Annotated in this window: 110 protein-coding genes, 1 tRNA gene and 1 riboswitch (1 of these 112 only partly in view); of the genes, 43 read left to right on the top strand and 68 right to left on the bottom strand. The window is 61.8% G+C overall.

Going from position 1 to position 112,776, the window contains the following annotated elements; all coding sequences use genetic code 11:
* The 4 genes from B3H64_RS08990 to mraZ form a co-directional block, all read right to left on the bottom strand.
* Positions 1–1,380 carry the 5' portion of a penicillin-binding transpeptidase domain-containing protein gene (locus B3H64_RS08990; RefSeq protein ID WP_050618866.1) on the bottom strand. Its footprint begins 1,083 nt before the window's first position, so the window shows 1,380 of its 2,463 coding nt (coding positions 1–1,380); its start codon is at positions 1,378–1,380; its stop codon lies off the left edge, out of view.
* A gap of 128 nt (positions 1,381–1,508) precedes the next feature.
* Positions 1,509–2,072, bottom strand: coding sequence for a hypothetical protein (locus tag B3H64_RS08985; protein WP_050618867.1), 564 nt, complete (start codon positions 2,070–2,072; stop codon positions 1,509–1,511).
* Between the two features lie 20 nt (positions 2,073–2,092).
* A complete protein-coding gene (rsmH, locus tag B3H64_RS08980) occupies positions 2,093–3,037 on the bottom strand; it encodes a 16S rRNA (cytosine(1402)-N(4))-methyltransferase RsmH (protein ID WP_050618868.1) in 945 nt (314 codons plus the stop codon).
* Between the two features lies 1 nt (position 3,038).
* Entirely contained in the window at positions 3,039–3,461 is a 423-nt protein-coding gene (mraZ, locus tag B3H64_RS08975; RefSeq protein WP_050618869.1) for a division/cell wall cluster transcriptional repressor MraZ, read from the bottom strand.
* A gap of 406 nt (positions 3,462–3,867) precedes the next feature.
* Here mraZ and malQ point away from each other — a divergent pair, with 406 nt between their 5' ends.
* Genes malQ through B3H64_RS08960 form a run of 3 tightly spaced genes read left to right on the top strand, consistent with a single transcriptional unit; the run spans position 3,868 to position 6,240 of the window.
* Positions 3,868–5,352: a 4-alpha-glucanotransferase gene (gene malQ, locus B3H64_RS08970; protein WP_278895099.1), complete on the top strand. Its 1,485-nt coding sequence runs from the start codon at positions 3,868–3,870 to the stop codon at positions 5,350–5,352.
* Between the two features lie 16 nt (positions 5,353–5,368).
* Positions 5,369–5,974 (top strand): sulfurtransferase-like selenium metabolism protein YedF, encoded by a 606-nt coding sequence (gene yedF, locus B3H64_RS08965; RefSeq protein ID WP_050618871.1) that lies wholly within the window; start codon positions 5,369–5,371, stop codon positions 5,972–5,974.
* Complete coding sequence (locus tag B3H64_RS08960) at positions 5,974–6,240, top strand: DUF3343 domain-containing protein (protein WP_050618872.1); 267 nt, start codon at positions 5,974–5,976, stop codon at positions 6,238–6,240. The genes yedF and B3H64_RS08960 overlap by 1 nt, the downstream gene beginning before the upstream one ends.
* Positions 6,241–6,291: 51 nt before the next feature.
* On the opposite strand, the gene B3H64_RS08955 is transcribed toward B3H64_RS08960, so the two are convergent.
* The 14 genes from B3H64_RS08955 to B3H64_RS08890 form a co-directional block, all read right to left on the bottom strand.
* On the bottom strand, positions 6,292–6,810 hold the full coding sequence (locus B3H64_RS08955; RefSeq protein WP_050618873.1) for a hypothetical protein: 519 nt from the start codon (positions 6,808–6,810) through the stop codon (positions 6,292–6,294).
* A complete protein-coding gene (coaD, locus tag B3H64_RS08950; RefSeq protein ID WP_050618874.1) occupies positions 6,811–7,305 on the bottom strand; it encodes a pantetheine-phosphate adenylyltransferase in 495 nt (164 codons plus the stop codon).
* Positions 7,306–7,347: 42 nt separating this feature from the next.
* Positions 7,348–7,938 carry a 16S rRNA (guanine(966)-N(2))-methyltransferase RsmD gene (gene rsmD, locus B3H64_RS08945; protein ID WP_256303998.1) on the bottom strand — a complete coding sequence of 197 codons (591 nt, stop codon included), beginning with the start codon at positions 7,936–7,938 and terminating at the stop codon, positions 7,348–7,350.
* Positions 7,919–9,187: a DUF4358 domain-containing protein gene (locus B3H64_RS08940; RefSeq protein ID WP_286734565.1), complete on the bottom strand. Its 1,269-nt coding sequence runs from the start codon at positions 9,185–9,187 to the stop codon at positions 7,919–7,921. The genes rsmD and B3H64_RS08940 overlap by 20 nt, the downstream gene beginning before the upstream one ends.
* 2 nt (positions 9,188–9,189) lie before the next feature.
* Complete coding sequence (gene uvrC, locus B3H64_RS08935; protein ID WP_286734562.1) at positions 9,190–11,022, bottom strand: excinuclease ABC subunit UvrC; 1,833 nt, start codon at positions 11,020–11,022, stop codon at positions 9,190–9,192.
* A gap of 230 nt (positions 11,023–11,252) precedes the next feature.
* On the bottom strand, positions 11,253–12,074 hold the full coding sequence (locus B3H64_RS08930) for a VanW family protein (RefSeq protein ID WP_238074139.1): 822 nt from the start codon (positions 12,072–12,074) through the stop codon (positions 11,253–11,255).
* Entirely contained in the window at positions 12,074–12,880 is an 807-nt protein-coding gene (locus tag B3H64_RS08925) for an EcsC family protein (protein ID WP_286734538.1), read from the bottom strand. The genes B3H64_RS08930 and B3H64_RS08925 overlap by 1 nt, the downstream gene beginning before the upstream one ends.
* 67 nt (positions 12,881–12,947) lie before the next feature.
* Positions 12,948–13,211: an HPr family phosphocarrier protein gene (locus B3H64_RS08920; protein ID WP_033116234.1), complete on the bottom strand. Its 264-nt coding sequence runs from the start codon at positions 13,209–13,211 to the stop codon at positions 12,948–12,950.
* 168 nt (positions 13,212–13,379) lie between these two features.
* Entirely contained in the window at positions 13,380–15,761 is a 2,382-nt protein-coding gene (locus B3H64_RS08915) for an endonuclease MutS2 (RefSeq protein ID WP_286734531.1), read from the bottom strand.
* 225 nt (positions 15,762–15,986) lie between these two features.
* Complete coding sequence (locus B3H64_RS08910) at positions 15,987–16,661, bottom strand: amino acid ABC transporter permease (protein WP_050618881.1); 675 nt, start codon at positions 16,659–16,661, stop codon at positions 15,987–15,989.
* A 12-nt stretch (positions 16,662–16,673) separates the two neighbouring features.
* The gene (locus tag B3H64_RS08905) at positions 16,674–17,420 is read right to left on the bottom strand and encodes an amino acid ABC transporter ATP-binding protein (RefSeq protein ID WP_094762490.1); all 747 of its coding nucleotides are present in this window, start codon (positions 17,418–17,420) and stop codon (positions 16,674–16,676) included.
* A gap of 17 nt (positions 17,421–17,437) precedes the next feature.
* Positions 17,438–18,100 carry an amino acid ABC transporter permease gene (locus B3H64_RS08900; protein ID WP_050618882.1) on the bottom strand — a complete coding sequence of 221 codons (663 nt, stop codon included), beginning with the start codon at positions 18,098–18,100 and terminating at the stop codon, positions 17,438–17,440.
* A gap of 194 nt (positions 18,101–18,294) precedes the next feature.
* Positions 18,295–19,158 (bottom strand): transporter substrate-binding domain-containing protein, encoded by an 864-nt coding sequence (locus B3H64_RS08895; RefSeq protein ID WP_286734526.1) that lies wholly within the window; start codon positions 19,156–19,158, stop codon positions 18,295–18,297.
* A 66-nt stretch (positions 19,159–19,224) separates the two neighbouring features.
* Positions 19,225–20,454, bottom strand: coding sequence for an ROK family transcriptional regulator (locus B3H64_RS08890; RefSeq protein WP_050618884.1), 1,230 nt, complete (start codon positions 20,452–20,454; stop codon positions 19,225–19,227).
* A gap of 319 nt (positions 20,455–20,773) precedes the next feature.
* Here B3H64_RS08890 and B3H64_RS08885 point away from each other — a divergent pair, with 319 nt between their 5' ends.
* From B3H64_RS08885 to xylB, 3 genes are all read left to right on the top strand, one after another.
* Positions 20,774–21,946, top strand: coding sequence for a M24 family metallopeptidase (locus tag B3H64_RS08885; protein WP_050618885.1), 1,173 nt, complete (start codon positions 20,774–20,776; stop codon positions 21,944–21,946).
* Positions 21,947–22,040: 94 nt separating this feature from the next.
* Positions 22,041–23,246 carry an MFS transporter gene (locus B3H64_RS08880; protein WP_154666687.1) on the top strand — a complete coding sequence of 402 codons (1,206 nt, stop codon included), beginning with the start codon at positions 22,041–22,043 and terminating at the stop codon, positions 23,244–23,246.
* A gap of 14 nt (positions 23,247–23,260) precedes the next feature.
* Positions 23,261–24,715, top strand: a complete 1,455-nt coding sequence (gene xylB, locus B3H64_RS08875) for a xylulokinase (protein WP_050618887.1) — start codon at positions 23,261–23,263, stop codon at positions 24,713–24,715.
* Here the strand turns inward: xylB and B3H64_RS08870 are convergent.
* From B3H64_RS08870 to B3H64_RS08805, 14 genes are all read right to left on the bottom strand, one after another.
* Entirely contained in the window at positions 24,712–25,083 is a 372-nt protein-coding gene (locus tag B3H64_RS08870; protein WP_094762491.1) for a 5'-nucleotidase C-terminal domain-containing protein, read from the bottom strand. The genes xylB and B3H64_RS08870 overlap by 4 nt on opposite strands.
* Before the next feature lie 146 nt (positions 25,084–25,229).
* Positions 25,230–25,586 (bottom strand): oligopeptide/dipeptide ABC transporter ATP-binding protein, encoded by a 357-nt coding sequence (locus tag B3H64_RS08865; protein WP_050618889.1) that lies wholly within the window; start codon positions 25,584–25,586, stop codon positions 25,230–25,232.
* 48 nt (positions 25,587–25,634) lie between these two features.
* Complete coding sequence (locus B3H64_RS08860; protein ID WP_094762492.1) at positions 25,635–25,883, bottom strand: ATP-binding cassette domain-containing protein; 249 nt, start codon at positions 25,881–25,883, stop codon at positions 25,635–25,637.
* Positions 25,884–25,916: 33 nt separating this feature from the next.
* On the bottom strand, positions 25,917–26,135 hold the full coding sequence (locus B3H64_RS08855) for a hypothetical protein (RefSeq protein ID WP_050618890.1): 219 nt from the start codon (positions 26,133–26,135) through the stop codon (positions 25,917–25,919).
* A gap of 16 nt (positions 26,136–26,151) precedes the next feature.
* Positions 26,152–27,018: a PhzF family phenazine biosynthesis protein gene (locus tag B3H64_RS08850; protein ID WP_286734523.1), complete on the bottom strand. Its 867-nt coding sequence runs from the start codon at positions 27,016–27,018 to the stop codon at positions 26,152–26,154.
* Between the two features lie 18 nt (positions 27,019–27,036).
* On the bottom strand, positions 27,037–27,774 hold the full coding sequence (gene recO, locus B3H64_RS08845) for a DNA repair protein RecO (protein ID WP_286734519.1): 738 nt from the start codon (positions 27,772–27,774) through the stop codon (positions 27,037–27,039).
* 227 nt (positions 27,775–28,001) lie between these two features.
* Positions 28,002–28,895 (bottom strand): GTPase Era, encoded by an 894-nt coding sequence (gene era / locus B3H64_RS08840; RefSeq protein WP_050618893.1) that lies wholly within the window; start codon positions 28,893–28,895, stop codon positions 28,002–28,004.
* 10 nt (positions 28,896–28,905) lie between these two features.
* The gene (ybeY, locus tag B3H64_RS08835) at positions 28,906–29,394 is read right to left on the bottom strand and encodes an rRNA maturation RNase YbeY (RefSeq protein WP_050618894.1); all 489 of its coding nucleotides are present in this window, start codon (positions 29,392–29,394) and stop codon (positions 28,906–28,908) included.
* Positions 29,395–29,399: 5 nt separating this feature from the next.
* A complete protein-coding gene (locus B3H64_RS08830) occupies positions 29,400–29,906 on the bottom strand; it encodes a hypothetical protein (RefSeq protein WP_050618895.1) in 507 nt (168 codons plus the stop codon).
* A gap of 12 nt (positions 29,907–29,918) precedes the next feature.
* Positions 29,919–30,893 carry a PhoH family protein gene (locus tag B3H64_RS08825; protein WP_050618896.1) on the bottom strand — a complete coding sequence of 325 codons (975 nt, stop codon included), beginning with the start codon at positions 30,891–30,893 and terminating at the stop codon, positions 29,919–29,921.
* Positions 30,894–30,938: 45 nt separating this feature from the next.
* Complete coding sequence (locus B3H64_RS08820; protein WP_286734515.1) at positions 30,939–32,174, bottom strand: sporulation protein YqfD; 1,236 nt, start codon at positions 32,172–32,174, stop codon at positions 30,939–30,941.
* A gap of 10 nt (positions 32,175–32,184) precedes the next feature.
* Positions 32,185–32,466 carry a YabP/YqfC family sporulation protein gene (locus tag B3H64_RS08815; protein WP_050618898.1) on the bottom strand — a complete coding sequence of 94 codons (282 nt, stop codon included), beginning with the start codon at positions 32,464–32,466 and terminating at the stop codon, positions 32,185–32,187.
* Positions 32,467–32,557: 91 nt separating this feature from the next.
* Entirely contained in the window at positions 32,558–33,121 is a 564-nt protein-coding gene (locus B3H64_RS08810) for a M48 family metallopeptidase (RefSeq protein WP_050618899.1), read from the bottom strand.
* Complete coding sequence (locus B3H64_RS08805; protein ID WP_238074473.1) at positions 33,115–34,122, bottom strand: DUF2804 domain-containing protein; 1,008 nt, start codon at positions 34,120–34,122, stop codon at positions 33,115–33,117. The genes B3H64_RS08810 and B3H64_RS08805 overlap by 7 nt, the downstream gene beginning before the upstream one ends.
* A 173-nt stretch (positions 34,123–34,295) precedes the next feature.
* Here B3H64_RS08805 and B3H64_RS08800 point away from each other — a divergent pair, with 173 nt between their 5' ends.
* Both B3H64_RS08800 and B3H64_RS08795 read left to right on the top strand, forming a co-directional pair.
* Positions 34,296–35,480, top strand: a complete 1,185-nt coding sequence (locus B3H64_RS08800; protein WP_256304376.1) for a nucleoside recognition domain-containing protein — start codon at positions 34,296–34,298, stop codon at positions 35,478–35,480.
* Between the two features lie 36 nt (positions 35,481–35,516).
* On the top strand, positions 35,517–35,726 hold the full coding sequence (locus tag B3H64_RS08795; protein ID WP_050618902.1) for a hypothetical protein: 210 nt from the start codon (positions 35,517–35,519) through the stop codon (positions 35,724–35,726).
* 63 nt (positions 35,727–35,789) lie between these two features.
* Here B3H64_RS08795 and B3H64_RS08790 read toward each other — a convergent pair whose 3' ends face one another.
* From B3H64_RS08790 to B3H64_RS08700, 19 genes are all read right to left on the bottom strand, one after another.
* Entirely contained in the window at positions 35,790–37,100 is a 1,311-nt protein-coding gene (locus B3H64_RS08790; protein WP_286734506.1) for a stalk domain-containing protein, read from the bottom strand.
* A 206-nt stretch (positions 37,101–37,306) separates the two neighbouring features.
* Positions 37,307–38,830, bottom strand: coding sequence for a 4Fe-4S dicluster domain-containing protein (locus B3H64_RS08785; protein WP_050618904.1), 1,524 nt, complete (start codon positions 38,828–38,830; stop codon positions 37,307–37,309).
* 193 nt (positions 38,831–39,023) lie between these two features.
* Positions 39,024–39,815 (bottom strand): cobalamin B12-binding domain-containing protein, encoded by a 792-nt coding sequence (locus B3H64_RS08780; RefSeq protein ID WP_050618905.1) that lies wholly within the window; start codon positions 39,813–39,815, stop codon positions 39,024–39,026.
* On the bottom strand, positions 39,812–41,374 hold the full coding sequence (locus B3H64_RS08775; RefSeq protein WP_050618906.1) for a lysine 5,6-aminomutase subunit alpha: 1,563 nt from the start codon (positions 41,372–41,374) through the stop codon (positions 39,812–39,814). The genes B3H64_RS08780 and B3H64_RS08775 overlap by 4 nt, the downstream gene beginning before the upstream one ends.
* A 68-nt stretch (positions 41,375–41,442) precedes the next feature.
* A complete protein-coding gene (gene ablA / locus B3H64_RS08770) occupies positions 41,443–42,693 on the bottom strand; it encodes a lysine 2,3-aminomutase (protein ID WP_050618907.1) in 1,251 nt (416 codons plus the stop codon).
* Between the two features lie 117 nt (positions 42,694–42,810).
* Positions 42,811–43,854: an L-erythro-3,5-diaminohexanoate dehydrogenase gene (locus B3H64_RS08765; RefSeq protein WP_050618908.1), complete on the bottom strand. Its 1,044-nt coding sequence runs from the start codon at positions 43,852–43,854 to the stop codon at positions 42,811–42,813.
* 200 nt (positions 43,855–44,054) lie between these two features.
* Entirely contained in the window at positions 44,055–44,873 is an 819-nt protein-coding gene (locus B3H64_RS08760; RefSeq protein ID WP_050618909.1) for a 3-keto-5-aminohexanoate cleavage protein, read from the bottom strand.
* Positions 44,874–44,911: 38 nt separating this feature from the next.
* A complete protein-coding gene (locus B3H64_RS08755; RefSeq protein ID WP_050619624.1) occupies positions 44,912–45,298 on the bottom strand; it encodes a hotdog domain-containing protein in 387 nt (128 codons plus the stop codon).
* Positions 45,299–45,448: 150 nt separating this feature from the next.
* A riboswitch (Lysine riboswitch) is annotated at positions 45,449–45,624 on the bottom strand.
* A 72-nt stretch (positions 45,625–45,696) separates the two neighbouring features.
* On the bottom strand, positions 45,697–47,130 hold the full coding sequence (locus B3H64_RS08750; RefSeq protein WP_286734500.1) for a MutS-related protein: 1,434 nt from the start codon (positions 47,128–47,130) through the stop codon (positions 45,697–45,699).
* Position 47,131: 1 nt separating this feature from the next.
* A complete protein-coding gene (locus tag B3H64_RS08745) occupies positions 47,132–48,130 on the bottom strand; it encodes a hypothetical protein (RefSeq protein WP_050619625.1) in 999 nt (332 codons plus the stop codon).
* A 123-nt stretch (positions 48,131–48,253) separates the two neighbouring features.
* Positions 48,254–48,970 (bottom strand): hypothetical protein, encoded by a 717-nt coding sequence (locus B3H64_RS08740; RefSeq protein ID WP_242853748.1) that lies wholly within the window; start codon positions 48,968–48,970, stop codon positions 48,254–48,256.
* A 109-nt stretch (positions 48,971–49,079) separates the two neighbouring features.
* Positions 49,080–50,621 (bottom strand): recombinase family protein, encoded by a 1,542-nt coding sequence (locus tag B3H64_RS08735; protein WP_286734622.1) that lies wholly within the window; start codon positions 50,619–50,621, stop codon positions 49,080–49,082.
* 404 nt (positions 50,622–51,025) lie between these two features.
* Positions 51,026–52,333, bottom strand: a complete 1,308-nt coding sequence (locus tag B3H64_RS08730) for a TRAP transporter large permease (protein WP_238074482.1) — start codon at positions 52,331–52,333, stop codon at positions 51,026–51,028.
* Positions 52,330–52,842 carry a TRAP transporter small permease gene (locus tag B3H64_RS08725; RefSeq protein ID WP_050618912.1) on the bottom strand — a complete coding sequence of 171 codons (513 nt, stop codon included), beginning with the start codon at positions 52,840–52,842 and terminating at the stop codon, positions 52,330–52,332. Before B3H64_RS08725 ends, B3H64_RS08730 begins: the two co-directional genes overlap by 4 nt.
* A 117-nt stretch (positions 52,843–52,959) precedes the next feature.
* A complete protein-coding gene (locus B3H64_RS08720) occupies positions 52,960–54,024 on the bottom strand; it encodes a TRAP transporter substrate-binding protein (protein ID WP_286734491.1) in 1,065 nt (354 codons plus the stop codon).
* Positions 54,025–54,099: 75 nt separating this feature from the next.
* Positions 54,100–54,945, bottom strand: coding sequence for a 3-keto-5-aminohexanoate cleavage protein (locus B3H64_RS08715; RefSeq protein WP_286734489.1), 846 nt, complete (start codon positions 54,943–54,945; stop codon positions 54,100–54,102).
* A 7-nt stretch (positions 54,946–54,952) separates the two neighbouring features.
* Complete coding sequence (locus B3H64_RS08710) at positions 54,953–55,987, bottom strand: L-erythro-3,5-diaminohexanoate dehydrogenase (RefSeq protein ID WP_286734486.1); 1,035 nt, start codon at positions 55,985–55,987, stop codon at positions 54,953–54,955.
* 314 nt (positions 55,988–56,301) lie between these two features.
* Positions 56,302–58,392 (bottom strand): sigma 54-interacting transcriptional regulator, encoded by a 2,091-nt coding sequence (locus tag B3H64_RS08705; protein WP_414653492.1) that lies wholly within the window; start codon positions 58,390–58,392, stop codon positions 56,302–56,304.
* A gap of 155 nt (positions 58,393–58,547) precedes the next feature.
* The gene (locus B3H64_RS08700; RefSeq protein ID WP_414653490.1) at positions 58,548–58,937 is read right to left on the bottom strand and encodes a hotdog domain-containing protein; all 390 of its coding nucleotides are present in this window, start codon (positions 58,935–58,937) and stop codon (positions 58,548–58,550) included.
* Positions 58,938–59,130: 193 nt separating this feature from the next.
* Between B3H64_RS08700 and B3H64_RS08695 the strand changes: the two genes are divergently transcribed.
* Together B3H64_RS08695 and B3H64_RS08690 are read left to right on the top strand one after the other, a co-directional pair.
* Positions 59,131–60,111: an MBL fold metallo-hydrolase gene (locus B3H64_RS08695; RefSeq protein WP_286734482.1), complete on the top strand. Its 981-nt coding sequence runs from the start codon at positions 59,131–59,133 to the stop codon at positions 60,109–60,111.
* 60 nt (positions 60,112–60,171) lie between these two features.
* Entirely contained in the window at positions 60,172–60,690 is a 519-nt protein-coding gene (locus B3H64_RS08690; RefSeq protein WP_286734481.1) for a GNAT family N-acetyltransferase, read from the top strand.
* 145 nt (positions 60,691–60,835) lie between these two features.
* Here the strand turns inward: B3H64_RS08690 and B3H64_RS08685 are convergent, their stop codons facing one another.
* The gene (locus B3H64_RS08685) at positions 60,836–61,162 is read right to left on the bottom strand and encodes a hypothetical protein (protein ID WP_050618917.1); all 327 of its coding nucleotides are present in this window, start codon (positions 61,160–61,162) and stop codon (positions 60,836–60,838) included.
* Positions 61,163–61,326: 164 nt separating this feature from the next.
* Positions 61,327–63,261: an EAL domain-containing protein gene (locus B3H64_RS08680; protein ID WP_286734477.1), complete on the bottom strand. Its 1,935-nt coding sequence runs from the start codon at positions 63,259–63,261 to the stop codon at positions 61,327–61,329.
* A 237-nt stretch (positions 63,262–63,498) separates the two neighbouring features.
* On the opposite strand from B3H64_RS08680, the gene B3H64_RS08675 reads away from it, so the two are divergent.
* From B3H64_RS08675 to B3H64_RS08665, 3 genes are all read left to right on the top strand, one after another.
* Positions 63,499–64,959 (top strand): MBOAT family O-acyltransferase, encoded by a 1,461-nt coding sequence (locus B3H64_RS08675; protein ID WP_050618919.1) that lies wholly within the window; start codon positions 63,499–63,501, stop codon positions 64,957–64,959.
* A gap of 11 nt (positions 64,960–64,970) precedes the next feature.
* Entirely contained in the window at positions 64,971–65,987 is a 1,017-nt protein-coding gene (locus tag B3H64_RS08670; protein ID WP_286734474.1) for a hypothetical protein, read from the top strand.
* Between the two features lie 106 nt (positions 65,988–66,093).
* Entirely contained in the window at positions 66,094–67,206 is a 1,113-nt protein-coding gene (locus B3H64_RS08665) for a M20/M25/M40 family metallo-hydrolase (protein ID WP_286734472.1), read from the top strand.
* Positions 67,207–67,267: 61 nt separating this feature from the next.
* Here B3H64_RS08665 and B3H64_RS08660 read toward each other — a convergent pair whose 3' ends face one another.
* Entirely contained in the window at positions 67,268–67,540 is a 273-nt protein-coding gene (locus tag B3H64_RS08660) for a DUF6514 family protein (protein WP_050618922.1), read from the bottom strand.
* A gap of 176 nt (positions 67,541–67,716) precedes the next feature.
* Here B3H64_RS08660 and B3H64_RS08655 point away from each other — a divergent pair, with 176 nt between their 5' ends.
* Positions 67,717–67,962, top strand: coding sequence for a hypothetical protein (locus B3H64_RS08655; protein WP_050618923.1), 246 nt, complete (start codon positions 67,717–67,719; stop codon positions 67,960–67,962).
* Between the two features lie 58 nt (positions 67,963–68,020).
* Here B3H64_RS08655 and B3H64_RS08650 read toward each other — a convergent pair whose 3' ends face one another.
* From B3H64_RS08650 to B3H64_RS08640, 3 genes are all read right to left on the bottom strand, one after another.
* On the bottom strand, positions 68,021–68,869 hold the full coding sequence (locus tag B3H64_RS08650; RefSeq protein WP_050618924.1) for a 3-hydroxybutyryl-CoA dehydrogenase: 849 nt from the start codon (positions 68,867–68,869) through the stop codon (positions 68,021–68,023).
* A 61-nt stretch (positions 68,870–68,930) separates the two neighbouring features.
* The gene (locus B3H64_RS08645) at positions 68,931–69,707 is read right to left on the bottom strand and encodes an enoyl-CoA hydratase-related protein (protein WP_050618925.1); all 777 of its coding nucleotides are present in this window, start codon (positions 69,705–69,707) and stop codon (positions 68,931–68,933) included.
* Between the two features lie 310 nt (positions 69,708–70,017).
* Complete coding sequence (locus tag B3H64_RS08640; RefSeq protein WP_286734466.1) at positions 70,018–70,728, bottom strand: DUF554 domain-containing protein; 711 nt, start codon at positions 70,726–70,728, stop codon at positions 70,018–70,020.
* Positions 70,729–70,881: 153 nt separating this feature from the next.
* Here B3H64_RS08640 and B3H64_RS08635 point away from each other — a divergent pair, with 153 nt between their 5' ends.
* Both B3H64_RS08635 and B3H64_RS08630 read left to right on the top strand, forming a co-directional pair.
* Positions 70,882–72,423: a putative polysaccharide biosynthesis protein gene (locus tag B3H64_RS08635; protein WP_242853751.1), complete on the top strand. Its 1,542-nt coding sequence runs from the start codon at positions 70,882–70,884 to the stop codon at positions 72,421–72,423.
* A gap of 70 nt (positions 72,424–72,493) precedes the next feature.
* The gene (locus B3H64_RS08630) at positions 72,494–73,246 is read left to right on the top strand and encodes an SDR family NAD(P)-dependent oxidoreductase (protein WP_050618928.1); all 753 of its coding nucleotides are present in this window, start codon (positions 72,494–72,496) and stop codon (positions 73,244–73,246) included.
* A 50-nt stretch (positions 73,247–73,296) separates the two neighbouring features.
* On the opposite strand, the gene B3H64_RS08625 is transcribed toward B3H64_RS08630, so the two are convergent.
* Complete coding sequence (locus B3H64_RS08625; protein ID WP_286734462.1) at positions 73,297–74,139, bottom strand: pyridoxamine kinase; 843 nt, start codon at positions 74,137–74,139, stop codon at positions 73,297–73,299.
* Positions 74,140–74,340: 201 nt separating this feature from the next.
* On the opposite strand from B3H64_RS08625, the gene B3H64_RS08620 reads away from it, so the two are divergent.
* Positions 74,341–74,425: transfer RNA gene (locus B3H64_RS08620), tRNA-Leu, on the top strand.
* A gap of 335 nt (positions 74,426–74,760) precedes the next feature.
* The gene (locus tag B3H64_RS08615) at positions 74,761–75,876 is read left to right on the top strand and encodes a hypothetical protein (RefSeq protein ID WP_286734460.1); all 1,116 of its coding nucleotides are present in this window, start codon (positions 74,761–74,763) and stop codon (positions 75,874–75,876) included.
* A gap of 692 nt (positions 75,877–76,568) precedes the next feature.
* Here the strand turns inward: B3H64_RS08615 and B3H64_RS08610 are convergent.
* Positions 76,569–76,736 carry a hypothetical protein gene (locus B3H64_RS08610; RefSeq protein ID WP_154666690.1) on the bottom strand — a complete coding sequence of 56 codons (168 nt, stop codon included), beginning with the start codon at positions 76,734–76,736 and terminating at the stop codon, positions 76,569–76,571.
* A gap of 198 nt (positions 76,737–76,934) precedes the next feature.
* Here B3H64_RS08610 and B3H64_RS08605 point away from each other — a divergent pair, with 198 nt between their 5' ends.
* The 6 genes from B3H64_RS08605 to B3H64_RS08580 all read left to right on the top strand — a co-directional run bounded on the left by B3H64_RS08605 (position 76,935) and on the right by B3H64_RS08580 (position 83,717).
* Entirely contained in the window at positions 76,935–77,609 is a 675-nt protein-coding gene (locus B3H64_RS08605) for a response regulator transcription factor (protein WP_050618931.1), read from the top strand.
* Positions 77,606–78,820: a sensor histidine kinase gene (locus B3H64_RS08600; protein ID WP_286734457.1), complete on the top strand. Its 1,215-nt coding sequence runs from the start codon at positions 77,606–77,608 to the stop codon at positions 78,818–78,820. The genes B3H64_RS08605 and B3H64_RS08600 overlap by 4 nt, the downstream gene beginning before the upstream one ends.
* 170 nt (positions 78,821–78,990) lie before the next feature.
* Entirely contained in the window at positions 78,991–79,986 is a 996-nt protein-coding gene (locus tag B3H64_RS08595; RefSeq protein ID WP_286734454.1) for an ABC transporter ATP-binding protein, read from the top strand.
* The gene (locus tag B3H64_RS08590) at positions 79,983–80,846 is read left to right on the top strand and encodes an ABC transporter permease (RefSeq protein WP_050618934.1); all 864 of its coding nucleotides are present in this window, start codon (positions 79,983–79,985) and stop codon (positions 80,844–80,846) included. Before B3H64_RS08595 ends, B3H64_RS08590 begins: the two co-directional genes overlap by 4 nt.
* On the top strand, positions 80,846–82,315 hold the full coding sequence (locus B3H64_RS08585) for a GldG family protein (RefSeq protein ID WP_286734452.1): 1,470 nt from the start codon (positions 80,846–80,848) through the stop codon (positions 82,313–82,315). The genes B3H64_RS08590 and B3H64_RS08585 overlap by 1 nt, the downstream gene beginning before the upstream one ends.
* Entirely contained in the window at positions 82,302–83,717 is a 1,416-nt protein-coding gene (locus B3H64_RS08580) for a DUF4340 domain-containing protein (protein WP_286734451.1), read from the top strand. Before B3H64_RS08585 ends, B3H64_RS08580 begins: the two co-directional genes overlap by 14 nt.
* A 579-nt stretch (positions 83,718–84,296) precedes the next feature.
* Here the strand turns inward: B3H64_RS08580 and B3H64_RS08575 are convergent.
* Positions 84,297–84,944, bottom strand: coding sequence for a Crp/Fnr family transcriptional regulator (locus B3H64_RS08575; protein WP_050618937.1), 648 nt, complete (start codon positions 84,942–84,944; stop codon positions 84,297–84,299).
* A gap of 142 nt (positions 84,945–85,086) precedes the next feature.
* On the opposite strand from B3H64_RS08575, the gene hcp reads away from it, so the two are divergent.
* From hcp to B3H64_RS08560, 3 genes are all read left to right on the top strand, one after another.
* The gene (gene hcp / locus B3H64_RS08570; RefSeq protein ID WP_286734448.1) at positions 85,087–86,658 is read left to right on the top strand and encodes a hydroxylamine reductase; all 1,572 of its coding nucleotides are present in this window, start codon (positions 85,087–85,089) and stop codon (positions 86,656–86,658) included.
* 236 nt (positions 86,659–86,894) lie between these two features.
* Entirely contained in the window at positions 86,895–88,805 is a 1,911-nt protein-coding gene (locus B3H64_RS08565; protein WP_094762497.1) for an acyl-CoA dehydrogenase family protein, read from the top strand.
* Between the two features lie 21 nt (positions 88,806–88,826).
* Positions 88,827–90,038, top strand: coding sequence for an FprA family A-type flavoprotein (locus B3H64_RS08560; RefSeq protein ID WP_050618939.1), 1,212 nt, complete (start codon positions 88,827–88,829; stop codon positions 90,036–90,038).
* Between the two features lie 77 nt (positions 90,039–90,115).
* On the opposite strand, the gene B3H64_RS08555 is transcribed toward B3H64_RS08560, so the two are convergent.
* From B3H64_RS08555 to B3H64_RS08540, 4 genes are all read right to left on the bottom strand, one after another.
* The gene (locus B3H64_RS08555) at positions 90,116–90,250 is read right to left on the bottom strand and encodes a hypothetical protein (RefSeq protein ID WP_256319010.1); all 135 of its coding nucleotides are present in this window, start codon (positions 90,248–90,250) and stop codon (positions 90,116–90,118) included.
* Between the two features lie 21 nt (positions 90,251–90,271).
* Positions 90,272–90,571 (bottom strand): hypothetical protein, encoded by a 300-nt coding sequence (locus B3H64_RS08550; RefSeq protein ID WP_050618940.1) that lies wholly within the window; start codon positions 90,569–90,571, stop codon positions 90,272–90,274.
* A 326-nt stretch (positions 90,572–90,897) separates the two neighbouring features.
* Positions 90,898–91,314 (bottom strand): MarR family winged helix-turn-helix transcriptional regulator, encoded by a 417-nt coding sequence (locus B3H64_RS08545; RefSeq protein ID WP_050618941.1) that lies wholly within the window; start codon positions 91,312–91,314, stop codon positions 90,898–90,900.
* Positions 91,315–91,629: 315 nt separating this feature from the next.
* Positions 91,630–92,592: a LysR family transcriptional regulator gene (locus B3H64_RS08540; protein WP_094762498.1), complete on the bottom strand. Its 963-nt coding sequence runs from the start codon at positions 92,590–92,592 to the stop codon at positions 91,630–91,632.
* Between the two features lie 370 nt (positions 92,593–92,962).
* On the opposite strand from B3H64_RS08540, the gene B3H64_RS08535 reads away from it, so the two are divergent.
* The 3 genes from B3H64_RS08535 to B3H64_RS08525 all read left to right on the top strand — a co-directional run bounded on the left by B3H64_RS08535 (position 92,963) and on the right by B3H64_RS08525 (position 96,501).
* Positions 92,963–94,513, top strand: a complete 1,551-nt coding sequence (locus B3H64_RS08535; RefSeq protein WP_050619630.1) for an acyl CoA:acetate/3-ketoacid CoA transferase — start codon at positions 92,963–92,965, stop codon at positions 94,511–94,513.
* Between the two features lie 77 nt (positions 94,514–94,590).
* Positions 94,591–95,934, top strand: coding sequence for a GntP family permease (locus B3H64_RS08530; protein ID WP_286734441.1), 1,344 nt, complete (start codon positions 94,591–94,593; stop codon positions 95,932–95,934).
* A 156-nt stretch (positions 95,935–96,090) separates the two neighbouring features.
* A complete protein-coding gene (locus B3H64_RS08525) occupies positions 96,091–96,501 on the top strand; it encodes a MaoC family dehydratase (RefSeq protein ID WP_050618943.1) in 411 nt (136 codons plus the stop codon).
* A gap of 160 nt (positions 96,502–96,661) precedes the next feature.
* On the opposite strand, the gene B3H64_RS08520 is transcribed toward B3H64_RS08525, so the two are convergent.
* The gene (locus B3H64_RS08520) at positions 96,662–97,411 is read right to left on the bottom strand and encodes a DeoR/GlpR family DNA-binding transcription regulator (RefSeq protein ID WP_195892350.1); all 750 of its coding nucleotides are present in this window, start codon (positions 97,409–97,411) and stop codon (positions 96,662–96,664) included.
* Between the two features lie 223 nt (positions 97,412–97,634).
* On the opposite strand from B3H64_RS08520, the gene B3H64_RS08515 reads away from it, so the two are divergent.
* The 7 genes from B3H64_RS08515 to B3H64_RS08485 all read left to right on the top strand — a co-directional run bounded on the left by B3H64_RS08515 (position 97,635) and on the right by B3H64_RS08485 (position 104,449).
* Complete coding sequence (locus tag B3H64_RS08515; RefSeq protein ID WP_286734436.1) at positions 97,635–98,480, top strand: transketolase; 846 nt, start codon at positions 97,635–97,637, stop codon at positions 98,478–98,480.
* 1 nt (position 98,481) lies between these two features.
* Positions 98,482–99,429: a transketolase family protein gene (locus tag B3H64_RS08510; RefSeq protein ID WP_286734434.1), complete on the top strand. Its 948-nt coding sequence runs from the start codon at positions 98,482–98,484 to the stop codon at positions 99,427–99,429.
* Between the two features lie 271 nt (positions 99,430–99,700).
* Complete coding sequence (locus tag B3H64_RS08505; RefSeq protein WP_286734431.1) at positions 99,701–100,228, top strand: hypothetical protein; 528 nt, start codon at positions 99,701–99,703, stop codon at positions 100,226–100,228.
* A gap of 31 nt (positions 100,229–100,259) precedes the next feature.
* Positions 100,260–101,249 (top strand): lipoate--protein ligase, encoded by a 990-nt coding sequence (locus tag B3H64_RS08500; protein ID WP_286734428.1) that lies wholly within the window; start codon positions 100,260–100,262, stop codon positions 101,247–101,249.
* A gap of 139 nt (positions 101,250–101,388) precedes the next feature.
* Positions 101,389–102,774 carry an MATE family efflux transporter gene (locus tag B3H64_RS08495; RefSeq protein WP_349676172.1) on the top strand — a complete coding sequence of 462 codons (1,386 nt, stop codon included), beginning with the start codon at positions 101,389–101,391 and terminating at the stop codon, positions 102,772–102,774.
* A 149-nt stretch (positions 102,775–102,923) separates the two neighbouring features.
* The gene (locus B3H64_RS08490; protein ID WP_349676171.1) at positions 102,924–103,505 is read left to right on the top strand and encodes an RNA polymerase sigma factor; all 582 of its coding nucleotides are present in this window, start codon (positions 102,924–102,926) and stop codon (positions 103,503–103,505) included.
* The gene (locus B3H64_RS08485; protein WP_286734425.1) at positions 103,502–104,449 is read left to right on the top strand and encodes a PepSY domain-containing protein; all 948 of its coding nucleotides are present in this window, start codon (positions 103,502–103,504) and stop codon (positions 104,447–104,449) included. Before B3H64_RS08490 ends, B3H64_RS08485 begins: the two co-directional genes overlap by 4 nt.
* Positions 104,450–104,489: 40 nt before the next feature.
* Here the strand turns inward: B3H64_RS08485 and B3H64_RS08480 are convergent, their stop codons facing one another.
* The 3 genes from B3H64_RS08480 to mtaB all read right to left on the bottom strand — a co-directional run bounded on the left by B3H64_RS08480 (position 104,490) and on the right by mtaB (position 108,038).
* Positions 104,490–105,245, bottom strand: coding sequence for an exodeoxyribonuclease III (locus B3H64_RS08480; protein WP_286734424.1), 756 nt, complete (start codon positions 105,243–105,245; stop codon positions 104,490–104,492).
* Positions 105,246–105,312: 67 nt separating this feature from the next.
* Positions 105,313–106,737 (bottom strand): S41 family peptidase, encoded by a 1,425-nt coding sequence (locus B3H64_RS08475; RefSeq protein ID WP_286734420.1) that lies wholly within the window; start codon positions 106,735–106,737, stop codon positions 105,313–105,315.
* Entirely contained in the window at positions 106,734–108,038 is a 1,305-nt protein-coding gene (mtaB, locus tag B3H64_RS08470) for a tRNA (N(6)-L-threonylcarbamoyladenosine(37)-C(2))-methylthiotransferase MtaB (protein WP_286734418.1), read from the bottom strand. The genes B3H64_RS08475 and mtaB overlap by 4 nt, the downstream gene beginning before the upstream one ends.
* Before the next feature lie 151 nt (positions 108,039–108,189).
* Here mtaB and B3H64_RS08465 point away from each other — a divergent pair, with 151 nt between their 5' ends.
* The 6 genes from B3H64_RS08465 (at position 108,190) to B3H64_RS08440 (ending at position 112,715) form a co-directional block, all read left to right on the top strand.
* The gene (locus B3H64_RS08465; protein ID WP_050618953.1) at positions 108,190–108,426 is read left to right on the top strand and encodes an HPr family phosphocarrier protein; all 237 of its coding nucleotides are present in this window, start codon (positions 108,190–108,192) and stop codon (positions 108,424–108,426) included.
* Between the two features lie 2 nt (positions 108,427–108,428).
* On the top strand, positions 108,429–109,007 hold the full coding sequence (gene yfbR / locus B3H64_RS08460; RefSeq protein WP_278894215.1) for a 5'-deoxynucleotidase: 579 nt from the start codon (positions 108,429–108,431) through the stop codon (positions 109,005–109,007).
* Between the two features lie 51 nt (positions 109,008–109,058).
* A complete protein-coding gene (locus B3H64_RS08455; protein ID WP_050618955.1) occupies positions 109,059–109,328 on the top strand; it encodes an ACT domain-containing protein in 270 nt (89 codons plus the stop codon).
* 12 nt (positions 109,329–109,340) lie between these two features.
* Positions 109,341–110,699 (top strand): PFL family protein, encoded by a 1,359-nt coding sequence (locus B3H64_RS08450; RefSeq protein ID WP_238075132.1) that lies wholly within the window; start codon positions 109,341–109,343, stop codon positions 110,697–110,699.
* 128 nt (positions 110,700–110,827) lie between these two features.
* Positions 110,828–112,153 carry a glucose-6-phosphate isomerase gene (locus B3H64_RS08445; RefSeq protein ID WP_286734411.1) on the top strand — a complete coding sequence of 442 codons (1,326 nt, stop codon included), beginning with the start codon at positions 110,828–110,830 and terminating at the stop codon, positions 112,151–112,153.
* A 148-nt stretch (positions 112,154–112,301) separates the two neighbouring features.
* On the top strand, positions 112,302–112,715 hold the full coding sequence (locus tag B3H64_RS08440) for a hypothetical protein (protein WP_050618958.1): 414 nt from the start codon (positions 112,302–112,304) through the stop codon (positions 112,713–112,715).
* Positions 112,716–112,776 lie beyond the last annotated feature (61 nt).

The following is a 112,776-nucleotide window of genomic DNA, read 5'->3' as shown; positions in this document are numbered from 1 at the left end:
CTCCCAGAACTTTTCCGCCCCCAGCCGCTGGCCGATCTCGATAAAAGCCGGGTTGCAGGAGTTCATCACTGCCTGGCGCAGGGTCTGATCTCCGTGGCCCTCCCGCTTGGAGCACCGGATGGGCCAGTTGGCCACCTGCTTCACGCCGGAGCAGTAGAAGTGGTCGGACTCGCTGACCACCCCCTCCTCCAGGGCAGCGGAGAGGACCAGGGTCTTGAAGGTGGAGCCGGGCTCATAGGTGTCGTTGAGGGCCTTGTTGCGCCACTGGGAATACTGCGCGTCCTGAAGGGCTTTGGCATAGGCCTCGTCGTTGGAGCTGGGGTCGTTCCTCACCGACTCCACGTAGCTGGACAGCACTGAGTCGGTGATCTCCCGTGGGCTGTTCAGATCGTAGTCGGGGCTGGAGGCCATCGCCAGCACCGCGCCGGTGTTGGGGTCCATGACGATGCAGAAGGCCCCCTCCTGCACATCGTATTTGGCAATGCCCTCGTCCATGACCCGCTGGGCGTAGCTCTGGATGGTGTTGTCGATGGTCAGGTGCAGGTCGCCGCCGGCGATGGCGTCGATGTAGTTTTCATAGCTGGAGAGCATCTCGGTGCCGGCGGCGTTTTTGGCGGTGACCACCCGGCCGGCCTTTCCGGCCAGATAGCTCTCGTACTGGGCCTCCACGCCGTAGGCGCCCTTGTTGTTGTCGTTGACGTTGACCCAGCCCACCACATGAGCGGCCAGATCGGAGGAGGGGTAGTAGCGCTTGGTGTCCGGCTCCACATACACGCCGGGGTAGAGCTGATAGTCGCTGATGAACTGCCGGACCTGGGTGGTGATGTCGTCCTCCACCCGCCACTTGACCACCTCATACTGGACCGCGGTGTTCTCCATGCGCTTGAGGATCTTTTCCTCCTCCACCCCCAGGATCTGGGACAGCCCCTGAGCGATGAATTCGGCGTAATTGCCGCTCTGGGCGGCAATTTCGGCGTCGGTGGGGACGCAGCCCTTTTTCTCCTTCTCCTCCTGGGTAAGTCCGGCGCCCTTTTCCAGCTTGGCCACCGCCCGCTCGGCCGCCGCCTTCTCTCCCTCCACGATGTCCTTGGGAGAGATGACGATGTTGTGAACGTCGGCGGAGACGGCCAGCCGGTTGCCTTTGGCGTCGTAAATGGTGCCCCGGGGCGCGGTCACCAGCAGGTCCCGGGTCTGCTGGTCGATAGCCTGCTCCTCCAGCTTGTCGTGCTGGCTGATTTGCACGTCCCACAACTTCCAGAACAGCGGGATAAAGACAACCACCCCGAAGATCACCATCAGGAAAATGGTGCGGCCCAGGATGGTCCGGTTGGCCCGGCGGTCACCGGACCGGGATTCTGTTTTGCGCGTTCTCTCTGCCATGCCGGTCTCCTTGTCAAATCGCCGTGCGGGCGCTTTCCGAAAGAGGAGGGCGTAAGAAAATACACCATTTTCTTACGCCCCGCTTTATCTCTCTCGCTATTAGGACTTGATGAACGATATGTGCCGACTCACTGGAAATATGCCTGGAATCCGCTCAAAATCTCCTTGGTCTTGTCCCAAAGACCGCTTTTTTCGGTCTCGCCCTCGGCCCGGTAGCGGACCACGGTGTCGGGCTCGGACATATCCAGCATCACGATCTGCCCGCTCTGGGGCTTGGTCATGGAGCCGTCCGCCGTTACCTGGGCCTCAATGGCCGACAAATCGAAGGCCAGATCGTACCGGGCCATCAGCTTGGACTCTTCGGTCTTCAGGCTGTCCAGCTCGCTGCGCAGGCTCACCACCTGGTCGGACACCACGGTGAGCCGGACATAGCTCATCAGCACCAGGGCGGCGAACACACCCACGGCCAGAAAGCCCACCACGGCGAAGATCGAAACCCTGCCCTGCTCCCGGACCTGTACCTTGGGGCGGGCGGCGGCGCGCTGCCGGGGGCGTACCTTTGGCTGCGGGCGGAGGACCTCCGCCCCTCCCCGCTCCGCGGGGCGGCGGGCAGGCTGGGCATAGGCCGGATCATAGGCCACGTTGCCATAGGACTGATATCGGGTTTTTCTTCCGGCCGCAGCTACCGCCATGGGTCGTCAGCTCCTCGCGTTCACAATTTCTCCGCCAAGCGCAGCTTGGCGCTGCGGGCTCTCGGGTTTTCGTTTAATTCCGCTTCCCCGGACAGGATGGGCTTGCGGTTCACCAGCCTCACCTGGGGCGTTTTGCCGCAGACGCACACGGGAAAGTCCGGCGGGCAGGTACAGCCCCTGGCGAAAGCTGCCAGTGCGTTTTTCACGATGCGGTCCTCCAGGGAGTGGAAGGAGATGACCGCCAGCCGTCCCCCTGGGGACAGCCGGGGCACCGCTGCCTGGAGCATCCGGTCCACCGCCGCCAGCTCGTCATTGACCGCGATCCGGATGGCCTGAAAGCTGCGCTTGGCCGGGTGCTGCTTCTCCCGCAGGGCCTGGGCGGGCATGGCGCCGCGGATGACCTCCACCAGCTCCAGCGTGGTGCCGATGGGCTTGTCCGCCCGCCGGCGGGCGATGGCCGCCGCAATCTGGGGGGCGTAGCGCTCCTCCCCGTACTGCCAGAGGATACGCTTGAGCTCCTCCTGGGGCCACTCGTTGACCACCATGGCGGCGGTCAGGGCCTCGGAGCGGTCCATGCGCATGTCCAGCGGGGCGTCGTGCATATAGGAAAAGCCCCGCTCCGGGTCGTCCAGTTGGGGGGAGGACACGCCCAGGTCGAAGAGCATCCCGTCAAAGGGCCCCAGTCCCCTGCCGTCCAGCAGCTCCGCCAGGTCCCCGAAGTTGCCGTGAATCAGCTCCACCTTGTCCAAGCAGCCGGCCAGCCGGTCCTGAGCGGCGTCCAGCGCCGCCTGGTCCCGGTCGATGCACACCAGACGTCCGGTGTCCAGCCGCCTTGCGATCTCCCGGGAATGGCCCGCCCGGCCCAGGGTCCCGTCCAGATAGAGACCGCCGGGGCGGATGCGCAGCCCCTCGATGCACTCGTCCAGCAGGACGGGGCGGTGAGAATAGGCCTGTCCTTGTTCCATATTACAGCTCCAAAGAGTCCATCAGCGCCGCCATCTTCTCGGGCGTCATCTCTTCCTCCTCGGCGTTCCAGCGCTCGGCGCTCCAGATTTCCGCCCGGTCGTGGACGCCGATGATGACCACGTCCTTGCCCAGATCGGCGTATTTGCGCAGCCGCTGGGGCAGAACGATGCGCCCCTGGCTGTCGGGCACACACTTGACGGCGTTGGCGAAGAGAGAGCGCATGGCCTTGGATTTGCTCACCGGCAGGGAAGCGAATTTCTCCGTAAACCGGTCCCAGCTCTCCTGGGGATAGACGGCCAGACAGGTGTCCACGCCCATGGCCAGATAGAAGGAGGCGCCCAGCTCCTCCCGGAGCTTGGCGGGGATGAACAGCCGGCCTTTGGCGTCGATGCTGTGCTCATAGGTGCCAGTGACGCTCCCCACGCCGGTTCACTCCCTCCACTTTACCCCATTTAGGCTCTGTTTTACTCCACTTCACTCCACCAGTATGTCCAGTATAAAGGGTTTGTCACAAAATTGCAAGAGTTTGTACCAGCTTTTTTCACCAAAAATACGGAATTTTTCGAGGAAAATCAGCCCTTTTCGGTACAAAAACAAATGTTCTATATTCTTTGGATTACAACCGGTTACACGGTGATTTTTTGCAGTTTTATACTAAAAACACACGTTATTGTATGACCAAATCTTTCCTTCCCCAGATATGGTGCCTGTGCAGGCCGTTTTTGCCGGCGGCTGGAATTATCCATTGTAAAGCCCCGGCAAATCCCGTATAATGGTCTCCGCAGGACTTTCCCCCGCACCAAACCGCATCTGATTGGAGGCGCATCCCATGACCGGACGTTCCAGCGGCATTCTTCTTCCTATCTTTTCTCTCCCCGGCGGCTGCGGCGTGGGCTCCCTGGGAGGGGGCGCCCGAACCTTTGTAGACTTTCTTGCCGCAGCGGGACAGCGCTGGTGGCAGATTCTCCCCCTGGTGCCGCCGGGCAGCGGCAACTCCCCCTATATGTCCCCCTCCGCCTTTGCAGGCAACCCCTGGTTTCTGGACCTGGAGGACCTGGCCCGGGACGGCCTGCTCACCCCGGACGAGCTCCGGGAGGCCCGATATCCTGATCTGGACCGGGTGGACTATCGGTGGCTGGCCGAAACCCGCCTCCCCCTGCTGCGCCGGGCTTGGAAGCGAGGAAGGACGGCCTGCCGGACGGAGCAGGACGCCTTTCTGCGGGCGCAGGCCGGCTGGCTGCCCGACCACGCTCTGTTCACCGCCCTGCACGCCCACCTGGGCGCTCTGCCTCTGGACCGGTGGCCAGAGCCTCTCCGCCGCCGGGACCCGGAGGCGTTGGAGCCGTACCGAGCCCGGCTGGCCGACGAGATCGACTTCCAGGTGTTTTTGCAGTATCAGTTCTTCCGCCAGTGGACCGCCCTGCGGGCCTACGCCAGGGCCAGAGGAGTCTCCATCCTGGGCGACCTGCCCATCTACGTCTCAGCCGACAGCGCGGAGGTGTGGGCCCAGCCCCGACTCTTCCAGCTCGACGAGGCGCTCCGCCCCAAGGCGGCGGCCGGCGTGCCCCCCGACGCCTTCTCCGACGTGGGCCAGCACTGGGGCAACCCCCTCTATGACTGGGCCGGACACAGGCAGGCGCTCTTTACCTGGTGGGTGCGCCGGATGGAACACGCCGCGCTGCTCTACGACGCGGTGCGCATCGACCACTTCCGGGGCTTCCACACCTACTGGTCCATCCCCATGGGGGCCTCCGCCGCCCTGGAGGGCCGCTGGGAGCCCGGTCCCGGCCAGGACCTGGTGGACCACCTGCGCCGGGAGGTCCCCGGCCTGGACCTGATCGCGGAGGACCTGGGGGATCTGGACGAAGCCGCCCGGGACTTTATCGCGGGCTCCGGCCTGCCTGGTATGAAGATCCTGATCTACGCCTTCGACCCCGTGGGCGAGAGCGCCTATCTGCCCCACAATTGCCCGACGGACGCGGTGGTCTACACCGGCACCCATGACACCCCCACCTTCGTCCAGTGGCTGTTTCAGGAGGCCAGCCCGGCGGAACGGGCTTTTGCCTCCGATTACCTGCGGCTCCGGGCCGACGAGGGCTTCGGCTGGGGGGCCGTCTGCGGCGCCTGGGCCGCCCCGTCCCGGCTGGCCATCGCCCCCCTGCAGGACGTGCTGGGCCTGGGGGCGGACGCACGGATCAACACCCCCGGCACCACCGGCCCCCACAACTGGTCCTGGCGGGTCCGTCAGGACGCCCTCAACTCCGACGTGTCCGGCCGGCTGAAACACATCACCCGTACCTACCGCAGAGGCTAAAAGGAGGAATCCGCTCATGTCCCAATGTATCGACGCCAAGGGCCAGCGCTGCCCTGTGCCCGTGGTCCTGGCCAAAAAGGCCATCGCCGCCGGGGAGACCAGCTTCACCATTGAGGTGGACGACCCCGCCGCCGTGGAAAATCTGTCCCGGCTGGCCGACCACCAGGGCTTCACCGTCGCCGTCCGCGGCCTTCCCGGCGGCGGCCATGCCCTGAATTTCACCCGCGCTTCGGGTGTGAGCGCGCCCACCGCCTGCCAGCGGGAGGCCGACGCACCCCTGCCCGGCCGGGGCTACGCCGTCTTTGTGGGCCGGGACATCATCGGCTCCGGCGACCGGGAGCTGGGCGCCAACCTGATGCGCATGTTTTTCTACACCCTGGCGGAGGGGGACGCGCTGCCCGAGAGCGTGCTTTTCATGAACGACGGGGTCAAGCTGCCCACCCTGGACGACCAGGTAGCCGCCCACGTCCAAACGCTCACCGACCGCGGGGTGGAGGTACTGGTCTGCGGCACCTGCCTCAGCTTCTACGGCCTGACCGACCGGCTCCAGGCGGGTACGGTGAGCAACATGTTCGACATCGTGTCCCGGATGCAGGCCGCCGCCAAGGTCATCACCCTGTGATGGAGCCGGACTACTGTCTGATCTCCTTCGCCTCCACCCATGCCGCTATCCGGGCCCGGCAGGCCCTGACCGGGGTCTGCCCGGCGGTGGTCATGCCGGTGCTGCGGGAGATCTCGCTGGGCTGCGGTATGGCCCTCCGCCTTCACCCGGCCCATCTTTCCGCCGCCCGGACCGCCCTGGCGGAGAGCGGACTCCCCCGGGAGACCTACGCCTTTTACCGGGTGACCGGCTCGGGCAAAACTCTGGGGGCCGAGCCACTGGAATAAGCGCAAAAAAGACGCGGGACCCCGCACGGGGTCCCGCGTGTGTATTTTCCGTTACTGCTCCGCCTCGGCGTCATAGACCGCGCGGCCCTGCGCCGCCGCAGCCCCGCCCGCCGCACCGGCGGCGGCCCGGAATCGGGCCCGGGAGCGCTTGATCTCCTCGTGGGCCTCGCTCACCGCCTCTTCCGTCCGGCGCAGAGCGTCCTCGCAGTACTCGTTGGCCGCCCGGCGCAGCTCCCGGCTGCGCTCCTCGGCCACCTTGACGATCCCGTTGGCCTTCTGCCTGGCCTGGGCCATCAGCTCATCCTCGTCCAGAAGCTGCTTGGCCCTGTCCTCTGCCTGCTTGCGGATCAGATCGGCCTCCCGCTTGGCGGAGGCGATATAGTCCGCCCGCGCCGCCAGCAGCTTCTTGGCCTCGCCAAACTCCATGGGGAACTGCGCCTTGATATCGTCCAGCAGGTCCAGGGCCCGGTCCCGCTCGATGATGCACTTCTCACTGCTCAGGGGTACGCTTTTGGCCTCGTCGATCATGGCAAAGAGCATATCCACCAGTTCTTCCACACCGGTCGCCATCTAATTTTCCCTCCTGCTGTCGTCCATTTTCTTTTTTACGTCCTCGATGATCTCCCGGGGCAGGAAATCGGACAGGTCCGCCCCATAACGCACCATCTCCTTCACCACCGTGGAGCTGAGATAGGTGTACTTCTCGTTGGAGGGCAGGAACATCGTGTCAATGTTGGGATTGAGCTTGCGGTTGACCACTGCCATCTGCACCTCAGCCTCGAAGTCGGAGAAGGCCCGCAGGCCCTTGACGATCACCCGGGCCCGGCGCTGCCGGGCATACTCCGCCAGCAACAGGGCGGAGGCATCCACCTCCACGTTGGGGAGCTGCTTCACCACCCGCCGGATGAGCTCCACCCGCTCTTCGGGCGAGAATAGCCCCTTTTTCTGGGAGTTCACCATGACGCAGACGATGAGCTTGTCGAAGCAGCGGGCCGCTCGTTTGATGATGTTCAAGTGGCCCAGAGTCAGAGGGTCAAAGCTGCCGGGATAAATGGCGATCTTCATGGACACACGCCCCCTATGGGTTTTGAACTGGTCCGGAGACCGTCACACCGTGCGCCGGCACGTGGTCAGCTTGATCTTGCCGTAGCGGTATTCCCGCCCCACCGCATAGGGGGCCGGCAGCTCCGGCAGGACCGTTTCCTGCGCACTTTCGCAGACTATTATACCATTTTCCGACACAATGTCAATCGCGGCAATGGTTTCCAGCGCCTTTTCCAGAAAACCGCTGGCGTAGGGAGGGTCCAGAAAGACCAGGTCAAACTTCTCCCGGCAGCCGGTGAGGAAGGCCAGATAGTCCCCCTGGACCACCCGGGCCCGGCCGGCAAAGCCGCAGTGGGCCAGGTTCTCCCGGATGAGGGCGGCGGCGTCCTTGCGCACGTCTACAAAGACGGCGGACTCCGCCCCCCGGGACAGCGCCTCGATGCCGAGCTGGCCCGTGCCGGCGAACAGGTCCAGCACCTTTCGCCCCTCGATGTCGAACTGGACGATGTTGAACATGGACTCCTTCACCTTGTCGGTGGTGGGCCGGGTGTCCATGCCGGACAGCTCCTTCAGCCGCCGGCCCCGGGCCTCTCCTGTGATGACGCGCATAGGTGCAGTCTCCTTTTCCTCAAATTTAGTCCGCCTTCCAGGCATACGCGGCCGCCGTGGCCTCCGGCACATTCCGATAGTCCCACTGGTGGTCGGTCTCCCGCAGATCGGCGCTGGTCACGTTGAAATAGCGGTGATGTCTGCCGTTCCTGGCCGCACCGGTGGGGTCGTCCCAGGTCACGTCCACGCAGTACCACTCCCCGTCCAGCTTCACCATGTTCCATGCATGGTCCTCCCGGGAGCCGAAGGCCGCTCCGACCACGGTGATACACTCCACCCCGGACAGGTCCATCAAAAGCTGGAAGGTGCTGGAGTAGCCCAGACAGTTGCCGTAGCCCCCCACCAGCATCCCCCAGGGGTCCCGGTAGCCGGTGCGGCCGCTGTGGTTGAGATTGTCATACACCGTGCGGTCATAGCTTCCCCACTCCACCAGCCAGTCATGTACCGCCAGTTCCATTTCATATGCGCTCATTCCCTCGGTGAGGACCTCGCCCAGCACCTCCCGGCACCGCTCCAGGATCTCCCGGTCCTTGTCGCTCAGGCCGCTGTCGTCTCCGCTCTCCCACGCCCTTTGAATGGCGCTGGTGTCATAGAGCTCCATCACGGAGGCATTGGGCTGGACGTAGGGTACGAAGCCGCTGACGTCCAGGTCCGGGTTGAGCACCCCGGCGGGGGTGGGCTCCGGGTCAGGCGACGGAGAGGGTGGGCTTGCCGGCTCCGGCAGGGTCCGCGTGGGTTCCGGCGGCTCCGACGGACTCGGGGCAGGGTCCGGCGTCTGTGTATGTACAGGGGCAAAGACCGGCTCCCCGGCCAGAGCGGCCTCAAAGGCGGACCGGGCCGCGTCCATGTCCTCGCAGACCAGCAGGGCGGCAAAGCGCCCGGCGGTCAGGACGGCGGCCTTGTCCAGCCGCTCGGCCTCCTCCGGGGCGTAGCCGAAAAAGTCCCCCTGGCGGCTCTGGCGGTAGACTTCCAGCCTCTCTCCCGCCGCCTGGGCGGCGTCTTCGTCGGGTAGCAGCACCACCGTGATCTCCCGGGCGTCCACGCCGGAGGCGGCATACACCGCCCCCTCTTCCCAGTCCTCCAGCCCGCAGAAGTCGGCCAGGTGGCCGGACAGGCCGTCCCCCTCCAGGGCCTCCAGTCCCTCCCGGTCGGGCTGGCTGTTCCAGACGGCCTGTGCCGCCTGCGCCGCAGTCACATCGGCGGCAGGCGTAATCTCCGCCCCGCCGCCCCCGCCGCAGGCGGCCAAAATCAGGCACAGCATCAGCATGGGGAGCAGCTTGCGCAATCGTTTCATGGTCATGGCTCCCCCTCCGGCCGGTTGAAAAAGTCATACACGGCTCTGGCCGTGTTCTTGGGCACCGCCTCCTCCAGCTCGGCCAGAGAGGCAGCCCTGACGTTCTTTACGCTCTTGAAGCGTTTGAGCAGCTCAGCCCGGCGCTTGTCGCCCACGCCGGGGATCTGGTCCAGCACCGAGCCCTGGACCCGGTTCTTCCGCTGGAGCCGGTTGAACTCGATGGCAAAGCGGTGGGTCTCCTCCTGGATACGGCCCACAAAGGAAAAAATGGCCTGATTGTGCTGGATGCCGATCTCCCGGCCCTCCGGCGTCACCAGGGCGCGGGTCCGGTGCCGGTCATCCTTCACCATGCCAAACACCGGGATGTCCAGTCCTTGGGCCTCCAGCACCCGGACGGCCACCCTGGCGTGGTTCTCTCCGCCGTCGATGAAGAGCACGTCGGGCAGATTCCCGAACTTTTCGTCCCCGTCCAGATACCGCCGGAATCTCCTCGTGAGCACCTGCTCCATGGAGGCGTAGTCGTCGGCGTGCTCCAGGTCCCGGAGCTTGAAATGGCGGTAGTCCCGCTTCAGGGGCCGGGCATGGACAAAGACGGTCATGGAGGCCACGATGTCGGCGTCGCCGGTGTTGGAGATGTCGTAGGCCTCGATGCGCTCAGGGCCCCGCTCCAGGGCCAGCATCCGTCCCAGGGCCTCCAGCAGCCTGGACTGCCGTTCCTCCCGACTGGTGGCTCGCTCCACCTCCTCCACGGCGTTCTTGTTGGCCAGGCGGATGAGGTCCATCTTGGCCCCACGCCGGGGGGTCATCAGGGCCACCCGCCGTCCGCAGGCCTCGGAGAGCATCCGGAGCACCGGCACCTCGTCCTCGATCTCGCAGGGCAGCAGGATCTGCCGGGGCAGGCTACCCCGCCCGCCGTAGTACTGCTTCACCAGGGCGGAGACGGTGTCCTCCCGCTCCTCCTCCATGGGCGTGTCGATGAGCTCCATGTCCTTGGCCGCCAGGTCGCCGTCCACATAGTGCAGGACCACAAAGCAGCTTTTGGCCTCCCCCCGGTGGAAGCCCACCACGTCGGTGTCGGCCAGGCTGCCGGCCACCACCTTCTGCCGCTTGCCCAGCAGCTCGATGGACCGGATGCGGTCCCGCAGCTCGGCGGCCCGCTCGAACCGCAGCTCGGCGGCTGCGCGCTCCATTTCGGCCTGGAGGTCGTTCACCACCTCGTCGTACCTGCCCTCCAGCAGCCGGACGGCCTGGTCCATGGCCTCGCCGTACCGGCTCTGGTCCATCTCCCTGCGGCAGTAGCCGTCGCACTGGCCCATACGGTAGTAGAGACAGGGCCGCTCCTTGCCGATGTCACGGGGGAACCGCTTCTGACACCGGGGCAGGCGGAGAGCGGCCTTCAGAGCGTCGATAATGTCCTGGCTGGCCCCCCGGCTGCCATAGGGCCCGAAGTACCGGGCCCCGTCCTCCGCCGGGCGGTTGACCAGGGAAAAGCGGGGGTAGGGCTCGTGCACCGACAGGCGGATATAGGGGTAGCCCTTGTCGTCCTTCAAAAGGATGTTGTACTTGGGCTGATGCCGCTTGATGAGGGAGCACTCCAAAATAAGGGCCTCGAACTCCGAGTCGGCGATGATGACGTCGAAGTGGTCGATCTGGCTCACCATGGCCCGGGTCTTTTCCGTGTGGGAGGCCAGATTGGCAAAATACTGCGACACCCGGTTTTTCAGAGCCTTGGCCTTGCCCACATAGATGACCTCGTTTTTGGCGTTCTGCATGATGTAGACGCCGGGCTTCAGCGGCAGGCCGTGGGCTTTTTCTTTCAGTTCGTCAAAGGTCAATGGGATTGCACCACCTTGGTCTCCGTTCGGTGTATCGCGGCCTGCCGCATGGGCGCAGCCAACCGCGCGTCGGCGCGTTCAAGCGTTTTGGGCCGCGCCCAAAACCTTGCCGCAGGGTGAATTCACTTCACCCGAGGATGTCAAATCCACGGGGCCCCGCAGGATGGCACATCCTGTGGGGATAGGCCGTGGGCTTTTCTTTCCGTTCGTCAAAGGTCAATGGGATTGCATCACCTTTCTTCCGGCAGCATGGGGGAATACATCATCAGAGCGTGGTTTTCACATACGAATTCATCCCCCAGCAGAACGCCCTTCAGGTCAAAAACCCGGCGGTACAGGGCGTTATGGCGGGTATAGCCGCCCCAGTATTCCCCCTGGAAATAGTGTTCCTTCTCGTACACCTCATAGCGGAGGGTCTGCGGAGCGCTGCACCGCCACTCTCCCTCCAGATGGGTGTCCGTCACCCGCAGCATCAGCCGCCATGTGTCGGGGGTATCGTTGCGGATGGTCAGATCCAGATAGTTGTAAAAGCAGGTGGCCCCGCTGCCGAAGGGCTGGGTCCGGTCCGCGTCGGGAAAGACGTCATACCCGTGCCGGTGCCGTTCGGTGACCGTAAGCGGCGTGTGGAGGGTCATCCAATAGAGGAGGTTGGAGCACTGGCACAGGCCCCCGCCCACGCCGGGGACCACCCGGCCGTTTCGCAGAAGCATCCCCTCCACATAACCCTTTCGCCGCGTGGGATTGCCGATGCTCCGCCAATAGGAGAGCGTCTCCCCGGGCAGCAGAGTCATTCCATCCAGCCGGGCGGCGGCCAGGCGCAGGTTTCGCACCTTGTTCTCCTGCATCCACAGGTCCACGTCCCGGAGCCTCCGTACCAGGGGCGTGGCGTGGGCCATCCACAGGTGGGGACAGTCGGGGGCGGTCCTCCGCCGGGCATAGGCCGTCCCGCCCACATGCCACCAGACCCATCGTCGGGCGCGGAAATACCGGACTCCCAGCCACATGCGCAGTCTTCCCCGAAGCACCGGCTCCGGCGTTATCTCCCTCTTCATCACAGCCCCCTCCGCTTTTTCTCCAAAAACCGCTTCTGGTATTTCAAATTGGCCACCTCGGTCACCCGGCGGCTGGCGGAAAAGTTGCAGGCGCCCCCCACCACGCCCACGACGGCAGTGCCCTGGATGAACTTCACCACCAGCATGGCGTCAGCCAGGGCCCTGGAGGTCTCCCCCATCTGGGCGTCCAGGTCAAAGGGCGGCCGCTCCCCGTGGTCGATGGCCCGCCCGAATCCGTCGGCCCGGTCGCTGTAGTCCTTCCGCTCCGCCCCCCTGGTCAGGGCGGCGCACAGCAGGAGCAGAATGTAGTAGCGCTCCTCCCGGGTGTCGTAGGGGAAACCATAGCGCAGGGCAGTCTGATACACCGCACGGAGAAGCAGGGTCATCAGGATGGGGATATCGGGCAGCCCCATCCCCAGCAGGCCCAGGGCGCAGCCCTCCAGGGTGGCCGCAGCGGTGGCCGCCGCTCCGCCCCGGCTGCCGCTCTTATGGAAGGCTCGGACGTGCTCGGCGCTGGGGTCCTCCTTGAGGAAGTATTCCCGGATATACCGCTCCCCCCGAAGCTTTTTCTCCGGTATGGTCTTTTTCAGCAGGCCGGTCCCCTGCTGGAACAGCACCTGAAAGGCGGTGTAGAAGGCGGTATCCAGAGTCCCCCGCAGTTTTTCCGGAATTCTTTCCTCGATTTTGGCCATCAGGCTTCCGCCGGGTGCGTTCCGCGGAGCGCGCACCCGAAACAGCCTGGCCTCCCGGCGCCGGATGGCGTCCAACTGGCGGTTATACTGGTTGACATAGGGATTGATCGGCATGGCTCACCCCTCCCGAGGTGAAAAAAAGCGCCGCTCAACGCGGCGCTTTTTCTTGAGTTCGAAGGTCTTACTCCGAGAAGTTGGACGAGATGAGTTCGATGAGCGCCTCCACGGCCTCCTTCTCGTCGGGTCCGTCGGCGATGAGGTTGATTGCGGTGCCCTTCACGATGCCAAGAGAGAGGACACCCAACAGGCTTTTCGCATTTACTCTGCGCTCATCCTTTTCCACCCAGATGGAGCTCTTAAATTCATTGGCCTTCTGAATGAAGAACGTGGCGGGTCTGGCGTGGAGACCTACCTGATTGTTCACGACCGCCTCTTTGATATACATTGTGTTCTCCCCCTCAAACAAAAACATTGTTTGCACCTCTATAGCATACCAAATTTGTGTCAAACCGTCAATGACATTTTGCACAAATTCCCGCAAGGCCCTTTGCACTTTTCACAAACAAAACCATCGATATGACGATATCCCCTGTTTTTGCCCTGTTTCCATAACCTATTTCAGCTCCACCACCGTCACGCCGTCCTCGCCTTCGCCATAGCGGCCGGGCCGGAAGGTCTTGACGTAGCGGCTGCGCCTGAGGTGCTCCCGCACCGCCTTACGCACTGCACCGGTGCCCTTGCCGTGGATGACGGTGACCTGGGTCAGCTTGCCCATGACGGCGCTGTCCAGGAACTGGTCCAGCACCCCGATGGCCTCGTCGGTCATCATGCCCCGCAGGTCCACCTCCGGCGAGGCCCCCAGGGAGCGCAGCTTGTGCTCCGCCCGCTGGACGAACCGCTGGGCCTCCTTCTGGGTCTTTTGGGCCTCGCCCTCCACCACTCGCACCTCCGACTGCCTGGCGGTGATCTTCAGAATGCCCGCCTGGAGCTGGAGCCCTCCGTCCCTGTTCACCGACAGCACGGTGGCCCGGGTGCCCATCTTTACCAGCTCCACCGTGTCCCCGGCCGCAGCGGGCCGGGTGGGGGGCGGCGGGGGCAGGTCCTCCCGTCCGCCGCCGATGGCGTCTTCCGCCTCGTTGAGGCGGCGGCGCAGGCCGGCCCGGCGGTCGTTCTGCTCCTGCCAGCTCGCCTCCTTCTCCTGGCGGCGGCGCATATCGTTGAGCTCGGCAAAAACCTGATCGGCGGTGTCCCGGGCCTCCTGGATGATGGCGCGTGCCTCGGCCTGGGCCTTCTCCACCGCCTTGGCCTTCTCCTTCTCCAGCCGCTCTCGGTACTCCCGGGCGGTCCTGGCGGAGTCCTCCATCTCCCGGCGCAGCTTCCGGGCCGCATCCTTTTCCCGCTCCATCTCCTGGCGCTGGCGGTCGAGCTGGGTCAGCACATCCTCAAAACGGACGTTCTCCGCGTCGATGCGCTCGGCGGCCTTGTCGATGATCGCCTGGGGCAACCCCAGACGGCGGGAGATGGCAAAGGCGTTGGACTTGCCCGGCACGCCGATGAGCAGCTTATAGGTGGGGGCCAGGGTCTCCACGTCGAACTCGCAGGAGGCGTTCTCCACCCCCCTGGTGGTCATGGCGTAGACCTTCAGCTCGGCATAGTGGGTGGTAGCGGCTACCAGCGCCCCCCGCTCCCGGGCGGACTCGATGATGGCGGCGGCCAGGGCCGCGCCCTCCACCGGGTCGGTGCCCGCTCCCAGCTCGTCGAAGAGGATCAGGGTCCCCGGCCCGCACTGGCCCAGGATGCCCACGATATTCACCATGTGGGAGGAGAAGGTGGACAGGTTCTGTGCGATGGACTGCTCGTCCCCGATATCGGCCAGCACATGGTCAAAGACCATTACCCGGCTGTCGTCGGCCACCGGGATGTGGAGACCGCACTGGGCCATCAGCGTCAGAAGGCCGATGGTCTTGAGGGTCACGGTCTTGCCGCCGGTGTTTGGGCCGGTGATGACCAGCGTGTCGAAGCCCTCCCCCAGCCGCAGGTCGTTGGCCACCGCCTTGGCCGGGTCCAGCAGGGGATGGCGTGCCTTTTTCAGCTCGATACCGTCCCGGCCCAGCCTGGGCTCGCTGGCATCCATCCGGGTGGACAGCTTGGCCCGGGCAAAGATCACGTCCAGCATCACCAGCAGATCGTAGTCCTGGATGATATCCTCTTTATGCCCGGCGCAGTCGGCGGAGAGCTCCCGCAGGATGCGCTCGATCTCCTTTTCCTCCCGGGCCTGGAGCTCCCGCAGCTCGTTGTTGGTCTTGACCACCCCCATCGGCTCGATGAAAAAGGTGCCGCCGGAGCCGGACACGTCGTGGACCAGGCCGGGAACGTCGTTTTTGTGCTCCGCCTTCACCGGCACCACATACCGGCCGGAGCGCATGGTGATGATGGACTCCTGGAGGTACTTGGCCTGCGAGGAGGAGATCAGCTTTTGCAGGATGTCCCGCACCTTGGAGGCCGAGGCCCGGATATGCCGCCGAATGTCGGCCAGCTCCGGGCTGGCGGCGTCGGCGATCTCGTCCTCCCCCAGAATGGAGCCGGAGATCTTGTCCTCCAGGAAGCGGTTGGCGGTCAGGGAGGCGAAAAGGTGGTCGATGCAGGTCTTCTGATTCCCCTCCCCGGTGGCGTAGTCCCGGGCGGACCGGGCGCAGCGCAGCAGGGCGGCGATGTCCAGCAGCTCCCGGGTGTTCAGCGCGCCCCCCATGTCGGCCCGCTGGAGGGCCGCGGCCACCGGCTTGACACCGGACAGTGACGGCGTGCCCCGCAGGACCAGCATACTCAGGGCCGCCGAGGTCTCGGCCAGTCGGCGCTGCACGTCGTCGGCGTCTGTGAGTGGCTGCAGGGCCCGGCAGCGCTCCTTGCCCTCCTCTGTCACCGCCTGGTCGGCCAGAAGGCCCAGCACGCGGGGCAGTTCCAGAGTCTGAATGGATTTTTCAAACAAATCGGTCATAGTTCCTGCTTTCCTTCCAAGCATCGTGGCAGTCGCCTGCAGGCTTCCACCCAATCGCATTGGATATACCTGATGGATCGTATTTATCATAGCCTGTTTTTGCATCCGATGCAATACTTCATGCATCGTTTTCTCTGCGCAGATTGCACCTTCTGCCTTGGCCCACAGCAAAAGAGCGCTCCCGGAACAGCTCGTAAGCTGTTCCGGGAGCGCCCAGGTGCGGCGTTATTTTTTGGCCTTTTCTATGGTCAGACCGGGAATCTTGATCTTCTTCTCCGCCACGGAGAAAATGATGGTCATCACGCCAATGATCACCAGGTAAAAAATCGCCACAGTGGAGTAGGACTCAATGGTGTTGTAGAACCGAGAAATCATGATCTTGGCCTGGGTCATCAGCTCGGGCACGGCAATCAGATAACACACTGACGTATTTTTAATCATGGAGATGGCCTCATTGGCCCAGGTGGGCAGGACGATACGGAAAACCTGCGGCATCAGGATCACGCGAATCGCCTTGAATTGGGACATCCCCAGGGCCCGTGCGGCCATCATCTGACCGGGGCCGATGGAGAGGATGGCTCCCCGGAAATATTCGATCTGATAGGCCGCCGAATTCAGCCCCATGGTCAGGCAGCCGGCCACCATGGGAGAGAGCACCAGGCCAAACTGGGGCAGACCGTAATAGACGATGAAGAGCTGCACCAATACGGGCGTGCCTCGCATCAGTTCCGAATAGGCCAGGCTGAAATTGCGCAGTATCTTACCGCCATAGACTCTGGCAAAGGCCAAGGGTATCCCCACCGCTAGGCCCAGGAGCAGGGAGATGGCCGACATCTCCAAGGTAATGAGGGCGCCCCGGCAGAATGCGGGAATGGCAATTTCCAGAAAGTTTACATTCATAATAACCCCTCCTCAGTCGAACTGGCTTTCAAACTTACCGAGGAATTGGCGGGCACGTTCGGTCTTGGGATGCTCGAAAAACTCGTCAGGCGTCCCCTCTTCCACGATCACGCCGCCCTCCAGAAAGACAATGCGGTTGGCCACACGGCGGGCAAAGTGCATCTCATGGGTCACGCAGACCATAGTCATGCCCTCCTGGGCCAGCTTCTGCATGACCTCCAGTACTTCGCCGATAAGCTCCGGGTCCAGGGCCGAGGTGGGCTCGTCGAAGAGCATGACCTCCGGGTCCATGGCCAGAGCACGGGCAATAGCCACCCGCTGCTTCTGGCCTCCGGAGAGCTGGCCGGGGTACAGATCCAGCTTGTCGCCTAAGCCTACCCGCTCCAGCTCAATCCGGGCCTTCTCCTGGGCCTCCGCCTTCTTCACGCCCAGCACCTTAGTCAGCCCCACCGCCACGTTGTCGATGGCCCGCAGGTGGGCGAACAGGTTAAACTCCTGAAACACCATACCCAGGTGCTCACGGGCGTGATTGATGTTGACCTTGGGGGCCGTCAGCTCCTGACCACTGACCCACACATGGCCTTCGGTCGGAACAGTAAGGAGGTTGATACAGCGCAGCAGCGTACTCTTGCCGGTGCCGCTGGGCCCCAGAAGGACGACTACCTCAGATTCGTTGACAGACAGATCAATCCCCTTCAGAACCTCACTTTGGCCATAGGACTTTTTAATGCCTTCCAGACGGATGATTTCTTTACCCATTTTACATGACCTCGCAGTTAAGAAATGTCGGGAATCGCCAGGCGTCTTTCCACTTTGCGCAGCGCAAAGTTGGTCAGGTAGGTGCAGGCGAAGTAGATGAGCGCAACGGCAATGTAGACCGCAAAGGGCTGTCGGCTCCGGGCAATTTCATACTGGGCCAGCCGCATAATCTCGACCACGCCGATGATATACACTAGGGACGACGCCTTGATCACGCCGGCGGCCTCATTGGCCCAGGAGGGCAGGGCCCGGCGCAGTGCCTGGGGCAGAATGATGTAAAAGACCGCCTTGAAATGGGACATTCCGATGGCGCGGGCGGCCATCATCTGGCCGTAATCCACCGACTCGATGGCGGAGCGGAAAATCTCCAGTTGATAAACGCAGCTTATGACCGCCAGAGAGAGCGTACCCGCCCAGTACGCAGAGATGTTGATTGAACCGGCGATGACGAAGTAGAGCAGCAGGAGCAGGATGGTCTGGGGGATGGCACGGAACACCGCACTGAAGATCGTCATAAGCACCTGGACGGCCCGCCCGCCGTATACCCGCAGGAAGGCCAGCAGCAAACCGCCCACTGCTCCAATCACGAGGGCCAGGGAGGAGACCGAGAGGGTCACCGAGATACCGCCTAAAAGATAGGGGATCAGATATGTAAATAATCTGTTGAATGTCAGTTCCATAAAGACCTCTTCCCATGGGTCCGGGTAAACACGAAACAAATCCCCGCACACATGCGCTGCGCGGTCAATTCAGCCGGGACATGCGCGCCTGTGCGCGCCGATTCGTTCCGTCTCTCCCTGGTTTTTGAGGGCCGCAGCGGGCGGAAATGCCCGCTGCGGCGATGGATTTTGGTTGGTTGCCGATATGGCGTTACTCAGTCCACTTCCCACTTCAGGGCCAGCTCGTCCAGGAAGCCCTCTTCACGCAGGTCGTCCAGGATACCGTCCAGCTCGCTGAGCAGCTCGGGCTGATTCTTGGGGACGGCGATGTTCTCGCCGGTGCCAAAGAAGGAGCACTCGTAGATAATCTTGACGTTATACATGCCCTCAAAGACCTTGGCCTGGTTCTTATCGCCGGCCACCAGGTCGATACGGCCGGCCTCCAGGTCCAGAATCATGTTTTCAGGGGCTTCATAGCGGGAAACCTGGGAATCCTTCATCTTTCCGGCGTCCACCAGACCGGTAATGTACTGGTCGGGCAGGGTGCCGCTCTGCACGCCCACGTTGTAGGCGGCGATGTCCTCCATATTGGCGATGGAGATATCGGAATCCTTTTGAGCAATGTATACGTTCATCTGCTGATGATACATCTGGGTGAAATCGACCTTCTCCTTGCGCTCTTCCTTCGCGCCCATGGAGGCGATGGCCACATTGACCTTACCGGTCTGGACAGCGGCCACCAAAGCGTCGAAGGCCATATCCTCGATCTGGACCTCGACCCCCATGCGGGAGGCAATTTCATTGATTAGGTCCATGTCATAGCCCACGTAGTTGCCGTCGGCATCAATGGACTCCCAGGGGGCGTTGGTGGCGCTGGTGCCGACCACCATCACGCCGGAGCTCTTGATCTGGTCCAGCAGGCTGGCGGTACCGGTCTCGGCGGGGGCGCTCTCCGCGGGCGCGCTGGCGCTGGGGCTGGGGCTCTGGGACGTGCTGTTGCTGCAGCCGCTCATCATGCCGAGCATACCCACGATGACGGAAGCGCAGAGGAGCAAGGACAGTGTCTTTTTGGCTTTCATGATGTTTCCTCCTGTTTTAATTGATTTTTCTCTTTTATAGCGAATAGCGACAGGGCTATTTACTATTCAAGTCCCGACGCAGAGCATATTGTTGTGGCCGTGCGGGTCGCCGATTGGACTAGTAAAAATCACATGGAAGGCAGCCTCCGCCGCGCCCACCAGGCTGGCCCGGCTACCCAAAACCGTGAGTTCCACCTTCAGTTGGCGATAGATCAGCTCAGGGAGACGCTGGCGCAAAATCTTCTTTATGGGCTCCAGCACGATATCCCCCATCTCGGAGAGCAGCCCGCCGATAACGACGACCTTTGGGTTATAGATATAGACCACGTTAAACAGCCCCAGAGCCAGCACGGCGGCCGCCTCCCGGGCCAGCCGGACGGCAAATGCGTCGCCCGAGTTGGCCGCGGCCACGATGTCCTCCACCGTCACCTTGTCGGCACAGTCCCCCGTCAGCTTGCGCAGCAGAAAATTGTCCTGCGCGCCCCAGCTCTCCTGGGCACGCCGGATCAGCATCTGGCCGCCGCAGGATTCCTCCAGATTCCGCAGGAAAGGGTTCCCCTCGCCGGTAAAATTAATGGTGTTTCCGATCTCACCCGCCATGCCCCAGCCGCCTCGGAACAGCTCCCGGTGGGAGATCACCCCGGCGCAGATGCCCCAGGAGGTAGTAACATAGACCAGATCGTCCACCGAATCGTCGTAAACCGTTTTCCACTCGCCCAGAGCTGCCAGCCTGGCATTGATATCCAGCCCCACCGGCACGGAGTAGCGGTCGGTCAGGAGCTGCCGCAGGGGAATATTCTCCCACCCGAAGGTGGTGGAGGACAAAATGGTACCGGTGTTGCTGTCGATCAGTCCCCGGACGCCGCAGTAGATCAGCATAAGGCGTTCCTTGGCGTGTAGAAAGGCAACGCAGTTGTCAATGGCCTCGTATAAACCATCCAAATAGGCGCGTCCATGGATGGGAGCCACGTACTGAAAGATCATCTCACCGCAGAAGTTGAATACCCCGGCATTGGCCTTGGTTTTGCTGAAATCCACGCCGATGACGTATCCCGCCAAGGGGTTGACCCGGATGGTGATGGGCTTCCGGCCGCCGCTGGAGTCGCCGTAACCCGTCTCCAAAACAAAGCCGTCTTCAATGAGCTGTTTGACGATCCGTGAGACCGCCGAAAGGCTCAGCCCAGTCATTCCGGCCAGTTCAGTCCGGGAAATGCTCTTCTGCTCATGGATAATCTTCAAAACATGGATGCGGTTCGCATCACTCAGCGTTCTGAGGTCGATTCCGCCCTTGGACATACGGCACCTCCTGCAAGCTTTCTTTCTTGTTATTAGAAAGCAAGTAAGTTATAATTATACTACCATCTCTCCACAGCGATGTAAAGTTACAATCGTTTAATAATTTAGCCAAATAAGACAAATATATTTTGTTTTAATCTACAAATTTATTTAGTTTTTAGAGTGTTTAGGAAAAATTGACTGAGACGCCCTTTACAAACTAACGGGTGTATGCTATATTAAAAGTCACTTTCAACCATCTTTCAATAAAGTTTTTTCTATAGCAGCAGTAGGTTTGCGGGGAAAGACGGGCTGAAATGAAAAATTGAGGTGTGCTTTTATGGTAAAAACGATCCCCGACAGCGATTATTTTGAGAGGATACATCGTCTTCAGGCCAAGATGGCCGAGCGGGACCTAGACGCGGTCCTCTGCTATGCCGATACCGGCGTGTATGAAAACGTCTTCTACCTGAGTAAATACTGGCCGCTGTTTGAGGTGGGCGGCGTTTTGGTGGGCCGTACCGGCACGCCACTGGTGCTGATCGGCGGCGAGGCCCCCGAGTTTGGCGGCCAGACTCCCTTTGGCATGGACGCCGTCCGCGGCTGCTCCGCCTTCGGCCACACCAGCGGGCCGGTGCGCGACTGGATCGGCGTGACATATCACAGCCTGAGTGAGCTGTTTGGCGAGGTCACCGGCGGCAAGGGTGTCAAACGTCTGGGCCTGGCTGATTACAACATCACCCCGCACCCCCTCTATGAGCAGATCTGTGCCGCCGTTCAGCCCAGCGGCGAGGTCATCGACTGCGGCGACCTGCTCATCGACCTGCGCATGAACAAGTCCGCCTATGAGCAGGAAATGGTGCGCGAAGCCTGTCTCCTCTCCCAGAAGGCCTTCAACGACGCTCTGGGCAAAATCCATCCCGACATGACCGAGTACGAGCTGGAAGGTGTGCTGGCCGCCGAGCTGTATAAGAACGGCGGTGAGGGGCCCTCTTTCCCTATCCTGTGCTACTCCGGCTACCGCAGCCGCAGCGGCATCGGCCGCAGCACCCACAACAAGCTGGGCCGCGACACCCTCATCAACATTGACATCGGCTGCCACTATGCAGGATACGCCTCTGCCTACGGCCGCCCCATCCTTTTCGGCAAGATGCCCGACTCCATGAAAAAGGAGATTGACTTCATGCTGGACCTCCATGAGCGGCTTATCTGCGAGTGGGTCAAACCCGGTATGACCTCCGAGGCCGTCTATCAAAAGTATTACGACTGGTTCGTGGACCACGGCTATGGACCTCCTCCGGCCAGTGCCTCCCATGGCATCGGCGTCTTCGAGGGGGAGCCCCCCACGTTCCGCTTCAACAACCCCACCGAGCTGAAGCCCGGCATGACCATTGCAGGCGACCACTTCTTCCGCTCCAAGGAGTACGGGTTTCGATTCGAGGACTGCTACCGGATCACCGAGACCGGCACCGAGCTGTTCACCCGGGACAACTGGCGCTGCATCGAGCTCTAATCCCAAACTATCATCCCTCTTTTCTGGGAATGGCCGCTGTGTACTTGCACGGCGGCCATTTTCCAAATCTCCCGCAAGGAGTTGAGACGGCCCCATGTCCACAATCACACCGTCCTATTCGCTTATGCAGGGAGCGGAATGGGCGATCGACGGCTGCCTGTACTGTTACAGCAGCGTATTCCTGCTCTCCTGTGGTCTAAACAACACCCTCATCGGAGTCCTACTGGGAATTGCTGCCGGGCTCAGCTTTTGGGGACAGATCTTTTTTGGTGAACTGTTGAACCGCAGGGGCCGCAGGGCACTCAGGGGTTTTTTATTGCTGGGCGCCGGGGTCCTGCTGGCGGACAATCTGATTCTGCTGGCGGGCATCCCCAGGGGAGGCGCCGTCCCCCTGTTTCTAATCAACTGCCTGCTGCTGCAGCTCTTCCCGGCCTTTCTCAACTCCGCGGCCATGTGCGAGATCCAGTTTGGCGTACCGGTCAACTTTGGCGTCGGACGGGGCACCGGCTCTCTGGGCTACGCCCTCTGCTCGGTAATCGTGGGGCGCCTACTGCTGCGGTTCGGCACCTCCGCCATGTTCTGCGTCGGAGCGGCGCTCTCCGCGGCGCTGCTGGTCGGTATCCTCTGGTTCTTTGCCTCGGCCGACGCCTACCGCGCCCAGCGGCCGGGCTTCCTTCCTCCCCCATTGCCTCCAGAGGGAAAGACGCCCGTCCGGCGGGGATTCGACGTCTCGTTTCTGCGGACCTACCGGCGCTATACCCTGCTGCTGGGCGGGTGTGTGCTTCTGATGATGGGACACACTTATATGTCCAACTTTATCTATCAGATTGTGGCCTTCAAAGGTGGAAATGAGGAGGCCACTGGCGTGGCCTCCGCCATCGCCGCCTGCGCGGAGGTGCCGGTGCTGTTTCTTTTCGGGCGGGTCATCGGAAAGCTGCGCTGCGACCAGTGGCTGAAGCTGTCCTGCGTCCTTCTGACTGCAAAAATGCTCCTGGCCTATTTTTCTGGAAATCTGTTTCTGCTTCAGTCCACCGAGCTGCTCCAGTTAGGATATGCCCTATTCGTCGTGAGCAGCGTGTACTACACCGGTGCCGTCATTCCGCACCGAGATGCTATCAGCGGCCAGGCCTATCTCAACGCGGCTTCCACCTTGGGCGTGCTGCTCTCCCTGCTGACCGGCGGCATACTGCTGGACTGCTTTGGCGTACCCGCCCTGCTGCTGACGGGAGCCGGAGCCCTGGCCGCCGGCACTGTCATCCTGTTCTGCTCTGCAGAGCCCGCGCCGCCGCAGACATGCTGAAAGGGGAACATACTATGCTGTATATCGGAATCGACTTAGGCACTTCTGCAGTCAAGCTGCTGCTGATGGAGCAGAGCGGACGCGTGCTGCGGACCGTACAGCGGAGGTACCCTCTCTCGTTTCCCCGGAACGGCTGGTCAGAGCAGTCGCCGGAGGACTGGTGGTCCCAGACCTGTGCAGGGACCCGAGCCCTTCTGGAAGGGTTCGACCCCGCCGCGGTGGACGGCATCAGCTTCGGCGGGCAGATGCACGGTCTGGTCCTCCTGGACTGGGAGGATCAGGTAATCCGGCCGGCCATTCTCTGGAATGATGGTCGGGCCGTCCAGGAGACCGCCTGGCTCAACCGGGAAATAGGGGAGGACCGGCTTTCCGCCCTGACCGGCAACATCGCCTTTGCCGGTTTTACCGCCCCCAAGCTCCTGTGGGTCCGCGCACACGAGCGGGAGCGTTTTTCCAGAATTGATAAGATCATGCTACCCAAAGACTTTTTGGCCTATCGCATGACGGGCGTGCACAGTACAGACTATTCCGACGCGGCCGGCACGCTCCTGCTGGATACCGCCCATAAGCAGTGGTCGGCCGAAATGTTGCGGATCTGCGGGATTCGTGCAGAGCAGCTTCCGGTGCTCCGGGAAAGCTGGCAGGTCACCGGCACCCTGCGGCCGGAGGCGGCCCGGGCACTGGGACTGCCGGAATCTGTGCGGGTGTGCGCCGGGGCGGGAGACAACGCCGCGGCCGCCGTTGGCACTGGCACCCTGACTGACGGGAGCTGCAATCTCTCCCTGGGCACATCGGGCACCCTTTTTATCACCTGCGATCAGTTCCGTCTGCCCCAAAATCACGCCCTGCACGCCTTTGCCCATGCCACCGGCGGCTATCACCTGATGGGCTGCATGCTCAGTGCCGCCGCCTGCAACCAGTGGTGGATGGAGAACATCCTGAAAAGCGGCGACTTCAGCGGCGAACAGGCGCACGTTTCCCAGCTAGGCAACAATCCCGTACTGTTTGCTCCTTACCTGATGGGGGAGCGCACCCCCCACAACGATACGGCGGTCCGGGGCGCCTTTGTGGGGCTCTCCCTGGACACCTCCCGGGGGCAGATGACCCAAGCGGTGCTGGAGGGCGTGGCCTTTGCGTTTCGGGACGCGCTGGAGATCGCCAGATCCGTGGGAGCGGAGGTCCGGCGGGCCACTGTCTGCGGCGGAGGCGCCAAGAGTCCGGTGTGGCGTCACATCCTGGCAAATGTACTGAACATTCCTATGGATTACATTCAGACCGAGGGTCCGGCCATGGGAGCGGCCATGCTGGCGGTCAAGGGCTGCGGCGCCTGCGGCAGTCTGGAGGAGCTGGCGGCCAGGACGCTTCAGGTCACGGACACAGCCTTTCCGGATGCTGAGATTGTACGTCGGTATGAGGCACGCTATCCAGTATTTCGGGCCCTCTACCCGACCCTGCGCACCCTGACTTAGAATCCTTTTTTCAAAATACACCTGCGGCGGCCCAGGACCTGAGAGATGTCATAGGTGAAGGAGAAGCCCGATGTCTGGGGGAAGGCGTCGGAGCCCCGCGCCGGATCGATGCGCTCCGCCGCGTCAATGGCAGTGCCGCTCACGGCCTGTTCCATCAAGTGATAGAGCTCTCCGGCCGTAATCGTGACGGATACCACCTGACCATCTACGGCAAAGACCTGGTAGACATCGGCCAGGGTGATGGTGCCGCCGGGCAGGCTGTTTCCCAGATGTCCCCCGCAGGCGATGGCCACGTCGGTCTGCCCCGCCTGTCGGAAGGCACCCGCTGTCAGAGCCCCCCAGGGCCGTCTCCGTGACCCTGGCCCCATAGGACTGGGCAATAGCCCGGGGCGTCATGGCTCCCTCGCTGACGGCGACCACGACCCCAGCGTCTGCACCCTCGTATACCACCGCCTCCGCCGGTGCAGCCAAAAGGCCGGTCAGCGCCAGCAGGACCGGCGGTCCGCCCGCCCACTTACGCCCCATAGATCTCATGGATAAAGTGGCAGGCCGTCAGATGGTCCGGGCCGCACTCCACCAGTGTCGGCTGTTCGCAGGCGCATCTCTCTTTCGCATAGGGGCAGCGGGCCAAAAAACGGCAGCCCGACTCCGGGTCCACCGGCGAGGTAACCTCCCCCTTCAGTAGAATGTGCCGCCGTTCCCGGTGGAGGCCGGGAACAGGGATGGCCGAGATGAGTCCCCGGGTATAGGGATGCATGGGACGACAAAAGAGCTCCTTGGCTGGAGCCTTTTCCACCATCTGCCCCTTACACATTACCAGGATATCATCGGAGATATGACGGACCACGGACAGATCGTGGGTGATGAACATATAGGCGAGCCCCTTGTCACGCTGCAATTCTTTCAGCAGATTCAGAACCTAGGCCTGGATGGATACGTCCAGGGCGGAGATCGGCTCGTCACATACCACGAAATCCGGGTCCAGCGCAAGTGCACGGGCGATGCCGATCCGTTGGCGGCGCCCGTCATCTAGTTCATGGGGGTAGGCGCAGGCCATGTGGGCCGAGATGCCCACAGTGTCCATCAATTCCTTGACCCGGCGCTCCTCCTCGTCGTGGGTCCGGCAAACTCTGAATATCCGCAGGAGTTCTGCAATCAGCTCCGCCATACATAGGCAGGGGTCCAGCGAGGAGAAGGGGTCCTAAAAGATCATCTGCATCTGGCGGCGCAGTTGCTTGCGTCGGCGCCCCCGGGCGCGGGTAATATCCTCCCCTTTGAAGCAGATCTGCCCTCCGCCGCAGGCGGTCAGCGTGAGCGCCGCCACCAAAATGAGCGCGGGCAAGTAAAATGTAAAGATTTTGTGCTTTTTTGCAAAAAGGCGGTGCGGATACGCAGGCGTATCCGCACCGCTCGACCACATGTTTCACTCTGCGTCGTCACAGCAGTTCACACCGCAGGGACAGCACCGCCTGCCCGCCCACCAGTACCTTGGGGCCCGACGGGGTCTCCAGCAGCCGGGTCCGGATCTCCGAGGGTTTCCCCATGGACTCTCCCTGGAAAAAGCGGCTCTCCGCTCCGGCCTCCACCAGCCCCAGGCGGTACAGATAGTAGGTCAGCGCCCCGTTGGAGGTGCCAGTGGCCGCCTCCTCCGGGATGGCGTAACGGGGGGCGAAGTTCCGGCACAGGGCCACCGCCCGGGTCCCCGGCGTCCGGCAGAACATGTGGACCCCCACCACGTCCAGCTCCTCCGACAGGCGCTTCACCTCGGCCTCATCCTGGATGGCCGCCGCCAAAGTCTCCCCGCTGTCCACCGGCAGCAGGACGTCGGCCAGCCCGGTGCTCACCACCTGCACCGGCAGAGCAACAGGACGACACTCCTCCGGCAGGCCATAGGCCCGGTACACCGCCGCCGCCTCCCGGTCGGTGAGGGCCCGCAGCACCCGGGGCGGGGCCATGTCCATCCACACGGCCTCCTCCTCCACCTGGATGGCCAGCGCCCCCGCCCGCGTCAGGGCGGTACAGCCCCCGACCGGCAGGCCGTCCGCCTCCCGCAGCACCGTGAAGGCGGCGATGGTGGCATGGCCGCACAGGTCCACCTCCCCCTCCGGCGTGAAGTAGCGCAGCCGGAACCGGTCCGGACCCAGCCGCTTTACGAACGCCGTCTCCGAGTGCCGGAGCTCGGCGGCCAGGGCCTGCATGAAACCCGGCTCCGGGAAGTCCTCCCCCGCCGGGAGCAGCGCCACCCCCGCCTGGTTCCCGGCAAACCGCCGCTTTGCAAAGGCATCCACTATAAAAAGCCGCATACTGCCTCCTTTTCCGGTCTACAGGGTCTTGTAGAAATCCAGGGTGCGAAATCCCCGGTCGAGCTGAGCCAGCAGAAAGCCCTCACAGGCCGCAGCCATCCGGGACAGGCTCTCCGGCGAGAGGGCAAAGGAAAACAGCCTTTTGGGGTCGCCGTACACCACATGGCGCATGGCGGCCAGGGCAGCGGTATCCAAAACCCGCGCGGGCCCGCCGCCGCTGCCACAGTGTCCGCAGCGCAGCACCCCTTCCGCCAGATCCAGAGCGGGCTGCTCCGGCTCGGGCAGGCCGCAGACGGCGCAGGCGTCCAGCAGCGGCTCGTAGCCTGCCAGGCACAGCAGCTTGAGCTCAAAGGCCGCCTTTACCAGCGGCAGGGGCTTCTTCAGCTTGTCCAGGGCATACATGGAGTTGAGGATGAGGGGCAAAAGCCCGGCGTCCGGCCTTCCCTCCTCGGCCACCAGCTCGGTGACCTCGGCAAAATAGGAGCACAGAGCCAGCTTCTCCACGTCCTGCCGGACGCCCCAGAAGAGCTCCAGCGCCTCCGCCTCGTTGAGGGTAAAATAATCCCGGTACTCGAACAGCGTCATGTCCGACCAGACCAAAAGCTGGGCTGAGGCCGCCAGCGGGCTGTTCTTCCGGCGGCACCCCCGGGCCTTTACCGTCCGCTTGCCGCCCTCCCGGGTGAGGACGGTCAGGATCTTGTCGGCCTCTTTATAGCTGGTCTCTCGCAGGACCAGGCCCTGTGTCGTAATGTGCATGGTTCCACCTGCCCGCTATGTACGGCCGCGGGGCCGGGCAGTCCGGCTCACGCCGAATGCTCCTCCCGCGCCGTCTGTTCCTCCGCCTCCCACAGGAAGCGGCAGAGGGTATATGCCTCCGGCAAGCCGGTCTTCAGAAACAGATCCCACATGGTCTCAGCATCCATGGCTCTGGCCCCCTTTGTTCTTAGGGTGCCTGTCCGCGGATGGATTATGAGCGGTAAAATTTAATCGTCCCGATAGCCCACATTGTGGATAAAATTCAAATTATCCCGCCAGTTTTCTTTGACCTTTACCCAGGTCTCCAGATAGACCCTGGCCCCCATAAAGGCCTCCATGTCCTGCCGGGCCAGGGAGGAGATCTTCTTCAGCATGGCGCCGTTTTTGCCGATGATAATGCCCTTGTGGCTGGTCTTTTCGCAGTAGATGGTGGCGTCCACGTCGATGATCTCGTTGTCCCGCTCGGAAAATCGGGTGATCTCCACGGCGGTGCCATGAGGGATCTCCTGATCCAGGCAGAGCAGCAGCTTCTCCCGCAAAATCTCCGCCATGACCTGGCGCTCGGGCTGGTCGGTAACCATGCCCTCGGGGAAGAGCTGCGGCCCCTCCGGCAAAAAACCGGCCAGCACGGTGAGCAGGTCCTCCACCCCCTCCCCGTTTTTGGCGGAGATAGGCACGATGGCCTGAAAATCATGGGCGGCCTGATAGGCCCGCATGACGGCCAGCAGGTCCTCCTTTTTCACGGTGTCAATCTTATTGATGACCAGCACGGCGGGGACCCCCAGCGCCCGGATGCGGCCGATGAGCTCCTCCTCCGGCCCGCCCACGTTGGCGATGGGCTCCACCAGAAGCATCACCGCGTCCACGTCGGCCACGCTCTGCTTCACCACTCCCACCATGTAGTCGCCCAGCTTGGTCCGGGCCTTGTGGAGGCCGGGGGTGTCGATGAACACGAACTGGCTGTCCCCCCGGTTGAGGACGGCGCAGATGCGGTTGCGGGTGGTCTGGGGCTTATTGGTGACGATGGCAATCTTCTCCCCCACCAGGGCGTTGGTCAGGGTGGACTTTCCCACGTTGGGCCGCCCCACGATGGTGATCATGCCGGATCTCTTGATGTTCATAATTTATCCTCTATTCTCTCGTAATGCCTAACTGGTTCAGGATGGCTTCCTCCCGCGCCCGCATCCGGGCTTTCTGCGGGCCGTCGTCCATGTGGTCGTAGCCCAGCAGGTGGAGCACCGAGTGGACGGCCAGATAAGCCAGCTCCCGTTTGGTGCCGTGGCCGTATTCCTCCCCCTGAGCTCTGGCCCGCTCCATGGAGACCACCATATCCCCCAGCGGGAGCAGCCCGGTCTCCGGGTCGATTTCGGCCCCCTCCGCCGGGGGCTGCCCCGGGGTGAACTCGAACATGGGGAAGCTCAGCACGTCGGTGGGGGCGTCCACCCCCCGCTGCTCCAGATTGATCTGGTGGATGCCCTCGTCGTCGGTAAGGAGCACATCCACCTCACAGGGCACCGCCACGCCCTCCGCCGCCAGGGCGGCGGAGATGGTCTCCCGCAGCAGTCCGGCCCAGAGCTCGTCCCGCTCCAGCTCAGACTCGATGAGAATCTCATGTTCCATATCTCTCACGTCCTTACCCTCTGATAGGCCCGCCCGGCCTGGTAAAACAGCACCGCATAGTACACCGCCCCGCCGAAATAGAGCAGCAGGGCCGCCTGGGCAAAGGAGTAGGCCACCATGCGGAACACGCAGACGCACACGCTGCCAATGGCCATAATGTTCCAGCCGGTCAGCAGGTTCCGGGCCTTCAGGTCCGCGCCGTGGCTCGCCTGGAGCTCCGACAGGCCCTGGACCAGCCAGCGGGTAGCCGCCAACTGCAGCATCAGGGTGACCACCATCAGCAGCAGACCGACGACGTCAAACGCCCCGGTGAAAAAGCTCCGCACCCATATCAGGGCCGAGGCCCCGGCCATAGCCAGGGTCAGGGGCCGCACCCGGGTAAAGGTGGGGCACTCCACCTCCCCCATGCCGGCCCAGAAGAGCAGATAGCCCACGAAGCCCGGCGTCACGCTGACGCTTCCGATGTTATAGTCGATGAACAGGAACAGCAGTCCCACAAACAGTTTGCGCATATCCGTCCCGCCTTATTTCTTTTTCGGCATCCTGCGCCGGTTCTCGTCGTCCTCATAGGCCTTGATGATCCGCTGCACGATGACGTGCCGGACTACATCGGCCTCATTCAGGCGGCAGATGGCGATGTCCTCCACTCCGTTGAGCACCCGCATGGCCTCCTTTAGGCCGGAGACCTTGTCGGCGGGCAGGTCGATCTGGGTCACGTCGCCGGTGATGACGATCTTGGAGCCGAAGCCCAGCCGGGTGAGGAACATCTTCATCTGCTCCCGGGAGGTGTTCTGGGCCTCATCCAGGATGATAAAGGAGTCGTCCAGGGTCCGGCCGCGCATGTAGGCCAGAGGGGCCACCTCGATGTTGCCCCGCTCCAGGTATTTGGCGTAGTTTTCGGTGCCCAGCATGTCGAACAGGGCGTCGTACAGCGGCCGCAGATAGGGGTCCACCTTGGACTGGAGGTCGCCGGGCAGAAAGCCCAGCCGCTCCCCCGCCTCCACCGCCGGGCGGGTGAGGATGATGCGGTTGACCTGCCCGCCGCGGAAGGCCGCCACCGCCGCCGCCACCGCCAGATAGGTCTTGCCGGTGCCCGCCGGGCCGATGCCCAGGGTGACGGTGTTTTTCCGGATGGCCTCTACGTACCGCTTCTGCCCGATGGTCTTGGCCTTGATGGGCTTGCCCTTGGCGGTGACGCACAGCGCGTCCCCCGCCAGCTCCCCGATCTTGTCGGCGTTGCCCGAGCGGACAAGCTGGAGGATATAGCGGACGTTCTGCTCGTTGATCTGCTCCCCCCGGGAGGAGTAGGTCAGCAGGCCGTTGATGGCCTGGACGGCGGCCAGCACGTCCTCCCCCTCGCCGGAGACCTTCAGCTCCCCGTCCCGGCTCACCACCGCCACGGAGAGCTCCCGCTCGATGATGCGGATGTTCTCGTCGAAGGAGCCGAACAGGTTGACGGCCTCCTCCATGCGCTCGATACTGATGGTCTGTTCTGTCAAAAAGCCTCGCTCCTTATTGAATGGCGGCCGTGCCGCCCCCTTGTCCTATGTGCCCGCGCCAGGCAGGATGTGCCCTACCTGGCCCTCGAATTCCACTACCCGGCCGATCTGCTCCCGACACTCCGCCAGCAGCGTGACGACCAGGATGCCGTTTTCCTCCCGGACGGTAAAGTCCGTGCGCAGGACCTCGCCGTCCTCGCCCACCAGCCCGTCCAGCCGCTCCAGGAGCCGCTCCTCCAGCAGGGTGCGGGCGGCCTCGGCGTCCAGAGCCACCGGCTCGGTGGCATAGCCCCGATAGCGCTCGACCCGGAGGACCAGGGGCATCACCCGGCCGCTGGGAAGGGTCAGACTATGGGATGAGGTTATTTTATCATACTTGTCCAGGGAAATGCCACTATTTCCATAAAAATTGAGCCGCCGGTCCAGAATGCCCAGCGAATAGCGGGTGACCTCCTCCCCAGTGTAGCGCTTCACCTGGGCCTCCAGGGGGATTCGTGCCTCCAGGGTCCGCCAGGTGCGGGCCCACACGTTGCCCATGGCGTGGGTGATGCGGGTGCCCAGATCGGTATCGGCGTACTGGGGCTCGGGGACGTCGATGACGCCGGAGATGAGGATCTCCCCGGCCAGCACCGTGTCCCCCTCCTGAAACAGGGGCTGACCCTCCAGCACCTCCATATGGGTGATGATGCCGGTGGCCGCCGACACCACGTGGGAGGGCACCGTGCGGTCCACGATGTCCGGCTTGGGCACCTTTTCCCGGACGATGACCTCCGCCCGGGTGCCGTGGAGATTGACCGCCATCCAGCTCAGCGCGGGAATGCGGAGGAGGGCCTCCTGGCTGACCACCTTTTCATCGATGGACGGGCCGTAGGCGCCCACCCGCACCCCCTGGCGGTTGAGCTCGGAGAGGATGACGGCGGTGGACACGGCGCGGTTGCCGGTGACCTCGATGGTCAGGATGAACCGGGACAGCACGCACACCGCCGCCACCGCCAGAGCCAGCCCGGCCAGGAAGGCGTACCGCCTGCGGAATTTGGCCAGGAAAAAGGGAACTCCAACCCGGCGGGCGGCCTTGGCCTCGCACATTACCTTCTCCGCCAGGGTCCGGGCCTTTTTGGCGTCCTTTCGGGCGAAGCACAGCCGCAGCGTGTGGTCGTCCAGCCACTCCAGGCCCCAGAAGGGCACCGCGTTTTGGGCGCACAGGTTGAGGAACCGCTCGGGGAAAGCCCCCGTCACGGTGTAGAGGACGCTGCCCCGGAAAAAGTTGATGATCTTCTGCATGGCCGCCCTCCTATGCCAAATCGACCCCGGTGATGTCCCCGGTGATCAGCAGCTCCACCGCGTTCATGGCCCGCAGCTCCAGATTGGTCCCCCGGACCTTGACGATGAGCTTGCCGCCGCTGATGTGAATCTCATCGCTGCCGTAGGCCAGGATGCCCCTGTGATTTTCCATGCGGAGCTGCCGGTCTCCCAGCAGCTCCACCCGGGGCAGGCCCGCCACCACGTCGCCGGGCAGGTCGAACACCTCCGCCGTCTTTTCCAAAATACTCTCTTTGCGCGGTTTTTTCTCCATAGCGAGTCCTCCTGTCTGGTGATGTGTATGCAAAAGGGCCGGTCTCCTTGCCTGTCCAGCGGCAAAAGAGACCGGCCCCTCTTCTTTTTTCCTAGGGCTTTTGCAGTGCGCAGCCCTTCAGCCGCGCCCGCTTTTCCTTCCAGTCCGGCATCAGCCGGTCCATCACGGCGTAAAACCCCGGGCCGTGGTTGGGGTGGAGGAAGTGGACCAGCTCATGGAGGGTCACATAGTCCATCAGCTCCTCCGGCAGGGCGGCCAGGGCGGTGTTGAGTACGATCTTTCCCCGGGTCCAATGACAGCTCCCCCACCGGCTGGTCATATACCGCGCCTGGAGGGCCGGGCGCGTCACCCCCAGAGGCTCCACCAGAGGCAGCACCCGGTCCAGAGCCCGGGTCAGGCTCTGCAAGGCCTCCTCCCGGTCCGGAGGCGGAATGGGCGCTCCCCTCTGGGCGAGCCGCTCCCGCCCCCGGCCGATCCAGGCCGCCCGGCTGCGCACGAAGGCGTCCGCCGCCGCATAGGGCACCCGGCGGTTTACCGACACCCGCACCGTCCCGTCGCCCTCCAGGCGCAGGTTCATATTCTTCACCGACTTCACCGTCAGAGTATAGGTGATGGGCCCCTGAGGCGTGTCCACCGTCCGCTGTGTCTCTACCACCGATTCTCCACCTTTTCCGCAAAGCCCATCAGGTCCCTCACCCGGAGGGGCGTACCGTCGTCCAGCACCACGGTGCCGTTGAACCGGCCGAAGATCTGGTGCTGCTCCGACCGGAGCGGCCCCGCGCCCGCACAGGCCGAGCGGTCCAGCACCGGGGTCATGGAGAGGGCGCACCGTTCTCCCGTAAAGGTCCAGGGGGCCATCCGGTCCCAGGGCAGGCGGAACGCCACGTCAGACAGCTTATGGACCCTTCCGTCATAAAAGACCGCGTTCTCCGTGGCTGCCGAGGTGTCTCCGAAGCCGCAGCCCAGGTTGAAGCCAAAGGGCACGCCGTCCAGCCGGCCCGAGGCCGAGGCCCAGTACCAGGTATTGTGCCAGGTCCACACCCCCCGGCCCCAGTCCAGGGTGCCGAAGGCGGTCTCCGGCTCGAAGCGCCGCACCTGTTCCCCCAGACGCACCGTCCCCTGGGCCCGCAGGCTGTTGATCTTCTGGTTGTAATGAAAGTGCCCCGGCTTGCCGAAGGGAGTGCAGATGACCATGGACTCCGGCGGCGCTTCGGTGAGGATCACATGGGCGTCCAGGGTCTGGTCCTCCCGGAACCGCTCCATGTGGGCGGTGAGAGTACGGTTCTGCCCGTCGTTGTGGAACAGCAGGGCATAGCCCCGGCCGGACACCGCCGCATTCCCCCTCTGGGAGGTCCCGGGCAGGCCGGTGGCGCCCATGGGCAGCAGCCGCACAGGGCTTCGGGTCACCTGCCAGCCCTCCTGAAAGTCCAGCAGGGAGATGGAAGCCACGCCCAGGTAGGAGCTGTCCGCGATGGTCAGAGCCAGGGCGAAGCCATCCCCCATGACCAGATAGTAGTCCCACTCCTTGCGCCGGGCGGGGCCGCCCTTCACCCGGGAGCGGTCGTAGACGGGCAGGGGCCGCCGAGCCCACCCCGGCTCGGTCAGGTTTCCCCTGTCATCCAGAAGAGGAATGGGTTTTGTGATCTCGTGCTGCACAGGCACTCGCCTCATTTCTGCGCATCTAAGAGGCCGCAGGCGCAGCGCGCCTGCGGCCTCTTGTTTTCGGGCCCGCATCCTAACGCTCTGCCGTGATTATACCACAAGCCCGCCACCGTGCATAGGACATCCCCGCCGGCGCATACCCTTTCCATTATGGAGGTGACGCGTGTATGTCCAAGCTGCTCTCCCGTCAGGGCGTGCGGGATTTCTGCCTGGGGCTGGCCCTGCTGCTGGCCACCCTGGCCCTCATGTTCTGGCCCAAGGACTCCATGGCGGCGGCCCGGGACGGGCTGACCCTGTGCTACAACGTCATCATCCCCTCCCTGTTTCCCTTCTTCGTCCTCTCTGCCCTGGTGGTGGACCTGGGGCTGGCCGGGCATCTGGGCCGGGCGCTGGAGGGGATCATGCGCCCGCTGTTCAACGTGCCGGGGGCCTGCGCCCCCGCCCTGGCCCTGGGCTTTGTGGGGGGATACCCGGTGGGGGCCCGAACCGCTTTACAGCTCTACCAGAAGGGCATGTGCACCAAGACCGAGGCCGAGCGGCTGCTCGCCTTCTGCAACAATTCCGGCCCCGCCTTTATTCTGGGCGTGGTGGGGGCTGGGGTCTTTGCCAGCAGCAAGGTGGGCGTGCTGCTCTACCTGGCCCATGCCGCGGCCTCGGTGTGCGTGGGACTGGTATTTCGCTTTTACAAGGCGGGCAAACGCCGGGGCGAGCCCCGCCGGGTCGGGCCCCGCTTTGAGGCCGCACGCTTCACCGCCGCCTTCACCGGGGCCATCCGGGACTCCTTCCTCTCCACCCTGAATATCTGCGCCTTCGTCGTGTTCTTCACCGTGGTCATCAGGCTGTTTTTTCTCTCCGGCGTACTGCCGGGGCTGGCCGGGCGCCTGGGGCGGCTGCTGGGACCGCTGGGATTTTCCCAGGCCTGGGCGGAGCGGCTGCTCACCGGATTTTTCGAAATCTCCTCCGGCGTCTGGACCCTGTCCGGAGAGGGGGCCATGGCGGGACGCATGTCCATGGCCGCCTTCATGCTGGGATGGGCGGGGCTGTCCGTCCACTGCCAGGTCCTGTCCTTCCTGGGCGGCAGCGGCCTGTCGGCGCGGACCTATATCCTGGGAAAAATGCTCCACGGCGGCCTGTCCGCCCTGTTTGTGGGGCTGCTCGCCCGCCTGTTTCCCCTGGAAGCCCCCGTGTCCTCCTACCTGGCCGACCAGGTGGAGAGCCTCTCCGCCTTGGACTTCTCCACCGCCCTTACCATCTCCACCGTATGCGCCTGGGTGCTGTGGCTGCTGTTCTTCACCGCCGCCCTGGCCGCGGTGCGAAAAACCAGTAGAAAAAGGCGGAAAGCTGTGCTATGATGGTAGACAGCAAAGGAAAGGCTGGAGGCGCGGCACATGTTGTTCGAAAAAAAGATGGACCCCAGATGCTCCTACTGTTCCCGGAGCGCCAGACTGGATGACGAAACCGTCATGTGCATCAAAAAGGGGGTAGTGCCCGCCGGGTACCACTGCCGCGGCTTCCAATACGACCCGCTCAAGCGGGTGCCGCCCCGTCCGGCGGCCCCGGACTTTTCCCGGCTCAAGGACGAGGACTTCTCCTTATAGGCATAAGAAACGGGAGGCGCGTCAAAATTGACGCGCCTCCCGTTTTACTGTTTCAACTCCGACTCAGTCATCCCAATCGTCGTCATCGTCCCAGTCGTCATCGTCCCAGTCGTCATCGTCCCAGTCGTCATCATACCAGTCGTCCAGATCATCCACCCGGTCGTCCACCTTGTCGAGCTGCTTGTTCAGGTCCCGGTACTCGCTGCCGGTCAGCTTGCCGGCCTTATAGTCCCGTTCAATGGCATCCTCCAGGGCGTCGATCTCGTCGTCCAGAGCGTCTAGCTTCCGCTCGATGGCCCTCCATGCCTGCTTGTTGTTGTGCTCTCCCTTGGCGGGCTTGTAGTTCTCCACGTCCTTCTGGCGCTGGTCCGCCTTGGCGTCCAGGGCCTCGATCTGCTTCACATAGCTGTCGTAGGCGCCGGAGCCCTCCGGCTTGGAGGCGTCGTCATCCTTACCGTCGTAGTCCACGGTCTTGTCGGCCAGGTCGTCCCAGGCGTCCTTCATCCGGACGTCCAGCGCGTTGATACGGTCGTTGAGGGCATTGTACTGCCGGTTGCTCAGGCTCTCATCCCGCAGGTGGGCGTTCAGGCTCTTGTACTCGGCGCTGATGTCCTTGGACAGCAGGCTCAGGTCCACCGCCATATTTTTGTACTGCTTCAGCCGGCCGCTGTCGGTTTCGGCGGGCTTCAGATCCTTGATCTCGGTCTCCACAGCCTTCACCCGCTCGGTCAGCTCGTCGATGGCCTTGGCGTGGGTCTCCTCCACGGTCAGCTTGCCGGTCTCGTCGCCGATGGTCTTGCTGCGCAGCAGATCCAGGGCGTCCTTCAGCCGGTTATCCAGCTTGTCAATGCGGGTGGTCAGAACGTTGAATTCGTCGGTCTTCAGCTTGCCGTCCATGTGCTGGGCGTTGACCTGTTGGGCGTAGGTGTACAGGTCGTCCCGAATGTTGTCGATGGTCTCGCTGTGCAGATCGTACTGGTCCTTCCGTCCGGCGTAGGTGGAGGCGGCCTTCAATTCGGCCACGGTGTCCTCGGCCTCTTCCGTGCGCTCGGTGAGTTTCTCCAGGGTCAGGTCCTCCGGCTTGGTGTCGGTCTTGGTGTAGAGGCTGACGGTCTGAGTCTTGCTGTTCCACTCCACCTCCAGGTCCATGGCGTTGCCCAGGGCCCGGATGGGCAGATAGGTGGTGCCGTCGTAGGTGATGGGGTAGACGACGTCGCCGTTTTTGTCCAGCAGGGTCTGCTTCTCCCCGTCCACCTGGACGGTGATGTCGGGACGCAGGTCGGCGGTGATATGCTGGACGGTGGCGGCGCCCGCCGCGCCCAGCAGAACGCCGGTCAGCAGCAGACCTACGATGGGAGCGCGAAAATGCTTCATAAGAATCCTTCCTTTCCGAAATGGGGCACGTTTGCGCCGTTTGGTCGGTTTTGGCGTTTTGCCCTTTCATCCAGTTAACGCACCGGCCCCGGCTTTTATCGCAAGAAGAGAAAAAATCTTTGAAAACTTTTCCAGGCTTCTGAAATCGCGCGGGGAGGAGGCGCCCCGTCGGCGCCTCCTCCCCGCGTGTCATACAGCCGGCGGACTCAATCCACCAGCTTATCCAGCTCCTTGATATGCTCCGTCTCGTTAGAGGTCTTGTGCTTGGCCTGCCTGGCGTACTGGTTCACCGCCGTCTTGGACCGCAGGATGGGCTGCATGGTGCCCGCGCCCGCCACGCACCCACCGGGGCAGGCCATGCCCTCCAGCAGGTAGCCGGGGTATTTGCCCGCCACGGCCCCCGTCATCAGCTTCCGGCACTCCTGCAGCCCCTCGGCGCTGGCCACCTGGATATCCCGTTCGGGGAATCGCTCCCGGATCACGTTCACCACCGCCTGGGCCACGCCGCCGGAGACGGCAAAGTTCCGCCCGTCGGCCGAGGCGTCGTTGACGCCGTCCGGGTCCTCCTGGATGGTGGCCAGGTCCAAGTGCTTGGCGTCGAAAATGCCGGCCATCTCCTCAAAAGTGAGAACAAAGTCCACCTCGCTGCGGACACTTTTGCGCATGGCCTCCAGCTTTTTGGCGGCGCAGGGCCCGATAAAGACCACCTTGCCGTGGGGGTGATCCTTCTTGATGAGCCGGGCGGTCAGGGTCATGGGGGTCAGGGCCATGGATACGCACCTGGCGTAGTCGGGGAAGAGCTTTTTGGCCATGACCGACCAGGCCGGGCAGCAGGAGGTGGCCATGAAGGGAAGGGACTCGGGCACCTCCCGGATGAAGTCCTCGGCCTCCTGGGTGGCGCACAGGTCGGCGCCGATGGCCACCTCGAAGATGTCGGCAAAGCCCAACTGCTTCATGGCGGCGCGGAGCTTGCCCGGAGTCACCTTGGGCCCGAACTGGCCCACAAAGGCGGGGGCTACCGCGGCATAGACCCGCTCGCCCGACTGAATGGCCCGGATGACCTGGAAAATCTGGGACTTGTCGGCGATGGCGCCGAAGGGGCAATTCACCAGGCACATCCCGCAGGAAACGCACTTTTCATAGTCGATATCGGCCTTGCCATTGACGTCGGAGTGAATGGCGTTCATGCCGCAGGCCGCGGCGCAGGGCCGCTCCTGCTTGATGATGGCGTGATAGGCGCACACATCCACGCAGCGGCCGCATTTGATGCACTTGTCCTGGTCGATGACCGACCGGCCGTTATAGCGGTCCAGCCGGATGGCATCCTTGGGGCAGACCTCCACACAGGGGTGAGCCAGGCAGCCCTGGCAGCCCTCGGTCACCAGCACCTGCTTCTCCTTGCAGCCGTTGCAGGCGAACTTGATCACATTGATGAGAGGCGGAGTGTAGTAGGTCTCATCCTGGTCCGCCGCCTCGATGTTGTCCGACAGGGGGGCGTGCTCGGCGGCGCTGCGGTAGGGCAGGCCCATGGCCAGCCGCAGGCGCTCGCCCACGATGGCGCGCTCCAGGAACACGTCGTTGCGGAAGTTGCCCACCTCGCCCGGAATGATCTTATAAGGGAGTGCCTCAATCCTCTTGTCCACCGGCCACTCGGTATGGTACGCCATCCGGGCCACTTCCCGGAAGATCCGATGCCGAATCTCCTGGATACGGGTCTCTACGCCTCGCATTGTACTGTCCCCTTTACGTTGTGTCGTTTCCGGCAGGAGCCTCATCCCCCGGTTCCCTCTCAGGATACCTTAATTGCCCTCGCCTGTAAAGCGTCAACTTGCGCAAAAATTGTAAGAGTGCCGTTCCGCCTGAAGCAACAGCACGCGAAGGGCAGGGCGCACCCCGCGGCACACCCTGCCCCATGGTCTGTTCTTATTCCCGACCCATGCGCCGGGCCATCTCCTTCACGGCGAAGGTGATGACATCGCCGGCGTAGGTGCCGGCGCCGAAGCCGGCGTCAAAGCCCAGCTCCTTGGCCAGCGCATGGGTGATGCGGGCGCCGCCGCAGCAGACAATCATCTTGTCCCGCACGCCTTCGGCCTCGCACAGCTCGACGAGCTCGGTGAGGTTCTTTACATGCACGTCCTTCTGGGTGACGGTCTGGGACACCAGCAGCACGTCGGCGTGGAGCTCCCGGGCCTTGCGGATGAACTCGTCGTTGGGCACCTGGGAGCCCAGGTTGTAGGCCTCCACCATCTCGTAGCGCTCCAGGCCGTAATGCCCGGCAAAGCCCTTGCGGTTCATGATGGCGTCGATGCCCACGGTGTGGGCGTCGGTGCCGGTGGAGGCGCCCACCACCACTACCTTGCGGCCGATGTGCTCCCGAATGTACTCGTTGGTCTCCTCCATGTCCATGGCCTCGTCGGCCACCGTCATGACCTCGATCTCGTTGTAGTTGACGCTGTGGGTGGTGGCCCCGTAGACCACATAGAAGGTGAAATTCTCATCGAGCTTCTGGCGCAGGGCCACGTTGGGGTCGGGGATGCCCATCTTCTGGGCCAGTTGGACCGCCGCCGCCGCCCCTTTGTCGTCGTCCTTCACCGGCAGGGTGAAGGACATCTGTACCTTGGCGTCGTTCATGGTATCGCCGTAAGGGCGCAGCTTGGTGAGGTCCAGTGTGGTGTCCAGGTCCTTGTCCCTGATCTGATACAGTCCGGAGCTCATTGATCCATTCCCCCTTTCATCATGGGTTCCAGGAAGGGATTCCGATAGCCGGGGGCCTTCTGGAATACGCCCTCCAGCCCCTTGCCGCCGTCCCGGGGCCGCTTGATGTCGGCGAAGATGCCCTTCTCCAGGGTCTCGAAGATGCCCAGCCGCTCGATCTCGGAGAGCAGGTCGGCCGCCTTGTGCAGCACCTGGTCGGCCCGCTGCTGCATAATGCCGCCCTCCTTAAACACGATCTCGCCGCCCAGGTCCTTCATAGTATTGAAAATATACTGGGCGTTCTGGATGGCCAGGAAGCGGTCGGACAGGAAGGGGGTGTGGATGGCCTCGGTCATCATGCCCAGCAGGTGGATCTTCTGGTTGGTGAGGATGGTGACCATGTTGAACAGAGCGTCCTGGACATGGCCCCGGAAGATGTTGCCCGTCATGAACTTGGTGGGGGGCATATACTTCAGGGGGGCCTCCGGGAAGATCTCCCGGGCCATCTCAGCCTGGGCCAGCTCGTAGAGGAAGCCGTTTTCTACGGCGGGGTCGATCTCAAAGGCGTGGCCCAGACCCATCTGGGACTTGGGCAGGCCGGCCCGCAGGGCGAACTGCTCGTTGAGGAGCTGAGAGGCCAGCACGGTGTGGGCCTCCTCCACCGCATCGGCGGTGGTGAGATAATTGTCCTCGCCGGTGTTGATGACCACGCCGGCGTAAGCGTTGATGGCGCGGGAGAAGTTCTGGTCCACCAGGGTGCGCTGCATGTTGATGTCTCGGAACAGGATGCCATACAGGGCGTCGTTGAGCATCACGTCCAGGCCCTCGAAGGCGCCCATGGCGGCGATCTCGGGCATGCACAGGCCGGAGCAGTAGTTGCACACCCGGATGTAGCGGCCCATCTCGGCCCCCACCTGGTCCATGGCCTGGCGCATCAGGCGGAAGTTCTCCTGAGTGGCGTAGGTGCCGCCGAAGCCCTCGGTGGTGGCCCCATAGGGGACGTAGTCCAGCAGAGACTGGCCGGTGGTGCGGATGACGGCGATGACGTCGGCGCCCTGCCGGGCGGCGGCGGTCGCCTGGGTGATGTCCTCATAGATGTTACCGGTGGCCACGATCAGATAGATCCAGGGCCCCTGCTTGTCGCCGTGCTCGGCCAGGAAGTCCTCCCGGCGCTTCCGGCGGGCGGCGATCTTCGCCATGGCCTCCCGGACCACCGGGTCCAGGACCGCCTCGATCTCGGCGCCGCTGTGGGCGGGCAGCGCCGTCAGGTCCAGTTCGCCGGCGGAGACCGCCTCGGCAATTTCCTGGGGCGTCTTGCCGGTGGCCAGCATGGCGTTGCCCACCCAGAAGGCCGCGCCTTGGGGCAGGGCGCTCTTGCCGGTGAGATGCTCCACCACCACGTTGGGCAGGGGCACCTCGAACTCGTTGACCCCGTCGATGCCCAGCAGGCGACACACCGTCCGCTCCACCGCCACGGTGGTGTGGCGGTCGATGAACCGCTGGGTGTCGTCGGCCACCTTGGACGCGTGGGCCCGCGCCTCCTCTACCAGTTCAAAATTCAGGTTCAGTTTTGATTCCAAGGGGTTCCACCTCGTTTCTCTCGTTTCAAGGGAAGGGGACGGGAGCCGCGGCCCCCGCCCCGTTGCTGTCAATGCTGCTCGCGCTTATGCCGCTCCAGGTTGGCGGGCTCCATGGACATCATGTGCCCCTGCTCCAGCGCCGCCACGCCCATCAAGTCCACCTTCCGCTTGCCCGTGCAGACCTCGCAGTGGCAGGTCTCCTCATAGTGCTCGGGCTCGGTGTAGGTGGTGATGACGCCCTCATAGTTGCGCAGGATGACCTTGTGGGGGGCCTGGGAGATGACATAGTTGGGCATCACGGGGGTCTTGCCGCCGCCGCCGGGGGCGTCCACCACAAAGGTGGGCACGCAGAAGCCGGAGGTGTGGCCCCGCAGGGCCTCGATGATCTCGATCCCCTTGGACACCGGGGTGCGGAAGTGCTCCAGGCCCATGCTCAGGTCGCACTGATAGATGTAGTAGGGGCGCACCCGGATCTTCACCAGCTCGTTGACCAGCTTCTTCATCACGTGGACGCAGTCATTGACTCCGGCCAGCAGCACGGACTGGTTGCCCAGAGGAATGCCGGCGTCGGCCAGCCGGGCGCAGGCGGCGGCGGACTCGGCGGTGATCTCGTTGGGATGGTTGAAGTGGGTGTTGAGCCAGATGGGGTGGTACTTCTTCAGCATATCGCACAGCGCGGGGGTGATGCGCTGGGGCAGTACCACCGGGGTGCGGGAGCCGATGCGGACGATCTCCACGTGGGGAATGGCCCGCAGCTCTTTGATGATGTACTCCAGCCGCTCGTCGGAGACCAGCAGAGCGTCGCCGCCGGAGAGCAGCACGTCCCGGACCTCGGGGTGATGGCGGATGTAGTCGATGGCCACGTCGACCTGATCCACCGGCAGGCCGGCGTCGTGCTGGCCGGCGAAGCGGCGGCGGGTACAGTGGCGGCAGTACATGGAGCACTGATCGGTGATGAGCAGCAGCACCCGGTCGGGGTAGCGATGGGTCAGGCCGGGGGCCGGAGAGTCGGCGTCCTCATGGAGGGGGTCCAGCAGGTCGGCCTTGGACTGGTGGAGCTCCGCGGCGGTGGGGACCGCCTGACGGCGGACGGGGTCATAGGGGTCGTCAGGGTCGATGAGGGAGAGGTAGTAGGGGGTGATGGCCATGCGCAGGGTGCCCAGGCAGGCCTTGACGCCCTCTTCCTCCTCGGGGGTCAGGCTGATGTACTTTTTCAGGTCCTCCAGGGTCTCGATCCGGTTGGCCACCTGCCAGTGCCAGTCGTTCCAATCCTCATCAGAGACCTGGGGGAACAGCGCTTTGCGTCTGGATTCGTTCATTCGGTCGCACCGCCTTTCAGAATTCGCGCCTCGGGTAACCGCGGCGGCAGGAAAGAGGGAAGGAACGCCCCGGCGTGTCCCCGCGGACGCCGCCGGTAACGCGCCTTCCCTTGGGTATTATACGTATTTCTCCTCAAACAGCTTGCGCAGCTTGGGATTCTCCCGCAGGACGTTCAGGGTGATGTCGGCATGGTCCTTGGTGTAGCCGTTGCCCACGATCATGGTCACGTCCTTGCCGATGCCCTCGGCCCCCAGGGCCGCCTTGGTGAAGGAGGTGGCCATGGAGAAAAAGTACACCAGGCCGTCGTCCCGGACGGGCAGGATGGCGGACATCTCGCAGCTCTCGATGTTGACGCAGCAGATGGAGATGTCATACTCCTTGCCGCCGTTGACGGCCAGGGCGGCCTCCATGACCTCCACGGGCTTGGTGGCGTCGGCCAGCACGATGTCGGTGTAGACGCCCAGCTCCTTCAAAGCGGGGATCTGCTTCGGGTTGCGGACCACGCCGACCACCTTGCCGTTGGGCCCCACCTTCTTCATAGCCTCGTAGCCACACAGCACGCCGGACTTGCCGTTGGCCCCCAGGATCAGGACGCTGTCGCCCTCCTTGGGCAGCTTGCGGGCCTGGGCGGGAGCGCCGGCCACGTCCAGGGCGGCCAGGGCCAGAGGCTCGGGCATGTCGTCGGGCAGCTTGGCGTAGATGCCGCTTTCAAACAGGATGGCCTGGGCTTCCACATCCACCCGGTCGATGTCCTGATGGACGGCCAGGATCTTATGGATCTTCAAGGGCGTCAGGGACAGGGACACCAGGGAGGCGATGCGGTCGCCCTCCTTCAGGTCAATCTTGCCCTTCAGGTCGTCGCCGATCTTGGCCACGGTGCCCATGAACATGCCGCCGGAGCCGGTGACCGGATTCTGCTGCTTGCCGCGCTCGGCCACGATGGACAGGATCATCTCGCCGATCTTCTGGTCGTCATGGCCGCACACGTCGGCGATCTGGGTGAAGGAGGCGGAGTCCACGTTCAGGGCGGTGACGTTGCAGAGGATCTCGTTGGAGTAGATCTCATCCATGTTGTTGTCGATCTTGTACGCAGCCTGGGTCAGCACGCCTTTGGGTTCGATGACGCGGTGAGTGCCGTACTTATTGCCCTTTTTCTGCATATGTTTTGACCTCCTGTAGATTGAGATTCGGGGACCGGGTATGTGGATTTGGGAATGGTTGTGGGTTGGTTTGGGTTTGGAATTGGGAATGTGGGAATTGGGTTGGGAATGGTTTGGTTTTGGTGCGTTTGGTTTGGGAATCGGAAACGCGGCGGGCGGCGGGTCCCCGTGCAGCTCCCGGCCGCGTTTGGGAACACGGGTTACTTCAGACTGAGAATCCTGCGGGCCTCGTCCGGGGTGGCGATCTCCCGGCCCAGCAGCTTGGCCAGCTCCACCACACGGGCCACCAGCTCGCCGTTGGACTTGGCCAGCACGCCTCTGGACAGGGTCAGCTCGTCCTCGAAGCCCACCCGGACGTTGCCGCCCATGGCGATGGCGGCGGCGGCCATGGTAAAGGCGTGGCGGCCGATGCCGGTGACCGTCCAGGTGGAGCCGGCGGGGATCTGACTGACCAGATAGCACAGGTTGGGTACGGTGGCGGGGGTACAGCCGCCCACGCCCAGCACAAAGTTGAACTGCATGGGTTCGCCGGGCGCCTGCCCCTTCCGGGCCAGGGTCAGAGCGGTGTCCAGATGGCCGATCTCAAAGCATTCGTACTCTGGCTTGATGTGATTTTCCAGCATCCGCTTGCCAAAGGCCCGCAGAGTGGGCATGTCGTTTTGGAATACATCGTCGCCGAAGTTGCAGGTGCCGCAGTCCAGCGTGGCCATCTCGGGCATCAGCTCGGTGGGCTGGAGGCGCTCCTCCGGCGTCATCCCCACGGCGCCGCCGGTGGAGGGGATCAGAATCACACCGGGACAAGCCGCCTGAATGGCGTCCATCACGACCCGGAAGCGCTCCCGGTCCTGGGTGGGGGTGCCGTCGTCCCAGCGGACGTGCACGTGGATAACCGCTGCCCCGGCGTCATAGGCGCTCTTGGCCTCCCGCACCATCTCTTCCAGCGTGTAGGGAACGGCGGGGTTCTGCTCCTTGGTGACCTCCGCGCCGCAGATGGCGGCGGTGATAATCAGCTTTTCCATAGGGTAAACCTCCTTTTCATCGGGCTTGCTTGCGGTGTTCAGCGGGCGATGCGCTGTTTGTCCTTGGGCACCACGCAGGTGCCGGAGGCGCGGCAGACCACGACAGGCTCGGCCAGCTTGTCGGCGGCGGAGTCGCTGATGTCGGGCCGGGGCACGGCCACCTTGCGGGCCTCGAAGACCATCTTGCGGGAGGTGTTGCCCATGTGGGTGATCTCGCCCACCGCCTCGATGAAATCGCCGGCGTAGACGGGCGCCAGAAACTCCACGTTGTCGTAGGCGCAGAACAGGCCCTCGTCGCCGTCACTGATGATGAGCAATTCAGTGGCCACGTCGCCGAACAGATGGAGCATGTGGGCCCCGTCCACCAGATTGCCGCCGTAGTGAGCGTCCTCCGCCCCCATACGGACCCGGATCATGGATGTCATTTTTTCCATCGTCAATACCCCCTAAAAAATTTTCCATACGGTTCCCCAAAAAACATCAAGCGCCGCCCGTCCTGCCCCGAAAGGGAGCAAAACGAACAGCGCTCCATGCAAACAACAAAACGCTATTTATGCCTGACGGTCACCCGACAGAACATAAATAGCGCTTCATGTTTCCATGACAATCCGTGCGCACTGGGCCCACGTCTCAGGAGAGGCTCGGGACAGCTCCCCCCTCCTTCGGCGGCGGTCCCATTCCCAGCGCGCATCGGGCCTGACCGCCCTTTGCATCGCGCCGGTACCTGAACTGCCGCGCCTCTATTCACACAATATTTTGTTATACCGCTCTAATAATATAGGCACTTTAACTAAATATTATTATAGCACCGGCCGTCAGTTTGTCAACTATTTTCTTCAAAGATTTTCATCCATTCTTCGTCCAGATCCAGCAGGCGGCACACCCGCAGGGCGTCCCGGGGACAGGGCGCACCGGGCGGCGCGGCCAGCAGGCGGTAATCCATAAGCCGGGACAGCCGGTCCAGCGGGGCCTCCCCCGCCCGGAAGGCGGCGGTATCCAGGGCGGCAAGACCTGCCACCTGGTAATGCCGCCGGGCGGCATCGGACACGCCGTCGTAATGGGTGGTCATCATGGCCACGCAGTTGAGCCCGCCCAGATATTCCACCAGCGCCCGGGCCAGGGCCGCCCCCTCCCGGGGATTGGTGCCCCGGGCGAACTCGTCCAGCGCCACAAAGAAGAACTTCCCCTTCTCCCGCCGCAGCAGGTCCCCCAGCGCGGCCACCTCGGCCCCGAAGGAGCTGAGGCCCTGCTCCACCGACTGCCGGTCGGTGCAGATAAGGCTCACCGAATCGAACAGGGGAGCGGTCATTTCCCGGGCAAAGACAAAAAAGCCGGTCTGGAGCAGCAGCAGGTTCAGGGTGACGCTCTTGAGGGAGACGCTCTTGCCCCCCATGTTGGCCCCTGTGATGACAGTGGTCCCCTTCTCCAGTGTGATGGACACCGGAGTAAAGGCCCCGCCCCGCTCCTTCAGGTGGTCGGCCACCTCGGGATGGACCATGTCGAACGCCTCTACCTCCGGCACGGCGGACAGCCGGGGCCGGACGCAGCCGAACCGCCGGGCCAGCCGGGCCTTGGCCAGCGTCAGGTCCAGGCGGCCGATGGCGTCCATGGCGGCAAAAAAGCCTGCTTTCTCCCGCAGCAGGGCGGCCGTCAGCCGCCGCCGGGCGGCCAGCTCCGCCTTGTCCTCCTCCAGCACCAGCTCCCGCCGCCGGGCCAGCAGGGCTTCCCGGGCCTCCCCCTCCGCGCTCCGCAGCTCCCGCTCCACCTGGAGCTTATCCGCCCGGATGCGCTCCAGGGCCGGGTCGAAGGCGTTCTCCACCGAGAAGGGGGGCAGCCGCCGCCCGCTGGGGTCCAGCAGGTCCAGCAGCCCCGTCATGGGACGCAGCTCCAGCCCCTCCAGCCGTGGGAAGCGGCCGTACTCCTCCGCCAGGCGTTCCAGATAGAGCAGGAAATGTTTGACCTCGAAGAGCTCCACCTCGTCCATGGGGGAATTGGAGGGGCGCTGGAAGGAGTTTTTGATGTCGTGGAACTCCGACAGCAGATGGACGACGTTCTCCACCGCCGGCGCACCCTGCTCCATCCACGCCAGCAAAGCGTCCACCCGGCCCAGCTCCGCCTCCAGCGCCCCCTCCTCGCCGGGCCCGTACCAGCGGGGGGTCCGGGCCAGAGCGCGGCCGAAGGGAGAAGCCGGCTCCAGCCGGGCCATGACCCAGAGGTAGCCGGTATCCTCCTTGAGTTGTTGATCGAGCTTTACCATGTCATACCTCCCTCACGTCCACCACCGGGACCTCTACCGCCGCCCGCAGGGCGGACAGGAGCTCCTCCCGGTCCAGGTGCTTGCCGTAGGCCGACCAGGGGTTGGCGCACACGGCGGCGATGGTCAGCCGCCGCGCCGCTTGCAGAGACCCGCCGCCCCGGAAAAAGGCGGCGGTGCTGCTCCGGTCCGCCAGAAAATGGGTGGCGTCTGGAGCGGCCACCACCGTGGGAGCCCCCCGCCGGGCCAGGGTGCGGAGCATGGGACTGGTGACGCCTCCCGCCACCCAGAGCACGCACTTCTCCCGGGGCAGCGCCCCCCACAGGGGCTGGCCGCTATCCTCCCGCTCCAGGGGCAGCCGCTCTCCCTCCGGCGTAAAGAGGGCAAAGCGCTCCTGTTCCGCCGCCAGAGCCGCCCGGAGGCCGGGTTCCTCCGGCTCCGGCGCGGCGAACAGGGCGCAGGTGTGGGCCGTCTCGGCGGCGATGACCGCCGCCCCGCCGTCCATGGAGGCGCCTACGCACAGAATGGCACAGCCGCCCGGTTCCGCCCCCGCCAGGGATTTCCGCCCGGCGGCTCCATCGATCAGCACCCGGTCGGCTCCCAGCTCCCGGAAGGTCCCGGCCAGGGGGGCCAGTTGCGCCACCGCCGAGGGGCCCGCCAGTTGGATGTATCCGTCGGACAGGGCGCGGAACACCGCCACCGGGCCCAATGGGGTCATCACGCCAGTAACCCGGTCCACCTCCACCGTAGCGTCGCATAGGGGCAGCAGCCCACGGGCCGTGGCGAACAGCGTACCCGCCGGGACCCAGATCTCCGGCTTTTCCGTCCCCGTCACCACGTCGGTCCGCTCCCCATCCCGACCCACCGAAGTCATGGCCAGGGTCTCCCCCTCCAGCTCCCGGATGAGCCGACACAGCGCGGTGGTCTTACCGGCATTCTTGCACAAACCGATGACAGTCACCGGCGAGGCGTCCCCCACCAGGGGGGCCAGCAGCGGCTTCACGGCCCTCTCCCCTTCCCGCATTGCAGATTCCATAGCGCCATTATAGGGGCTCAGCCTGGGAAATGTCAATGGGGCGGCCGGCTGAACCGGCCCGCCCCATTGACGCGCTTGCCCGGAAAAATTTCAGCTTTCCTTCAAGATTTCCCCGGCAATCCGGTCGGCCATCCGGCCCACCCGTTCGAAATCCACATAGGGGTTGTAGAGGGCCTCCAGCTCGTCGTGCATGGCCTTGGCCTGGGCCAGAGAGTCCACCGCCTCCTCCGTCAGGGCGGCGGACACCTTCCGCGAAAAGCGCAGCCGCGCCCTGTTCCGGCGCACCGCCTCGGCGTCCGCCATGGCGTCCAGCCGGATGCGGCGGTAGGGCCGCTTTTCGTAGGGCAGGGCCGGAGAGCTGGTCACGAAGGCCAGCGACAGCCCCGGGAGGAGCAGATGCTCCAGCCGGTCGGGGGCCATGGGGGAGACGCAGGCCACCGCGTCGTGGCCCGCCGCCACCGCCCCGGAGAGCAGGTGGGTCAGCATCACATGGGCCAGCCCGTAACTGTCCGCCAGCTCGTAAACCCGTTTACATAACTTATCCACTGTATCAAATTCCGCCAGAAGCCCCCGGTGCGTTACCGCCGAGAGGAACCGCTGCTTCACCTGCCCGGCGCCCTCCCCCGTCTTTTTGATTTCCCGGGACAGGATGCCCTTGCTCCGCTTGGCAATCTTGGCCTCTACCTGCGGCGAAATCACGATGGATCGCACATCCTCCGCGATCTCCTCCGCCGCGCCCAGGCAGCGGTAGGCCCGCTGGTAGCACGCCGGATAACCGCCCATGCAGGACAGGATTTCCGCGCGCACATCCCCCAGGGCTTTTTTATCATAACAGTCTCCAATGTTAACATAAGATTCAACTACCCCGGGGTATTTAGGCTCCACCACATGGGCCTCGGCAACCGAAGGACACTTGTTAAAATTTCCAGGTAATCCGAATCTCCTGGCGTCCGGTGGCCGGGTCCCGCTCGCCAATCTCGATCTTTTCCACCAGAGCGACCACCAGCTCCCGAGGCACGGTCTCCAACTGCAGCAGCTCCCGCATCCGGTCCATAATGCTGGCCTGGTCCACCGGGTATGTCCGTTTGTTCAGCTCCTCACCGTTTTGAGCCAGCCGACGCTCCAGGCGCCCTTTTTCCATCTGAAGGTCCCGGTTTAGCTCCACAAACTGCCCCTCGCTGAGTACGCCAGAGATTTTATCCAGGTACAGATTTTTTAACGCCTGGCTCCGCTTTTCCAGTTGGGCTTTCAGCGCTTTCTGCTCCTGCTCCAGAGCCTCTCTGCGGGTGTCCCGCGGCGGAGGCACATTCAGTTCCTCCAGCGGACAGCAGCTTTGAACATAGTGGCGGATGCGTTCGGAAACCTGCTCGATCAGTTGATCCAGACGGATGGAGTGCCGGGTGCAGCGCTTCTCCCTTCCACTGTCTGCATACAGCTTGCAGCGGAGGTAGGACACCCTGGGCCGCCCCTGCTGACAGTTGGTGGTCTTGCTCATGGTGCTGCCGCAGTCCATGCACTTCACCAGCCCGGACAGCAGGTGGGCTTCTCCGGTACCGTCGGCCTTGGAGCGCAGCTTCAGGCTTCTCTGTACTGCGCGGAAGGTCTCCCGGTCAATGATGGCCTCATGGGTCCCCTCTACCCGATACCACTGATCTTCGGGAACCGGGAGCATCGTCTTGGATTTGTAGCTCGCCTTTTTCCGTCGGCCCTGGAGCATCACCCCTGTGTACATCTCGTTGTGGAGCATCCTCCAGATGGTGGTCTTGTTCCAGAGGCCATACTGGTTGGAGCCCGGGGGACCAGCGGTCCACCCCCGCTCCAGCTTATACCGGGCCGGGTTCGGGATGCCCCGGTCGTTGAGCATCCGGGCGATCTCCTGTTTCCCGCGGCCCTCCAGGGACCACTGGAAGATCTGACGCACCACTTGAGCGGCCTGCGCTTCCACAATCAGATGATTGTGGTCTTTCGGGTCCTTCTGATAGCCGTAGATGGGGAACGCTCCGATATACTGCCCCTGCCGCCGCTTCAGGTCAAAGACCATGCGGATGTTTTCCGACAGGTCCTCCAGATACCACTCGTTCACCAGGCCGTTGATCTGCCGGGCCTTTTTGGTGCCCTTCACCTCCGTGTCAACGTTGTCCGCCACCGCAATAAAGCGGACGCCCCAGATGGGGAACAGGCCATGGATGTACTTTTCCACCAACTCCATATCCCGGGTGAACCGGGATTGGCTCTTGCAGAGGAGAATTTGGAACTTTTTCTCCCTGGCCGCCCCAATCATCCGGTTGAAGTCGGGCCGCAGGCTGTCGGCCCCGGAATAATCCTCGTCGCAGTAGATGTGGTAGATATCCCAGCCACGCTCCACAGCGTAGCTCACCAGCAGAGATTTTTGATTTTGGATACTCTCGGACTCTGTTTTGTATTTGTCCTCATCCTCTTTGCTCAATCGTGCATAAATGGCGCAGAGAATGTGCAGCCCTCCCCTCTAAAGGCGCAGCTACGCCCCTCCCCCCGGCACGCAGAGCTGCCGCCCAGCCGAAAATCATTTAAGTCCCCCCGCCGTTCAAACGTGGCGCCGGGCTCATTTGCAGAGTTCTTTTGTGAGCCAGGCCACCACCGCCCGGCGGACCGCTTTCCCGTCTGGTTCTTTGGGGGACAGGAGCTTCTCCGTTAGGATAATTGTGGATTTCCGCATAAAATCGCCTCCGGTTCAGGATATGCTTACCGGGGCGGCGGATATGAAACAGAAGCGTCCGCTACTTTGGCGGATAAAGTCGAATTGATCGGCGCGCTGATCGGTATGAGAACTGTGTGAGGCCCGGGCTGACCGAAGTCAGTCCGGGCCTCACACCGTTGTTGGGCTTATACAAACATCAGGGAGAGGGAGGGAATATACGTTAGAATCATCAGCAGTACGATGGACACCAGGAAGAAGGGCACAATCCACTTGAACATGCTCTCCATCTTGATCTTAGCCACAGCCGCACCGACAAACAGGTTGCATCCATAAGGCGGAGTGCACAGGCCAAAGGCCAGATTGACCGCCATGACAACGGCAAAGTGGATGGGATTGATGCCGAAGGTCTGAAGCGTAGGCAGCAGCATGGGGGCCATAATGATAATGGCGGGTACCGTGTCCAAGAAGCAACCAATGACCAGCAGGATCGCATTGATGACCAACAGAACGACGGCGGGGTTGTCGGACACGTTGGACAGGAAGGTGGTGATGGCCTGGGGCACCTGCTCGAAGGTCATAAAGGTGGAAAACACGGTGGAGTAACCCAGCAGGAAGGAAGTTGCCCCGTTGAGCACCGCAGCGCCCACCAGAGTCTCGTAGAGGGACTTCCAGTCCATATCCTTGTAGACAAAGATGGAGACGATGACCGAATAGACCACGGAGACGGCGGCGGCCTCTGTGGGGGTAAAAATGCCGGAGTAGATGCCGCCCAGAATAATGACTGGGGACAGCAGAGCCCAGAACCCGTCCTTGGTGGCCTTGCCCAGCCGCTTCAGTCGGGCCACAAGGGCCTCCTTAAGGGGCTTTTTCTCGTCGGAGCGGACAGGCAGGTCGGTACCTGTGCGCTTGCAGATGATGATATTGACCACCAGGAAGGTCAGACCGATGATGATACCGGGGAGGATACCCGCCTTGAACAGATCCGGCACCGAGGTTTTGGTGGTGGCGCCATAGAGGACAAAGGACAGGGAGGGCGGGATGATGGGGCCCACGGTGCCGCCGAAGCACACCAGAGTGGCGGCATAGGAGGGATCGTAGCCCCGCTTTTTCATCTCAGGGATCATCATGCCGCCGATGGCGGCGGTGGTGGCCATGCCGGAGCCGGACAGGGCGCCGAAGAACATACACGCCAGCATGGATACGCAGCCCAGGGCTCCGGTGAGAAAATCGACCAGAGCCGAGGCAAATTCCACGATCCGCTTGGCGATGCCTCCGGTGGAGATCACCGACCCGGCCAGCATGAAGAACGGGATGGCCATGACGGTAAAGGAGAAGATGCCGGAATAGCAGTACTGGGCGTTGACCACCATGTTCAGATCCGAGCAGTAGAACATAGCGACCATGGTGGCGCCGCCGATGGCAAAGCCCACGGGCACACCGATCATCAGCAAGAGCACCAGGAGCACCAGCAGGACAATCAAAGCGGTATTCACTGCGCCTCGCCTCCTTCCGATTCCTCCGGACGTCCCTTCGCCAAGAAGACGACGGAATCCTTGATACTGGCCAGGCAGCGGATGGTCATCAGGGTACAGCCCACCACCACCGCCAGGTAGCCCCAGGAGGTGCTGATTTTGATGCCGGCATAGGGAGAGGTCCACTGGCTGATGACCAGGGACACACCGTAGTACAGCGTGACGACACAGATGGCGATCACGACGAGGTCGGACAGGATGTTGAAAACCTGGGCCGCCCGGAAGGGCAGGTGGTCGGTGAGCATGGTGATCTTGATGTGCTCCCCCTTCCGCTGTGCAATGCTGATGCCAAGCCAGGAGATCCAGACGAAGAGGAACTTGCCCAGCTCCTCGGACCAGTACAGGGAATTGCCGGTCTTGCGCATAATCACCTGCACAAAAATAATGAGCACCATCGCCGAGAACATGGCCACCAGGACCACTTCCTCCACGCGGTTGAGCACATCAACGATGCGATTGGTCTTTTTCATAGTCAGCCAGGATGTATTCTAAAAATACATCGCGCCCTCCTTTTCTCACTTTTTAAGCGGCGGACCGACTGGAGGAGCCGGTCCGCCCTGAGGCAGTTTGGGATCTTTTCCGGGGACTTACTGGGGCACGGTGGCCAGCCAGCGATCCATCATCTCGTCGCCGACCTTCTCGCGCCACTTGTCGTATACGGGCTGGACAGCCGCCTTGAAGGCGGCGACCTCTTCGTCGGTCAGCTCCTCCACGGTGGCGCCTTCGTCCTTGAAGCGCTGGATATAATCCATCTCGTTGGCGCGCTCCTCGTCACGCTGCTGCTTGCAGGCCAGCGTGACGGCCTCCTGGATCAGAGCCTGGTCCTCGGCGGACAGAGACTTGAACCAGTCCAGCGAGCAGATGATGGGGAACGGGGAGCTGGCGTGGTTGGTCAGGGTGATGTAGGGAGCGATCTCATGCAGGGAGAAGTCGTTGAACACGCCCAGGGAGTGGTCCAGAGCCTCGATGGTACCGGTGGACAGAGAGGTAATGACCTCGCCCCAGGACATCGGCGTGGGGGCAGCGCCCATGGCGTTCCACATCTCAATGTTCAGCTCGTCCTGGGCGATACGGATCTTCTGGCCGTGGAGGTCGTCGGAGTTGTGGTAGCAGCCGGTGCGGCTGATAACCTGACGCATGCCGTTGTAGTACATGCCCAGGCAGTAGTAGCCCGCGTCAGCGATGGTCTCGTTGAACAGCTCTAGACCGCCGTTTTCGAAGGTGCCCTTCTCCCAGTCTTCATAGGTGGGGTACAGGAAGGGCAGGTCCACACAACTGGATGCCGCACCGGTGACGGAACTCACCACGGAGGACAGGTCAAACTCCATCGTCAGGGTGCCCAGCTTGACGCCGGCGACCATGTCGGGGGAATCGCCCAGTTGTCCGTCGGGATAGACCTCCACCTTAAAGCGGCCAGGCGCCTTTTCCTCCAGGTATTCGCCGATCCACACGCTCCAGACGTGGGTAGACCGGGTAGACGAGTCGGTATGGCCGATTTTGATCACGATGGGGTCAGACGTGGTTTCCGACCCGCCGGACTGGCTGCTGGAGGGGGCGGGAGAGCTGCCGCCGGAGGTGCTGGGACGACTGCAGGAGGACAGCAGGGTGAAGCAAAGTGCTGCGCTCAGTGCGAGGGTAATCCATTTTTTCATTTTCATCGTATTCTCCTCTCATTCACATGGTGGATGTATTTTCTGTTCACAGCGGTTCAGACCGCAAAACAGACCTTATTTGCGCAGGCCCAGAATGCCGCGGGCCTCGGCGGGAGTGGCCACGGGCCGGCCCAGGAGGGCGGCCAGATCCGCCACCTTTTTCACCAACTCGCCGTTGCTCTTAGCCAGGACCCCCTTGGACAGATAGAGGTTGTCCTCGAAGCCCACCCGGACGTTGCCGCCCATGGCGATGGCCGGGGCGGCCAGCTCAAAGGCGGCTCTGCCGATGCCCGTGGCGGTCCAGGTGGAGCCGGCGGGGATGGACCGGACCAGCCAGTCCAGGTTCCCGGCGGTAGCCGGAGTGCAGCCCGCCACACCCAGCACAAAGTTGAACTGCATGGGCGCGCCGGGTACCAGGCCCTTGTTTGCCAGCTTCAGGATGGTGTCTACATGCCCCATCTCAAAGCACTCGTATTCCGGCTTGATCTGGTTTTCCAGCATCCGCTTGCCAAAGGCCCGCAGGATGGGGAGGTCATTGACAAATACGTCGTCCCCGAAGTTGCAGGTGCCGCAGTCCAGCGTGGCCATCTCGGGCATCAGCTCGGTGGGCTGGAGCCGCTCCTCCGGCGTCATCCCCACGGCGCCGCCGGTGGAGGGGATCAGGATCACACCGGGACAAGCCGCCTGAATGGCGTCCATCACGACCCGGAAGCGCTCCCGGTCCTGGGTGGGGGTGCCGTCGTCCCAGCGGACGTGCACGTGGATAACCGCTGCCCCGGCGTCATAGGCGCTCTTGGCCTCCCGCACCATCTCTTCCAGCGTGTAGGGAACGGCGGGGTTCTGCTCCTTGGTGACCTCCGCGCCGCAGATGGCGGCGGTGATAATCAGCTTTTCCGTTTTAATCGACTCCTTTTGAAACAACTGACGCTTATCTGCAATACCGCTCGGTGAAATAACGGCGCAGCTTCTCCTCCCGACGGACGATGTCAAAGGCGATCTCCGCATGGCCGGGGTAGTAGCCGTTGCCGATCAGCATCGGCACATGCTTTTCCACTCCCTCGGCGCCCAGCGAGGCTTTGACAAAGTCGGTGCTCATGCTGAAAAAGTAGATCATGCCGTTGTCGTCCGTGACCAGGATGGTGGAGAGCTCCGTGTCCGACACGCTGACGGTGCTGACCGTGAAATCGGATAATTTCCCATTCAATGCGCGGGTATATGCCTCGTAGGTTTCCAGGGGCTTCTGACCGTTGACCTGGAGCACCACATCGGCGATGCCAAGGCCGCGCACCACCTCGCACTGCTCGGCGGAATACTCCAGACACACGACCTTCCCCGTGGGAGACACGCGCTTCTTGGCCTCCGCCAGGCACAGAAGCCCCGCCTTGCCCGCGCCCATGACGACCACGGTATCGCCCGCCTTGGCATGAATGGCGACCTGTGCGGGCGCCCCCGCCACATCCATCAGCGCAAGGCTGAGCTTATCTCCCAGGTCCTCCGGCAGCTTGGTGTAGATCCCGGTCTCAAACAGCACCGCGTCCGCCTTGCAGTAGACCTGTTCTGTGTCGACGTCGATGTCGGTGATTTCATAGATTTTCAGGGGCGTCAGGGACAGGGAAACCAATGTGGCGATTTTGTCGCCCACCTTGACGCCGGCACTTTCTTTCAAATCGGCGCCGATTTCTTTGACCCGTCCGATGAGAATTCCACCGGATTTGCTCACCGGGTCCTGGAACTTGCCGCGCTCCTCGACAATCTCCAGAATGGCAGCGGCGATTTTTGTCTTGTCGCCGCCGCACTCGCGCTTGATGCGGCCAAAGGCGGTGGCGGTGGGTTGAAGAGCAATGACGTCGATCAAGATCTCGTTGGTGCAGATCACGGGATCATTGTTGATTTTCTCTGCAGCCTGAGGCAGCAGGCCGGTGGGAAAAATAACGCGGTGACTACCGTATTTATCCCCTCTCATGGAACAATCCTCCTTGACATAGAGCTCGTATTTCAGGAAATCCTGTGCCCTTTTATTTTGCAAGCTGTATGCCAATTTTGTTTTCAAAGGAAACTTTCACAGAAAAACCATCCGTCAGAGGGGCGCATCTGCGCGAGGCGGTGGGGGCGGGCTTTGTACGACGGGTACTCCGGCCCAGTTAAAGTCGAGAGGGTGGGGAATTTTTGCTGCAAAATATGCTCTTTGCAAACTTTGGATTCCACAATTCTTCCAAAAAGCGATCCAAAAATAAATCAATGATTTAAATTTGTATCGGTTTTTGATTCATATTTGTATCACTCCTGCGTCGAGTCGCTGCTGATTCCATAGAATTTCAGCTTGCGGACCACCGACGGCTGGCTGATGCCGAGCAGGCTGGCAATTTTGCGGGTGGAGCCGTATTTCTCTTTATACACCCTGAGGATCGACTCCTCGTGCCGTGCCAAGATTTCCTTAAGGGACCCACGCTCGACGGGCTCGGGAGGCCGGGGAAGATCCGGCCCCTGTTCCGCCGGATTCGGTCCGCTGCTCTGGTCGCAGGACATGGCGGTCAGCACATCCCGGACCTCGATGATCTGATAGTCGGCGGTAATCATCAGCCGCTGGATCAGATTCTGAAGCTCGCGGATATTTCCCCGAAACGGCTGATTTTCCAGGAACTCCAGGGTCTTCACGCTCAGGACCTTATTGAGCGCGAACTCCCGGTTGTACCGCTCTACAAAGTGCTTTGCCAACGGGCCGATGTCCATGCGGCGCTGGCGCAGGGGGGGCACCGTGATGGGATAGACATTGAGGCGATAATAGAGGTCCTCACGGAAGGTGCCCTGGCGCACCATGGCGGACAAATCCCGATTGGTGGCCGCGATGATGCGGACGTCCACCTTGATGGGGGCCACCCCGCCCACCCGTACGATCTCTTTTTCCTGTATGACCCGCAGCAGCTTGGCCTGAAAAGACAGAGGCAGCTCGCCCACCTCGTCCAAAAACAGCGTCCCACTCTGGGCCGCCTCCCATAATCCAATTTTGCCTTTTGCATTTGCGCCGGTAAAGGAGCCCTTTTCATAGCCGAACAGCTCGGATTCCAGAAGATTCTCCGGGATGGCGGCGCAGTTGATTTTAATCATGGGAAAGGTTTTTCGCTCGCTGTTTTGGTGGATGATGCGGGCGATAATCTCCTTGCCGACGCCGGATTCACCGTAGATCATCACATTGGAGGTATAGCGGGACACCTTCAGCGCTTGCCGCAGAGTGGCTTTGGACTGGCTGCTGCGGAAGATATAGCCGTTGGCGTTTGCAACGTGGGTATCGTCCCTTGTTTCGCTGTGCTCCTCATGCTCCACAAGCACATGGTGCCGCCGTGCCTCGCCAAATTGCTGCTGGATCGCCTTTTGCATCTGTGGGAAGCGGCGCAGCAGGCCCAGGGTATACTCGGCATGCCCCTCCATAAATCCGGCATAGGGGATGATGTGTACCTGCTTGCCGATCCCCTCTGCCGTCAGCCCGGTGAACTTATAGTCGCACCCAAGGGTGGCAAAGTAAAGAATGCCCCGGGGCTTGACCGCCACCAGAGCGGCAATCTCCGTGTTGACTGAATTGATGCAGTTGATGACCACGTCAAACTGCTGGGCGACCGCACTTTCCCGGCCGGAGCAGAAGCCTTCGATGTCTGTGGCGTCCAGCGCCAGCACCTCGTCGTATACACCGTACCGCTCCAGCATCTGCCGGTGATTTTCGTTTCGGACAATGCCCACCAGCCGACCGCTGGATTTCATCTTATCGCGGGCGGCATAGCCGCAGAGCAAGCCGCTCCGCCCACCGGCGCCCAGGACCAGAACGGACTGCCCCGGCTCCACGATCCTGTGGGTACACGCGGACACGCCGGCCTCATCCATGGCGGAGATGACCACCTGCAGAGGGATATCCGGGGGGCGCTTCACCACCGGAGAACTGGCGTACAGGATGGCGCGCCCCTCCACCGTCAACTGGGCGCACGCATAGTCTACACATAAAATCCGGTCGAGCTTCAGAGGGGTGATCGATAGGGACGCCAGGGAAATAATCTCGTCACCGGGAGCCAAGCCATACAAATTGGGGTATTCTGAGCCCATTTGGGCCACCTTGCCGTAGAGCATCCCACCCGTGTTGGTGACTGGATTATGGAGCTTGCCCCGCTCCTGAATGATCTCCATGACCCGCTGGCACAGCAGGGTGTCGTTGTCGCCGGTCTCATCCCAAATCTCGTTGAAGCTGACCAGGTTGATGCTGACGATCTTGACGTCGATCAGCAATTCATCCGGGCGCAGCTCGGTGGTGTTGTCGATTCTCCATGCCTGCTGGGGCAGGGAGTGGGCAGGTTCCATGGAACGACCAATGCCGAAGGTATCCATCATCGTTTTTCTCCTCCCAGCGCGTATCTCTCTTGTTTTCGGCCATTCTCTATTGTATTCTATTTGCGTACGGCTTCAAGCGGCAATTTGCCTGCCCGTTCTTTTATTATGGCAGGAGCCCGGCGTATTGCTTCCGCCGGGCCCCCTTATACGTGCTACTTTCTCTTGCAGGCAGCCGGTACCACACAGGTGCCGCTGGCGCGGCACACCAGCAGCGGCTCGTCCAGCACATCGGCTGCGGAGGCGCTGACCTGCGGGCGGGCCGTGATGACCTTGTAGGCGGTAAAGACCATCTTGCGCGAGGTATTTCCTACAGAAGTGATCTCGCCCCTGGCCTCGATGTAGTCCCCGGCGTAAACAGGGGCCATGAACTCCACGTTGTCATAGGCGCAGAACAGGCCCTCGTCGCCGTCGCAGCGTATGAGCAGTTCTGTGGCCACGTCCCCAAACAGGTGGAGCATGTGGGCGCCGTCCACCAGGTTCCCGCCGTAGTGGGCGTCCTTTGCCGACATTCTCACACGCAGCTCAGAGGTGATCTTTTCCATAATAAACGTCTCCTTTCATTTTACGGGGACACATTCTGCCCCCCTCCTAAGTTAATAGCAAATTTCATGCCAGGATCCAAGCCAAAGAACCGAAACACAAATGGAATCGGCGCCATCCAATTATAAAGTTGGCATAACGTTTGCAATTATACAGGGGCGACCCAAAATCAAAAAAAGAAAGCAGGCGAAGATCATGCCGCGTGAAGTCATGCGCAACATCTACCGCATCCCCGTCCCTCTGCCCAACAACCCCCTTCGTGAGCTCAACTGCTATCTGATCCGCGGGAAGGACCGCAGCCTGCTGATCGATACGGGCTTCCGGCAGGAGACCTGCCGCCGGGCGCTCTTCGACGGGCTGCAGGAGCTGAACATACGCATGGAGGATACCGATATTTTTTTGACCCACCTCCACTCGGACCACACCGGCCTGCTGCCGGAGGTGGCCTCCGCGTCCAGCCGTGTCTTCCTCGACGACCTGGACCGGGACTGGATCGTGGGGAGCACGCGTTTTGAACTGGAGCGTCAGGAAGACGCGCGCTTCGCTATGGCCGGCATCCCGCCGGAGATGCTCCGGATTGCCTCGCAGACGCACCCAGGCCGGTGTTTTGCGCCTGACCCGAGCTTTGATCGCTATACCCGCCTGTCGGCGGGGGCTGTGCTGGAGGTGGGGGGCTATCGCCTGGAGGTCCTCCGCACGCCGGGCCACACGCCCAGCCACCTGTGCCTGTGGATGGCGGAGCAGCAGGTCATGTTTACCGGCGACCATGTGCTGTTCGACATCACCCCCAACATCACCCGCTGGCCCAATCTGGAAAATGCCCTGGGCTGTTACCTGCGCAGTCTGAAGCAGGTGCGGGAGTATGACGTAAAAACGGCCTTGCCCGCCCACCGGGCCACCGGAGATTTCCATGCCCGTGTGGACGCGCTGCTGCGGCACCATGCATACCGGCTGGAGGAGTGCCTCAAGGTGGTCCGGGAGGAGCCGGGGTTGCTCCCCTTCGAAATCGCGGGACGGATGACCTGGCGCATCCGGGCCAAAAATTGGGAGGACTTCCCCATCCCCCAAAAATGGTTTGCCGTGGGGGAGTGCCTCTCCCACCTGGACCTGCTCCGGCTGGAAGGGCAGGTGCGGGAGGAGCTGGCGGACGGCAGGTTGTATTACTATCCGAACTGAACCCAACAAAAAAGAGGAAGGGAGCGCGTATTACAAATGGCGTGGATGGAGACAGCGGACTTGTGGGTCCGGCCGTCGCAGGAGGCGGATCTGGAGCTGTTTTACCAATGGGAGCGCAGGCCGGAGGTAACGCAATTCTTCAGCATTGCCGATGGACAAAGCCGGGCGGAGGTGGAGGCGATCTATCGCAGAGACGCGGCCGACCCGGGCCGGCGTCAGTACACCATCCTGCTCAAGCCCGAGGGGCGGCCCATCGGGCGGATCGTGCTGGCGGACCGGATCGAGGGCTGGAAGGTAGAGATCTTCCGGATCTATATCGCGGATACCGCCTTGCGGGGCAAGGGCTACGGAAAGCAGGCCATGCAGGCGATCCTGAAGCAGTGCTTCGAGGCATGGGGCATGGAGCGGGTCTATCTGGACCATTATACCGGCAATCCGGCCGCGGAGTTATATCGGTCGCTGGGGTTTCAGTACGAGGGGGTCCTGCGAAGGAACTGCCGGAAAAACGGGAAACTTTACGACGTGCACCTGATGTCCATGCTGAGGGAGGAGTATCAGCAGGCCCGCCAGAACCGGTGACGCCGGTCCGCACCCGGTCCATCCGCCCGCGCGGAACCGAAGCCTGGTCGCCGGACTTTGTCGGAGCGCCCGATCCGGTCCGTCTCCGCGGAGAAGCGCCGGGGGGCCTTGGGCGGGCGGTGCCGCTGTGCATTGTCGGTAATATTCAAATGCTTGTCCCAGTAAAAGGTCCTATTGCTGCTCTCTCATGGGGGGCGGTGCCATCCACGATGGCGGTCTTTTTCTCCGGCAGGAGGATGGCGTCCAGGGAGTCGGGGTCGCCGGAGCAGCGGATGTACTCCACCTGGAGCCCCCGCTCCTCGGCGGCGGCGGCCACCCGCTTCATCAAGGTGGATTTTCCGCAGCCGGGGCCGCCCTTCAGGATGAAAACGGCGTCTGCCTCCGCCGGGTCGATGAGCTGATCGTACAAGGAATAAAATCCCGCAGGGGAATTCGCACCTAAAAAATATCGGACCTGTGGTTCCGTTGACATGGGCTTACCCTCCTAACTATTCTCTACTTCAGGGTATGCCGTCCGCCGTGCCCCGGTGCCGTGCCTGCGCCCGTTTTTTTACCCGTTCCGGCCATTGTTTTTCCCCTTTCCCGTCAAAAGGGCCCCGCGCCTTCCGCAGGAGGCGCGGGGCCCTTTTCGCCGCTTCAGCGGGCTGCAGTCAGCGAGCGGTCCAGCAGGAAGGACAGCAGACGCTCTTCCGGCAGCGGTCTGGCATAGTAATAGCCCTGGAGCCAGTCGGCGTCATACCGCCGGAGGCCCTCCGCCTGGGCCGCCGTCTCCACGCCTTCCACCACCACCCGCTGCCCCATTTTGTGGAACAGCTCCAACAGCGTATGCACCAGCATATCCGCCCGCCTGTCCTCCGGGAAGGCAACCAGCAGGCTCTGGTCCAGCTTGATACACTCGAAGGGCAGGTCCAGTACGCTGGAGAGGTTGGAATAACCGGTCCCGAAGTCGTCCAGATAAAAGCGCACACCCTTGGCGGACAGCTCGCCCATGACCTTTCGCATCCGCTCCAGGTCCTGAAGCAGCACCCGCTCGGTGATCTCGATCTTCAGCCGCTCCGGTGAAACGCCGTGACGGGCCAGGCAGCCGGTCACCCGCCCGGTCAGGTCCGGGTCCATAAACTGCTGCATAGACAGGTTGATGGAGACCGTCTCCAGCCCGGCGGCCTGCCCGCCGCCCAGCAGACGGCATACCTCCTCCAGCACGATCCAGCTCAACTCGTCGATGAGTCCCGTCTCTTCGGCCAGCGGGATGAATACCGAGGGAGGCACCGCCCGCCCCTGAAAATCCTCCAGGCGGAGCAGGGCCTCCGCCGAGGAGAAGGCGCCGGTCCCACAGCGGTACACCGGCTGATACCAGACCCGGAAGCGCCGCTCCCGAATGGAACGGCGGATCAGCTCCAGCAGCTCTTTCCGCCGCTCTAGCGCTTCCCAAACCGCTTCCCCGCACTCCACCGTCTCCTCCGGCCCCTGCTTGGCCAGGCGAAGCCCGTGTTCCAGCAGCTCCAGCACCTGGGCCTCCGTCCAGGCCTGCCCCCGGCAGACCAGGTCGGTCAGCCGGGCCGGAATCAGCGTCTCTGCGTCTCCCAGCGTCCAGGTTCGCTGGAACCGCCGCTGCACCGTCTCCAGGCTGCTGCGCCCCTTCTCCTGACTTTCCCACGGCAGGAGAAGGGCAAACTCCACGTTGCCAAAGCGGAAGGCCCGGCCCTCCGGCTCCATATGGTCCAGCCAGCGGGCAATCTCATAGAGGAAGGCGTCGCCCGCGGCGTGGCCGAAGCGCTGGTTGACATTGACAAAGTGGTGCAGGGAGAGCAGGATCACCTGAAACCGCTGCCGCCCCGCCAGACGCAGAGAAATCTCCTGATAAAAGCTGTTTCGATTGCCGATCCCCGTCAGGCCGTCCTGCTCCACGCTGCTGCACTGGAAGCCGAGAAACAGGATGAGATCGGCCATGGCAATGATGGTGCCGTTGAGCAGCAGCTCGGGATAGAGGAGCTGAAAGAGCATCAGCAGCAGTGCCACCGGGGGCAGGGTCCGCATGACCCGCACCATGTCCCGGCTGACACAGGGCTGGTTTTTAAAATAGCACAGCAGCAGCAGCGCCAGTTCTGCGGCCATGATGCCGTAGCCCAGCCGGTTGAGAGGACCTCTCTGGTAGTTCCCCATCGCATCGAAGGAGAACATGACCCCGCTGCCCAGGTTCCACAGCACCACCGCCAGATCGATCAGCGTCAATGCGCTCACCCACCGCCGGGCCCGGCGCAGGCAGCCCTTGTCGTACACATGCTCCAAGATGAGGCAGAACAGGTATAGGGCCGTCATGGAGCACATGAGAACACTGATCAGGAAATAGGCGCTGTTCAGCATCAGGTTGACCCACAGCGGCACCCGGGCCGCGTTCTGGATGGTCACCACACACAGCGTATTGAGAATCACGGAGCTCAGGGAGAGCCACAGACACAGGCCGTACATCCTCCGCCGCGCCGTCACCGCCCACCTTCGCTCATAAAAGTAGAGCAGCAGAATCATCAGAAGGATACATGCAAAAAACTCCGCCGACAGAGACCACTTCATACCGGAGACCACCCCCCTTCGGCTACGGCAGCCGTCAATTGTATCTTCATTTTATCACATTTTCTCAAAAAACGTAAATATTGTATCCAAAAAATGTTACAAACATCTATCTCCCTCCCCTCCGGCCTCACCGGACCGCACCCCGGCTGTTGCTATTTGTCCTCGGTTCGGTTACAATATGATTATATGCCACCGCTGCTCCGGCGGAAGCACTTTATTGGAAAGAGGTGACGGCGTTTGAGCTTTCTCTCCCCCGGTTATCTGCTCTTTTTTCCGGCCACGGTGCTGCTCTACTTCCTGCTGCCCCGGCCCTGTAAAAACCTGTGGCTGCTGGCGGCAAGCTGGTTTTTCTATCTCTGCGCCGGGCCGGACTGCTTCGCCTTCCTCCTGTGCGCCACGCTGGTCACCTATACCGGAGCCCGGCTGCTGGAGCGCCGGGATGGAGCGAGCCGGAAAGCCCTGCTGACGCTGCTGCTGACACTTTTGTTCGGGACGCTCTTCCTCTTCAAGTACCTGGACTTTGCCTTCTCTCTGGCGGAGCGGGTGCTGGACGCGGCGGGCCTCTCCTTCTCCTCCCCCGCCCTGGATCTGATCCTCCCCGCCGGGATCTCCTTCTACCTTTTCATGGCGGCGGGCTACCTTATCGATGTGTACCGGGGCGACCGGGCCGCAGAACACAGCTTCCTTCTCTGCGCCCTGTTCCTCTCCTTCTTCCCCCATGTCATCTCCGGCCCCATCGCCCGGGCGGGCGGGCTGATCCCCCAGTTCCGTGAGGTCCACCGGTTCGACTATGACAAATTTCGGGCCGGGCTGCTGCGCTTTCTGTGGGGCGCATTCAAAAAGCTGTGCATCGCCGACCGGCTGGCCGTGCTGGTGAACGCCGTGTTCGCCGCCCCCGGGGACTTCGGCTGGCTCCAGGTCATCGCCGCCGCCTGCGCCTTCTCCGTTCAGATCTACTGCGACTTCTCCGCCTACTCCGACATGGCCCTGGGCTCGGCGGAGGCCATGGGCTTTCATCTGATGGAAAACTTCCGCACGCCCTACTTCTCCCGCTCCATTGCCGAATTCTGGCGGCGGTGGCACATCTCCCTGTCCGCCTGGTTCCGCGACTACCTGTACATCCCCCTGGGCGGCAGCCGCCGGGGAAGGACCCGCAAATACCTCAACATCCTCCTCGTGTTCGCCGTCAGCGGCCTGTGGCACGGCGCCGCCCTCACCTTCGTGGTCTGGGGCCTGCTCAACGGTATCTATCAGGTGGCCGGCGGTCTCACCGCCAGGCTGCGGGCCCGGTGCCGCCAGTCGCTCCGGATGCGGGAGGACCGCCCCCTCACCGTCCTGTGGCAGATGGCGGTCACCTTCGTCCTGGCCACCCTGGCCTGGGTCTTTTTCAAGGCGGGCTCCCTCTCCGGGGCTCTGTCCGTGCTGCGGGCCATGCTCCCCGCCGGCCCCGCGCTGGTCCATCCGGTACTGGCCTCTATGGGGCTGGACCGCCGCGAATTCCTGGCCGCCGCCCTGGCCGGCCTGGCCCTGCTGGCGGTGGACCTGCTTTCCCTCCGCGGAAGCGTCCGCGCCCGGGTCCTGGCTCTCCCCCGCCCTCTGCGGTGGCTCGTCGCCCTGATCCTGCTGCTCTGCGTGTTCCTTTTCGGGGTATATGGCACCGGATACGATCCCCAAGACTTCATCTATTTCAAGTTTTAGGGGGAACGGCCATGAAAAAAAGCAAAGAACTTCTGTTCGCCGCCGCCTTCGTGCTGACGGCCGCGCTGCTGCTGGGGCTGTGCGGGGCCGCTCTGCGGCCAGTCCGGGTGGACTACGGCGCAGTGTGGGAGCCCTATCTGGCCGAACCTAAGGACAGCTTGGACTACCTCTACCTGGGCAGCTCCTACGCCTACTGCGACGTCAATCCAAGCCTCATCTATGACGCTACCGGCCTGACCGGCTACGTGCTGGCCGGCCCGGAGCAGACTCTGTCCACCACCTACTGGTACCTCAGAGAGGCCCTCAAAACCCAGACGCCGCAGGTGGTGCTCATCGAGGCCTCCGCCCTCCACTTTGAGCGCTACCAAAACTACAGCCAGATCAATGTGGGCTATATGCCCTTTTCCACCAACAAGCTCCACGCCATTTTTGAGGCCGCGGAGCCCGAGCTGCGTACCGGCCTGCTCTTTGACCTGTACTTCTACCACAGCCGCTGGAAGGAGCTCACCGTGCAGAGCGCCCTGTGGGCCCTGGCCCCCAAAGGGGCCGACCAGCTCAAGGGCTACACCGCCGTGGAGGGGGTGTTCGAGCAGATCGCCGACGGCCCCTTCCAGCGAGAGGTGAAGCCGGACGCCGTCTACCGGCAGAATCTGGCCGACCTGGGTCGGATTCTGGCCCTGTGCGAGGAGTACGGCGCTCTGCCTGTGGTGGTCTTCCACCCCACCTACAGCCAGCTCCCCGCGCAGGAATACGAGCGCATCCGCTCCGATGTGGCCGCCCTGGACCCCAGGGCCAAATACTTCGACTGGAGTAGTCAGATCACCTCCATCGGCCTGGACCCGACGCTCCATTTCTTTGACCCCGGCCACCTGAACCGAGCGGGAGCCGACCTTTTTTCCCCTTGGGTGGGAATCTTTCTGACCAACGAGCTGGAGGTCTTCCCCCGAACCCAGACGGAGGAGAACGCCGCCGCCTGGCGCGCCTCCGCCGAGCACTGGCTCCAGGCCGTCCCCTCAGAGCAGGAATAGCGTCAGAAGGACGCCCGGTTATGCACCGGGCGTCCTTCTTCTATGCAAAATCGGTATAACGGCGGCGGGCCGCCTATGATATGATAGAAAAAACGGAGGGATGGCCATGATCAACCAAGCACGCGTGACACAGACCTTTTTGGACTACGTCCAGATCGACAGCGAGACCCACTTTGAGCGGGAGATGACCGCCCGGCTGGTGGCCGATCTGGAGGCGCTGGGCCTTCCGGTGACCACCGACGAGGCTGGAAAGGCCGCCGGCTCGGACGGAGCCAATGTCTACTGCCACCTGGAGGGGGACCCCAACAGTGACTGCATCCTCTTCAGCGCCCATATGGACACCGTCACTCCCGGCAAGGGGGTCCGGCCTCAGATCCGGGACGGCTATATCTACAGCGACGGCACCACCATCCTGGGGGCCGACGACAAGTCCGGCATCGCCGCCATACTGGAGGCGCTGCGCACGCTGCTGGAGAGCGGCGTCCCCCACCGCCCCATGGACATCCTCTTCACCATCCGGGAGGAGGGCGGCCTCAACGGCTCGGCCAACGTGGACTACGGCCGCCTGAAGGCCAAATACGGCGTGGTGCTGGACGCCAGCAACGACGTGGGTAAGATCGTCTCCAGCGCGCCCGGTCAGATTCGCATTTACGCCGACATCTATGGGCGGAAGGCCCATGCCGGCTCCGACCCGGAGAAGGGGGTCAGCGCCATCCAGGCCGCCGCCGTGGCGGTGAGCCGGATGCGGCTCCAGCGCATTGACGAGGAGACCACCGCCAACATCGGCACGCTCTCCTGCGTGGGGGAGACCAACGTGGTCCAGGACCACGTCACCTTTGCCGCCGAGACCCGCAGCAAAAGCCCGGAGAAGCGGAAGGCCCAGGCCAACCACATGGTGGCCTGCCTGCAGGAGGCCTGCGACGCCCTCGGGGCCAGGCTGGAGTACCGACTGCACCACAGCTATCAGAGCTACGGCTTCCCGGACGACCACCCCCATGTTCGGCGGCTGATGGACGCCTGCCGCCGGACCGGCGTCGAACCCTGGACCACCTACACGGGCGGCGGCACCGACGGCAACAACTTTAATGCCCATGGCATCGAGACCGTGGTACTGGCCTGTGGCATGGAGCACGAGCACACCACCCAAGAGCGCATCGCCATCCGAAACCTGGTCGATGCCTCTCAGGTGGTCTATCAGCTCATGCTGCCGGACACCTGACCCATCCAGACAATCAGACACGCCGCTCCGGACCAGCCGGAACAGTGCGTCTTTCCTTTTCTCACAGCCAGTCGGCCACCACGTCTCCCACCGCGGCGGGCCCCACCGTGTTGCGCGTCAGCAGCTCCATCAGTCCGTCGATACGGGAAATGCTGACCGTGACGTTGGGAATGACGGCGCTGTCGCCCCCCTGTTCCGCCACCTTGACCCCATAGCTCTCACAGGAAAAATGCTCCGCTACCTCCATCTCTCCGATTACGACATAGTAATCAAAGCAGTGGGAGACGCCATCCTCTCCCCGGACCGTTCGGCGCTCTACAAACAGCTCCCTCATCTTGTGTTTTTCCTCCTCCTTTTAACATCTTGCTTACATTATATGGTGGTATATACGGAAAGTATCGCAAAAAATGTCGAGCGAAAGGAATATTTTGGAACTTGCCATTGTGCCGCACCCCTGGTATGATGATGGCAGATTCTGCGGTGCTCCTGCGCCGCATCGGAGGTGAACACATGCGTCATTGGCTGCGAAAACGGGTGGCGCTGCACGACTGGCCTCTGTTCCTTCTGACCCGCGGGCTGTGTATGACCACCATCTTTTTGCTGGCCGCCCTGCTGCTGCGTCTGTGGACCGGGCCGGCGGACCCCTGGCTGCTGAACTGGTATGCCGACTATGTGCAGGCGATGGCGGCCGTGCTGCTGGGGACTTCCCTGATCGGCCCGCTCCTGCTGGAGGACGTACTGCGGCGATATACATAAAAAAACGGGGACCGGACAGTTGTCCGGTCCCCGTTTTTGTTTCCAGAGGGAAAGTCTTTTACTTGCTGTAATCGAAGAAGCCCTTGCCGGTCTTGCGGCCCAGGGTGCCGGCGCGGACCATCTTGCGCAGCAGCAGGGAGGCGCGGTACTTGGGATCGTGGGTCTCGTTGTACAGCACGTCCATGATGGCCAGGCAGACGTCCAGACCGATCAGGTCGCCCAGAGCCAGGGGGCCCATGGGATGGTTGGCGCCCAGCTTCATGGCGGTGTCGATGCCCTCCGCGGAAGCCACACCGGTGTACAGCAGGTCGGCGGCCTCGTTGATCATGGGGATCAGGATCTTGTTGACCACAAAGCCGGGGGCCTCGTTGACCTCCACGGGCTCCTTGCCGATCTCCACGGACAGGTCGGCCACGGCCTTGTAGGTCTCGTCGGAGGTGTGAGCGCCCCGGATGACCTCCACCAGCTTCATCACGGTGGCGGGGTTGAAGAAGTGCATGCCGATGAACTTGTCCGGGCGCTTGGTGGCCGCGGCAATGGCGGTGATGGAGATGGAGGAGGTGTTGGTGGCCAGGATGGTCTCCGGCTTGCAGATCTTGTCCAGCTCCGCAAAGATGCTCTTCTTGATGTCCAGGTTCTCAATGGCGGCTTCCACCACCAGGTCGGCGTCCGCGGCCATGTTCAGGTCGGTGGTGAAGGTCATGTGGGCCAGGATGTCGGCCTTCTTCGCCTCGTCCATCTTGCCCTTGGACACCAGCTTATCCAGGCCCTTGTTCAGACGGCCCTCGGAAGCCTTGATGATATCGTCGTTGATGTCGCGGACCACTACATCAAAGCCCTTCTTGGCAAAAACCTGCGCGATGTCCAGGCCCATGGTGCCGCCGCCGATGACAACAATCTTTTTCATGTTCTTTTCCTCCTATTATGTATGTGTATGGAACGGGTTCGCGATTCTTTTCCGGCTGTGCTTACCGATTCTTGAAGTTCTTCTCCTTGCGCTTCTCCAGGAACGCGCCCATGCCCTCGTCCTTGTCCTCAGTACCGCAGCACACGCCGAAGGCCTCCGCCTCGAAGGCGCAGCCGGTGTAGATGTCCGTCTGCATGCCCTTGCGGATGCAGCGCTTGGACTCCTTCACCGCGATCTGTGCGTTGGCGCAGATGGCGTTGGCCAGCTCCAGGGCCTTGGGCATCAGCTCGTCGGCGGGGTACACCTCGCTGACCAGACCGATCGCCTTGGCCTCTTCCGCCCCGATGACCTTGGCCGTCAGAATCAGCTCCATGGCTTTGGAGATCCCCACGATGCGGGGCAGACGCTGGGTGCCCGCGAAGCCGGGGGTGATGCCCAGGCCCACTTCGGGCTGGCCGAACTTGGCCTTCTCGCTGGCCAGCCGGATGTCGCAGGCCATGGAGATCTCGCACCCGCCGCCCAGCGCGAAGCCGTTCACCGCCGCGATGACGGGCTTGGACAGGTTCTCCAGCTTCAGGAACACATTGCCGCCGTGGATGCCGAAGTTCCGGCCGTCGATGGAAGAGAACTGCTTCATCTCTCCGATGTCCGCGCCTGCCACAAAGCTGCGGCCCGCGCCCGTGAGGATGACCACATAGATTTCCTCGTTGGCTTCCACCTGGTCCAGAGCTGCGTCCAGATCGCTCAGCACCTGGCTGTTCAGGGCATTCAGAGCCTCCTGACGGTCAATCGTCAGAATCCCAACGTGCCCCTGCTGCTCTAATTTCACGAATCCCATACTTTGCTGCCTCCTTATTGCGATTCTCCGTTTTTAAGCGGAGTGGTGCTGGGGTATCCCCTCCCCACACCGCTCTTAGTATAGCTGTTTTCCCTGGCATACGCAAGAGGGAAACATGAAAAATCTGTGTTCTATCTATGAATTTTGCGGGATTTTACCCACATTCCTCCCATTCAAACGTGCGAAATGACCGATTTTCCGCGGAAAGGCATAACTCGGTACCAAAGCGAAATATTGGTAGTACCACTAAATTGGTGCTACCTATTCCGCCTCTCAGAACGGGTCCGCGGCAGGCGGCACAGCGCCTTGGTCACCCCATCAGCCTGCCCAGCCATTCGGCCAGAGGCAGGTATGCCAGCGGCAGGAAGATCGCGGGCAGCATATTGCCCACCTTGATCTTTCCCTGGCCCAGACCCAGCATGTTGATGGCGATGCCCATGATGATGGTGCCGCCCACGGCGCTCATCTCGGTGATGACCGCCGGGGCCAGATAAGGCCCCACCCACCTGGCCAGCAGGGTCAGTCCCCCCTGGTAGAGGATCAGCGGTACCACGGAAAACGCGGTACCCACACCGAAGGTGGCGGCATAGGTGATGGAGGTCACCCCGTCGATGACCCCCTTGGACACCAGAACGGTGTAGTCCCCGTTGAGTCCGGCGTTGAGGGAACCCGTGATGGCCATCGCCCCCACACAGAACAGGACGGAGGCATTCATAAATCCCTCCGTAAAGCGGCTGCTGCCACCTGCCTTCATCAGCCTGCGCTGGAGCGCGCCCCCCACGGAGTCCAGCCGGTCCTCGATGCGGAGGGCCTCCCCCAGGATGGTACCCACCACCATGCAAACGATGACGCACAGGGCGTTCTGTGTGCCTACGGCGGAGGAAACCCCGATGCCCAGCACACACAGACCCAGCGCGTGGGTGACGATGCTGGAAAAGCGCGGGGGGATGAAATTTTTGAACAGCAGTCCGATGAGGCTCCCCAGCAGGATGAGCCCCGCATTGATGAACGTGGCAGGCATGGCGCGCTTCCTTCTCTCTCTGCACCCTTGCGGAGGTGGATTTACAGGGCTCTATGATACCACGTTTTCCCTGCCGTTGTAAAGCGTTAAAGTTGTCCCGCCACATGTTCATTGACCCCCTTGAATATACTCTGCCAGGAAGGGGGCGCTTTTTTGAAACTGAGCCGCACATCCATGCTTTACGGTACGCTGCTGTTGACGGCCACCGGACTTTTTTCCCAGCTTCTGGGTTTTATTTACCGTATCCTCCTCTCCCGCCTCATCGGTGCGGAGGTCATGGGCCTCTATCAGCTCGTTATGCCGGTCTATTCGGTGCTGCTGTCCGTAACCGCCGTGGGCCTGACGGCGGCGGTGTCCAGCCTCACCTCGGAATACCAGGCTCTGGGCAACCTCCGGGCCGCCGGACAGGTGCTCCGGCGGTGTCTGGCCGCCCTGTTCCTCCTGCTGGTCCTGCCCTGTCTGGCGGTGGTGCTGTTCTCCGACGCCATCTCCGTCTATCTGCTGGGCGACGCCCGGACCCGACTGGGGCTGGTGCTTCTTCTACCCTGCCTTCTCCTCACCGGGGTGGAAAACCTCCACAAGCACGCCTTCTACGGCTCGGGCCTGATCCGTCCTCCCGCATGCACGGAGATGCTGGAGCAGTTGGTGCGCACCGTGGCGGTGCTGGGGCTGCTGGTGCTCTTCCTCCCCCAGAGCCCCGAGCGGACCGTGGGGCTCATTGTGGCGGGCATGGTGATCTGCGAGGTCTTTTCCTCCTGCACCCTCACGCTCCTCCACCGGCGGTATACCCGCCGCCTGCCCCCGGACCGGGGCCGCGGCGAGTCCGGCCGGGTCCTGGACCGCCGCATCCTTCACATCGCCGTACCCATCGGCCTGACCGCCCTGCTGGGCAATCTGATGGGCTCGGTGTGCGCCATCCTCATTCCCCAGCGGCTGGTGGCCGGCGGGATGGAGGTCTCCGCCGCCATCTCCGCTTTCGGGGTCATGTTCGGCATGTCCCTGCCCCTGCTGAACCTGCCCACCGCCTTCATCGCCGCGCTGGGCCTGGTGCTGGTGCCCAAGCTGGCCGAGAGTGCCGCCCTGGGCCGGAGATCCGAGGTCCATCGCCGGGTCTCCAAGGCCATGCTGGGCACCTCGGTGCTCATGCTGCCCGCCATGGCCTTTCTGGTGGTGCTGGGGCCCACCTTGGGCGCCGTCCTGTTCCGCGAGAGCTCCGTGGGAAACTACCTGGCTCCCCTGTCGGTGGGGGTGGTGCTCTCCTGCTATCAGTCGGTGCTCTCCTGCTCCCTCAACGGCGTGGGCCGCCAGCCCGCCGCCGCCCGCAACGCCCTCATCAGCGGCGCGGTGGAGCTGGTCATCGTCTTTCTCACCGTGGGCATCCCGGGCGTGGGGCTGCGGGGCTATGTGTGGGCCTTTCTCATCAGCGCCCTGGTTGGGGTCGTGCTGGGCGCCGTCTCCCTCCGCCGGGCCACCGGCCTCCGGCTCCAGATCTTTCTCTGGATCACCGCCCCCGGCCTAGCCGCCCTGCTCATGGGCCTGTGCATCAATCTGCTCTTCCGGGTGCTGCTGGACCAGGGCTGCGACGGCCTGCCCGCCGCCTTGGTCTGTCTGGCCTTCGGCGCCGTGCTCTATCTGTCCGCCCTCTATGCCCAGGGCCTTCCCGTTTCCCAGCTCTTCCGCCTGCGCCGCTCCTGAAAAAATGCCGGGCTTTTGTCCGCTGCGGGGTCAAATGTGGTATACTACCCCTTGAAAAGGAGTGATCCCCATGAAAGCACTGATCACCGGTGCCAGCTCCGGCATTGGCCGGGACATGGCCCGCGGCCTGGCCCGGCGGGGCTATGATCTGATTCTGGTGGCCCGGCGCACCGAGCGGCTGGAGGAGCTGGGCCGTACCCTTCCCGTGCAGGTCCAGACCATCTCCCTGGATCTGGCCCAAAAGGGCAATTGCAGGGCTCTGTATGAGCAGGTGAAGGACCAGGACCTCGACATTCTGATCAACAACGCAGGTAGGGGGCTCTTCGGCCCCTTTGATGAGACCGACCTGGAGGAGGAGCTGGCGATGCTGGATATCAACATCCGGTGTACCCACATCCTCACCAAGCTGTTTCTGCCCGACTTCAAGCGCCGGAACAAGGGCCACATCCTGAACGTGGCCTCCTCGGCGGCCTTTCTGCCCGGCCCCCTGCTCTCCTCCTATTACGCCTCCAAGGCCTATGTCCTCCGGCTGTCCGAGGCCATCTCCGAGGAACTCCGCCGGGCTGGCAGTCAGGTGAAGATCAGCGTCCTCTGCCCCGGCCCCGTCCGCACGGAGTTCAACGACGTGGCCGGCGTGCGCTTCAGCATCCGCGGCCTGCCCAGCCCCTCTGTGGCGGAATACGCCATCGACCGGATGCTTCGGGGCCGGCTGGTCATCGTCCCCGGCCTGGACATGAAGCTGGCCCATCTGGGGGCTCATCTGGCCCCGGACCAGCTTCTGCTGCGGATCTGCTGGCACATGCAGAAGCGTAAGCAGGGCTGAATCGACGCAAGGGGGCGCGGCCATCCGACCGCGCCCCCTTGCGTTCTCCTTTACCGCAAAAGCTCCTTCAATTTTGGTTCAAACTGAACCCCTTCAATCAGGGGTGTCTCGGCGGCCAGTGTGCTGGAGGCGCAGGACTGCACGAACTCCACCGCCCGGTTGGTGGCGATGGGGAGCTGCTCTCCCCGCAGGATGGAGCCCAGCACCACCGAGGCGAAGAGATCTCCCGTGCCGGAAAACTGCCCCTTTTCCTGCCGGGCCACGGCAAAGCGGATCTTTCCGGTGCGGCAGTCCAGGCAGGCCGCCCCCACCGTGCTGGGCGCGAAGCTCACACCGGTGATCACCACCGAGCGCCGGCCATCCAGGGACAGCCGGGCCAGCCAGCTCTCCATGCCCGCCTGAGTGGTGGGCACGTTGGCGTAGTCCTCCTCCAGCAGGATGGCGGCCTCCGTGGCGTTGGGGGTGATGAGGTCGGCCTGCGCCGCGAGTTCCCCCATAAGCCGGCACATTTCCGGGGTGTAAGTACGGTAGACCTTGCCGTGGTCCCCCATAACGGGGTCCACCAACACCAGCGTATCCTCCCGGCGGAAGTCGTGGATAAACTGGCGCAGGACGGAGATCTGCCGGGCAGAGCCCAAAAAGCCGCTGTAGATGGCGTCAAAATCCATGCCCAGCTCCCGCCAGTGGCGCGTACCCTGCTCCATCTCCGGTGTCAGATCCAGAAACGAGGCGCTCTTCGCCGCCGGGAAGGCCGTATGGGCGGACAGCACTGCGGTGGGCAGGGGGCAGCACTGGATGCCCATGACGGATAAGACAGGCAGTATCACAGACAGCGAGCACCGGCCCAGTCCGGACAAGTCATGGACCGCTGCTACCCGTGGCGTTCGGTTCATAGGTGTTCCTCCCGACTGCGGCTTGCCGCGGTGCGGCGGGCCGCGATCATTGCTTGGTGGTGCCATTATACCAACTTCTGGCCCGTTGTGCAATTGACTTTTTTGACGGCAAATGCTAAAATAAAATTTATTGAGTGCATCTCGGTCTTTTCTGTCCCGAGCGGTTGTCTTGCTCTGTGCCGTTGTCGGCCGCTCATCCATGCGGGCATGATGGAATTGGTAGACATGCGAGATTTAGGTTCTCGTGCAGTGATGCGTTGGGGTTCGAGTCCCCATGCCCGCACCAAACATTGACGGGATCTTGTCAAAAATGACAGGCTCCCGTCAATGTTTTAATGTTTTATTTTTTTAGAAGCGGGCCCTATCTGTGCAAGCAAGGCGGGCACAGTTCCCGATAGGGGAGCCAGCAGGCAGCGGACAAATAAAGCAAATTCCTTTTCTGTGACGAATCTCCTGTTTTTGTATTTTTATAGCAAAAAACAGACCGTCTCAACCCGAAATTCAAAGTATTTTTGAGCTCGCAGGCCGCACAAATCTTTGCTAAAATACCATTGTAGTAAAGGGTGAATCGTCTGTTGTTGACCGATATTTCCAAAAGAAGAAAACGGAGATTATTAATATATGGAAACTATTAAAAGCAAGTATTTCCCAAGGGCGGTTGCGGTGGCGCTGGCACTTGCTCTTCTCACCGCCGGATGCGCTGGTCCGGAAACGGTTCCTGACGCGGAGATGAGTCCCTCCCAAATCGCCGCGCAGGAAGCGGAGCGCGCGCAGGCGGAAAAGGAGCGGCTTTCCATGCAGAAAGCCGCCGCGGAAGAATTGGAAGGATACCGCTGGCCCCGGGAATCCGTCTGGAAAACGATTATGGGGGAAGAGATGGAGTTTATCCTTTACCATGGGAACGGGTGGACAATTCATGTGCCTGCCGCCTGGGAGGAGACCAATGCCGGAACGTGGGACGCGCCTTCCCATTGCGCCAGTTTTTCCGTCAGCAAGCAGTTCTTGGGGGTGAATAACCCCAAATGGTATCGTGCGCAGCAGGGCGCATGGAAATACGAGACAAATTATGAGCCGCCTTTCGACTACTATTACGATGACGACGGAGGCTATACGCCTCCCGCCGGCAGCGCCGACTACATCTACTTTTTCGCCCCGGACGGTGAGAACCAAAGTTATGAGTTTACGCTTCAAACGGTGGTGGGCGAGACCAGCGAAGAAGAAAAGTGCCTTCAAGAAGCCATGCTCCTCAGTTTTCGCCTGGACGAAAGCTCTCATGTTTTGAACGCGGAGGCTTACACGCCGGGAAGGACGGAATGGGACGCCGCCGTGGCGGGGCTGATGGCGGATACACAGCAGCTTTGGTTCTCCTGGTATCACGACGGGACGCACATAGAGCCTGACGGGAAAGGGGATCCGGACTACGTCTCCTATGTCATGGCGCTGGAGGATTATTGCCCGGAGGAGTTTACAGAGACGTTTTTCGGGGAAAAGCCGGAGGGGGCGGAGACATTGGAGGGAGATCCGGTTACCCTTTGCCTGCCTGAAATGGGAATATGGCTGTACTTCTACAACAATTCTCCTTGGGTGCATATTTACCACGCCGGCGAGGAGTATTGGGCAAGATTCTGCCACAAGGACGATCCGGACAAGCTGATTTTCGACACGGTCCACGCCTGGCTGGAAGCGGAAAGCATGTGGGCGACCAGTCCGGCAGAGGCTTCGGAAAGCGGCGCTTGACAGCATGCGGCAGAGGGTTCCCCGCAAAGCGCCACCGTGGTGTCATACGGCTTGATATAGGGTGTGGTGGTGTTTGCTGTTTCGCTGTACCTGCAAGCAAGGTTGTCCGCCGCAGGGACGCCCCCCGATCTCTCGTTTTCTGACAGTATACGGCCACGGCCCCAGTTCCGCACCCGAGTCCAAACCAGATCTGCTGTGCTGGGTTCCGGTCTGGTTTTGCGCAGGGCTTTTCTTCTACATCTTTTTCGGCAAACATAGGCAAACAATGATAATCCGAACTTGCTTCCTATAGGATATAGGAGACGGGTTCGGATTATCTGTTTTCTTTGACCGTTATGAGAACACCTATTTTCCCAATGGAGTGAAGCGCAAGCCCACCTCCAAGCCAAGAGGGCCACGGAAAAAGAAGAAAACCATATAGACGCAAAAAAGGCAGGGCGTCATCCGAATGTGGTGACACCCCGCCTTTGCTATGTCCTTATTCCGTTTTGGCCTCCTGCTTCTCCGCTTCCCTTTGTTTCTTCCATTCAGCAAACTCCCGCTGGCCTTCCTCACTCTCATAAAAAGCGAGAATGTCCGGCAAGATGCAGCGGGCTATCGCCTCAATCTAGTGCTGGGGAATGTCGGTGCTGGTGTTGGTAATGATCTTTTTTCTTCTACCCAAATGTACCTCCGTGTTTCTCAAAGATGGCTTACAGTTCGATTGCGGTATTCGTAGAGATAGCTGCATCTGCTGTGGCCGTTTCTATTGTTTGCACTTCTGACGGGAAAACATCTGCCGTGGTGTCAGCGGAACTGGCGGTAAAAATCCCGGTCAGAAAAATGGCACACAAGATTATGCCAAGCAATACTCCGTTCAAAATGGGTTCCTCCTTTGTGGTGAAATGGATGTGTTGCTTACGATTGTCAGCATAACTCGAGGGACTGAACCATCTCTGAAACACTAACGCCAAGTTTTGTGAACGGTTTGTAAAACTTTCTTTTTCAGAGATGTTTCAGCCAACGGATGTACTATAATGTCGATAAAATACATCTTCTGACAAGCAAGGAGCATCCAAATGAAGATATTGATTATAGAAGACGATAAGTTGTTGGCCGAAGCCTTGCAGACTTTGTTGGAAATCAAAGGCTTTGATGTGGAAGTGGTCTATGATGGCGAGGACGGCACGGAATACGCCGAAACCGGCATTTACGACTTACTCATCATGGATGTGATGATGCCCAAACTCAATGGGTATCAGGTTGCAAGGCAGGTGCGTCATCGCCGTGTCACAACGCCTATCCTGATGCTGACCGCCAAAAGTGAAACGCAGGATCGTATTGAAGGATTAAACGCCGGAGCGGACTATTACCTAACCAAGCCTTTTGACAACATGGAGCTGCTGGCCTGCATCAATGCCCTCCTGCGCCGCAAAGGAGATCAGGTGGACATGCTCCGATACGGAAATACCACGCTGGATCTGACTGGATATATGCTCAGTACAGAGAAAAACAGTATCCGCCTTTCTAAGAAGGAATTTGATGTGATGCGCCGCCTGATGCAGTTCCAAAGCCGCAGCATCCGCAAGGACGTATTGCTGACACAGGTGTGGGGATATGAGTCCAACGCCACAGAAAACAATGTAGAGGCCTATGTGGGATTCCTGCGAAAGAAACTGAAAAGCATTGGCTCGAATTTGAAGATCGAGTCCATCCGGTTGTTGGGGTATCATCTGGAGGTGACGGAGACATGATTAAACGGCTGCGCATCAAATTCGTCTGTATCAATATGACCATTGTGACTATTATGCTCTGTGTGATTTTTGGCCTCGTTCTCCACTTTACCAGCGTTAGCATGGAAAAAGAGAGTATTGAAATGATGCAGTCCGTGGCGCTTGATCCGCTTCAACTCGGCATTCCCGGCAAAGGCGCTTCCGGCGTTCGGCTACCATATTTCGCGCTCCAGCTTGGCCCCGGCGGAGAGTTGCTGGCCTCCGGCGGCGGATATTACGATCTGACTGACCGGGCCTTGCTGAATGAACTGATCTCCCTGTCCTCTGTGCAGAAAACCGGAGTATTGTCCGACTATGGTCTGCGCTATGTCCGGGTGGTAACACCCACCATGCAGTGCATTGTGTTTGCGGATATGTCCAGCGAAATCAACACAATTAACAATCTGTTGCAAAATTGCCTGCTTATCGGCGCAGCCAGCTTTATCATCTTTTTGATGATCAGCATCCTGCTGGCACGTTGGGCGGTGAAGCCAGTGGCGGTGGCATGGGAGCAGCAGCGTCAGTTCGTGGCCAACGCATCCCATGAACTGAAAACACCTCTAACCGTGATCCTCAGCAACGCTCAGATGCTGGCAGAAAACGTCGAAGATCCGGAACTGCGGAAACGAATGACAGCAAGTATTTTGACGGTTTCGCAGCAGATGAAAGATCTGGTCACCAAGCTGCTCAACTCTGCGCAGGTGGATCAGGGTATCGGCGCCATGCAGTTTTCTGCCGTTGATCTAAGCCATACGGTTACCAATGCCCTCCTGCCCTTTGCTCCTATTTTCTATGAGCAGGGGATGGAACTGGACAGCGTGGTTCAGGATGACATTTGGGTTCAGGGAAGCCAACCGCATCTGATTCAAGTTGTGAATATTCTACTGGACAACGCACAGAAATACGGCGTCGAACACGGCCATACTCGCGTGACACTGCGGCAGCAAGGTAAAAAGAGCTGTCTGCTGACAGTGGCAAACGAGGGCAAGGCCTTGTCCGGCCAAGAACTGAAAAACATTTTCAAGCGGTTCTACCGGGCCGACGCCGCCCGGGAGCGGACGGGCAGCTACGGCCTGGGCCTCTCCATAGCAGAGGGTATCGTACAGGCCCACCGGGGCAAGATCTGGGCGGAGAGCAAAGATGGCGTCAATACTTTCTTGATTCAATTGCCAACTACATCAGTAAAACCATAAAAAGTGGGAGCGGGCTGAATGAGTGCAGTCCGCATCCACTTTTTGTTTCGGGCCAATGAAAATTTCAGAGATGGCTCAGTTTCGGATGTTACAATGAATCAATCAGTGCTTCGTCTGACTTTCAAACGAGAAATTACTCGGACAGCAAATCAGCATGAAGGAGGTCCATTATGATATCAGTTGAACACTTGACAAAATGTTATGGTGATTTCACGGCTGTGGACGACCTATCTTTTGAGATCGGAGAGGGCCACGTCTATGGCTTCCTGGGCCCCAATGGCGCAGGTAAGTCCACCACCATGAACATCATGACAGGCTGCCTGTCGGCAACGGCGGGCCATGTGCGGATTGATGGATACGACATCTTCGATGAACCGGACAAGGCCAAGAAGCTGATCGGCTATCTGCCGGAGCATCCCCCGCTGTATATGAATGAGACGCCCTTGGAGTATCTCACCTTTGTGGGTGAGGCCAAGGGGCTGCGGGGCGAGGAGCTGAACCGGCAGATCGACACGGTCATCGGTCTGACCAAGATCGAACATATGAAGCACCGCCGTATCTCCGCCCTCTCCAAGGGGTACCAACAGCGCGTGGGCATCGCCCAGGCGCTGTTGGGTAATCCCAAGGTCATTATTCTGGACGAGCCCACCGTAGGCCTCGACCCCATTCAAATCATTGAGATCCGTGACCTTATCAAGGAGCTGGGCAAGACCCATACCGTTATCTTCAGTTCCCACATTCTCTCCGAGGTGCAGGCCATCTGTGACCAGATCCTGATGATCGCTCATGGCAAGCTGGTAGCCTTTGATGACCCGCAGAAGCTGGAAAAGACGCTGCTCTCGTCCAACGAGATCACCTTAACCACTGATGCGACAGAGGACGAACTGCGCGAGATCCTCAGCAGCGTGGACCATATCACCGAGGTAACCACGGGAATCGTGGCGGAAAAGTGGACGGTCGCCCGTATTAAGACCGACCACAACAACATTTACGATCTGTCCCGTGATGTGTTTCTGGCCTTTACGAAGAGCAAAAATGTGATCTTGGAGATGAGCCTGAAAAAGGGTACACTGGAGGACATTTTCATTGAGCTGTCCGAGGTGGAGCCTGATACGCAGGTTGCCACTCATGATGAGACACACGAAAGCGAGGTGGAGGAAGCATGATTGCAGTATTGAAACACGAGTTGCGGACCTACTTTCGCTCCCTGACCGCCTATGTGTTCGGCGCCTTTTTGCTGCTTTTCATCGGCATCGGTTCCGTTCTCTATAACCTGCAGGCGGCAGTCAGTAACTTCGAGTTTGTTCTGGGCTTTAGCTGTCTGGTTTTCGTGGTCATTGTCCCCATTCTGACCATGCGCGTCATTGCGGAAGAACGTAAGCAAAAAACCGACCAACTGCTCTACTCTCTGCCCATCACTACCACGCAAGTCGTTCTGGGCAAGTATCTGGCCCTGCTGGTCGTATATTTGATCCCGCTGGCCATCATTAGCCTGTACCCTCTGATCTTCTCCCAGTACGGCGATGTGTACCTGTTGACCGCCTACGGCTCTATTCTGGCCTTTTTCATTCTGGGGGCGGCACTCATCGCTCTGGGCGTGTTCATCTCCTCTCTGACGGAGAATCAGGGATTTGCCGCCGGAATCGGCATTGCAGTGATCCTGCTGAACTATTACAGTGTCAGCCTGTCTCAATCCGTATCTTCCACCGCCTTCGGCAGCTTGGTTGCCCTTGCGGCTCTGATCGTTGCCCTGGGCTTTATCATCAAGCATCTGACTAAAAACAATCCAATGGTATGGACTATCTGCATTGCCCTGTACGCTGCTATGCTGATCGCCTATTGGGTGGACCACACCAAATTTGAAGGGCTGCTGCCCATCATCATGACCACCCTTTCCCTCTTTGAGCGGTTCTATGTATTTGTAAACGGCGTCTTTGACGTGACGGGTATTGTATATTACCTGACCATTATTGTCTTCTTCCTGTTCCTGTCCGTCCAGTCCCTGGAGAAACGGAGGTACAATTGATGAATCAACTGAAAAACCTCCTATCCTCCGGAAACAGCGAGCGAAACCGTCAAGCAACGAAAGGCGGCTCGTACTCTCTGGCTGTCACCGCCGTAGTGCTGGCCATCCTGGTAGTCGTCAATATCTTTGTGTCCGCCCTTCCCACCCATCTGACCAGATACGATATCAGTTCCTCTCAGCTCTATTCCATTACCAGCAATACCAAGGCGGTGGTCAACGCCCTGGAGCAGGATGTGAGCATCTATTGGATCGTCCAGTCCGGCGCAGAGGATCCGGTCATCGAAAATCTGCTGGGCAAATACCAGAGCCTGTCCGACCACATTGCAGTGGTGAAAAAGAATCCAGACGTGTATCCCGCCTTTGCCGAGCAGTACACCGATGAGGTGGTCCAGAACAACAGCCTGGTCGTAGAGTGCGGTGACAAGCATCGCTATATCGGCATTGATGACATCTATCTGGGTGAAATCAACATTTACTCCGGCACCTACAATGCCTCTGACTTCGACGGTGAAGGTGCTATTACTTCCGCCATTGACTATGTGACCAGCGAGGAATACCCCCAGGTCTATATTCTGGAGGGTCATGGTGAGGCGGAGCTGCCCGCGTCTTTTGCCGAGCAGATTGAAAAGGAAAACATGGAGACCAACACATTGTCCCTGCTGACGGTAGATGAGATCCCCGAGGAGGCCGACTGTATCGTGATCTATGCCCCTGAAAGCGATCTCTCCGTGGAAGAAAAAGACATGCTGGCTGACTATGTGGCAGACGGCGGCAAACTGCTGGTGATGGCAGGCGCTGTGAAGGAAGGGATTCTGGAAAACCTGTACAGCCTGCTGGGTGATTACGGCGTTACCGCCAATGAGGGCATCGTAGTGGATAATGACCGGAAACACTATGCGTTCGGCGTCCCTTATGTGTTGATGCCTGATATGGCCAGTAGCCACATCACCGATCCTCTGATCGAAGAAAACTATTACGCTATCATGCCCATTTCCCTGGGCCTGACCGTGGATGGAAGCACCAGTAAGGGAACTGTTACGCAACTGCTTACGACCTCGTACAATTCTTTCAGCAAATCTTTCAGCAAACTGGCCGGAGATAGCTTTTCCACCTATGAGCGGGAGGAGGGTGACATTGAAGGTCCCTTCTCCGTGGCCGTTTCCATTGATGATAACAGCGGTGGCCAGATTCACTGGTTCACCTCGGACGAATTTCTGAACGAAAGGTATAATGCCTATTCCTCCGGTGCCAACATGGACATGGCTATAAACGCCCTGTCAGACCTGATCGGCGAGAGCGAGGCCATGGCCATCCGCAGCAAATCCCTCAATTACAACTATCTGACCATCAGCGATTCCACCTCCTCCTTGCTGAAGGTCCTGATGATCGGTGTGTTCCCGCTGACCTATCTGGGTGTGGGCATCTGCGTCATTCTAAATCGAAAGAAGGTGCAACATGAAACGGTCTAAACGGCTTTACGCGATGCTGGGCATTCTGGTGGTTGCCTGCATCGCCACCTTTGCGGTGACCCAGACGAAAGAAGAAAGGGAACAGATCAAAGCCACCGGCGAGATCGTGCTGCAAGTTTCCAGCGATGATGTCCAATCCCTGAGTTGGGAGTACGGAGAGACCTCTTTGGCCTTCCATAAGGACGAGACCTGGCTCTATGATGAAGATGAGGCATTCCCGGTGGATGAGAATACCATCCACGAAATGCTGGAGCAATTCGAATCTTTTGGCGTGTCCTTCGTCATTGAACAAGTCACCGATTACGGCATGTACGGTCTGGACGATCCTGTGTGCACCATCCATTTTGCCACGGAGGATCAGTCCTATGAGATTGAATTGGGCGATTTTAGCAACATGGACGAGGAACGCTATGTTTCCATTGGGGACGGCAACGTGTATCTGGCAAAAGTTGACCCGCTGGATCAGTTTGATGCCACGCTGAAGGACATGATCAAGCATGACGAAGACCTGGCCTATGACCAGGTGACCCAGATCAAGTTTGAGGGTGCGGAAAACTACACCATCTTTTATGAAGAGGAAAGCGCCGCCACCTATTGCGCGGACGATGTTTACTTCACCGAGAAGGACGGGGAAATTCTGCCCCTTGACACCGATCGGGTCGATAACTGGCTGGAATCCCTTACCACCCTTAATCCTACCGATTATGTGACTTACCATGTCACGGAGGAGGAACTGGAGTCCTACAATCTGGTCGAGCCTGAATTGACCGTCACGGTGGACTACACCAACGAGGATGAGGGTGGAAAGGAGAGCTCCGATACCTTTGTGCTGTCCATCAGCCGCAACCCCGAAGAACTGGCTGCCGCTGAGGAGGCCAAGGCGAATGGCGAAGAAGCAGAGGATGTCACCGCCTATGTCCGTATCGGTGAGTCCCAAATCGTTTATAAGGTCTCCGAGTACAACAGCAACCGCCTGAGAGCCGTTTCCTACAACGAGCTGCGCCACCGCGAGGTTCTGCCTGCTGACTTTGAGGACATCTACCAGATCGACGTTACTCTGGAGGGTTCTGACTACACCATCGCCGTGGACGGCGAGAAGGATGATGAGCGCATCTGGAAGTATCAGGAGGATGAGGTTGCGATCGACGCCCTCCAGGATGCTCTGGAAACTCTGGATGCGGAATATTCCAGTGACTTCCTCTCCGACGACCCCACTGGGAAAGAGGAGATCCGCCTGACTGTCCATCTGGACAACGAGAATCACCCCAAGGTGGACATTGAGCTGTATCGCCATGACGGCGAGGACTGCCTTGCCGTGGTGGACGGCGAGACCTTCGCATTAGTACCTCGCAGTGATGTGGTAGATCTGATCGAAGCAGTCAATGCTATCGTTCTGAACTAAGAACCTGTATTCACAAAAGGCGAGCCAGGCAGTAAGGTTTCCATCCTTTTCGACCATACACCGCTTCTACGGCGGACCCGTCTGAGCGGGCTGTGGGAGAAGACCCTGCGGCATCTGGTGAAAATATCCCGGGAGCGAGCCGGGCGTAAAGCGGAGCCGAGCGATGCGCTCCTTGATTCCCTGAACGTCAAAGTGACCGGTGTGGCAAAGGAACGCGGGATAGACGGTGGAAAAAGCGAAGGGCAGGAAGCGGCACATCCTCAGCCGCTTGTGAATACAGGTTCCAAACTAAGGCATCACCGCACAATTCCCCACACACGTCTTGGCGGCCAATTTGCCCCACAAATGCGTTGCAATACCTTGCAATACACAAAGTATTCCTGCGGTTTTGCGCCTTTTTGAGGCACAAATTCTCGCGCCAATCCGCACGCGTTGAATTATGCGGTAATACCCTAACAAAAAATCCACGAGCGATCCGTTTGATCACTCGTGGATTTTTGTTTGTCCCGTACCAGCGTTATACCCATGGTTCACAAATTGTACCTATGAGAAGTAACACTACGGTTACAGGGGTTTTTTCTATGGCGTTGCCAGCAGTTGGAAGTGGTTTTTGTGGAACGCCAGAATCCCCTCATCCCGCATCCGACACAGCTCGGCGGAAAGGCCGCTCCGTTCCACCGAGAGGTAGTCGGCCAGTTGCTGCCGGGAATAGGGAATGTCAAATTCCGCATCGCCGCACCGCTGCGCCTCCGCCGACAGATAGGACAGCAGCTTTTCCCGGGTGGTGCGCTGCCCCATGTGGGTGAGCTTCTCCGTAAAGCGCAGGTTCTTTCCGGCCAGGTCAGAGAGCAGGTTGCGGATCATACGGCTGTGGTGGGCGCAGGTGGTGGGACACATGGTTAGGATGCGCCGGACGTTCAGGAAGAGCACGGTGCAGGGAGCCTCGGCTGCCACTGCGATGTTGAGCACCGCGCCGGGCGAACAGGCAAAGGCCTCGGCAAACAACTGCCCCGGTCCGATGCGCGCCATAATGTTGCGGCTCCCCCAAAAGCTCTCCTGGGTCACCAGAGCCCCGCCGGCCAGGAGCAGCCCGACGGACTCCACCGTATCGCCCACCCGGAGCAGATACGCCCCCTTGGGATAGCGCTCCACCCGGGCGTCCAGGCATCCGAGAATGGCCCGGATCTCCTCCTCCTCCATCCCGGCAAAGAGGGGCGAGGTCCTCATAATCGGTAAAAAGAGCTCCAAAAAATCATCTCCGTTGAAAAATCAACCGACTGGTTGCAATTAATATACTATAATACAGCCAGAAACACAAGAGATCGGATTTCAATCCCTCTGCATCTCAAGATTAAAGGAGTGTATTTCAATGACAAATGAAATGTTTTGCTTCCAGTGTGAACAGACGGCCGGGTGCGCAGGCTGCACCGGCCGGGCAGGCGTCTGCGGCAAGACCGCTGCCGTCGCCAACGCCCAGGATGACCTCACCCGGGCACTGATCGGCCTGTCCCTGGACCTGGCCGGCCAGACTCCCAGCGACGAGCAGCGGCGCGTTATGCTGGAAGGCCTGTTTACCACCGTGACCAATGTCAGCTTCGACGGGGTGAGCGTAGCGACCCTGACCAGCCGGGTCAACGCCCTGCGCACCGGGGCCTCCGGGACGGACTGCGCCGCCTCCGGCGAGCCCCTGCGGCTGTGGACGGAGGATGAGGACGTCCGCTCCCTCAAATCCCTCATCCTCTTCGGACTGCGCGGTATGGCGGCCTATGCCTACCATGCGCGGATGCTGGGCTACCTGGACGAGCAGGTGGACGCCTTCTTTTTTGAGGGCCTGCGGGCCGTGGGCGACCGGGAGGCCGGCATGGAGGAGTTGCTGCCCGTGGTCATGAAGGTGGGAGAGATCAACCTGAAGTGCATGGCCCTGCTGGACCGGGCCAACACCGGGAGCTACGGCATCCCCACGCCCACCACGGTGCCTCTGACCGTGGAGAAGGGCCCCTTTATCGTGGTGACCGGCCACGATCTGAAGGACCTGGAGCTGCTTTTGGAGCAGACACGGGACAAAGGGATCCATGTCTATACCCACGGCGAGATGCTGCCCGCTCACGCCTACCCGAGGCTGCACGCTTACCCCCATCTGAAGGGTAACTTCGGCACCGCGTGGCAGAACCAGCAGAAGGAATTTGCTGACCTGCCCGCCCCCATCCTGTTTACCACCAACTGCCTGATGCCCCCCAAGCCCAGCTACGCCGACCGGGTCTTTACCACGGAGGTGGTGGCCTTCCCCGATGTCGTCCATATCGGGGAGGACAAGGACTTCACTCCGGTCATCGAAAAGGCGCTGGCCCTGGGCGGTTATCCCACGGACCAGGTGTTTACCGGCATCAACGGCGGCACCCAGGTGGTCACCGGCTTCAGCCACGGCGCGATCCTCTCCCTGGCCGACCAGGTAGTGGAGGCCGTGAAAAGCGGCGCCATCCGGCACTTTTTCCTGGTAGCGGGCTGCGACGGGGCCAAGCCCGGGCGCAACTACTACACCGACTTCGTCCGCCAGACGCCCCCCGACACGGTGGTGCTGACCCTGGCCTGCGGCAAATACCGCTTCAACGATCTGGACCTGGGCTCCATCGGCGGGTTGCCCCGCCTCATGGACATGGGCCAGTGCAACGACGCCTACGGCGCCATTCAGGTAGCGGTGGCCCTGGCCGACGCCTTTGGCTGCGGCGTCAACGACCTGCCGCTGTCCTACGTGCTCTCCTGGTATGAGCAGAAGGCTGTCTGTATCCTGCTGACCCTGCTGCACCTGGGCATCCGCAACATCCGCCTAGGCCCCTCCCTCCCCGCCTTCCTCTCTCCCAACGTGCTCAACTACCTGGTGGAGCAGTTCGGTATCGCCCCCATCACCACGCCGGAGGCCGACCTGAACACCCTGCTGAGCTGACCTTTGCACATACATCCGTCCATCAAAAGAGGGCGGCCTCATCGGAGGCCGCCCTCTTCTTCCGTTTGACCGCACGAAAATTTTTCCAAAAGTAGTTGACAGTTAAATTCCCCTATGTTAATATGAAAACAGGAAAAATAATGATTCTTATTATTAATTATCTGTAAACCCCGGTCTCTCCTCCGCCTGCACCTGTCCTTCCCTTCCACCCATCTTATATCAAAGGAGGCAATCACATGTTTTTCAAGACCACAGACGCGCATGAGGCCCTGCGGGCCAAGGTCCGGCAGTTTGCGGAAAACGAGGTCAAGCCCATCGCTTTCCTGCTGGACCAGCAGAACGAGTTCCCGGATGAGGCCGTGAAGAAGCTGGCCGAGCTGGGGCTCATGGGCATCCCCTACCCCAAGGAATACGGCGGAGCCGGCCTGGACGTGCTGAGCTACGCCATCGCCGTGGAGGAGCTTTCCCGGGTGGACGGCGGCACCGGCGTCATTCTGTCCGCCCACGTGTCCCTGGGTTCCTGGCCCATCTTTGCCTACGGCACCGAGGAGCAGAAGCAGAAATACCTGGTGCCCTTGGTCAAGGGCGAGAAGATCGGCGCCTTTGGCCTCACCGAGCCCAACGCCGGCTCCGACGCCGGCGGCACCGAGACCACCGCCGTCCTCAAGGGGGATCACTACGTCCTCAACGGCGGCAAGATCTTCATCACCAACGCCCCCAAGGCGGACACCTATGTGGTTTTTGCCGTCACCACGCCGGACATCGGCACCCGGGGCATCTCGGCCTTCATCGTGGAAAAGGGCTGGAAGGGCTTCGAATTCGGTGACCACTACGACAAGATGGGCATCCGCTCTTCCTCCACCGCCGAGCTCATCTTCAACGACGTGAAGGTACCCCGAGAGAACCTGCTGGGCAAGGAGGGCGACGGCTTCAAGATCGCCATGTCCACCCTGGACGGCGGCCGCATCGGCATCGCCTCCCAGGCGCTGGGGATCGCACAGGGCGCCTATGAAAACGCCCTGGAGTACGCCCGGGAGCGCATCCAGTTTGGCAAGCCCGTGGGTTTCCAGCAGGCCATCTCCTTCAAGCTGGCTGACATGGCCACCAAGCTGCGCTGCGCCCGGATGCTGGTCTACTCCGCCGCCGAGCTGAAGGAACACCATGAGAGCTACGCCATGGAGGCCGCCATGGCCAAGATGTACGCCTCCGACATCGCCTTGGAGGTCACCAACGACGCCATGCAGATCTACGGCGGCGCGGGCTTCATGAAGGGAATGGATGTGGAGCGGGCCTACCGCGACGCCAAGATCACCACCATCTACGAGGGCACCAACGAGATCCAGCGGGTGGTCATCGCCTCCCATATCCTGGGCAAGCCCCCCAAGAGCGAGGGCGGCTCCTCCAGCCGCCCCAAGAAGCCCGCCCCCGTCACCGGGGTGCGCAAGAAGCTGATCCTCCGGGACGGCACCCCCGCCGAGCAGGTGGCCGCTCTGGTGGAGCACCTGAAAAAGGACGGCCACGACTTTGCCGTGGGCATCCCCCTGGACACCCCCATCCCTCAGGCGGAGCGGGTGGTCTCCGCGGGCAAGGGCATCGGCGAGAAGAAGAACATGAAGCTTGTTGAGGCCCTGGCCAAGGCCGCCGGCGCCGCAGTGGGCTCCTCCCGCCCGGTGGCCGAGACCCTCAAATACGTCCCCCTGGACCGCTATGTGGGCATGTCCGGCCAGAAATTTACCGGGAACCTCTACATCGCCTGCGGCATCTCCGGCGCCATCCAGCACCTGAAGGGCATCCGGGACGCCTCCACCATCGTGGCTGTCAACAAGAATGCCGGCGCCCCCATCTTCAAGAACTGCGACTACGGCATCGTGGGGGATGTGAACGAAATCCTGCCGCTGCTCACCGCCGCGCTGGACTGCGGCGAGAAGCAGCCCGCGCCCCCCATGGTCAAGATGAAGCGGCCCCAGCCCCCCAAGCCCGAGCCCATCGGCAAGCGGTACGTCTGCGGCGGCTGCGGCTATGAGTACATCCCCGAGCTGGGCGACGAGGACGCCGAGATCGCCCCCGGCACCCTGTTCGAAAAGCTGCCCGAGGACTGGGTCTGTCCCGAGTGCGCCGAGGGCAAAGATCAGTTCATCGAAGCGTAACGTCTGGAAGGAGGAAGAATTATGCATTGCGTGAGAACCGTCACCGACCACCTCTACTGGGTGGGCGCCAACGACCATCGTCTCCACCTGTTTGAGAACATCCACCCCATTCCCCGGGGAGTCTCCTACAACGCCTATCTCCTGCTGGATGAGAAGAGCGTCCTCTTCGACACGGTGGACTGGTCCGCCTGCCGCCAGCTTCTGGAGAACATCGCCTATCTGCTGGACGGCAAGCCCCTGGACTATTTGGTCATCAACCACATGGAGCCCGACCACGGCGCCTCCATCGAGGAGATCCTCCTGCGCTATCCCCAGGTGAAGATCATCTCCACCGAAAAGGCCTTCCTGCTCATGCGGCAGTTCGGCTTCCATGTGGACGGCCACGAGTGCATCGAGGTGAAGGAGGGCGACACCTACACCTTCGGCGCTCACACCGTCACCTTTGTGGCCGCTCCCATGGTCCACTGGCCCGAAGCCATGGTCACCTTTGACGTGACCAACGGCGCCCTCTTCTCCGCCGACGCCTTCGGTTCCTTCATTGCTCTGGACGGCAAGCTCTTTGCCGACGAGGTCAACTTTGACCGGGACTGGATCGACGAGGCGAGAAGGTATCTCACCAACATCGTGGGCAAGTACGGCCCCCACATCCAGCTTCTGCTGAAAAAGGCCGGCGGCATCCTGGACCAGATCAAATTTATCTGTCCCCTCCATGGCCCTGTGTGGCGAAAGGATTTTCTGTACTTCATCGACAAGTACGACAAGTGGAGCCGCTATGAGCCCGAGGTCCAGGGCGTAATGCTGGCCTACGCCTCTATGTACGGCAACACCGAGGCCGCCGCCCAGGCCCTGGCCGCCAAGCTGTGCGAGCGCGGCGTCACCGACGTGGCCCTGTACGACGTATCCAACACCCATGTGTCCTACCTCATCTCCGAGGCCTTCAAATACAGCCACATCGTCCTGGCTTCGGTGACCTACAATCTGGGCATCTATCCCGTCATGCACAACCTGCTGATGGACATGAAGGCCCTGAACCTGCAAAACCGCACCTTTGCCCTCATTGAAAACGGCTCCTGGGCCTGCAAGTCCGGCGACCTGATGCAGAAGTTCATCGACGAGGAGCTGAAGAACATGACCGTCCTCAACGAACGGCTCACTCTGGCCTCTTCTCTCCACGAGAGCAAGGCCGCCGAGCTGGACGCCCTGGCCGACGCCATCGTGGAGTCCATGAAATAACCCCTTTCATGTCGCTCCATTCCACAAAGCGGAAGGGGCCGGATGCACACGCATCCGGCCCCTTCCATTGTCCCCACTCAGCCCAGCAGGCCGGTGAGCTCCTCATATTCCTCCCGGGTCAGCTTGTCCGCGGCGAAGAAGACATCCAGCTTCTCCCCCAGGCCCTGGGTCTGGCCCCGTTCCATGAGGCGCTTTAACGTCCGATACAGCATCTCTCGTCCTCCCCTCTTCTCTTATTCTGCCGTAAGCCCCAGCTCCAGCAGCGTCAGCCGGTACTCGTGGTCCACCAGCAGGGCGTCGGCGTCCTCCTGCGGCGTGGGCGCATCCAGCTCCTCCGGCCGCCGGACGGCCGTGAGGGCGGTCAGAACGCCGTCCTCCAGCGTCAGCTCACAGGAGCCGCCGCAGGCGAACGCCTGCTCCGCCAGGTGCTCGGGCACCTCTGCCCACCCCTCTCCCATCCAGTTGGATGTGCGGTGAGACTGCCGCTCTACCGGATGGACGCCGTTGACCGGCTCCAGCTTGATGATGGTCATCGTTCTCCCCTCCCGCCCCTGCCGGGCCGGACGGAGGAATGGGACGGACACGTACACCTCCGGTCCAAAAGAAGCAACAAAGGGCCCGCCGGACGGCGGGCCCTTTGCGTTTGGAAAGAGAGAGAGGAGGAGTGAGAGGTGTAATTGAATGTATATATGAACACAGCACACTGTGTTGCATCCGGCTTTGCGCTTCTGTTCTGTTGTGATTACAGGATACCACACCCGCCGGGGAAAAGATTGGATAGACTTTGAACGAGTTGTAAAAAACCTGTGAATAAAATGGCTGATGCAAAAACGCCCGCCGGCTTGCCGGCGGGCATCCATCAGATTTTTTCCGCGATCTGCTTCAGACAGCGGGTGAGGGTAGCGGCTTCCTCCCGGGAGAAGTCCCGCAGCACCTCCTCGTTCAGCTCCTGGATGATCTGCAGCACCGGCTCTTCCAGCGCGGCGCCCATGGGGGTGATGACCACCTGCACGCAGCGGCGGTCATTGGGGTCCACCACCCGGTCAATCAGCCCCTTCTTCTGCATCCGGTCCAGCACACCGGAGATCGTGGAGGTCTCTAATCCGAGGATCTGCGCCATCTCCTTGGGGTTCACGGCCTCCTTGCGCCAAAGGCAGTTGAGCACACCATACTGACCCGGCGTGATGCCGTAGGGCGCCAGCTTGGAGGACAAAAGCTGAAACACCTGATGCTGCGCCGTTGTCAGCAAATAATTGATACACTCTCTGATATCCATGCAATACCGCCTTCCAACGCTCGGCTCCGGTCCGGACCACCCGTGCCGGCCTCTCTCCTGATCCATGTGTAAACGATAAAAGCGGCGCCCGGTCCCCGCAGGCCCTGCAGGCCGGCGGGCATAGGCCCGTCGGCACGGTGCGGGCCGATGGCTGAATCGGTGATTGTCTCCCTGTCCGGTGCCGCGCTCTGGTCTTTGGGGGAAAAGTGGCGGCCGGAGTCAGGCCCGGGCTTGGGCAGCCACAAGTCGTCCTCTCACAAAATATTTTTGCACGAGAACTTCTCTAGGGTATAATACCCTTTCTTCCCCTTTTTGTCAATCGCAAACACCGGAAAAAATGTTCTGCCCCTCCCGCGGCGCGGGCGTTCCGACAACAGGGACTGCGGCCTTCTGGAGGGCGGCAAAGTAGTCGCAGATGAACTCCCGGAGCTTGTTGGAGGCATAGGATTGGTAGCACTCCTTGCGGTGAATGACGGCAATTTCCCAAGGAAGACTCTGTTCAAGCGAAAGCACGGCCAATTCATCGGTGCGGTATCTCTGAATCACAGGGCCCGGCATGACTGCCACGCAGTCGCTGGAGGCCAGCAGTTCCGCTGTGAAGTGCGGCATCAAACTTTTATAGGCTACATGTGGATAGAAATTATGTTCTTCGCACAAATGGATGAATTGGTCATGCAGCGTGGCTGTGTCACCAAATGTAATAAACCGCTCTTCTTTTAGTTCCCGAATATGGACCTGGCCGCAGCCGGCCAGCCGGTGTCCCTTGCCCACCATCAGCCGGACCTGATCCCGTACCACCACCGTGGTCTCGAATTGGGAGGAATGCTCGACAGGCAGCATAACCATTCCCAAATCCGCCTGGTTGGACAGTACGGCTTTTACGACTAGCTTAGAGCCCTCCTCCACAATATTAATGTCAATACCGGGAAATTTATTTCGAAACTGCGCCAGCAGCGGAGCAAAATACATATCCAGCAGCACCCCCGGCGTGCTCAGGCGTACCTCGCCGCTGCGAACCGATCTGACATCGTCAATGGTCCGGTATAAATCATTGTAGCGCAATAGCAGGTCCTGGGCCTGAAGGTAGAACGCCTCCCCCACGTCAGTCAGCCGGAAGCTCTTGCTAGTCCGCTCAATCAGCTTAGCATCCAGCTCCTCTTCCAATTGTTTGATCACCCGGGTCAGCATGGGCTGGGTAATATAAAGCTGCTCTGCGGCCCGAGTAAAGCTCTTGTTTCGGGCAATTTCCACGAAATACCTTAGATGATGAATTTCCACGGAAAACCTCCTATCGTAACCGAACCAACGTGCTTCTTCCCCTAAAATGTATTGTATAAGAAAAGCTTTCACTTGACGAGCAACAAAACGACCAAAATTATTTTGCATTTTTTTGAGCTTTATCCAAAACCATAACCTGGATGCATCGTCCCATACACCTCAGTAATAATTATGTGATTTATGCACAATTATTTTTGAATGCTTTTTGTATTTTTGTATTATCTATTATTTTCAGTTATGGACTGCCATACAAAAGGGCATTTTACAAAATTACGCTTTCCCGTGTATGCTTTAACCGTCAATCTCCCCCTCAGGTTTCTTCCAATATCGAAACGCACCTAGGCAAAACCCAGGAGAAAGGATGATGCACATGGTAAAAACGATGACGGCCACCGAAGCAGTCCATACTTATATGAAAGACGGCCATACTTTGGCCTTTGCGGGGTTCGTTGGCGCCGTACACGCAGAGGAGATCAGTAAGGCCATTCAGGAATCCTACCTCAGCAGCGGACACCCCAAGGACCTGACCCTTCTCTACGCGGCTGGTCAAGGCGACGGCAAGGAGCGGCAGCTCAATCACCTGGGGGAGGAGGGTCTCGTCACAAAGGTAATCGGCGGTCATTGGGGACTTCAGCCCCGGCTTCAGAAGCTTGCGTTGGAAAATAAATTGGCCGCCTACAACCTTCCGCAAGGCGTTATTTCTCAAATGTTCCGGGATATCGCCGCCGGTAAGCCCGGCGTAATCACGCATGTTGGCCTCAAGACATTTGTAGACCCCCGGCTGGAGGGCGGCAAGCTGAATGACAAAGCCCGTGAGGCTGGCGACATCGTAGAGGTCGTGCACCTCCGCGGCGAAGAAAAGTTATTTTATCACTCTCACCCCATTGACGTGGCCGTCATCCGTGCCACCTATGCCGATACGAAGGGCAACTGCACCCTTCAGCGAGAGGGCGTAATCGGTGAGGCGCTGTCCATCGCGCAGGCTGCCAAGAACTCCGGCGGCAAGGTCATCGTCCAGGTGGAGCAAGTGGTGGATTACGGCAGTATTGACACCCGTCTCATTAAGATTCCCGGTATCTATGTCGACGCCATCGTAGTAGCCGCAGCCGAAAACCACATGCAGACCAATGGCTCGTTCTATAACCCGGCCTACAGCGGGGAAATCCGTGTACCCGTTGATTCACTGCCGCCCCTGCCCATGGGTGAGCGCAAGATCATCGCCCGCCGGGCCGCCATGGAGCTGGTCCCCCACGCCGTGACCAATCTGGGCATCGGAATGCCGGAAGGCGTGGCGGCGGTGGCCGCCGAGGAGGGGCTGGAGGGCATGGTCCTCACCACCGAGGCCGGAACCATCGGGGGCATTCCCGCTGGGGGCGGAGACTTCGGCGTCACCACCAATCCTGACTGCGTGCTAGATGAACCCTATCAATTTGATTTCTACGACGGAGGCGGCCTGGACGTGGCCTTCCTGGGTCTGGCCCAAATGGACGCGCAGGGCAATGTCAACGTCAGCAAATTCGGCCCCAAAATTGCCGGATGCGGCGGCTTTATCAATATCACGCAAAACGCCAAAAAGGTTGTCTACTGCGGCACCTTCACGGCCGGCGGCCTGAAGGTGGGTGTGGAGGACGGCAGGCTGCTCATTCATCAGGAGGGCAAGGTAAAGAAGCTGATCCCTGCTGTGGAGCAGATCACCTTTTCTGGCCAGTACGCCGTAGAGAAGGGCCAGCCGGTACTTTACATCACCGAGCGGGCGGTCTTTGAACTGACCTGGGAGGGCGTGGTGCTCAAGGAAATCGCCCCCGGCGTGGACCTGCGGCGGGACATCCTGGAGCAGATGGATTTTGAGCCCATTGTAAATTATGTGGAGCTCATGGATGAGCGTATCTTCCGGGATGCGCCCATGGGGCTGACCTTCTAAACTGGCAAACCGGAGAGAGTACCCGCGTAGCCGCCAGGGGGCCTGCGCGGGAATAAAGAAATAGGAGGAACGTACTTATGGCATTATCTCTGTTTGGTATTATTTTGGGCTTGGTCCTGCTGATGTTCCTGGCCTATAAGGGCTGTTCCATCATCTGGGTAGCCCCTGTCTGCGCCGTGGTGGTGGCCGTTCTGGGCGGTTACAGCATTCTGGACGCCTATATCGGCGACTATATGGCCGGCATGGCCAACTATGTGCTTCAGTGGTTCCCCGCCTTCTTCCTGGGCGCGGTCTACGGTAAGCTGATGGACATGACCGGCTCCGCCCGGAGCCTGGCCGACGCCATTGTACGGCTCATCGGGCCCAAGTTCGCCGTGGCCGCCGTTGTCATTCCCTGCCTGCTGATGACCTATGGTGGCATCTCTCTGTTCGTGGTGGTCTTTGTTATCTATCCCATGGGCTACGCCATCTATCGGGCCGCCGATCTGCCCCGCACCCTGCTGCCCGGCGCCATCGCTACCGGCGCCTTCGGCATCACCATGACCGCCGTCCCCGGTACGCCCCAGATTCAGAACATGATCCCCACTACTTACTATGGCACCACCCCCATGGCCGCTCCGCTGATGTCCATCGTGGCCTGCATCGTGATGTTCGTTCCCGCCTACATATATCTGGAGTGGCGGGTCCGCCAGTGCCGGAAGAAGGGGCTCCACTTTACGCCCGACCCCAAGCACGTGGAGGTGGACCACAGCGCCAAGAGCCTGCCCTCCTGGCATTGGCTGGCCGGTATCGTTCCTCTGATCGTCGTGGTCCTCATGCTCAACCTGTTCCCCAAGCTTCTGCTGAACGCCACCGGCATTAATCTGGCCTCCAACTACTCCATCGTGATCGCCCTGGTCTGCGGCATCATCATTTGTTGCCTGATGAACCTGAATCAGGTCAAAACGCTCATCCCCGCCATCAATGATGGCGCCAACGGCTCCATGGGCGCCATCATGAACACCGCCTGCGCCGTGGGCTTCGGCTCGGTGGTCAAGGTCATGTCGGGCTTTGAACTGCTCAAAAACGCCATGCTGAATATGCCCGGCTCCATTCTCTTTTCCGAGGCCGTAGCTGTCAACGTGCTGGCCGGCGCTACCGGCTCCGCCTCCGGCGGCATGTCCATCGCTCTGGAGGCCCTGGCCCCCCGCTATCTGGAGATCGCCCATTCCATCGGCCTAAACCCGGAGCTTCTGCACCGCATCGCTTCCATCTCCTCCGGCGGTCTGGACACCCTGCCCCACAACGGCGCGGTCCTGACCCTGCTGGCCGTGTCCAACTGCACCCACAAGGATTCCTATATCGACATCTGTGTCACCACCTGTATTATCCCGGTGATCGGTTCTCTTCTGCTGGCCCTGGTCTGGGGCGTGTTCCTGTAAGCCCGTCCGGGACCATAAAGTTCCCCCTTGCTTGGCTGGGCGGACCAACTCCCCGGTCCGCCCGCCACATATCAATGTATCTTCTCTTTTTATACAAGCTCTCCCTTTTCCCATATTCCCTTTTCCCACACAACTCAATAAGAAAGGAGGTTTTCTATGACCATTCATGAGTTGAGGGTCGGTGAGAGCGCCAGCCGCTCCAAGACCATCACTGAGACCGATGTCTACCTCTTCGCCGGCATCACCGGCGACCTGAACCCCGCCCACGTCAACGAGCAGACTGCCAGCCTGACTCCCTTCGGTGGCCGCATCGCCCATGGCATTTTGTCCGCCGGACTGATTTCCGCCGTTCTGGGCATGCAGTTCCCCGGCCCCGGCACCATCTACCTGGGCCAGGAGCTGAAGTTCACCAAGCCCGTCCGTTTTGGCGACACCGTCACCGCCACCTGCACGGTGTCCGAGCTTCTCCCCGAAAAGAACATCGCCAAGCTGGATACTATTTGCACCAACCAGCGGGGCGAGGTCGTAGTCAAGGGCATGGCCACCGTCATGCCGCCCAAAGATTGATTTCCCCTCCGCAAATGAGCCATCCGGGCGGGACCTTCTCAGGTCCCGCCCGGATGGCTCATTTATTCCCGCCGTCTCAGCCGTTAAAAATGCCGCCCCTTATATCATAAAAAAGGCGTCCGGGCCGCCAGCGGCCGGACGTCCTTTTTCCATTCTGTCGTCACACCGTAAGTACGTTGACCCCCGCCCTCTCCAGCATATGCTGGTCGGCCGGCTTGATGTCGGTGTCGGTAATGAGGGTATGCAGGTGGTCCAGGGGGAACACCGACGCTACCGCGCTGCCGCCGATCTTGTCGGAGGTGGTCAGCACGATCATCTTGCCGGCCGATTCGGACATGGAGCGCACCACCTCCGCCCGGAACAGGTTGATGGTGGACACCCCCTTCTCTTCGCTGATGGCGTCGGCGCCGATGAAACACTTGTCCACCGAGAACTGGCTCAGGCCCAGCTTGGTGAGCGGCCCCACATTGGCCTCGGCATCGTGCTGGAAGGAGCCGCCCAGCAGCACCACATCCAGCGAGGAGCAGGCCCGCACAAAGTTGCACAGGAACACGGAGTTGGTAATGATGGTGATGCCCCGCTTGGTGGCCAGCTCCCGGGCCAGCAGGGAGCAGGTGGAGCCCGTCTCGATGATGATGGTCTCCCCGTCGCTGACCAGACCGGCCGCCCGCTGGACGATGCGCTGCTTTTTCTCATAATTGTTCCACATGCGGGTGGAGGTATCATAGCCGTTGTCCACCGCCACCGCCCCGCCGTGGGTCCGCTTCAGGACGCCCTGGTCCTCCAGCTTTTTCAGATCCTGCCGCACCGTCACCAGGGAGACGCCAAATTCCGCGGTGAGCTCGCTGACGCTGACCTTCTCCTGGCTCTGAAGCAGGGAGATGATCCGCAATTGTCTCTCATTAAACACTTTGAATGCCTCCAAGCTGTCGTTACGCGCTGATCGGATTTTCGTTGCAAAGCTGTTCTTTATATAATAGCCTATTTTTCCGAAAAGTGCAAGAAGGAATCTGAGCAAGTTCAAGAACCCCCTCCTGTTCCGGCAGAAAGAAGGCACTTGCGCCCGCCGCGCCCTTGTACTATACTAATAACACTGCATTTTTACCCACGATCGACATGAAAGGGTGATCCTGTTGGAACAATCGCGCATCCGTGAGCTGGAGGTCCTGGCGGCCAGGGCCAGGCTTCTGGCGGTTGACATGGTGCACACGGCCAATTCCGGCCACATCGGCGGCTCGCTGTCCGCCATGGACCTGCTGACCGTGCTGTACTTCCACGCCATGCGGGTGGACCCCGCCCATCCCCACGACCCCGACCGGGACCGTTTTGTCCTGTCCAAAGGCCACTGCACCCCCGCCCTGTACCCCATTCTCTCCCTGCGGGGCTTCTTCCCCCAGGAGGAGCTGAAGCTCTTCCGTTCCATCGAAGGCCACCTGTCCGGCCACGCCGAGATGCGTCACGTCAAGGGCGTGGACATGTCCACCGGCTCGCTGGGCCAGGGGCTGTCCGCCGCCGTGGGCATGGCCCTGGCGGGCAGGCTGGACGGCCGGGACTACCGGGTCTATGCCCTGCTGGGCGACGGCGAGCTGGCCGAGGGCCAGGTGTGGGAGGCCGCCATGTCTGCGGCCAAGTACAAGCTGGACAACCTGTGCGCCTTCGTGGATCTGAACGGTCTGCAGATCGACGGTAAGACCGCCGACGTGATGCCCACCGCTCCGGTGGGCAAAAAGTTTGAGGCCTTCAACTGGAACGTGCTGACGGTGGACGGCCACGACTGCGCCGCCGTGGCCGACGCGCTGGAGCAGGCCAAGGCCGCCCAGGGCAGGCCCACCGTCATCCTGGCCCGCACCGTGAAGGGTAAGGGCGTCTCCTTTATGGAGAACAACGCCGGCTGGCACGGCAAGGCTCCCAACGATGAGCAGTACGAGCAGGCCATGGCCGAGCTGAGGGCCGCTCTGGCCCAACTGGAGGTGAACTGACATGGCAGAGAAGATCGCAACGAGAGCCGCCTACGGCGAGGCCCTGGCCGCCCTGGGGGAGCACTATCCCCAGTTGGTGGTGCTGGACGCCGACCTGTCCGGCTCCACCATGAGTAAGAAGTTCGCCGACAAGTACCCGGAGCGCTTTTTCAACATGGGCATTGCCGAGGCCAACATGACCACCGCGGCCGCCGGCCTGTCCACCTGCGGCAAGAAGGTGTTCACCAATACCTTTGCCATGTTCGCCGCCGGCCGGGCCTTTGAACAGGTCCGCAACTCCATCGCCTATCCCCACCTGAATGTGACGGTGGTGGGCTCCCACGGCGGCCTGTCCGTGGGCGAGGACGGAGCCACCCACCAGTGCTGCGAGGACTACGCCCTCATGCGCAGCCTGCCCGGGATGCTGGTGCTCTCCCCCTGCGACGCTCCCGAGATGCGCCAGGCCGTCCAGGCCCTGCTGGACTACGAGGGTCCCGCCTACCTGCGCCTGGGCCGCCTGGCGGTGGAGTCGGTCACCGACGGAGCGCCCGGCTACCGCTTCGAGCTGGGCAAGGGCGCCGTGCTGCGGGACGGCGGCGACGTCACCGTCATCGCCGCCGGTATGATGGTCCAGATGGCCCTGAAGGCAGCCGAGGCCCTCCAGGCCGAGGGCGTGTCGGTCCGAGTGGTGGATATGCACACCATCAAGCCCCTGGATGAGGCGCTGGTGCTGCGCTGCGCCCGGGAGACCGGCTGCATCGTCACCACCGAGGAGCACAACATCATCGGCGGCCTGGGCGAGGCGGTGGCCGCCTGTGTGTCCGCCGGCTGCCCCGTGCCCGTGGTGCGCCACGGCGTGGAGGACGTGTTCGGCCGCTCCGGCAAGGCCGAGCGGGTGCTGGAGCACTTCGGCCTGAGCCCGGAGGGCATCGCCGCCAAGGTCCGCCAGGCCCTGGAGCTCAAAAAATAAAAAATCATGTGCGGCAGGCAAATGCCGTCCCTGTATTTGAACCCTGAGAGGCAATCACAGCATGCAGCAGACTTTACAGCGCGTTGGATTTCTGGCGCTGTCGGCCATCCTTCTCGCGGGGGTAATACAGGCCGGACCCACGGACCGGTCTTCTTCGCCAGTTGCGGATCGGGTCGCGCCCGCAGAATATGCTCAGGGCGAAGGACTGAGTCCGGTCCCCTCCCAAACGGCAGGCCCGGACGCCCCGATTGTGTCCTGGGCGGACGCATCCTTGTGGTATTCCATGGAGGATGGACTGCGCCGGGGCGACGTCTTATCCTCCTATGGCTTTGACGGCGCGGCGCCCTGCTTCCTCTACTGCAATGCCGCACAGCAGACGCAGTTGGAGCTCTATTTTGATGGAGAGACCGAAACCGGTTGCGGTTTCCGCTATGACTGGGACGGGCAGGCAGAACAGCCACAAATCTATGGGTTTGGCTTCCATATGGTGGAGACCTCCTCCGAATGGGACGTATGGGGAAATACCGAACCCTATTCCATGCAATCCGTCTGGGGGACGGATGGATCGGCATTTGTCTCCCATTATCAGGAATCCATGACCTATGCCAGTAGCGGCAAGCCGGAGCGGTTCCAATCCACCGGCGTGTCGGAGGGGATTCCTCCGGAGCAGGTCCCGGTAGACGTCCTGACGATCACATTTGCCTATCGGGAGGACGACAGCCCCCAGCCTGCCTATTGTCTCGTTCTGGACTGCGGCCTGGGTCTCTGCCTGCCGACAATGATTTCCTATTCCATTTAAAATCTGTATTTATATGACAGAGAGGTACCGTATGGTCTATCTGGAATCCCCCTCCACCGATCCCTATTTTAACCTGGCGCTGGAGCAGTACGTCTTCGACTGCCTGCCCCGGGACCGGGAATATTTCATGCTCTGGCAGAACGACAACACCATCGTGGTGGGCAAGCACCAGAACACGGCCGAGGAGATCAACGCCGACTTCGTCCGGACGCACGGCGTCCGGGTGGTCCGGCGGCTGTCCGGCGGCGGCGCGGTGTACCACGATCTGGGCAACCTGAACTTCACCTTCGTCATGGACGCCGGGGCCGACAGCGCTCTGGATCTGCATCTGTTCTGCCGGCCGGTGGCCCGCGCCCTGCAAAAGCTGGGGGTGGACGCCCAGGTCAACGGCCGCAACGACATCACCATCGACGGCCAGAAGTTCTCCGGCAACGCCCAGTACCGCAAACAGGGCCGCATCATGCACCACGGCACCCTGATGTTCGACTCCGACCTCTCCGTGGTGGCCCAAGCCCTGCAGGTCTCCCAGGACAAGATCGAGTCCAAGGGGATTCCGTCGGTGCGCAGCCGGGTCACCACCATCCGTCCCTATCTCCGGCAGGACGTGTCCCTGGAGCAGTTCAAAGCCCTGCTGCTGGAGGCCATGTTCGAAGGGACGCCCATGGAGCCCTATTCGCTCACCACACAGGACCTGGCCGCCGTCCAGGCGCTGCGGGACAGCCGCTACGCCACCTGGGAGTGGAACTACGGCGCCTCCCCCAAGTGGTCGGTGCGTAAGCGCCGCCGGGTGGAGGGCGTGGGCGTCATCGAGGTCTTTCTGGTGGTGGAGCAGGGGCGCATTGCCGCCGCCGACTTCCGCGGCGATTACTTCTCCGCCGAGGATTCCGGCCCCCTGTCCGCCCGGCTGATGGGCCTGCCTCTGGAGCCCTCCGCCCTGACCGACGCCCTGCGGGACGTGCCGGTGGACCGGTATTTCACCGGCCTGACCGCCGAAGCCCTGGTCTGTATCCTGACCCAATGACCCCTAGACCGGCCCCGGCCGCCCCTTTGGGGCGGCCGGGCTCTTTTTTCGATTTCTCTCCCTCAAATAGTTGCGTATTCACCTATTTGTGCTATACTATTGAGTATTGAATCATCCTCATCCGTTGGGAGTGACACCGTTGTCCATCTTTCATCCGGCCGAAGACAAATTTACCCAGATGACCCAGACCCCCATCCCCAACCTGGTGGCCACGCTGGCTGTCCCCACCATCATCAGCATGCTGGTCACCTCGGTCTACAACATGGCCGATACCTACTTCGTAGGGCAGATCGGTACCAGCGCCACCGCCGCCGTAGGCGTGGCCCTCCCCCTGATGGCCGTCATCCAGGCCATCGGCTTCACCTTCGGCCAGGGCTCGGGCAACACCGTCTCCCGCCTGCTGGGCCAGCAGAAGCGGGAGGAGGCCGAGTCCATGATCTCGGTGGCCTTCTTTTCCGCTTTCCTCTGCGGGCTCGTCCTGGGTGTGCTGGGCACCATATTCATCGAACCCATGGTGCACTTTCTGGGCGCCACCGACACCAGCGCCCCCTATACCATCGACTATGTCCACTTTATCCTCATCGGCGCGCCCTTCATGGTGTCCTCTCTGGTGCTGAACAACCAGTTTCGCTTCCAGGGCAACGCCGTGTTCGGCATGGTGGGCATCTTCTCCGGCGCCATCGTCAACATCGTGCTGGACCCCATCTTCATCTTCGCGCTGGATCTGGGCACTGGAGGGGCGGCCCTGGCCACCATTCTAAGCCAGTTTCTCAGCTTCTGCCTGCTGGTGGGCGGCACCTTCCGGGGCACCAACATCCCCCTGTCCTTCCGGCAGTTCCGCCCCTCGCTGGACAAGTATCGCATCATCCTCGCCAACGGCCTGCCTTCTTTCTGGCGGCAGGCATTGGCCAGCCTGGCCACTATTCTGCTCAACGTGGCGGGGCGCAACTGCGGCGGCGATACCGTAGTAGCCGCCATGAGCATCGTCTCCCGGGTCACCATGTTCGCCGGCTCGGGCATCATCGGCTTTGGCCAGGGCTACCAGCCCGTGTGCGGCTTTAACTACGGCGCCGGGCTGTACGGCCGGGTACGGGAAGCCTTCCACTTTTTCTTCCGGGTGGCTCTCATCGCCGCCCTGGCCCTGTCCATCCTGGGCTTCCTCTTCGCCCCCCAGGTGGTGGCCCTCTTCCGCCGGGACGACCCGGAGGTCATATACATCGGCGCGCTGGCCCTCCGGCTCCAGTGCATCACCTTTCCCCTCATGTCCTGGCTCTTTCCCGCCAGCATGACCCTGCAAACCATCGGCCGCTCCTTCAAGGCCACGGTACTGGCCATGTGCCGCCAGGGGCTCACCTTTGTGCCCCTGATCCTGGTCCTGCCCTATCTGTGGGGGGTATTCGGCATCCAGGCCAGCCAGCCGCTGGCTGACATTCTCACCTTCGCTGTGGCCCTGCCCATGGGTCTGGGCGTCCTGCGGGAGCTCCGGCTGGCGCAGGAAGGAGCCGAGGCCCAGGGGACCGCCTGAATCCTCCGCAAAATTGGAACGGGGCCGCGATAAAACCGCAGCCCCGTTCGTTATCCATACAAAGGGAAGGACTTCCCTTCTCGCCCGGCTCTGTGATATAATGACTGNNCAGTCATTATATCACAGAGCCGGGAGGAGGTGCCGCCGACGTGTTCCTGCTGATGTCCATGGAGGAGCTGGCCCGTGCCCAACGGCCGGAGGGCCGGCTGGAGGAGCGCCTGCTGCCCCTGGTCGGCCAGGGGGATCCGGAGGCCTTCGAGGTCCTGTACCGCTCCACGGAGAAGGCCGTCTATGCCCTGGCCCTCTCCATTTTGAGGAACCCCCACGACGCGGAGGACATCGTCCAGGAGACCTATCTCAAGGTGCGGGCAGCCGCCCACCTGTATGTTCCCCAGGGCAAGCCCCTGGCCTGGCTGTTCACCATCACCAAGAATCTTTGCCGGGACCTGCTGCGCGGTCAGAGCCGGACAGAGGCCGCCCCGGATGGGGCGGAGGATGATCTGCGCTTCTCCTACGTCTCCGACCCCACCGACCGGCTGGTGCTGGAGGCCGCCCTCAAAGCGCTGGGTGAGGAAGAGCGGCAGGTGGTGCTGCTTCACGCCGCCTCCGGCCTGAAGCACCGGGAGATCGCCCGGGACCTGGGTCTTCCCCTGTCCACCGTCCTGTCCCGGTACAGCAGAGCCCTGAAAAAGCTGCAGCGCTATCTGACGGAGGAGGGGGTGCACCTGTGAGCCGCAAGAAATTGGAACATGCCCTGTGCCGCGCGGTGGAGGACCTGCCCCGACCCGGCCTGGACGCCGTCTCCGGCCCTCCCGTGGTCCGGATGGAGGTCCATGACTACATCACCCGTCCGGCCTCCCCCGACCCCCGCCTGCGGCGCCGGCGCCTGGCCTCCCTGGCCGCCGCGGTCTGCCTGCTGGCGGTCATCGCCGGAGCGGCGGTATGGACGCAGTTTTTCCAAATCTACTCCACCGTGGAGCTGTCCGTCAACCCCCACTTCTCCATCCGCCTCAACCGCCGGGACCAGGTCCGGGCGGTGGACGGCGTCAACGGCGACGCTCAGGCGCTGCTGGAGGGGCGCTCCTACCGGGGCTGGACCTTGGAGGCCACGGTGAACTCCCTGATGGATGAGCTGGCCCTCAAGGGCTACCTCACCTCCCCCCAGGACCAGGTGGACGTGCTGGCGGCCAGCAAGGCCCTCCCCCACGCCCAGAAGCTGCGGGAAGAGGTCGAGGCTCTGGTGGCGGCGAAGCTCTCCGGTCTGGATGCCCCGGAGCCGGAGCCCGCTCCCAGCCCGGAGCCCACCCCCTCCGTCACGGCCACGCCCTCTCCCACGCCCAGCCCGAGCGTGGGAGACACACCTGCGCCCGCTGTCCCCGTCTCCCCCGCTGTCCCGCCCAGCCCCAGTCCGGCGGTCTCGCCCGCGCCCATCCCCACACCTGCGCCCGTCCCTACGCCTACGCCCGCGCCCACCCAGCCCCAGCCGCTGACGGAAGCCGACGTGGAGTCCATGGTCCGGGCCCTCTTTCCCGACGGCAAGATCCAGAAGATCAAGCTGGACGAGGACGACGGCGTCTCCTATTATGAAGTGATGCTGAAGGACGGCAAGGAAAAGATCGACCTGGAGATCGACGCCTATACCGGCGAAGTGCTGGATCTGGATTACGACGACTGAAAACCGCCTCCGCGTCCTGAGACGCGGAGGCGGTTTCCGTTCAGTCCCTCAGCTCCAGGCAGACCGGGCAGTGGTCGCTGCCGTACACGTCGGAGAGGATGGAGGCCCCGGCGACGCGGTCCCGCAGCCGGTCGGACACCAGGAAATAGTCGATGCGCCACCCGGCGTTGTTCTCCCGGGCGTGGAAGCGGTAGCTCCACCAGGAATAGGCCCCCGCAGCGTCAGGGTACAGCCAGCGGAAGGTGTCGGTAAACCCGGCGGAGAGCAGCTCGGTCATCTTGGCGCGCTCCTCGTCGGAGAAGCCGGCGTTGCCCCGGTTGGTCTTGGGGTTTTTCAGGTCGATCTCCTGGTGGGCCACATTCATGTCCCCGCAGACCACCACCGGCTTTCTGCCGTCCAGACTCTTGAGATAGGACCGGAAGGCGTCCTCCCACGCCATGCGGTAGGGCAAACGGGCCAGTCCATCCTGGGCGTTGGGGGTATAGACGGTGACCAGATAGAACTCCGGGTACTCCAGGGTGATGCACCGGCCCTCCCCCACGTGGTCGGAATCCCCGATGTCGTAGGTCGCACACAGGGGCTCCCGCCGGGTGAAAATGGCGGTGCCGGAGTAGCCCTTCTTCTCCGCCGAGTTCCAGTACTGCAGGTATCCGGGGGTGTGGATGTCGGCCTGACCGGGCTGCATCTTGGTCTCCTGCAGGCACAGCGCGTCGCAGTCCGCGGCGGCGAAAAAGTCGAAAAATCCCTTTTTGACGCAGGCCCGCAGGCCGTTGACGTTCCAGGATATGAGCTTCATGCGAAAACCTCCTGTTTCAATGGGATATAGGGACATTCTACAGGATACCTGCGCAAAAGGGAAGCCCCTATTTCAAGTTGTAGTATTGGCACAGCCGGACCGCCGCGTCCAGGGCATCGGCGGGCTCCACCCACAGGTCGGGGAGGAAGCCCGCCCCGTCGATGTTCTCCAGGCTCTCGCAGAAGGACAGGCCCGTGCCGAAGTAGACCCGCAGGCCGGTGTTGGGCAGGTAGAAGTTGCAGTTGTTTGAGGTCAGGGAACAGCCCAGGGTGGGGCCCCCAATAAACAGGACATCCCCCGCCGCGCGGAAGAATTCCACCGCCGTCTCCCCCGAGGAGGCCGTCCCCTTGTCGGTGAGGACCAGAACGACGCTGTCCGTCTGGGCCCACCGGCTCTCCAGATCGGCCGTCTGCCAGGTCCCGATCCGATCCGCCGGGTAGCCCTCCGGCATCAGCGTGTTGGAAAGCTGAGACACCCGGTGGGCGAAGGCCCGCCGGGGTGCGGCGGGCTGCCCCGCCCAGCCCTCGAACCAGTCCATGATCCAGATGTCGATCCCCCCGCCGTTGGCCCTCAGGTCAAAGAGGAAGAGGGATTCGTCCGCATAGTCGCCGCCGCAGGAGGCGAAGCGCTCCAACTGTTCCTCCTGCGGCGGCCGCCCCTTCCGGGCGTACATCTGCCGGGAGGTCAGCACCGGAATTCCCTCCGCCTCTGTCTCAGTGAATACGTCCAACCCGTCCCAGGGGGTCTCCCCCGCCCGCACCCAGTCCAGCTCGTAATCTCCCTGTCGCTCCGGCAGGTCGGTTCCGTCGTGGCTCAGGGCGGCGAACCAGTGGACGATGGCCCCGTCCGGGCCGATGGTGGGCTTGACGTAGGCCGGGTCCAACCCCTCCGTGTCGGAAAAATAGAGGCCGGGCACATAGTACATGTACTGGGCGTGGCCGTCCCGCATGGCGGTGGAACCCAGGGTAAAGTGCCCGTCCACCAGCACCGGAGCGAGATGCCGGACCAACACCTTCTCCAAGTCCCGGGAGAGCAGGTAGCGCTCCCCCTCCAGGTCGGAGAGCACCGCGTCCTTGAGGGGCAGGAACACCTCGTCCCCGCCAAAGTATGTGTAGGCCCCATAGGTGGTGCGCAGCAGGGTGAAGAGAGTCTCCACGTCCTCCTCCATCCCCGCCCGGCTCAGGGGCGGCAGGGCTTCCGGCGGCGCGGTCAGCCGGTCCATCTCCTCCGGGGTAAAGGTATCGTTCTGGTCCCGGAAGTCCGCCGTCCACGGACTCAGATCCAGGTCGGGGCCATCCTCCAGCACCGCCCGGCGGGCGGCGTTGGCCTCCTCCAAAAAGGCGGAGAAGTCCACGCCCGCTAGCGTCTGGGTCCCCACGGGGGCGGAGGTCGCTGGGGGCGGGGCCTCCGCCTCCGTGGCGGGGCCGGGGGCGCAGCCCGTCAGCAGCAGCAGAGCCGCCCACAGGGCCGCCAGCCATTTTCTCCGCTTCACAGCAATTCTCCCTCCAGACAGTCCTCCCCGACGCCGGTGATCCGGACCTGCCGGACCCGGTTGTGCAGGCCGGCGCCCTGCGCCCGCACCTGCACATAGTTGGGGGCGTGCCCCCGCCAGAGGCCCTCCTTCTCCTCCTCAAAAAGGACGGGCAGGGCCTGTCCCACCCAGGACGCCAGATAGGCCCGCTCCAGACGTGTGGCCAGCGCCGCCGCCCGGCGGGCCCGCTCCTCCTTCACGCCCCTGGGCACCTGGCCCGGCAGGTCCGCCGCCGGGGTGCCGGTGCGCCGGGAGTAAGGGAAGATGTGCATGGCAGTGAAGGCGCACCGCTCCACGAAGGTCAGGGTCTGGGCAAACTCCTCCTCGGTCTCCCCGGGGAAGCCCACGATGAGATCGGTGGTAAGACCGGGGGCCTGAAAGTATCCTCTCAGTAATTCCACGCTCTCAAAATACCGGGCGGTGTCGTACTTTCGATTCATCCGCCTCAGAGTGGCGTCGCAGCCGGACTGCATGGACAGGTGGAAGTGGGGGCACAGGTTGTCCAAGGCGGCGCACCGGCGGCTGAAGTCCTCCGTCACGGTCCGGGGCTCCAGGGAGCCCAGCCGCACCCGGCAGCCCGGCGCAGCGGCGCACACCGCCTCGACGAGGTCCATGGGCCCGGGCCCCCCGGGCAGGTCCCGGCCCCAGGAGGACAGCTCGATGCCGGTGAGCACCAGCTCCCGGTAGCCCTCCTCTGCCAGCCGTCTGGCCTCGGCCGCCGCCCTCTCCAGGGGCAGAGAGCGCACCGGTCCCCGGGCGTAGGGGATGATGCAGTAGGAGCAGAAGTTGGTGCAGCCGTCCTCCACCTTGAGCATGGCCCGGGTGCGGCCCTCCAAACCGCCGGCGGCGAGGGGCTCAAAGGTCCGGTGGGCCATGATGTTGTCCACGGTGACCTGGGGGGCCGGGCGATTGGGGGCGGCCTTGGCGGCGGAGAGCCGCTCCAGATCGTCCAGAAACTGCATCCGCTCCGCCGTCCCGGCGATCAGGTCCACCCCCAGGGCCTCCACCGCCCCGGGGGCGGTCTGCGCGTAGCAGCCGCAGACGGCCACCACCGCGCCGGGGGCGCGTTTCCGGACCTGACGGATGGCCTGGCGGGACTTTTTATCGCTCACCGCCGTGACGGTGCAGGTGTTGATGATATAGGCGTCCGCCGGGCCCTCAAAGGGGACCAGCGCGTGCCCCCGGGCCCGAAGGGCGTTTTCCAGGGCGGCGGTCTCGTACTGATTGACCTTGCAGCCCAGGGTGTGTATGGCGACTTGCATGGCGATACCTCACAAATGGCATGGATTTCGGTTTGCTTTATGGGCAAAATGGCTGAATTTACAATGGGGCGGGGGTTCTTCGTTGAATTCCAACCCGGTTTGTACTAGAATGATGCTACCTCATTCTAACATAACCGGGGAGGAAAAGACAATGACCAGCTTTGCCGTTCAGCTTACCTCTGTCGCAGATATCAAGGAATTTGTCGATGCGGCCAACCGCCTGGATTGCGATGTGGATGTGATCTGCGGCCGCTATCTGGTGGACGGCAAGTCCATCATGGGCCTGTTCTCCATCGACCTGTCCGCCCCCATCCGGGTGGAGGTCCACGGCACCGACGCCCAGGGGGAGTCCTTTCGCAGGGCCGTCGGCCGGTTCGTGGAGCAATAGGGATGCCCTATCATTTCTTTGCTCTCATCTCCCGGATGCGCTACATCGGCCGCTGGGGCCTGATGCGCAACACCTTCCGTGAGAACATCCAGGAGCACTCCCACATGGTGGCGGTGCTGGCCCACGCCCTGGCGGTAATCCGCCGGGAGGTCTACGGCGGGGAGATCGACCCCGGCCAGGCCGCCGTGCTGGCTCTCTACCACGACGCGCCGGAAATCCTCACCGGCGATCTGCCCACGCCGGTGAAGTACTTCAACCCGGAGATCCGGGACGCCTACAAGGCGGTAGAGGCGGTCTCGGCCCGCAGGCTGCTGGCCCTGCTGCCCCCGGAGCTGCAGCAGGTCTATGCCCCGCTGCTGGGTGAGGACGCCGGCGGCGAGCTCCACGCCATCGTCAAGGCCGCCGACAAGCTGTCGGCCTACATCAAGTGCGTGGAGGAGCTCAAGGCCGGCAACCACGAGTTCAAGCAGGCAGCGGAGCAGACCCTGGAGGCCCTGAAGGCCTCCCCGCTGCCCGAGGTAGGCTATTTCATGGAGCACTTCCTGCCCGGGTTTAGCCTCACCCTGGACGAGCTTCAATAGCGAAGTGCGCTGACCGCCCCCGTGCCACAAGAAACGAAAGGATCTGATCGTATGCGAGCCATCGTCACCGTCATCGGCAAGGACCAGGTGGGCATCATCGCCTCGGTATGCGCCCTGCTGGCCGAACACAACGTCAATGTGCTGGACATCAGCCAAACTATCTTGCAGGACTACTTCACCATGATCATGCTGGTGGACGCCGCCCACACCGACCTGCCCTTTGCCGAGCTGGTCACCGCGCTGGAGTCCGCGGGCAGAGAGCGTGACCTGGTCATCCACGCCCAGCGTGAGGATATCTTCAACGCCATGCACCGCATTTAAGGGGGCTGTGTTATGATCAACACCAATGACATCCTCTCCACCATCGACATGATTGACCAGCAGCACTTGGACATCCGCACCATTACCATGGGCATCTCCCTGCTGGACTGCGCCGACCCCTACCCCAAGGCCGCCTGCCGGAAGATCTATGAAAAGATCTGCCGTAAGGCAGAAAAACTGGTGGTCACCGGCGAGGCCATCGAGAGGGAGTTCGGCATTCCCATCGTCAACAAGCGCATCTCCGTCACCCCCATGGCGCTGGTGGCCGCCTCCTCGGAGACCGAGGACTACGTCCCCTTCGCTGTGGCCATGGACGAGGCGGCCAAGGCTTGCGGCGTCAACTTCATCGGCGGCTTCTCCGCCCTGGTGCAGAAGGGCTTCACCGCCGCCGACCGGAAGCTCATCGCCGCCATCCCCGAGGCGCTGGCCGTCACCGAGTACGTCTGCTCCTCGGTGAACGTGGGCTCCACCAGGGCGGGCATCAACATGGACGCGGTGAGGCAGATGGGCGAGACCGTCAAGGCCGCCGCCCAGCGCACCCGGGACCGGGGCGGCTTCGGCTGCGCCAAGCTGGTGGTGTTTTGCAACGCGGTGGAGGACAACCCCTTTATGGCCGGCGCCTTTCACGGCACCGGCGAGGGGGAGTGCGTCATCAATGTGGGGGTCTCCGGCCCCGGCGTGGTGTACCACGCCCTCCAGGCCGTCAAGGGCAGGCCCTTCGACGTGGTGGCTGAGACGGTGAAAAAGACCGCCTTCCGCATCACCCGCATGGGGCAGCTTGTGGCTCAGGAGGCCTCCCGCCGCCTGGACGTGCCCTTCGGCATCGTGGACCTGTCCCTGGCCCCCACCCCTGCCGTGGGCGATTCGGTGGCCCGCATTCTGGAGGAGATGGGCCTGGAGGTCTGCGGCACCCACGGCACCACCGCCGCGCTGGCCCTGCTCAACGACGCGGTCAAAAAGGGCGGCGTCATGGCTTCCTCCCACGTGGGCGGCCTGTCCGGCGCCTTCATCCCCGTGAGCGAGGACGAGGGCATGATCGCGGCCGCCGCCTCCGGCGCCCTGCACCTGGATAAGCTGGAGGCCATGACCTGCGTGTGCTCGGTGGGTCTGGACATGATCGCCGTCCCCGGCGACACCAGCGCCGAGACCATCGCCGCCATCATCGCCGACGAGGCCGCCATCGGCATGGTCAACTCCAAGACCACCGCCGTACGCATCATCCCCGCCCCCGGCATGCACGTGGGTGACACGGTGGAGTTCGGCGGACTGTTGGGCTCGGCCCCGGTCATGCCCGTGCATCCCTTCGGCAGCGAGGCGTTCATCCGCCGCGGCGGACGCATCCCGGCCCCCATGCAGAGTCTGAAAAATTAGGGTCCTTCAAGGCGCTGCCCACCGGCGGCGCCTTTTTCTCCGGGGCCTCGCACCAATTTCCACTAGGAAATTCGCCCTTTATCGTGTATACTAGAAGCATGGACAAGTAATACAAGGAGGTTCGACATATGTTAAAACTGGACCTTTCCAACGCCCAGGGCTTTCTGCCCCAGGACTGGCTGGACCGCCGCCTGCCCGCACTGGAGCAGGCCCACCGTCAGGTGCTGGAGGGCAACGGCCCCGGCGGAGATTTTACCGGCTGGGTCACGCTTCCCAGGGACTACGATTCGGCCGAACTGGTTAGGATAAAGGCGGCGGCAGAGAAGATCCGTTCCGACTCCGACGTGCTGGTGGTCATCGGCATCGGCGGGTCCTACCTGGGGGCCCGGGCGGTCATTGAGCTCATGAGCTCCGCCGACCGCCGTCTGGTCCGGGGCCGGCCGGAGATCTTCTTTGCCGGCAACGGCCTGTCCTCCGACGAGCTGGCCGGCATCATCGACTACCTGGACGGCAAGGACTTCTCGGTAAACGTCATCTCCAAGTCGGGCACCACCACCGAGCCGGCCGTGGCCTTCCGTATCTTTAAGGCCCTGCTGGAGGAGAAATACGGCAAGGCGGGGGCCCGTGGGCGCATCTACGCCACCACCGACGCCCGCAGGGGAGCTCTGAAGGGTCTGGCCGACGCCGAGGGCTACGAGGAATTCGTGGTGCCCGATGCGGTGGGCGGGCGCTACTCCGTCCTCACCGCCGTGGGGCTGCTGCCCATCGCCGCCGCAGGCATCGACGTGGACCGGCTGCTCTCCGGCGCCCGGGAGTTGATGGAGGCTCTGGCAGTCCCCGGCCGGGACAACCTGGCCTGGCAGTATGCCGCCGCCCGCAACGCCCTGTATGACGCCGGCAAGGCGGTGGAGCTGCTGGTGGGCTACGAGCCCTCCTTCCGCTTTTTTGCTGAGTGGTGGAAGCAGCTCTACGGTGAGAGCGAGGGCAAGGAGCACAAGGGTCTCTTCCCCGCCAGCGTGGAATTCACCGCCGACCTGCACTCCATGGGCCAGTATATCCAGCAGGGCCAGCGCATCCTGTTGGAGACGGTGGTGCGCTTCTCCCGCAGCCGCCGGAGCGTCGCCATCCCCCACGACCCGGACAACGTGGACGGGCTCAACTTCCTGTCGGGCAAGAGCCTGGATTTTGTGGCCGAGCAGGCCATGCGCGGCACCCTGCTGGCTCACGTGGACGGCGGCGTGCCCAACCTGGTGCTGGAGGCCGGGGGCCGGGACGAGGCCAGCATCGGCGCGCTCATTTACTTCTTTGAGTTCGCCTGCGGCGTATCCGGCTATCTGCTGGGGGTCAACCCCTTCGACCAGCCCGGCGTAGAGGCTTACAAGAAGAACATGTTTGCTCTTCTGGGCAAGCCTGGATACGAGGCGCTGCGGGCCGAGCTGGAGCAGCGGCTGTGACATCGGAAAGTTCCTCATGAACTTTCCGTGAATTTGCGCAAATTGGTTGCAATCCCATTGTGGAAATGGTAACATAGTGACAAGGAAATCGCCCCGCGGTTTTCACAGGCCGGGAGAGCCCGGCGTACAAAGTAAGGAGTGATTTATGATGCTTCGAGTGATCATGGGGGTCAAGGGTACCGGTAAGACCAAGCAGATGATCGATCTCATCAATACGGCTGCCAAGGATGCCAGCGGAAATGTGGTGTGCATTGAACGTGGCCCCAAAATGATGTATGACATCCACTATAAGATCCGCCTAGTGAACTCCGGCGAGTTTGCCATGCACAATTACGATTTTCTGAAGGGATTCATCAGCGGCCTGTACGCGGGAAATTACGATATCACCCACATCTTTATCGACAGCCTGACCAAAATCATCCCCAGCGACGCCAGCGACCGTCAGGTGGAGGACTTCCTCAACTGGCTGGCCAAGTTCGGTGAGGACAACAACATCAAGTTCGTGGTCACCATCAGCGCCGACGCCTCTCTGGCTACCGAGGGCGTGAAGCAGTATTTCTAAATCGCCGTGCCGAAGCCGGGCTCCGTTACAACGGGGCCCGGCTCTCAGTCTGTCGAAAAGC

It is taken from the genome of Intestinimonas sp. UBA1698, assembly GCF_002320075.1.
GTDB lineage: Bacteria > Bacillota > Clostridia > Oscillospirales > Oscillospiraceae > Intestinimonas > Intestinimonas massiliensis.
Note: the sequence above shows the minus strand (reverse complement) of the source record. Positions and strands in the feature narration are given on the sequence as shown.

What these genes read in the sequence shown, in the direction of transcription:
- B3H64_RS08985 (WP_050618867.1), bottom strand. Translation starts at nt 2,072, where the DNA reads ATGGCGGTAGCTGCGGCCGGAAGAAAAACCCGATATCAGTCCTATGGC.
- rsmH (WP_050618868.1), bottom strand. Translation starts at nt 3,037, where the DNA reads ATGGAACAAGGACAGGCCTATTCTCACCGCCCCGTCCTGCTGGACGAG.
- malQ (WP_278895099.1), top strand. Translation starts at nt 3,868, where the DNA reads ATGACCGGACGTTCCAGCGGCATTCTTCTTCCTATCTTTTCTCTCCCC.
- yedF (WP_050618871.1), top strand. Translation starts at nt 5,369, where the DNA reads ATGTCCCAATGTATCGACGCCAAGGGCCAGCGCTGCCCTGTGCCCGTG.
- B3H64_RS08960 (WP_050618872.1), top strand. Translation starts at nt 5,974, where the DNA reads ATGGAGCCGGACTACTGTCTGATCTCCTTCGCCTCCACCCATGCCGCT.
- B3H64_RS08955 (WP_050618873.1), bottom strand. Translation starts at nt 6,810, where the DNA reads ATGGCGACCGGTGTGGAAGAACTGGTGGATATGCTCTTTGCCATGATC.
- coaD (WP_050618874.1), bottom strand. Translation starts at nt 7,305, where the DNA reads ATGAAGATCGCCATTTATCCCGGCAGCTTTGACCCTCTGACTCTGGGC.
- rsmD (WP_256303998.1), bottom strand. Translation starts at nt 7,938, where the DNA reads ATGCCTGGAAGGCGGACTAAATTTGAGGAAAAGGAGACTGCACCTATG.
- B3H64_RS08940 (WP_286734565.1), bottom strand. Translation starts at nt 9,187, where the DNA reads ATGAAACGATTGCGCAAGCTGCTCCCCATGCTGATGCTGTGCCTGATT.
- B3H64_RS08930 (WP_238074139.1), bottom strand. Translation starts at nt 12,074, where the DNA reads ATGAAGAGGGAGATAACGCCGGAGCCGGTGCTTCGGGGAAGACTGCGC.
- B3H64_RS08925 (WP_286734538.1), bottom strand. Translation starts at nt 12,880, where the DNA reads ATGCCGATCAATCCCTATGTCAACCAGTATAACCGCCAGTTGGACGCC.
- B3H64_RS08920 (WP_033116234.1), bottom strand. Translation starts at nt 13,211, where the DNA reads ATGTATATCAAAGAGGCGGTCGTGAACAATCAGGTAGGTCTCCACGCC.
- B3H64_RS08915 (WP_286734531.1), bottom strand. Translation starts at nt 15,761, where the DNA reads ATGACCGATTTGTTTGAAAAATCCATTCAGACTCTGGAACTGCCCCGC.
- B3H64_RS08910 (WP_050618881.1), bottom strand. Translation starts at nt 16,661, where the DNA reads ATGAATGTAAACTTTCTGGAAATTGCCATTCCCGCATTCTGCCGGGGC.
- B3H64_RS08905 (WP_094762490.1), bottom strand. Translation starts at nt 17,420, where the DNA reads ATGGGTAAAGAAATCATCCGTCTGGAAGGCATTAAAAAGTCCTATGGC.
- B3H64_RS08900 (WP_050618882.1), bottom strand. Translation starts at nt 18,100, where the DNA reads ATGGAACTGACATTCAACAGATTATTTACATATCTGATCCCCTATCTT.
- B3H64_RS08895 (WP_286734526.1), bottom strand. Translation starts at nt 19,158, where the DNA reads ATGAAAGCCAAAAAGACACTGTCCTTGCTCCTCTGCGCTTCCGTCATC.
- B3H64_RS08890 (WP_050618884.1), bottom strand. Translation starts at nt 20,454, where the DNA reads ATGTCCAAGGGCGGAATCGACCTCAGAACGCTGAGTGATGCGAACCGC.
- B3H64_RS08885 (WP_050618885.1), top strand. Translation starts at nt 20,774, where the DNA reads ATGGTAAAAACGATCCCCGACAGCGATTATTTTGAGAGGATACATCGT.
- B3H64_RS08880 (WP_154666687.1), top strand. Translation starts at nt 22,041, where the DNA reads ATGTCCACAATCACACCGTCCTATTCGCTTATGCAGGGAGCGGAATGG.
- xylB (WP_050618887.1), top strand. Translation starts at nt 23,261, where the DNA reads ATGCTGTATATCGGAATCGACTTAGGCACTTCTGCAGTCAAGCTGCTG.
- B3H64_RS08870 (WP_094762491.1), bottom strand. Translation starts at nt 25,083, where the DNA reads ATGGGGCCAGGGTCACGGAGACGGCCCTGGGGGGCTCTGACAGCGGGT.
- B3H64_RS08865 (WP_050618889.1), bottom strand. Translation starts at nt 25,586, where the DNA reads ATGTTCATCACCCACGATCTGTCCGTGGTCCGTCATATCTCCGATGAT.
- B3H64_RS08860 (WP_094762492.1), bottom strand. Translation starts at nt 25,883, where the DNA reads ATGGCGGAGCTGATTGCAGAACTCCTGCGGATATTCAGAGTTTGCCGG.
- B3H64_RS08855 (WP_050618890.1), bottom strand. Translation starts at nt 26,135, where the DNA reads ATGTGGTCGAGCGGTGCGGATACGCCTGCGTATCCGCACCGCCTTTTT.
- B3H64_RS08850 (WP_286734523.1), bottom strand. Translation starts at nt 27,018, where the DNA reads ATGCGGCTTTTTATAGTGGATGCCTTTGCAAAGCGGCGGTTTGCCGGG.
- recO (WP_286734519.1), bottom strand. Translation starts at nt 27,774, where the DNA reads ATGCACATTACGACACAGGGCCTGGTCCTGCGAGAGACCAGCTATAAA.
- era (WP_050618893.1), bottom strand. Translation starts at nt 28,895, where the DNA reads ATGAACATCAAGAGATCCGGCATGATCACCATCGTGGGGCGGCCCAAC.
- ybeY (WP_050618894.1), bottom strand. Translation starts at nt 29,394, where the DNA reads ATGGAACATGAGATTCTCATCGAGTCTGAGCTGGAGCGGGACGAGCTC.
- B3H64_RS08830 (WP_050618895.1), bottom strand. Translation starts at nt 29,906, where the DNA reads ATGCGCAAACTGTTTGTGGGACTGCTGTTCCTGTTCATCGACTATAAC.
- B3H64_RS08820 (WP_286734515.1), bottom strand. Translation starts at nt 32,174, where the DNA reads ATGCAGAAGATCATCAACTTTTTCCGGGGCAGCGTCCTCTACACCGTG.
- B3H64_RS08815 (WP_050618898.1), bottom strand. Translation starts at nt 32,466, where the DNA reads ATGGAGAAAAAACCGCGCAAAGAGAGTATTTTGGAAAAGACGGCGGAG.
- B3H64_RS08800 (WP_256304376.1), top strand. Translation starts at nt 34,296, where the DNA reads ATGTCCAAGCTGCTCTCCCGTCAGGGCGTGCGGGATTTCTGCCTGGGG.
- B3H64_RS08795 (WP_050618902.1), top strand. Translation starts at nt 35,517, where the DNA reads ATGTTGTTCGAAAAAAAGATGGACCCCAGATGCTCCTACTGTTCCCGG.
- B3H64_RS08790 (WP_286734506.1), bottom strand. Translation starts at nt 37,100, where the DNA reads ATGAAGCATTTTCGCGCTCCCATCGTAGGTCTGCTGCTGACCGGCGTT.
- B3H64_RS08785 (WP_050618904.1), bottom strand. Translation starts at nt 38,830, where the DNA reads ATGCGAGGCGTAGAGACCCGTATCCAGGAGATTCGGCATCGGATCTTC.
- B3H64_RS08780 (WP_050618905.1), bottom strand. Translation starts at nt 39,815, where the DNA reads ATGAGCTCCGGACTGTATCAGATCAGGGACAAGGACCTGGACACCACA.
- ablA (WP_050618907.1), bottom strand. Translation starts at nt 42,693, where the DNA reads ATGAACGAATCCAGACGCAAAGCGCTGTTCCCCCAGGTCTCTGATGAG.
- B3H64_RS08765 (WP_050618908.1), bottom strand. Translation starts at nt 43,854, where the DNA reads ATGCAGAAAAAGGGCAATAAGTACGGCACTCACCGCGTCATCGAACCC.
- B3H64_RS08760 (WP_050618909.1), bottom strand. Translation starts at nt 44,873, where the DNA reads ATGGAAAAGCTGATTATCACCGCCGCCATCTGCGGCGCGGAGGTCACC.
- B3H64_RS08755 (WP_050619624.1), bottom strand. Translation starts at nt 45,298, where the DNA reads ATGACATCCATGATCCGGGTCCGTATGGGGGCGGAGGACGCTCACTAC.
- B3H64_RS08750 (WP_286734500.1), bottom strand. Translation starts at nt 47,130, where the DNA reads ATGGTAAAGCTCGATCAACAACTCAAGGAGGATACCGGCTACCTCTGG.
- B3H64_RS08725 (WP_050618912.1), bottom strand. Translation starts at nt 52,842, where the DNA reads ATGAAAAAGACCAATCGCATCGTTGATGTGCTCAACCGCGTGGAGGAA.
- B3H64_RS08720 (WP_286734491.1), bottom strand. Translation starts at nt 54,024, where the DNA reads ATGAAAAAATGGATTACCCTCGCACTGAGCGCAGCACTTTGCTTCACC.
- B3H64_RS08710 (WP_286734486.1), bottom strand. Translation starts at nt 55,987, where the DNA reads ATGAGAGGGGATAAATACGGTAGTCACCGCGTTATTTTTCCCACCGGC.
- B3H64_RS08705 (WP_414653492.1), bottom strand. Translation starts at nt 58,392, where the DNA reads ATGGATACCTTCGGCATTGGTCGTTCCATGGAACCTGCCCACTCCCTG.
- B3H64_RS08700 (WP_414653490.1), bottom strand. Translation starts at nt 58,937, where the DNA reads ATGGAAAAGATCACCTCTGAGCTGCGTGTGAGAATGTCGGCAAAGGAC.
- B3H64_RS08695 (WP_286734482.1), top strand. Translation starts at nt 59,131, where the DNA reads ATGCCGCGTGAAGTCATGCGCAACATCTACCGCATCCCCGTCCCTCTG.
- B3H64_RS08685 (WP_050618917.1), bottom strand. Translation starts at nt 61,162, where the DNA reads ATGTCAACGGAACCACAGGTCCGATATTTTTTAGGTGCGAATTCCCCT.
- B3H64_RS08680 (WP_286734477.1), bottom strand. Translation starts at nt 63,261, where the DNA reads ATGAAGTGGTCTCTGTCGGCGGAGTTTTTTGCATGTATCCTTCTGATG.
- B3H64_RS08670 (WP_286734474.1), top strand. Translation starts at nt 64,971, where the DNA reads ATGAAAAAAAGCAAAGAACTTCTGTTCGCCGCCGCCTTCGTGCTGACG.
- B3H64_RS08665 (WP_286734472.1), top strand. Translation starts at nt 66,094, where the DNA reads ATGATCAACCAAGCACGCGTGACACAGACCTTTTTGGACTACGTCCAG.
- B3H64_RS08660 (WP_050618922.1), bottom strand. Translation starts at nt 67,540, where the DNA reads ATGAGGGAGCTGTTTGTAGAGCGCCGAACGGTCCGGGGAGAGGATGGC.
- B3H64_RS08655 (WP_050618923.1), top strand. Translation starts at nt 67,717, where the DNA reads ATGCGTCATTGGCTGCGAAAACGGGTGGCGCTGCACGACTGGCCTCTG.
- B3H64_RS08650 (WP_050618924.1), bottom strand. Translation starts at nt 68,869, where the DNA reads ATGAAAAAGATTGTTGTCATCGGCGGCGGCACCATGGGCCTGGACATC.
- B3H64_RS08645 (WP_050618925.1), bottom strand. Translation starts at nt 69,707, where the DNA reads ATGGGATTCGTGAAATTAGAGCAGCAGGGGCACGTTGGGATTCTGACG.
- B3H64_RS08640 (WP_286734466.1), bottom strand. Translation starts at nt 70,728, where the DNA reads ATGCCTGCCACGTTCATCAATGCGGGGCTCATCCTGCTGGGGAGCCTC.
- B3H64_RS08630 (WP_050618928.1), top strand. Translation starts at nt 72,494, where the DNA reads ATGAAAGCACTGATCACCGGTGCCAGCTCCGGCATTGGCCGGGACATG.
- B3H64_RS08625 (WP_286734462.1), bottom strand. Translation starts at nt 74,139, where the DNA reads ATGAACCGAACGCCACGGGTAGCAGCGGTCCATGACTTGTCCGGACTG.
- B3H64_RS08615 (WP_286734460.1), top strand. Translation starts at nt 74,761, where the DNA reads ATGGAAACTATTAAAAGCAAGTATTTCCCAAGGGCGGTTGCGGTGGCG.
- B3H64_RS08605 (WP_050618931.1), top strand. Translation starts at nt 76,935, where the DNA reads ATGAAGATATTGATTATAGAAGACGATAAGTTGTTGGCCGAAGCCTTG.
- B3H64_RS08600 (WP_286734457.1), top strand. Translation starts at nt 77,606, where the DNA reads ATGATTAAACGGCTGCGCATCAAATTCGTCTGTATCAATATGACCATT.
- B3H64_RS08595 (WP_286734454.1), top strand. Translation starts at nt 78,991, where the DNA reads ATGATATCAGTTGAACACTTGACAAAATGTTATGGTGATTTCACGGCT.
- B3H64_RS08590 (WP_050618934.1), top strand. Translation starts at nt 79,983, where the DNA reads ATGATTGCAGTATTGAAACACGAGTTGCGGACCTACTTTCGCTCCCTG.
- B3H64_RS08585 (WP_286734452.1), top strand. Translation starts at nt 80,846, where the DNA reads ATGAATCAACTGAAAAACCTCCTATCCTCCGGAAACAGCGAGCGAAAC.
- B3H64_RS08580 (WP_286734451.1), top strand. Translation starts at nt 82,302, where the DNA reads ATGAAACGGTCTAAACGGCTTTACGCGATGCTGGGCATTCTGGTGGTT.
- B3H64_RS08575 (WP_050618937.1), bottom strand. Translation starts at nt 84,944, where the DNA reads ATGAGGACCTCGCCCCTCTTTGCCGGGATGGAGGAGGAGGAGATCCGG.
- hcp (WP_286734448.1), top strand. Translation starts at nt 85,087, where the DNA reads ATGACAAATGAAATGTTTTGCTTCCAGTGTGAACAGACGGCCGGGTGC.
- B3H64_RS08565 (WP_094762497.1), top strand. Translation starts at nt 86,895, where the DNA reads ATGTTTTTCAAGACCACAGACGCGCATGAGGCCCTGCGGGCCAAGGTC.
- B3H64_RS08560 (WP_050618939.1), top strand. Translation starts at nt 88,827, where the DNA reads ATGCATTGCGTGAGAACCGTCACCGACCACCTCTACTGGGTGGGCGCC.
- B3H64_RS08555 (WP_256319010.1), bottom strand. Translation starts at nt 90,250, where the DNA reads ATGCTGTATCGGACGTTAAAGCGCCTCATGGAACGGGGCCAGACCCAG.
- B3H64_RS08550 (WP_050618940.1), bottom strand. Translation starts at nt 90,571, where the DNA reads ATGACCATCATCAAGCTGGAGCCGGTCAACGGCGTCCATCCGGTAGAG.
- B3H64_RS08545 (WP_050618941.1), bottom strand. Translation starts at nt 91,314, where the DNA reads ATGGATATCAGAGAGTGTATCAATTATTTGCTGACAACGGCGCAGCAT.
- B3H64_RS08535 (WP_050619630.1), top strand. Translation starts at nt 92,963, where the DNA reads ATGGTAAAAACGATGACGGCCACCGAAGCAGTCCATACTTATATGAAA.
- B3H64_RS08530 (WP_286734441.1), top strand. Translation starts at nt 94,591, where the DNA reads ATGGCATTATCTCTGTTTGGTATTATTTTGGGCTTGGTCCTGCTGATG.
- B3H64_RS08525 (WP_050618943.1), top strand. Translation starts at nt 96,091, where the DNA reads ATGACCATTCATGAGTTGAGGGTCGGTGAGAGCGCCAGCCGCTCCAAG.
- B3H64_RS08510 (WP_286734434.1), top strand. Translation starts at nt 98,482, where the DNA reads ATGGCAGAGAAGATCGCAACGAGAGCCGCCTACGGCGAGGCCCTGGCC.
- B3H64_RS08500 (WP_286734428.1), top strand. Translation starts at nt 100,260, where the DNA reads ATGGTCTATCTGGAATCCCCCTCCACCGATCCCTATTTTAACCTGGCG.
- B3H64_RS08480 (WP_286734424.1), bottom strand. Translation starts at nt 105,245, where the DNA reads ATGAAGCTCATATCCTGGAACGTCAACGGCCTGCGGGCCTGCGTCAAA.
- mtaB (WP_286734418.1), bottom strand. Translation starts at nt 108,038, where the DNA reads ATGCAAGTCGCCATACACACCCTGGGCTGCAAGGTCAATCAGTACGAG.
- B3H64_RS08465 (WP_050618953.1), top strand. Translation starts at nt 108,190, where the DNA reads ATGACCAGCTTTGCCGTTCAGCTTACCTCTGTCGCAGATATCAAGGAA.
- yfbR (WP_278894215.1), top strand. Translation starts at nt 108,429, where the DNA reads ATGCCCTATCATTTCTTTGCTCTCATCTCCCGGATGCGCTACATCGGC.
- B3H64_RS08455 (WP_050618955.1), top strand. Translation starts at nt 109,059, where the DNA reads ATGCGAGCCATCGTCACCGTCATCGGCAAGGACCAGGTGGGCATCATC.
- B3H64_RS08450 (WP_238075132.1), top strand. Translation starts at nt 109,341, where the DNA reads ATGATCAACACCAATGACATCCTCTCCACCATCGACATGATTGACCAG.
- B3H64_RS08445 (WP_286734411.1), top strand. Translation starts at nt 110,828, where the DNA reads ATGTTAAAACTGGACCTTTCCAACGCCCAGGGCTTTCTGCCCCAGGAC.
- B3H64_RS08440 (WP_050618958.1), top strand. Translation starts at nt 112,302, where the DNA reads ATGCTTCGAGTGATCATGGGGGTCAAGGGTACCGGTAAGACCAAGCAG.